The 109,975-nt window shown below is 69.4% G+C and carries 109 protein-coding genes, 1 tRNA gene and 2 pseudogenes (2 of these 112 cut by a window edge); 38 read left to right on the forward strand and 74 right to left on the reverse strand.

Annotation, left to right across the window (positions count from 1 at the left end; translation table 11 throughout):
* The 9 genes from ACFXJ5_RS09425 to ACFXJ5_RS09465 form a co-directional block, all read right to left on the reverse strand.
* Window positions 1-703, reverse strand: partial view of a glycosyltransferase gene (locus ACFXJ5_RS09425; protein ID WP_384629156.1) — the 5' portion only. 287 nt of this gene lie to the left of the window's left edge; 703 of the gene's 990 nt are visible here — the first part of the coding sequence; it begins with the start codon at window positions 701-703; its stop codon lies off the left edge, out of view.
* Window positions 700-1,326, reverse strand: coding sequence for an HD domain-containing protein (locus tag ACFXJ5_RS09430; protein ID WP_384629159.1), 627 nt, complete (start codon window positions 1,324-1,326; stop codon window positions 700-702). The genes ACFXJ5_RS09425 and ACFXJ5_RS09430 overlap by 4 nt, the downstream gene beginning before the upstream one ends.
* Before the next feature lie 5 nt (window positions 1,327-1,331).
* The gene (locus ACFXJ5_RS09435; protein ID WP_384629162.1) at window positions 1,332-3,035 is read right to left on the reverse strand and encodes a carbamoyltransferase; all 1,704 of its coding nucleotides are present in this window, start codon (window positions 3,033-3,035) and stop codon (window positions 1,332-1,334) included.
* Between the two features lie 16 nt (window positions 3,036-3,051).
* Complete coding sequence (locus tag ACFXJ5_RS09440) at window positions 3,052-3,867, reverse strand: radical SAM protein (RefSeq protein ID WP_384629165.1); 816 nt, start codon at window positions 3,865-3,867, stop codon at window positions 3,052-3,054.
* Between the two features lie 34 nt (window positions 3,868-3,901).
* Window positions 3,902-5,002 (reverse strand): hypothetical protein, encoded by a 1,101-nt coding sequence (locus ACFXJ5_RS09445; RefSeq protein WP_384629569.1) that lies wholly within the window; start codon window positions 5,000-5,002, stop codon window positions 3,902-3,904.
* Window positions 5,003-5,022: 20 nt separating this feature from the next.
* Complete coding sequence (locus ACFXJ5_RS09450; protein WP_384629167.1) at window positions 5,023-6,141, reverse strand: radical SAM protein; 1,119 nt, start codon at window positions 6,139-6,141, stop codon at window positions 5,023-5,025.
* Window positions 6,142-6,145: 4 nt separating this feature from the next.
* Window positions 6,146-7,144 (reverse strand): D-2-hydroxyacid dehydrogenase, encoded by a 999-nt coding sequence (locus ACFXJ5_RS09455; RefSeq protein WP_384629169.1) that lies wholly within the window; start codon window positions 7,142-7,144, stop codon window positions 6,146-6,148.
* Window positions 7,141-8,208 (reverse strand): glycosyltransferase family 4 protein, encoded by a 1,068-nt coding sequence (locus ACFXJ5_RS09460; RefSeq protein WP_384629172.1) that lies wholly within the window; start codon window positions 8,206-8,208, stop codon window positions 7,141-7,143. Before ACFXJ5_RS09460 ends, ACFXJ5_RS09455 begins: the two co-directional genes overlap by 4 nt.
* Before the next feature lie 242 nt (window positions 8,209-8,450).
* Window positions 8,451-8,960, reverse strand: a complete 510-nt coding sequence (locus tag ACFXJ5_RS09465) for an ATP-binding protein (protein WP_384629175.1) — start codon at window positions 8,958-8,960, stop codon at window positions 8,451-8,453.
* A 202-nt stretch (window positions 8,961-9,162) separates the two neighbouring features.
* Between ACFXJ5_RS09465 and ACFXJ5_RS09470 the strand changes: the two genes are divergently transcribed.
* The 4 genes from ACFXJ5_RS09470 to ACFXJ5_RS09485 all read left to right on the forward strand — a co-directional run bounded on the left by ACFXJ5_RS09470 (window position 9,163) and on the right by ACFXJ5_RS09485 (window position 13,348).
* Window positions 9,163-10,605, forward strand: coding sequence for a carph-isopro domain-containing protein (locus ACFXJ5_RS09470; RefSeq protein ID WP_384629178.1), 1,443 nt, complete (start codon window positions 9,163-9,165; stop codon window positions 10,603-10,605).
* 11 nt (window positions 10,606-10,616) lie between these two features.
* Window positions 10,617-11,570 carry an FAD-dependent oxidoreductase gene (locus ACFXJ5_RS09475; RefSeq protein ID WP_384629180.1) on the forward strand — a complete coding sequence of 318 codons (954 nt, stop codon included), beginning with the start codon at window positions 10,617-10,619 and terminating at the stop codon, window positions 11,568-11,570.
* Window positions 11,571-11,710: 140 nt separating this feature from the next.
* Window positions 11,711-12,223 carry a hypothetical protein gene (locus ACFXJ5_RS09480; protein ID WP_384629182.1) on the forward strand — a complete coding sequence of 171 codons (513 nt, stop codon included), beginning with the start codon at window positions 11,711-11,713 and terminating at the stop codon, window positions 12,221-12,223.
* A gap of 408 nt (window positions 12,224-12,631) precedes the next feature.
* Window positions 12,632-13,348, forward strand: a complete 717-nt coding sequence (locus ACFXJ5_RS09485; RefSeq protein ID WP_384629183.1) for a 2'-5' RNA ligase family protein — start codon at window positions 12,632-12,634, stop codon at window positions 13,346-13,348.
* Between the two features lie 113 nt (window positions 13,349-13,461).
* Here ACFXJ5_RS09485 and aspS read toward each other — a convergent pair whose 3' ends face one another.
* Window positions 13,462-14,691 (reverse strand): aspartate--tRNA(Asn) ligase, encoded by a 1,230-nt coding sequence (gene aspS, locus ACFXJ5_RS09490; RefSeq protein ID WP_384629186.1) that lies wholly within the window; start codon window positions 14,689-14,691, stop codon window positions 13,462-13,464.
* A gap of 387 nt (window positions 14,692-15,078) precedes the next feature.
* On the opposite strand from aspS, the pseudogene ACFXJ5_RS09495 reads away from it, so the two are divergent.
* From ACFXJ5_RS09495 to ACFXJ5_RS09505, 3 genes and pseudogenes are all read left to right on the forward strand, one after another.
* Window positions 15,079-15,213, forward strand: a pseudogene (locus tag ACFXJ5_RS09495) (IS5/IS1182 family transposase); the annotation flags it as partial.
* Between the two features lie 84 nt (window positions 15,214-15,297).
* Window positions 15,298-15,567 (forward strand): hypothetical protein, encoded by a 270-nt coding sequence (locus ACFXJ5_RS09500; protein WP_384629189.1) that lies wholly within the window; start codon window positions 15,298-15,300, stop codon window positions 15,565-15,567.
* Window positions 15,488-15,865 (forward strand): annotated as a pseudogene (locus ACFXJ5_RS09505) (GNAT family N-acetyltransferase); the annotation flags it as partial. The gene ACFXJ5_RS09500 and the pseudogene ACFXJ5_RS09505, both read left to right, overlap by 80 nt.
* Before the next feature lie 135 nt (window positions 15,866-16,000).
* Here ACFXJ5_RS09505 and ACFXJ5_RS09510 read toward each other — a convergent pair.
* Window positions 16,001-16,414: a GFA family protein gene (locus tag ACFXJ5_RS09510; protein WP_384629191.1), complete on the reverse strand. Its 414-nt coding sequence runs from the start codon at window positions 16,412-16,414 to the stop codon at window positions 16,001-16,003.
* Window positions 16,415-16,708: 294 nt separating this feature from the next.
* Here ACFXJ5_RS09510 and ACFXJ5_RS09515 point away from each other — a divergent pair, with 294 nt between their 5' ends.
* Window positions 16,709-17,659 carry a phosphotransferase gene (locus tag ACFXJ5_RS09515; protein ID WP_384629193.1) on the forward strand — a complete coding sequence of 317 codons (951 nt, stop codon included), beginning with the start codon at window positions 16,709-16,711 and terminating at the stop codon, window positions 17,657-17,659.
* Between the two features lie 34 nt (window positions 17,660-17,693).
* On the opposite strand, the gene ACFXJ5_RS09520 is transcribed toward ACFXJ5_RS09515, so the two are convergent.
* From ACFXJ5_RS09520 to ACFXJ5_RS09560, 9 genes are all read right to left on the reverse strand, one after another.
* Window positions 17,694-17,948, reverse strand: coding sequence for a PTS glucose/sucrose transporter subunit IIB (locus ACFXJ5_RS09520; RefSeq protein WP_384629195.1), 255 nt, complete (start codon window positions 17,946-17,948; stop codon window positions 17,694-17,696).
* Window positions 17,949-17,974: 26 nt separating this feature from the next.
* Window positions 17,975-18,373 carry a hypothetical protein gene (locus tag ACFXJ5_RS09525; RefSeq protein ID WP_384629198.1) on the reverse strand — a complete coding sequence of 133 codons (399 nt, stop codon included), beginning with the start codon at window positions 18,371-18,373 and terminating at the stop codon, window positions 17,975-17,977.
* A complete protein-coding gene (locus ACFXJ5_RS09530; RefSeq protein ID WP_384629199.1) occupies window positions 18,370-19,002 on the reverse strand; it encodes an AAA family ATPase in 633 nt (210 codons plus the stop codon). Before ACFXJ5_RS09530 ends, ACFXJ5_RS09525 begins: the two co-directional genes overlap by 4 nt.
* Window positions 18,999-21,128 carry a phosphotransferase gene (locus ACFXJ5_RS09535; RefSeq protein WP_384629202.1) on the reverse strand — a complete coding sequence of 710 codons (2,130 nt, stop codon included), beginning with the start codon at window positions 21,126-21,128 and terminating at the stop codon, window positions 18,999-19,001. Before ACFXJ5_RS09535 ends, ACFXJ5_RS09530 begins: the two co-directional genes overlap by 4 nt.
* A complete protein-coding gene (locus ACFXJ5_RS09540) occupies window positions 21,121-22,746 on the reverse strand; it encodes a carbamoyltransferase (protein WP_384629205.1) in 1,626 nt (541 codons plus the stop codon). The genes ACFXJ5_RS09535 and ACFXJ5_RS09540 overlap by 8 nt, the downstream gene beginning before the upstream one ends.
* Window positions 22,739-23,665: a glycosyltransferase family 2 protein gene (locus ACFXJ5_RS09545; protein ID WP_384629209.1), complete on the reverse strand. Its 927-nt coding sequence runs from the start codon at window positions 23,663-23,665 to the stop codon at window positions 22,739-22,741. Before ACFXJ5_RS09545 ends, ACFXJ5_RS09540 begins: the two co-directional genes overlap by 8 nt.
* Window positions 23,666-23,713: 48 nt before the next feature.
* A complete protein-coding gene (locus tag ACFXJ5_RS09550; protein ID WP_384629212.1) occupies window positions 23,714-24,160 on the reverse strand; it encodes an ATP-binding protein in 447 nt (148 codons plus the stop codon).
* Window positions 24,161-24,449: 289 nt separating this feature from the next.
* Window positions 24,450-25,013 (reverse strand): flavoprotein, encoded by a 564-nt coding sequence (locus tag ACFXJ5_RS09555; RefSeq protein WP_384629215.1) that lies wholly within the window; start codon window positions 25,011-25,013, stop codon window positions 24,450-24,452.
* Window positions 25,010-26,248, reverse strand: coding sequence for a helix-turn-helix domain-containing protein (locus ACFXJ5_RS09560; RefSeq protein ID WP_384629217.1), 1,239 nt, complete (start codon window positions 26,246-26,248; stop codon window positions 25,010-25,012). The genes ACFXJ5_RS09555 and ACFXJ5_RS09560 overlap by 4 nt, the downstream gene beginning before the upstream one ends.
* 373 nt (window positions 26,249-26,621) lie before the next feature.
* On the opposite strand from ACFXJ5_RS09560, the gene ACFXJ5_RS09565 reads away from it, so the two are divergent.
* On the forward strand, window positions 26,622-27,284 hold the full coding sequence (locus tag ACFXJ5_RS09565) for a hypothetical protein (RefSeq protein ID WP_384629220.1): 663 nt from the start codon (window positions 26,622-26,624) through the stop codon (window positions 27,282-27,284).
* 184 nt (window positions 27,285-27,468) lie between these two features.
* Here the strand turns inward: ACFXJ5_RS09565 and ACFXJ5_RS09570 are convergent, their stop codons facing one another.
* The gene (locus ACFXJ5_RS09570) at window positions 27,469-27,765 is read right to left on the reverse strand and encodes a hypothetical protein (RefSeq protein WP_384629222.1); all 297 of its coding nucleotides are present in this window, start codon (window positions 27,763-27,765) and stop codon (window positions 27,469-27,471) included.
* Window positions 27,766-27,855: 90 nt separating this feature from the next.
* On the opposite strand from ACFXJ5_RS09570, the gene ACFXJ5_RS09575 reads away from it, so the two are divergent.
* The 4 genes from ACFXJ5_RS09575 (at window position 27,856) to ACFXJ5_RS09590 (ending at window position 33,930) form a co-directional block, all read left to right on the forward strand.
* Entirely contained in the window at window positions 27,856-28,506 is a 651-nt protein-coding gene (locus ACFXJ5_RS09575) for a helix-turn-helix domain-containing protein (RefSeq protein ID WP_384629225.1), read from the forward strand.
* Window positions 28,503-30,107, forward strand: coding sequence for a tyrosine-type recombinase/integrase (locus ACFXJ5_RS09580; RefSeq protein WP_384629228.1), 1,605 nt, complete (start codon window positions 28,503-28,505; stop codon window positions 30,105-30,107). Before ACFXJ5_RS09575 ends, ACFXJ5_RS09580 begins: the two co-directional genes overlap by 4 nt.
* Before the next feature lie 212 nt (window positions 30,108-30,319).
* Window positions 30,320-31,780: a restriction endonuclease gene (locus ACFXJ5_RS09585; RefSeq protein ID WP_384629231.1), complete on the forward strand. Its 1,461-nt coding sequence runs from the start codon at window positions 30,320-30,322 to the stop codon at window positions 31,778-31,780.
* Window positions 31,781-31,995: 215 nt separating this feature from the next.
* Window positions 31,996-33,930: a TOPRIM nucleotidyl transferase/hydrolase domain-containing protein gene (locus ACFXJ5_RS09590; protein WP_384629234.1), complete on the forward strand. Its 1,935-nt coding sequence runs from the start codon at window positions 31,996-31,998 to the stop codon at window positions 33,928-33,930.
* A gap of 138 nt (window positions 33,931-34,068) precedes the next feature.
* Here the strand turns inward: ACFXJ5_RS09590 and ACFXJ5_RS09595 are convergent, their stop codons facing one another.
* Together ACFXJ5_RS09595 and ACFXJ5_RS09600 are read right to left on the reverse strand one after the other, a co-directional pair.
* Window positions 34,069-34,707, reverse strand: coding sequence for a hypothetical protein (locus ACFXJ5_RS09595; protein WP_384629237.1), 639 nt, complete (start codon window positions 34,705-34,707; stop codon window positions 34,069-34,071).
* A gap of 326 nt (window positions 34,708-35,033) precedes the next feature.
* Window positions 35,034-35,107 (reverse strand) — tRNA-Thr (locus ACFXJ5_RS09600).
* A 237-nt stretch (window positions 35,108-35,344) separates the two neighbouring features.
* On the opposite strand from ACFXJ5_RS09600, the gene ACFXJ5_RS09605 reads away from it, so the two are divergent.
* On the forward strand, window positions 35,345-36,640 hold the full coding sequence (locus ACFXJ5_RS09605) for an APC family permease (RefSeq protein ID WP_384629241.1): 1,296 nt from the start codon (window positions 35,345-35,347) through the stop codon (window positions 36,638-36,640).
* Here ACFXJ5_RS09605 and ACFXJ5_RS09610 read toward each other — a convergent pair.
* From ACFXJ5_RS09610 to ACFXJ5_RS09620, 3 genes are all read right to left on the reverse strand, one after another.
* Complete coding sequence (locus ACFXJ5_RS09610) at window positions 36,595-38,157, reverse strand: alpha/beta hydrolase (protein ID WP_384629244.1); 1,563 nt, start codon at window positions 38,155-38,157, stop codon at window positions 36,595-36,597. The two genes, ACFXJ5_RS09605 and ACFXJ5_RS09610, sit on opposite strands and share 46 nt — an antisense overlap.
* Window positions 38,157-39,215, reverse strand: a complete 1,059-nt coding sequence (locus ACFXJ5_RS09615; RefSeq protein ID WP_384629247.1) for a hypothetical protein — start codon at window positions 39,213-39,215, stop codon at window positions 38,157-38,159. The genes ACFXJ5_RS09610 and ACFXJ5_RS09615 overlap by 1 nt, the downstream gene beginning before the upstream one ends.
* Before the next feature lie 154 nt (window positions 39,216-39,369).
* Window positions 39,370-40,581, reverse strand: a complete 1,212-nt coding sequence (locus tag ACFXJ5_RS09620; protein ID WP_384629250.1) for a DNA polymerase III subunit delta' — start codon at window positions 40,579-40,581, stop codon at window positions 39,370-39,372.
* Between the two features lie 116 nt (window positions 40,582-40,697).
* Between ACFXJ5_RS09620 and ACFXJ5_RS09625 the strand changes: the two genes are divergently transcribed.
* The 3 genes from ACFXJ5_RS09625 (at window position 40,698) to ACFXJ5_RS09635 (ending at window position 44,133) form a co-directional block, all read left to right on the forward strand.
* Entirely contained in the window at window positions 40,698-41,525 is an 828-nt protein-coding gene (locus ACFXJ5_RS09625; RefSeq protein WP_384629253.1) for a class I SAM-dependent methyltransferase, read from the forward strand.
* Window positions 41,526-41,599: 74 nt separating this feature from the next.
* Complete coding sequence (locus tag ACFXJ5_RS09630; RefSeq protein WP_384629256.1) at window positions 41,600-42,667, forward strand: NlpC/P60 family protein; 1,068 nt, start codon at window positions 41,600-41,602, stop codon at window positions 42,665-42,667.
* A 191-nt stretch (window positions 42,668-42,858) separates the two neighbouring features.
* Window positions 42,859-44,133 (forward strand): PP2C family protein-serine/threonine phosphatase, encoded by a 1,275-nt coding sequence (locus ACFXJ5_RS09635; protein ID WP_384629259.1) that lies wholly within the window; start codon window positions 42,859-42,861, stop codon window positions 44,131-44,133.
* Here ACFXJ5_RS09635 and ACFXJ5_RS09640 read toward each other — a convergent pair.
* From ACFXJ5_RS09640 to ACFXJ5_RS09650, 3 genes are all read right to left on the reverse strand, one after another.
* Window positions 44,130-44,456, reverse strand: coding sequence for a DUF2516 family protein (locus ACFXJ5_RS09640; RefSeq protein ID WP_384629262.1), 327 nt, complete (start codon window positions 44,454-44,456; stop codon window positions 44,130-44,132). The two genes, ACFXJ5_RS09635 and ACFXJ5_RS09640, sit on opposite strands and share 4 nt — an antisense overlap.
* A gap of 117 nt (window positions 44,457-44,573) precedes the next feature.
* Window positions 44,574-45,134, reverse strand: coding sequence for a hypothetical protein (locus ACFXJ5_RS09645; RefSeq protein ID WP_384629264.1), 561 nt, complete (start codon window positions 45,132-45,134; stop codon window positions 44,574-44,576).
* 55 nt (window positions 45,135-45,189) lie between these two features.
* The gene (locus ACFXJ5_RS09650) at window positions 45,190-45,669 is read right to left on the reverse strand and encodes a helix-turn-helix domain-containing protein (RefSeq protein WP_384629267.1); all 480 of its coding nucleotides are present in this window, start codon (window positions 45,667-45,669) and stop codon (window positions 45,190-45,192) included.
* Between the two features lie 288 nt (window positions 45,670-45,957).
* Between ACFXJ5_RS09650 and ACFXJ5_RS09655 the strand changes: the two genes are divergently transcribed.
* A complete protein-coding gene (locus ACFXJ5_RS09655; RefSeq protein WP_384629270.1) occupies window positions 45,958-46,626 on the forward strand; it encodes a methyltransferase domain-containing protein in 669 nt (222 codons plus the stop codon).
* A gap of 109 nt (window positions 46,627-46,735) precedes the next feature.
* Entirely contained in the window at window positions 46,736-47,674 is a 939-nt protein-coding gene (locus ACFXJ5_RS09660; protein WP_384629272.1) for a GNAT family N-acetyltransferase, read from the forward strand.
* 316 nt (window positions 47,675-47,990) lie between these two features.
* On the opposite strand, the gene ACFXJ5_RS09665 is transcribed toward ACFXJ5_RS09660, so the two are convergent.
* From ACFXJ5_RS09665 to ACFXJ5_RS09675, 3 genes are all read right to left on the reverse strand, one after another.
* Window positions 47,991-48,464: a carboxymuconolactone decarboxylase family protein gene (locus ACFXJ5_RS09665; RefSeq protein WP_384629275.1), complete on the reverse strand. Its 474-nt coding sequence runs from the start codon at window positions 48,462-48,464 to the stop codon at window positions 47,991-47,993.
* 308 nt (window positions 48,465-48,772) lie between these two features.
* Window positions 48,773-50,209, reverse strand: a complete 1,437-nt coding sequence (rox, locus tag ACFXJ5_RS09670; protein ID WP_384629278.1) for a rifampin monooxygenase — start codon at window positions 50,207-50,209, stop codon at window positions 48,773-48,775.
* A 363-nt stretch (window positions 50,210-50,572) separates the two neighbouring features.
* A complete protein-coding gene (locus tag ACFXJ5_RS09675) occupies window positions 50,573-51,412 on the reverse strand; it encodes a helix-turn-helix domain-containing protein (protein WP_384629280.1) in 840 nt (279 codons plus the stop codon).
* A 102-nt stretch (window positions 51,413-51,514) separates the two neighbouring features.
* On the opposite strand from ACFXJ5_RS09675, the gene ACFXJ5_RS09680 reads away from it, so the two are divergent.
* Both ACFXJ5_RS09680 and ACFXJ5_RS09685 read left to right on the forward strand, forming a co-directional pair.
* Window positions 51,515-52,222 carry an SDR family NAD(P)-dependent oxidoreductase gene (locus ACFXJ5_RS09680; RefSeq protein ID WP_384629283.1) on the forward strand — a complete coding sequence of 236 codons (708 nt, stop codon included), beginning with the start codon at window positions 51,515-51,517 and terminating at the stop codon, window positions 52,220-52,222.
* A gap of 287 nt (window positions 52,223-52,509) precedes the next feature.
* Window positions 52,510-53,061, forward strand: a complete 552-nt coding sequence (locus tag ACFXJ5_RS09685; RefSeq protein WP_384629286.1) for a DinB family protein — start codon at window positions 52,510-52,512, stop codon at window positions 53,059-53,061.
* 125 nt (window positions 53,062-53,186) lie between these two features.
* Here ACFXJ5_RS09685 and ACFXJ5_RS09690 read toward each other — a convergent pair whose 3' ends face one another.
* Both ACFXJ5_RS09690 and ACFXJ5_RS09695 read right to left on the reverse strand, forming a co-directional pair.
* Window positions 53,187-54,218, reverse strand: coding sequence for an aspartate-semialdehyde dehydrogenase (locus ACFXJ5_RS09690; RefSeq protein ID WP_384629289.1), 1,032 nt, complete (start codon window positions 54,216-54,218; stop codon window positions 53,187-53,189).
* Window positions 54,215-55,105 (reverse strand): dihydrodipicolinate synthase family protein, encoded by an 891-nt coding sequence (locus ACFXJ5_RS09695; RefSeq protein WP_384629291.1) that lies wholly within the window; start codon window positions 55,103-55,105, stop codon window positions 54,215-54,217. The genes ACFXJ5_RS09690 and ACFXJ5_RS09695 overlap by 4 nt, the downstream gene beginning before the upstream one ends.
* Before the next feature lie 84 nt (window positions 55,106-55,189).
* On the opposite strand from ACFXJ5_RS09695, the gene ACFXJ5_RS09700 reads away from it, so the two are divergent.
* On the forward strand, window positions 55,190-55,618 hold the full coding sequence (locus ACFXJ5_RS09700; RefSeq protein WP_384629294.1) for a GNAT family N-acetyltransferase: 429 nt from the start codon (window positions 55,190-55,192) through the stop codon (window positions 55,616-55,618).
* Between the two features lie 3 nt (window positions 55,619-55,621).
* Here ACFXJ5_RS09700 and ACFXJ5_RS09705 read toward each other — a convergent pair whose 3' ends face one another.
* From ACFXJ5_RS09705 to ACFXJ5_RS09715, 3 genes are all read right to left on the reverse strand, one after another.
* Window positions 55,622-56,701, reverse strand: coding sequence for a phosphotransferase family protein (locus ACFXJ5_RS09705; protein ID WP_384629296.1), 1,080 nt, complete (start codon window positions 56,699-56,701; stop codon window positions 55,622-55,624).
* A 113-nt stretch (window positions 56,702-56,814) separates the two neighbouring features.
* Window positions 56,815-57,480: an HAD family hydrolase gene (locus tag ACFXJ5_RS09710; RefSeq protein WP_384629299.1), complete on the reverse strand. Its 666-nt coding sequence runs from the start codon at window positions 57,478-57,480 to the stop codon at window positions 56,815-56,817.
* A gap of 32 nt (window positions 57,481-57,512) precedes the next feature.
* On the reverse strand, window positions 57,513-58,412 hold the full coding sequence (locus ACFXJ5_RS09715) for a GntR family transcriptional regulator (RefSeq protein ID WP_384629302.1): 900 nt from the start codon (window positions 58,410-58,412) through the stop codon (window positions 57,513-57,515).
* Between the two features lie 194 nt (window positions 58,413-58,606).
* Here ACFXJ5_RS09715 and ACFXJ5_RS09720 point away from each other — a divergent pair, with 194 nt between their 5' ends.
* Entirely contained in the window at window positions 58,607-58,786 is a 180-nt protein-coding gene (locus ACFXJ5_RS09720) for a hypothetical protein (protein WP_384629304.1), read from the forward strand.
* Here the strand turns inward: ACFXJ5_RS09720 and ACFXJ5_RS09725 are convergent.
* Complete coding sequence (locus ACFXJ5_RS09725; RefSeq protein ID WP_384629307.1) at window positions 58,772-59,956, reverse strand: phosphotransferase; 1,185 nt, start codon at window positions 59,954-59,956, stop codon at window positions 58,772-58,774. The two genes, ACFXJ5_RS09720 and ACFXJ5_RS09725, sit on opposite strands and share 15 nt — an antisense overlap.
* Before the next feature lie 172 nt (window positions 59,957-60,128).
* Window positions 60,129-61,028, reverse strand: a complete 900-nt coding sequence (locus tag ACFXJ5_RS09730) for a GntR family transcriptional regulator (protein WP_384629309.1) — start codon at window positions 61,026-61,028, stop codon at window positions 60,129-60,131.
* 271 nt (window positions 61,029-61,299) lie between these two features.
* On the opposite strand from ACFXJ5_RS09730, the gene ACFXJ5_RS09735 reads away from it, so the two are divergent.
* Window positions 61,300-61,467 (forward strand): hypothetical protein, encoded by a 168-nt coding sequence (locus tag ACFXJ5_RS09735; protein WP_384629311.1) that lies wholly within the window; start codon window positions 61,300-61,302, stop codon window positions 61,465-61,467.
* Window positions 61,468-61,565: 98 nt separating this feature from the next.
* On the forward strand, window positions 61,566-61,745 hold the full coding sequence (locus tag ACFXJ5_RS09740; protein ID WP_384629314.1) for a hypothetical protein: 180 nt from the start codon (window positions 61,566-61,568) through the stop codon (window positions 61,743-61,745).
* A gap of 22 nt (window positions 61,746-61,767) precedes the next feature.
* Here ACFXJ5_RS09740 and ACFXJ5_RS09745 read toward each other — a convergent pair whose 3' ends face one another.
* A complete protein-coding gene (locus ACFXJ5_RS09745; protein ID WP_384629317.1) occupies window positions 61,768-63,009 on the reverse strand; it encodes a GNAT family N-acetyltransferase in 1,242 nt (413 codons plus the stop codon).
* Window positions 63,010-63,058: 49 nt separating this feature from the next.
* Entirely contained in the window at window positions 63,059-63,688 is a 630-nt protein-coding gene (locus tag ACFXJ5_RS09750) for an RsiG family protein (protein WP_384629319.1), read from the reverse strand.
* Between the two features lie 162 nt (window positions 63,689-63,850).
* Here ACFXJ5_RS09750 and dtd point away from each other — a divergent pair, with 162 nt between their 5' ends.
* Window positions 63,851-64,276: a D-aminoacyl-tRNA deacylase gene (gene dtd, locus ACFXJ5_RS09755; RefSeq protein WP_384629322.1), complete on the forward strand. Its 426-nt coding sequence runs from the start codon at window positions 63,851-63,853 to the stop codon at window positions 64,274-64,276.
* A gap of 22 nt (window positions 64,277-64,298) precedes the next feature.
* Here dtd and ygfZ read toward each other — a convergent pair whose 3' ends face one another.
* The 11 genes from ygfZ to ACFXJ5_RS09810 all read right to left on the reverse strand — a co-directional run bounded on the left by ygfZ (window position 64,299) and on the right by ACFXJ5_RS09810 (window position 80,217).
* Window positions 64,299-65,279 (reverse strand): CAF17-like 4Fe-4S cluster assembly/insertion protein YgfZ, encoded by a 981-nt coding sequence (gene ygfZ, locus ACFXJ5_RS09760; protein WP_384629324.1) that lies wholly within the window; start codon window positions 65,277-65,279, stop codon window positions 64,299-64,301.
* A 9-nt stretch (window positions 65,280-65,288) separates the two neighbouring features.
* Window positions 65,289-65,732, reverse strand: a complete 444-nt coding sequence (locus ACFXJ5_RS09765; protein WP_384629327.1) for a Fur family transcriptional regulator — start codon at window positions 65,730-65,732, stop codon at window positions 65,289-65,291.
* A 23-nt stretch (window positions 65,733-65,755) separates the two neighbouring features.
* Complete coding sequence (locus ACFXJ5_RS09770; RefSeq protein WP_384629572.1) at window positions 65,756-66,352, reverse strand: sarcosine oxidase subunit gamma; 597 nt, start codon at window positions 66,350-66,352, stop codon at window positions 65,756-65,758.
* Window positions 66,353-66,383: 31 nt separating this feature from the next.
* Window positions 66,384-69,491 carry a sarcosine oxidase subunit delta gene (locus ACFXJ5_RS09775; RefSeq protein ID WP_384629330.1) on the reverse strand — a complete coding sequence of 1,036 codons (3,108 nt, stop codon included), beginning with the start codon at window positions 69,489-69,491 and terminating at the stop codon, window positions 66,384-66,386.
* Window positions 69,492-69,506: 15 nt separating this feature from the next.
* On the reverse strand, window positions 69,507-70,739 hold the full coding sequence (locus ACFXJ5_RS09780; protein ID WP_384629333.1) for a sarcosine oxidase subunit beta family protein: 1,233 nt from the start codon (window positions 70,737-70,739) through the stop codon (window positions 69,507-69,509).
* The gene (gene glyA / locus ACFXJ5_RS09785; protein ID WP_384629336.1) at window positions 70,736-72,013 is read right to left on the reverse strand and encodes a serine hydroxymethyltransferase; all 1,278 of its coding nucleotides are present in this window, start codon (window positions 72,011-72,013) and stop codon (window positions 70,736-70,738) included. Before glyA ends, ACFXJ5_RS09780 begins: the two co-directional genes overlap by 4 nt.
* Before the next feature lie 19 nt (window positions 72,014-72,032).
* Window positions 72,033-74,489: an FAD-dependent oxidoreductase gene (locus ACFXJ5_RS09790; RefSeq protein WP_384629339.1), complete on the reverse strand. Its 2,457-nt coding sequence runs from the start codon at window positions 74,487-74,489 to the stop codon at window positions 72,033-72,035.
* A gap of 193 nt (window positions 74,490-74,682) precedes the next feature.
* Window positions 74,683-75,654, reverse strand: a complete 972-nt coding sequence (locus ACFXJ5_RS09795) for an ABC transporter substrate-binding protein (RefSeq protein WP_384629341.1) — start codon at window positions 75,652-75,654, stop codon at window positions 74,683-74,685.
* Between the two features lie 14 nt (window positions 75,655-75,668).
* Window positions 75,669-77,642, reverse strand: a complete 1,974-nt coding sequence (locus tag ACFXJ5_RS09800) for an ABC transporter permease (protein WP_384629344.1) — start codon at window positions 77,640-77,642, stop codon at window positions 75,669-75,671.
* Window positions 77,642-78,721 (reverse strand): glycine betaine/L-proline ABC transporter ATP-binding protein, encoded by a 1,080-nt coding sequence (locus ACFXJ5_RS09805; protein WP_384629347.1) that lies wholly within the window; start codon window positions 78,719-78,721, stop codon window positions 77,642-77,644. The genes ACFXJ5_RS09800 and ACFXJ5_RS09805 overlap by 1 nt, the downstream gene beginning before the upstream one ends.
* Before the next feature lie 20 nt (window positions 78,722-78,741).
* On the reverse strand, window positions 78,742-80,217 hold the full coding sequence (locus ACFXJ5_RS09810; protein WP_384629350.1) for an aldehyde dehydrogenase family protein: 1,476 nt from the start codon (window positions 80,215-80,217) through the stop codon (window positions 78,742-78,744).
* A gap of 196 nt (window positions 80,218-80,413) precedes the next feature.
* On the opposite strand from ACFXJ5_RS09810, the gene purU reads away from it, so the two are divergent.
* Window positions 80,414-81,286 carry a formyltetrahydrofolate deformylase gene (gene purU, locus ACFXJ5_RS09815; RefSeq protein WP_384629353.1) on the forward strand — a complete coding sequence of 291 codons (873 nt, stop codon included), beginning with the start codon at window positions 80,414-80,416 and terminating at the stop codon, window positions 81,284-81,286.
* A 60-nt stretch (window positions 81,287-81,346) separates the two neighbouring features.
* Here the strand turns inward: purU and ACFXJ5_RS09820 are convergent, their stop codons facing one another.
* Both ACFXJ5_RS09820 and betA read right to left on the reverse strand, forming a co-directional pair.
* Window positions 81,347-82,168, reverse strand: coding sequence for a 5,10-methylenetetrahydrofolate reductase (locus ACFXJ5_RS09820; RefSeq protein ID WP_384629356.1), 822 nt, complete (start codon window positions 82,166-82,168; stop codon window positions 81,347-81,349).
* On the reverse strand, window positions 82,165-83,832 hold the full coding sequence (gene betA, locus ACFXJ5_RS09825) for a choline dehydrogenase (RefSeq protein WP_384629359.1): 1,668 nt from the start codon (window positions 83,830-83,832) through the stop codon (window positions 82,165-82,167). The genes ACFXJ5_RS09820 and betA overlap by 4 nt, the downstream gene beginning before the upstream one ends.
* Before the next feature lie 154 nt (window positions 83,833-83,986).
* Between betA and ACFXJ5_RS09830 the strand changes: the two genes are divergently transcribed.
* Window positions 83,987-84,784, forward strand: coding sequence for an IclR family transcriptional regulator (locus ACFXJ5_RS09830; protein WP_384629362.1), 798 nt, complete (start codon window positions 83,987-83,989; stop codon window positions 84,782-84,784).
* A 127-nt stretch (window positions 84,785-84,911) separates the two neighbouring features.
* Here ACFXJ5_RS09830 and ACFXJ5_RS09835 read toward each other — a convergent pair whose 3' ends face one another.
* From ACFXJ5_RS09835 to ACFXJ5_RS09880, 10 genes are all read right to left on the reverse strand, one after another.
* A complete protein-coding gene (locus ACFXJ5_RS09835; RefSeq protein ID WP_384629365.1) occupies window positions 84,912-86,033 on the reverse strand; it encodes an aromatic ring-hydroxylating dioxygenase subunit alpha in 1,122 nt (373 codons plus the stop codon).
* Between the two features lie 91 nt (window positions 86,034-86,124).
* Window positions 86,125-87,348 (reverse strand): NAD(P)/FAD-dependent oxidoreductase, encoded by a 1,224-nt coding sequence (locus ACFXJ5_RS09840; protein WP_384629368.1) that lies wholly within the window; start codon window positions 87,346-87,348, stop codon window positions 86,125-86,127.
* On the reverse strand, window positions 87,345-87,707 hold the full coding sequence (locus ACFXJ5_RS09845) for a bifunctional 3-phenylpropionate/cinnamic acid dioxygenase ferredoxin subunit (protein WP_384629370.1): 363 nt from the start codon (window positions 87,705-87,707) through the stop codon (window positions 87,345-87,347). Before ACFXJ5_RS09845 ends, ACFXJ5_RS09840 begins: the two co-directional genes overlap by 4 nt.
* Window positions 87,708-87,845: 138 nt before the next feature.
* Entirely contained in the window at window positions 87,846-88,475 is a 630-nt protein-coding gene (locus ACFXJ5_RS09850) for an MBL fold metallo-hydrolase (protein WP_384629373.1), read from the reverse strand.
* Between the two features lie 91 nt (window positions 88,476-88,566).
* Window positions 88,567-89,652, reverse strand: a complete 1,086-nt coding sequence (locus ACFXJ5_RS09855) for an S-(hydroxymethyl)mycothiol dehydrogenase (protein ID WP_384629376.1) — start codon at window positions 89,650-89,652, stop codon at window positions 88,567-88,569.
* Window positions 89,653-89,748: 96 nt separating this feature from the next.
* A complete protein-coding gene (locus tag ACFXJ5_RS09860) occupies window positions 89,749-90,312 on the reverse strand; it encodes an FABP family protein (RefSeq protein WP_384629379.1) in 564 nt (187 codons plus the stop codon).
* 226 nt (window positions 90,313-90,538) lie between these two features.
* Window positions 90,539-91,516, reverse strand: coding sequence for a hypothetical protein (locus ACFXJ5_RS09865; protein WP_384629381.1), 978 nt, complete (start codon window positions 91,514-91,516; stop codon window positions 90,539-90,541).
* Window positions 91,513-92,343: a hypothetical protein gene (locus tag ACFXJ5_RS09870; RefSeq protein ID WP_384629383.1), complete on the reverse strand. Its 831-nt coding sequence runs from the start codon at window positions 92,341-92,343 to the stop codon at window positions 91,513-91,515. Before ACFXJ5_RS09870 ends, ACFXJ5_RS09865 begins: the two co-directional genes overlap by 4 nt.
* Window positions 92,340-92,735, reverse strand: a complete 396-nt coding sequence (locus ACFXJ5_RS09875) for a hypothetical protein (RefSeq protein WP_384629386.1) — start codon at window positions 92,733-92,735, stop codon at window positions 92,340-92,342. Before ACFXJ5_RS09875 ends, ACFXJ5_RS09870 begins: the two co-directional genes overlap by 4 nt.
* Window positions 92,736-93,217: 482 nt before the next feature.
* Window positions 93,218-93,952, reverse strand: a complete 735-nt coding sequence (locus ACFXJ5_RS09880; RefSeq protein WP_384629388.1) for a hypothetical protein — start codon at window positions 93,950-93,952, stop codon at window positions 93,218-93,220.
* Window positions 93,953-94,119: 167 nt separating this feature from the next.
* Between ACFXJ5_RS09880 and ACFXJ5_RS09885 the strand changes: the two genes are divergently transcribed.
* Window positions 94,120-94,485, forward strand: coding sequence for a DsrE family protein (locus tag ACFXJ5_RS09885; RefSeq protein ID WP_384629391.1), 366 nt, complete (start codon window positions 94,120-94,122; stop codon window positions 94,483-94,485).
* Between the two features lie 19 nt (window positions 94,486-94,504).
* On the opposite strand, the gene ACFXJ5_RS09890 is transcribed toward ACFXJ5_RS09885, so the two are convergent.
* The 7 genes from ACFXJ5_RS09890 to ACFXJ5_RS09920 all read right to left on the reverse strand — a co-directional run bounded on the left by ACFXJ5_RS09890 (window position 94,505) and on the right by ACFXJ5_RS09920 (window position 99,171).
* Entirely contained in the window at window positions 94,505-94,762 is a 258-nt protein-coding gene (locus ACFXJ5_RS09890) for a DUF3099 domain-containing protein (protein ID WP_384629394.1), read from the reverse strand.
* Between the two features lie 76 nt (window positions 94,763-94,838).
* Window positions 94,839-95,129, reverse strand: a complete 291-nt coding sequence (locus tag ACFXJ5_RS09895; protein WP_384629396.1) for a DUF1416 domain-containing protein — start codon at window positions 95,127-95,129, stop codon at window positions 94,839-94,841.
* A gap of 22 nt (window positions 95,130-95,151) precedes the next feature.
* Window positions 95,152-95,997, reverse strand: a complete 846-nt coding sequence (locus tag ACFXJ5_RS09900; RefSeq protein WP_384629398.1) for a sulfurtransferase — start codon at window positions 95,995-95,997, stop codon at window positions 95,152-95,154.
* A 375-nt stretch (window positions 95,998-96,372) separates the two neighbouring features.
* Window positions 96,373-97,086 (reverse strand): DUF2993 domain-containing protein, encoded by a 714-nt coding sequence (locus ACFXJ5_RS09905; RefSeq protein ID WP_384629401.1) that lies wholly within the window; start codon window positions 97,084-97,086, stop codon window positions 96,373-96,375.
* A 19-nt stretch (window positions 97,087-97,105) separates the two neighbouring features.
* Window positions 97,106-97,993, reverse strand: a complete 888-nt coding sequence (locus ACFXJ5_RS09910) for a hypothetical protein (protein WP_384629404.1) — start codon at window positions 97,991-97,993, stop codon at window positions 97,106-97,108.
* Between the two features lie 5 nt (window positions 97,994-97,998).
* A complete protein-coding gene (locus ACFXJ5_RS09915; RefSeq protein WP_384629407.1) occupies window positions 97,999-98,265 on the reverse strand; it encodes a MoaD/ThiS family protein in 267 nt (88 codons plus the stop codon).
* A gap of 96 nt (window positions 98,266-98,361) precedes the next feature.
* Window positions 98,362-99,171 carry an alpha/beta hydrolase gene (locus ACFXJ5_RS09920; protein ID WP_384629409.1) on the reverse strand — a complete coding sequence of 270 codons (810 nt, stop codon included), beginning with the start codon at window positions 99,169-99,171 and terminating at the stop codon, window positions 98,362-98,364.
* Between the two features lie 191 nt (window positions 99,172-99,362).
* On the opposite strand from ACFXJ5_RS09920, the gene ACFXJ5_RS09925 reads away from it, so the two are divergent.
* From ACFXJ5_RS09925 to ACFXJ5_RS09965, 9 genes are all read left to right on the forward strand, one after another.
* On the forward strand, window positions 99,363-100,172 hold the full coding sequence (locus tag ACFXJ5_RS09925) for a response regulator transcription factor (protein WP_384629412.1): 810 nt from the start codon (window positions 99,363-99,365) through the stop codon (window positions 100,170-100,172).
* An 89-nt stretch (window positions 100,173-100,261) separates the two neighbouring features.
* The gene (locus tag ACFXJ5_RS09930) at window positions 100,262-101,284 is read left to right on the forward strand and encodes a LacI family DNA-binding transcriptional regulator (protein WP_127357194.1); all 1,023 of its coding nucleotides are present in this window, start codon (window positions 100,262-100,264) and stop codon (window positions 101,282-101,284) included.
* Between the two features lie 122 nt (window positions 101,285-101,406).
* Window positions 101,407-102,540 (forward strand): trypsin-like peptidase domain-containing protein, encoded by a 1,134-nt coding sequence (locus ACFXJ5_RS09935; RefSeq protein WP_384629416.1) that lies wholly within the window; start codon window positions 101,407-101,409, stop codon window positions 102,538-102,540.
* 42 nt (window positions 102,541-102,582) lie between these two features.
* Window positions 102,583-102,789, forward strand: coding sequence for a hypothetical protein (locus tag ACFXJ5_RS09940; protein ID WP_384629418.1), 207 nt, complete (start codon window positions 102,583-102,585; stop codon window positions 102,787-102,789).
* A 66-nt stretch (window positions 102,790-102,855) separates the two neighbouring features.
* Window positions 102,856-103,590: a response regulator transcription factor gene (locus ACFXJ5_RS09945; protein WP_384629421.1), complete on the forward strand. Its 735-nt coding sequence runs from the start codon at window positions 102,856-102,858 to the stop codon at window positions 103,588-103,590.
* Window positions 103,591-103,595: 5 nt separating this feature from the next.
* Window positions 103,596-105,167, forward strand: a complete 1,572-nt coding sequence (locus tag ACFXJ5_RS09950; protein WP_384629423.1) for a sensor histidine kinase — start codon at window positions 103,596-103,598, stop codon at window positions 105,165-105,167.
* Between the two features lie 135 nt (window positions 105,168-105,302).
* Window positions 105,303-105,560: a cupin domain-containing protein gene (locus ACFXJ5_RS09955; protein ID WP_384629426.1), complete on the forward strand. Its 258-nt coding sequence runs from the start codon at window positions 105,303-105,305 to the stop codon at window positions 105,558-105,560.
* A gap of 17 nt (window positions 105,561-105,577) precedes the next feature.
* The gene (locus ACFXJ5_RS09960; protein WP_384629429.1) at window positions 105,578-105,874 is read left to right on the forward strand and encodes a YciI family protein; all 297 of its coding nucleotides are present in this window, start codon (window positions 105,578-105,580) and stop codon (window positions 105,872-105,874) included.
* A gap of 69 nt (window positions 105,875-105,943) precedes the next feature.
* Window positions 105,944-106,636, forward strand: coding sequence for a PH domain-containing protein (locus tag ACFXJ5_RS09965; RefSeq protein WP_384629432.1), 693 nt, complete (start codon window positions 105,944-105,946; stop codon window positions 106,634-106,636).
* Window positions 106,637-106,868: 232 nt separating this feature from the next.
* On the opposite strand, the gene ACFXJ5_RS09970 is transcribed toward ACFXJ5_RS09965, so the two are convergent.
* The 3 genes in view from ACFXJ5_RS09970 to ACFXJ5_RS09980 are tightly spaced (at most 53 nt apart) and all read right to left on the reverse strand, a layout consistent with a single transcriptional unit that may run on beyond the window.
* A complete protein-coding gene (locus ACFXJ5_RS09970; RefSeq protein WP_384629434.1) occupies window positions 106,869-109,028 on the reverse strand; it encodes an ArnT family glycosyltransferase in 2,160 nt (719 codons plus the stop codon).
* Window positions 109,025-109,429: a GtrA family protein gene (locus tag ACFXJ5_RS09975; protein WP_384629436.1), complete on the reverse strand. Its 405-nt coding sequence runs from the start codon at window positions 109,427-109,429 to the stop codon at window positions 109,025-109,027. Before ACFXJ5_RS09975 ends, ACFXJ5_RS09970 begins: the two co-directional genes overlap by 4 nt.
* A gap of 53 nt (window positions 109,430-109,482) precedes the next feature.
* Window positions 109,483-109,975, reverse strand: the 3' portion of a protein-coding gene (locus tag ACFXJ5_RS09980) for a dolichyl-phosphate beta-glucosyltransferase (RefSeq protein WP_384629439.1). Its footprint extends 359 nt past the window's final position; the window shows 493 of its 852 coding nt (coding positions 360-852); the start codon falls outside the window, past its right edge — the gene reads right to left on this strand; its stop codon occupies window positions 109,483-109,485.

The following is a 109,975-nucleotide window of genomic DNA, read 5'->3' on the forward strand; positions in this document are numbered from 1 at the left end:
CGCATGCCCTTAGGAGCCGAAGGTAACGGTCTCGGGGCAGGTCGTGGTGGGTGCCGGTGAAACCGATGGTGTTACTGCCCGTGGCGATGACGCGGAGGTGTTGGTCGCCGCGTAGGGCGGAGGTGACGGCCTCGGTGCCTTTCCAGTGCACGGCTTTGCCAGCATAGACAGCGATGGTGCCCGGTGTGAGGCCGAACTCGTGGCGGCAGACGTGGCGGTCAAGGCTGCGGGCGTGATCGACTTCGCTGAGATCGAAGGCGTTGTAGATGACCTGGACGCCGGGAACGCCTCGGGCGCGCAGGAACTGGGCCCAGTAGGGGGCAACGCAGACGACGGCGGCGCACTGTGGCAGGACGGCGAATAGGCGCTGCCAGAGCTGGGCTTCGATGGGGGCGGAGTCGTGCTGGAGGGGTTCGTAGTGGTGGAAGACGAAGATCGTGCGGGCTCGCATGCGTGGGGTGAAGAGCAGGAGGCTCAGGTCGTCCCAGACGAAGGTGCCGGGTGTGTGCTGTAAGGCTCGGATGGTGGGGGCCAGGCAGGCGAGGTGGCGGAGCTTGCGCCAGCGGCGGGTGCGGTAGGCGCGTTTGTAGTCGGTCACGGTGTGCCATTGGTAGCGGTCGGCAGTGACGTCGTGGAGCATGCGCAGGTAGGCACGGCCGCCGGTGTGGCCTATCGGCTCCAATGAGTGCACGACCGGCTTCATACGCGGACCTCCTGGGTGTCCTGTTGGTAGCGCTCATACTCGGCCCGTAACAGGGTGCAGGCCGCGTCAAGGTGAGCGTTCATGCGGCGCGCCTCGTCGGCAAGGGGAAGGTAGAAGGCGACGAGGCCGGCGACGAACCGTTCGCGGCGGCCGGCGTTCGGGGAGTTGCGCAGGTCGCGGAGGTTGTGGACGCGGTCGGCGAGCCGCACGAGTAGGCCGTCAGGTGCCAGGCGGGCTGTTTTGCCGTACCAGGCTGCTTCGTCGCCGGGCTGCTTGGGCCTCTGCTCCAAGCGGTGGTCGGGCGTCATCGCCTGCAGTTGCCCGAGGTAGTCCTCGCCCAGATGCGTTGCCACGGTGGCGGCTGAGGTCGGTGAGAGTTCCAGGGCGTCGTGGAGGAGGCCGAGCAGGAGCGTGTTGGGGGCGCTGACGGCGAGTTCGTTGCGGAGGATGGAGACGACCGCCAGGGGGTGGTGGAGGTACGGAGTGCCCTGGTCGCGGGTGTGGCCGGTGTAGACGGTGATGGCCAGGGCCGCCGCGTCCCGGGCGCGGACATGGTCGGCCTGGTCCCAGCTTGTGGCGTCCAGGGCGTTGAGAATGGCGTCGGCCACGGGGGACGGAGGCATGGGCGTCACCTTTCGGAGGCGGTGGGAAGCGGGACGTCCTCCGCGAGGAGGAGGCTGTCGCCGATGGCGAGGGCATCCAGACCAAGGTCGGGGATGGCGTGAATGGCCTGCTCGGCGGTGCGCAGGATGGGGGTGCCCTTTCGGTTGAAGGAGGTGTTCAGCAGGAGGGGCAGGCCGGTGCGGCGGTGGAAGTACTCCAAGAGGGGTCGCAGGCCAGTGTGGTCGGGAGTAACGACTTGGAGGCGACTGGTGCCGTCGTGGTGGACTACGGCGGCCATGCGGTCGGCGCGGCAGCGGCGGGCTTGGGCGACGCGGTTCATGTAGGGGTCGCCTGTGGTCATGAACCAATCGGTAGCGTGCTCGGCGAGTACGGCGGGGGCGAAGGGCCGGTAGGCGGCGCGCTGTTTGATGGCGTTGAGGCGGTCGCGGGTGTCGGTGCGGCCGGGGTGGGCGAGGATCGAGCGGTGGCCCAGGGCGCGGGGGCCGAATTCCATGGGGCCTTGGACCCAGCCGACTATGTGCTGGTCGGCGAGGAGTGCTGCCACGGTCGGGACGAGCTGGGCGCCGAGGCCGGCGACAGCTCGATATCCAGCGGGCACGCCGGTACGGGGTAGCGGTCCCGGGTCAGGGCCCCAGGCTGCGTCAGTGAAGGCCGCGAGGCGGGGTTGGTCGAGTTGGTAGTGCCAGGCGTACAGCGCAGCGCCGAGGGCGGTGCCGGCGTCGTGCGCCGCGGGGGCGACGAAGAGGGTGTCGAATCCGGCGTCTGCGGCGAGGCTGCCGTTGAGGTGGGAGTTCAGGGCGCAGCCGCCGGAGAAGACCAGCGTGTCCGCTCCGGTGAGGTGGCGTAGATGGCGCGCGACGTGGGTGACGGCTTCCGCGAAGACCTGTTGCACGGCGGCGGCCAGGTCGGCTCGTTCGGCCAGGGAGGCTTCGGCGACGGTGTCGGTGGTCCAGGCGCGCTTCCCGACGACCAGTGGGGTGTCGGTGTCGGCGGAGCCGAGCGGGTGGGGGATGCGGACCTCGCCGCCCGCGTCGAGGTGGATGAGGGCGCGGACTTCGTCGCGGTGGCGGGTTGGGTCTCCGTATGCGGCCAGGGCCATCATGCTGCCCTCGGGTTCGTCGCCGGGCGGGACGAGCCGTAGGGCGAAGTTGCGGTAGAAGTGGCCGAGTGAGGGGTGGACGCGGCGGGGGCCAGGGATGACGGTCGGCATGGCCTGGTGGATCCGGTCGATGCGGTCGGGGTGGAGGTCGTAGCCGGTGATGCGTTCGCGGCCGGGGCCGAAGTCGGCACCGAGGGAGGATCCACCGGCGTCGATGACGAGTCCAACTGCGTGGTCGTGACCGGAGAGCAGGTAGCCGGCCATGACGTGGGCGGTGTGGTGCGAGATCAGACGTAGTCGTTCGCCAAGTGGGGAGGGGAGGAGCGCGGCGAGTTCCTCGCGTTCTTCGGCGAGCCACCACCCGGCTGCCGGGGTGGGGCGCATGGACGGGGTCCATACGGCGTCGATGTCTTCGGGGCCGATGCCTGCGGCTTCCATGCACCAGGCGAGGGAGTGGGTCGGGGCGGTGAGGGTGGCTTTGCGGTTGTGGTGTTGGCGGTGGTGCTTGATGCCGCTCCAGCGTTCCTCTTCGGCGGCGTAGAGGCGGCCATCCACGATCAGGGCGGCGGATGTGTCGTGGTGGAAGTTCAGGCCGAGGACGGCGGGCATGGTCCGGTACCTCCGGTCAGGCTGCGGGAACGGGCTCAGACTCGGGCAGGAGGGCGGGGATAAGGGGTGAGCCGGAGTCGGTGTACTCGTGGCATTTGCCGCAGAAGCGGTAGTGGTGGCGGCGCGGGGCGAAGACCTTGGCCGGGAAGTCGTCGTCCCAGATGCTGAATTCGCTGTCGTCCTTGGCCATCGCGTTGAAGCAGCGGTAACAGGAGCCGTCGAGTTCGATCATCAAGTGCTGGTCGAGGTAGCGGGCACACAGGCCGCGCAAGTCGTTGGCTGGCTGTCCGACGTCGATGTGGTGGACGTGGTTGGTGACGTGGATCGCGCCGTAGGCGGCGCACAGGTCGGCGAGCTGAGCGAGGCGGTGGGCGCTGATGCCTTCCAGCACGCTGTTGACCACGACGGTCTTGCCGGCCGCACACAGGATCGGGACGGCGGCGTGGACCTGCTCGTAGTTGCCGTGCTCGTCGTCGCAGCCGATGAGGATCTGGTCGTAGCACTCCAGCGTGGCGTCCATCAGACGCTGATTACGAGCCAGGGTGACGGCGTTGGTGCCGAGCACCATGACCTTGTCCGGCAGGCGGGAGCGGGCGAGCTGGCTGAGGGTGGGGAAGTCGCGGTGGACGGTGGGTTCGCCGCCGTTGATGTGGAGCTGCTGGAAGGGGATGGTCTCCAGGCGGTCCAGAACCGTCGAGAACATTGTGAGCGGCATGTTCTCACCCTGGGCGCCGTCGGCGAAGATGCAGAAGTCGCAGGAGCGATTGCATTTCGTCGTGATTTTGATCTTGGCGGTCTTCAGGACCCGGGGGCGTGCGGCTCCAACGGGCATGGCATTGACTCCTTGAGTGACCTGGGGTGGTGCGTCATGTGGCGTGGAGGGAGAGGAAGTCCTCCACCAGGGCGTGGTGCTGCTCCCAGGCAGCCAGGGCGCCGCGCAGGACGGCCGGCGTGGTTGGGCCGGTGGGGAGCAGGTCGGCCATGTGGGATGCCAGCTGTTGTTCGGGGGTTGTCCCGTCGGCGGCCAGGGAACGAAGAATTTCAACGGCGGCGCGCAGTTCCTTGGCTTCGCGGGCAATGAGGTAGCCGGTGGCGACGCCTGGCGGCGGATCGAGGTAGTACAGCCAGCGGGCGACGCGGACTCGGAGCATGCCAGCAGTCATCGTCCAGGCCATGGCCTGCGAGCCCTCGGCCTCCTCGAAACCCCTGCTGTCGGCCGGGGTGGGGACATGCTTCATCGCCGCGTCCAGTGCGACGTGGGCGGATCGCAGAAGGTTCCGTATCGAGGGCGGTTGCCTCGCCCCGTCCGCTGCCGCTACCGCGTGGTGGAGGAACATCTCGGCGTACTGCTCCAGTCCGGCCGGGTGCCACTGAGTGAGGGCGGCCGACTTACCGGGGCAGCGGGTGCGGGTGGCCAGTGCCGCGGCGGCGAACCAGCAGGGGGCGAGGTAGTGCCATGCCACGCAGTGCCGGCGGTAGCCGAGGATGTCCTGGGTGACGTTGTCGGTGCTGTCGGCGGCCAGCTGGTAACGGCCGCCGAGCCGGGAGTCGAGAATGCCCCGGTAGAAGCGCTCGTCCAAGCGGCTCCAGGGGACCATCTGGGCGTGCGACTTCCAGCGTTGAAGAATGGGCAGGTGACCGTGGACCAGGCTCCATGTCGCCAGCTCGGGCGGGGAGACACGGCGGCGGTTGACCTCGGAGACAGTGAAGGCGAAGCCGGGCGGGTGCTCCAGCAGCCGCCGGTTGGCGACGTCGTGCATGACGGCGGAGGCGTGAGCGGCGGCAAGGAGCCGGTTCCACTCGTACCAGTCGGCGGGGGATTCGTCGAGAAGGATCCGTACGTCAAGATCGGAGTGCGAAGCCAGTAGGTCGGTGCGCTGCCACTTGTGGGTGAGCATCGCCACCTGGACGCCGTGCTCAGTCAGCTTGTGGGCGTACAGCGCGCCGAGGTCGTCGTACAACGACATCACCTCTACGGGCGCGGCCGTCACTGGCTCTCCCCGGCGAGCGGGACCCGGGCGGCGCAGGATGAGACGGCGGTGCCGGTACTGACGACGGGCAGCACGCGGAGGACTGGGGTGCCTTCGGGCCGCTCCATGCGGTCCCAGCGCAGGTCGTAGTCGACGTAATGGAAGCCCTGCCACGCGTCGTTGCTGTTGCGCTCCAGCATGGCGCGGAACAGGTGGGCGAAGGCGTCGTCAAGGCTGCGGTCGGCCAGGTGGGGCTTCAGAGGGATGTCACGGTTGTGGAGGATGCACGGGCGAGCCACACCTGTGGGGGTGATCTTGATGCGGTTGGCGTCCGAGCAGGTAGCGCAGCTGGAGTTGGAGATGAAGCCGATCGATCCAGACCAGCCGACGGGCTGGAGGTAGCGGCCGGGGCTGCGGACGCCCAGATCCCCCCGGGCGACTTCCCCGGCGTCGGCGAACCAGTTCTCAAGACGAGTGCGGACTTCCGCCTCGGGGAGGAACTCGCTGTCGAACAGAGCTTGGGCAGGGCCGATGTTCTGCAGCTCGATGAGTCGGACGGCGATCGGCAGGTGCTTGGCGAGTTCAGCGACCTGCAACGCGTCGTCCAGATAGCTGCGCTGCAGAACGCAGTTGATCTTCACCTTCAGCCCGCGAGCGAGCGCCTCGTCGATGGTCGCGCGGGTGACATGGGGGTCACCGCCGCCCATGATCGTGGCGGAGCGGGTCGGGTCGAGGCTGTGCAGGCTGACGTTGAGGTACGTCAGCCCAGCACGCTGGAACTGCTCGACGCTGAGCCCCTTGCGGAGATTTCCATGGCTGGTCATCCCGATCGAGGCTCCCGAGCCGAGACCGTCGGCGAGGGCGGCGACGACGTCGAGAATGTCGGCGCGCAGGGTCGGTTCGCCGCCGGAGCAGTGGGCCTTGTTCACCTGCCAGGCTCCGGCCTCCTGCGCGATGGAGGCGTAGTCGGCGGCGGTGAGCGGCCGGTCCTTGTGGCCGTAGTCGGGCATGCAACGGGGCTTGCAGAACACGCAGTCGAGGTTGCAGATCGAGTTGAGGGTGAACGCGAGGTACGGATGGTTGCGGCCGGTGGCGGCGAAGGCCGCGAGCAGGTCGCGGTGGCCGGCGGTGAGCATCGATTCAGCCTCCTGCGGTCGAGGGGCGGGCGGTGGATGCCGTGGCGAGCCCATTGAGCGGCCATCCGGCGAGGTGGCGGTGCAGGTTGTCGGCGAAGAACGCCACAGCCTCGTCCATGTAGGTGCGGCAGAAGGCGGCGCTCTTCGGGGTGATGACGACGCGCGGGTGCCGGCGCAGCGGGTGGCCCGTCGGCAGGGGCCTGGGGTCGGTCACGTCCAGGGCTGCGCCGCGCAGGTGGCCTGTGTCCAGGGCGTCCAGAAGCGCGGTCTGGTCGACGGTGGAGGCCCGTCCGAGGTTGATGAAGAGGGCCCCGGCCTTGAAGGCGGCGAAGACGTCGCGGTCGAAGAGGCGGTCCGTGTCGGAGGTGGCGGGCAGCAGGTCGACGACAACGGCTGCCTTGGCAACCGCCTCACGGATGTCCTCCGTACGCATCCACGTGAGGCCGTAGCGGTTGGTGGGCGGCGGGTTTCGGCGTACGCCGATGACCTGCATTCCGAAGGCGCGGGCGGCGCGGGCGAGATGGCCGCCGATGCTGCCGCAGCCGACGATGGTCATGGTGGCGCCGGCCAGGTCGAAGAATTCCTCGGCAAGGTGGTCCTTCCACCAGCGGTGGGTCTGCTGGAGGCGGCTGCTGGTGAACAGGCCCCGCGAGAAGCCCAGGATCAGCCCCATGGCGTGCTCGGCCATAGGGCGGCCGTGGAATCCGTAGGAGCGGGTCACGATGACGCCGGCCCTTTCGGCTGCGGCGATCGGCAGGTGGTCCGTTCCGGCCGCGGGAGAGGCGATCCACTCCAGCTGCGGGGCTGCGCAGAGCCAGTCGGGGGCGAAGCGCCAACCGAAGTAGACCTGGGCTTCTGGCAGCTCGTGGCGGACGGTGGCGGCGGTGGCATTGCGGAAGTCCACGGTGGGGAAAGCCGTTCGCAGGGTGCGCTCGTGTTCCCCGGACAGGTGCCAGAAAGGGTGTGGGGACTCCAGGTGTACCAACACCACGGGGCGGCTCATCGCGGCTCACCCCCTTCGCGTGCAGTGGAGGCCATAGCCCAGGGAGCGCACTCGGTCAGTGCGGTGCGGATGGTGGCCAGGTAGTCGTGCCGGGCAGCCAGGAGGGCGCTGCCGGCATTTTCGAGCTGTTCGCGCTCGCGAGGCAACGCTGTCAGGGCGCGGTGGATCGCCGCCGCCAGGCCTTCTGGGTCACCAGGCGCGGCGGTGAAGCCGGTCACCCCGTCCAGTACGGTCTGGGCCAGTCCTCCGGCGCGGGAGGCGACCACGGGGCCGGCCTTCGCGGCGAAGGCCTCCAGCGGGATCCGCCCGAACGGCTCCTCACGGGAAGGCACGATCACCGCCCGCAGAGCGGGGCTGAGCAGCCAGCTACGTACGGCCGGGGTGAAGCGGGTGACGAGCGTGGCGTCCACTGGGGACTCGCGGATGATCTCAGCGAGGAGCGACTGGTAGGCGTTGCCCTGCGGGGCGGTGCTCGTGGCGGCCAGTACCAAGTGCGGGACGCGGATGCCCTGGCCGCGCAGGAGGGCAAGGGCGAAGAGGAGGTCCTCGAATCCCTTCTCCGGGACCGCTCGGCCCATCGCCAGAAGGAAGCCCGCCTGGGCCCGCACAGGAAGCGGGAGAACGGACGACGTCTGGACGGCCTCCTCATCCAGCAGCAGGCCATTGGTCAAGTCCAAGAGCGCGCGTCGAGGAACTCCGTATTCCTGGCCGAGGTGCCATCGCATGTGCTGGGAGATCGCCGCGATCCGGCTACCCCGAGCAGCCGCCGAGGCCAACCCGGCCCGCTCCCAGCGGATACGGCTGTGGTCCTCGCGATGAGCGAGCATCGCGGTGGAACGCGGGACCAGAAGCAGGTCCACGTCGTCGGGGAGGTACGGAGCCAGGCCCAGGAACGGCACGTCGAGGCCGATCAGCAGGCAGGGTCCCGACGGATGGGCGATCAGCGTGGCTTGCTCCGCCACAAGCTGGCATAGCGATTCGCAGCCGCGTACGGACTCGGTGAGTCCGCGGCTGTCGGGAATGGGAACGATCTCGGCTCCGCAGGCGTCCAGCATCGCCCGCATCTGAGTGGTCCAATGCCGATCCTGATCAGCAGGCGGATGCACAGGCACCACGACGAGCCGTCCGGGCGGTAACAGCCGGCTCAGCGCCGTCAGGAACGCCCGGTTGCTGAAGCCGGTGCCCGAACTTGCCCCGTAGAAGCCGTCGTGCAGGGCAACGACGACGCGCGGGAGCGCAGACCTCTCCGACTGAGGAGGCTCATTGATCGGGCGTGCACCAGCGGCTGCGTGCAAGCTTCCCATGATCACGTTGCGCCTCCTCCAGCGATTGCGGGTGTGCGGGTGGCCGAACGCAGGAGGCACCAGGCCCGTGAGATGTCGGTGCCGACGTCAAGGGACCACTTGGCGGCCAGGATCTGGACGATGCCCAGCCCACGTCCTTCCTCCGCGTCATCGGCTGGCAGGTCGGCCTCGGTGCGGTGGTCTTCGACTTGTGCGCTGCCGCCGTCCGTGAGCAGGATCTCCACGTCGAGCAGGTCACCCGGCCCGGCTGCCCAGTCAATGGTGAGCACCAGCGGTGGGCTGCCGGACCGGAAGGCGTTGGCCGCCAGCTCGGAGCAGACCAGCCGGGCACCGTCCACGAGATCCTCGGCGCCGAGCCCCGTCAGCGCGGCGGCCACCGCGCTGCGGGCAGCGTTGGCCGCGAGCGCGCTGAAAGGCAGGTCCATGACCAGGCAGCCGGTGGACTGGCTGCTCGTCGAGTGGTCGAGCACGGCGCACGACCGGTCATAGGAGACGTTCACGTGGCTGTCCAAGACCCCGGTCCCTCCTGCGTCGGCGGCGAAGGGGATGCCTTCTGCCTTCACTCAAGGACAGCCGACATCGACGCGTCGGCATCAGCTGATCAAGCGGTCAACTCGGTCAACTTCCGTGAAGGAGTGCGCGCATGGCCTGATCGGGGCATCACCATGGTCGGGTTCCGGAACATCGGTCCACAAGACCGTGAGGCGGTGAGCGATGAGCGCGAGGACAGGGCAGCCGAACACCGTGCTGGCCGGGTGCCTGGAGGAGCTCAGCTGGAGCCCGAAGGTCCTGGCCCGCAAGCTCAATCGGGTGTTCGGCACCGGCACGGCGGCCGAGTCCGCGCCTTACCACTGGCGCGATGCTGGAGCACTACCTCGTTCGCCCCTGCCCGCGATGGCCGCCTACGTGCTATCCCAGGAACTGGGCAGGGTCATATCGGTGGCGGAGCTGTGGCAGGGCCGCGCGGCGGACTCCCCGATGCTGATCCCGGCCGATACCGATCTCACGCGCCCTTGGACGGTGCAGGGGCTGGGCCACATCGTGGAGGACTGGGTGCTGGGAGGACTCGTCGACCGCCGCCGGTTCCTGGCCATCTCCGGCGCAGGCCTCACCGCCGTAGTCTCCCAGTACCTCGACGGCACAGCCGGACGCGGCACCTACGCGCCCCGCATGAGCGCACCCCTGGGTGCCGATCCTCTAGTCGACCAGGTCGAGCACAACCTCCCACTGCTCCAGCTCCTCGATGACGAACACGGCGGTGCCCGGCATCTCCCGTACGTGGGAGCTCAGTTCCGATCCGTGGGTCTCCTCATCCACGAGGGCGGGCACTCCGACGCCGTCACAACCCGCCTCATCCGTGCCCTCGCCGAGATCGGCCAGCTCGCCGGATGGATGGCCTTCGACGCCGCCGACCATGGCCTGGCCCAGAGGTACTTCGTCACTGCCTTGCGCGCCGCCCACCAGGTCAACGACCTGCCGCTGTGCGCCCACATTCTCGCTGACCTCTCCTTCCAGGCCGCCAGCCGTGGACACCCAGCCGATGCCGTCGCCCTCGGCGAGGCAGCCCGCCGTGCAAGCGACGCCGCGCCCCTCGCCGTGCGGGCCTCAGTGCTTTCCCGACTCGCGTACGCCTACGCCACCGCCGGCCGCACCATCGACTTCGCCCGCACCCGGGATACCGCACGCGAACTGATCGAACGACGCGGCAACGGCGAAGAGCCACGCTGGATGTACTTCCTCACCGACAACCACCTCGACTGCCAAGCCGGATACGCCCTCATCCAGCTCGGCCGCGCCCAGCAGCGAGACGGGAACACCACGGCGACCCAGGGCTTCCTCAGCCAGGGCTCGGCCCTGCTCACGACCGGCGCGTACACCGTCCCCCGAGGCGACCCCAGCCAACGCCGAGCCCTCTTCGAAGGCGCTTGGCTCGCCCTCGGCCACAGTGCCCGCGGGGAACTGGAACTGGCCTGCGAGGTTGGCCAGATCGCCGCCAACCGCCTGGACGCCGTGCGCTCACCACGCAGCACCGCCCTGTTGCAGCAGCTCGCTGTCGATCTGCGACGCCGACAGCGCAATGCCCACGTCAGCAGCTTCCTGCCCGCCCTCGAACACGCTCTCGCTCAACACTCCTCCAGGCCTCAGCCTCCCCGCTAGGGTCGGGGACCATGGCCACAAGCGATCGCGTCGTCGTCATCGGAGCCGGGGTCTCCGGGCTCACCACCGCCATTGTCCTGGCCGAAGCCGGGGCGAAGGTACACGTGATCGCCGGGGAACTGCCCGGCGTCACCTCCCTGGCCGCCGGCGCTATGTGGGGGCCCTACCTGGTCGAGCCCAAGGACAAGGTCGACCAGTGGAGCCAGCACTCCCTGAATACCTTCCGCGAACTGGCCGCTGATCCTGCCACAGGGGTACGGCTGACCCGCGGCACCGAGGCTTCCCGCCACGCCGACTCACCACCGGACTGGGCCACCGCACTGCCCGGATTCCGCCCCTGTGAGGCCGCCGAACTCCCGGACGGCTTCACCTCCGGCTACCGCTTCACGGTCCCCCTCATCGACATGCCGGTCTACCTCGGCTACCTCCAACGGCGACTGCTGAACACGGGAGCGGTGATCGAGAAGCGCACGTTGCGCTCCCTCTACGAAGCCGGGCCGGCCTCAGCGATCGTCAACTGCACAGGCCTAGGAGCCGGCGCTCTGGTCCCCGACCCGGATCTGCGGCCGATACGCGGCCAGCACGTCGTCGTCACGAACCCTGGCCTTACCGAGTTCTTCTCCGAGGACACCGGCCTCTCCCCCGACCTGCTGTGTATCTACCCCTACGGCGACACCGCTGTCCTAGGCGGAACCGCCATCGATGGGGACGGTAACTTGGACGCCGACGATGCAGTGGCGAAGAGCATCCTGGCCCGCTGCACGCTGGTCGAACCACGGCTAACCAATGCCGAGATCATCGCGCACCGCGTCGGAGCCAGACCTACTCGTCACCGAGTCCGCGTGGAGGGCGAACGGCTACCGGACGGGACCCTGGTACTTCACAACTACGGCCATGGAGGTGCCGGTGTCACCCTGTCCTGGGGGTGCGCCGCACAGGTGCAGGGGTTGCGCGAGAGTAACTGAGGTCTCGCGCAGCGTTGTCCTCGCCGAGCCCCAGTAGTAGCTCCGTGGCCTGACGCGGAGCTCGAACGTCCGGCTCACTGCCGAACCGGCCTGCCCCAAATCCCTTTGCCGAGACGACACGCGAGGAGCAGGCTGCTCGTATGGCCCGACGATGCGTGTTCTGCGGCGGCACCGGTCTCACCAGGGAGCACGTGATACCCCGGTGGCTGAGTGACGTGCTGCCCGAGCAGGCGCGATTCCGCGGCCAAGACCAGGCCATCGTGCTTCTTCAGCCCGAGCGAACGGTCGACGGCCCGCATCACCGGGAGATGAGGGAGACCTTCAACTCTGCGACCGTCAAGGTGGTTTGCGACCGGTGTAACAACGGCTTCATGAACGACATCGAGGCCGAGGCTCGCCCCGTCTTATCGGCGATGATCCGCGGCAGACTATCGATGTCGCTCGCCGCTGACGCGGCAACGTCTATAGCGACGTGGGCGGTCAAGACCAGCCTGATGGCGCAACGGACCAGTTCGGAGCCGGCCCCGCTCAAGCCGGTCTATGAGGGTTTCTACGCCAACCAGCGGCCGACTCCAGAGTGCATGGTGTGGGCCGCCGCGGTCGACGACGAAGACTGGCGTTGCGTGCCGAGTGCCGAGGCATGCTGTACGTGATAGACGGCGAGTCTGCGGACCCCGATGACCCGCCGAACATTCTCTCCGTGACCATCGGTCTCGGATCGCTGCTGCTGCACACGATCGTTGACCCGGTCCTTGGGCCGTCGAGGTGGAACCTCACGTCTGCCTTTCGGGGTGCTCTGGTTCCGCTGTGGCCTGACCCGCGCCCGACGACGTGGCCTCCTCGCGTCCTCCACCCTGTCGAGGCATGGGGTGTCTGCGAGTACATGCCGCTGGTGTTCGGTTGAACAAACTCATAGTGGCGGCGGCCCCGGAAGGGGGCAGCTCTTCTGAGGGTGAGGGTGAATCCGACTAGCCCGTTTGCGCATCGCAGCAGACCAGCGACCTGCACCACACCCTCAGAAGATCTACACCAATCCTCGAATGCCTTGGAGGAGCCCGGCAATGCCGGTCCACGAGTCGGCCAGTTCCGCAGCCTTCCCCGCTGAACCCCCGCCGTCGCTCACCGAGCCTCTGGCCATCGCAGAACACGACTGGAATGCGTTCTCTGCCGTTCCGGAGATGCGCAGCCATTGGGATCGGCCCGGCTGGGACGCGGACGCCCGGCGCTTCTACTGGTTCCTCACCGTGGATGCCCCAGCCGTGGCGGAGTTGGCCGAGCGATGCCAACGTCCCCTTGGAGGGCTGGCGTTCGACCTCGTCCCTCCTGAAAGCCTGCACATCACCATCGCCCGGCTCGGCGACGTCAACCGCGTCTCATCCAGCACGTTGGAGTCAGCCGTTGAGGCTGCCAGGGTCCGCTGCAGCAGGATGTCGCCATTCGTAGTCCGGGCGATACCTATAGCCGGCTCCAGGGGTGCGGTCCGGATGAGCCTCGCTCCGTGGAAACCCCTCTGGGACCTTCACAGCGCCGTCTCCGAGGCCAACAACGACGCGGGGCTGGGCAGGCATCGAACCACGCGAGATTTCCGTCCGCACCTCGGCGTCGCCTACTGCAACCAGACGACAGACGCGGCCCTCGTGCGCAAGGAAGTCCTCGAACTGCGCACCTTGCCCTCTCAGGAGTTCCTGGTTGAGAACGTGCGGCTCGTTGAACTACGCAGAGAGGACCGCGCCTACCGCTGGAACGTCTTACACACCGTTGGCCTGGGCTGCGGCTGACGAGTCCCCGGGCCGGAGCCGGATGTCAGGAGCTGACACGCACTGCCAGGGTGGTCAGCGGAGCACGCAGGGCTCCCCTGACCACCCTGGCATCGCACTCACCCGGCTCAGGGTCAGGGCGTCAGACGGTGCAGGTCGCGGGGGAACAAGGTCGTCCGGCGGACGTTGTCAGCCCCGGTGAGCCGGGCCGTCCAGCGTTCCAGGCCAAGGGCGAAGCCGCCGTGCGGGGGCATGCCGTGGGCGAAGGCCGAGAGATAGCTGGCGTACGGCTCCGCCGGCTCCCCGCGAGCGGCGAGGGCGGCGAGGTAGTCCTCGTGGCGGTGCAGCCGCTGTCCGCCGGTGACGAGTTCCAGGCCCCGGAAGAGCAGGTCGAAGCTGTTGGAGTACTCCGGCCGGTCCGGCTGGGCGTGGGTGTAGAAGGGGCGCTTGGTCATCGGGTAGCCGGTGACGAACAGGAACTCACTGCCGTGCTCGCGCAGCGCCCATTCGCTGAGCCACCGCTCATGCGCCGGGGCGAGGTCCGGCTCGTCGGCTTCGAGCATGCGCATCGCGTCGGCGAAGTGGACGTGCGGGATCTCCTTCGGCACCTCGGGCACCTTCGCCCCGAGCAGTTCCACAGCCTCGTGAGCGCGGGCGGTCACCGACTCGATCATGCCAGCGACCGCCTCGCGGACCACAGCCATCACGTCACGGTGGTCGGTGATGAAGCCCAGTTCGGCGTCCAGGCTCGTGTACTGCGCCAGGTGGCGGGCCGTGTCGTGCGGCTCGGCCCGGAAGACCGGGGCGGTCTCGTACACCCGCTCGAATACGCCGACCATGGCCTGCTTGAAGAACTGCGGAGACTGGGCGAGGAAGGCCTCACGGCCGAACCAGTCGAGCGCGAAGACGTTCGCACCGGACTCGGTCGCCGAGGAGACGATCTTCGGGGTGTGGATCTCGGTGAACCCCAGGCCGTCCAGCGCGCTGCGGAAGCCGGCGACCGAGGCCGACGAGATCTGGTGCGGGGCCCGCAGCAAGGGGTGACGCAAGGTGACCGGTGCATGGTCCAGGATCGTCGGAAGGCCGGCCGGGACCGTAGGCCGGTAGAGGTCGAAGGGCGGTGCCTGGGCCAGGCTGGACAGGACCTCGATCTCCGGAGAGGTCAACTCGACGCCTCCGGGCGCCTGGGGGTTGGCAGTGACGCTGCCGCGTACGCGCAGCACCGTCTCTTCGGGGAAGTCGCCGCCCTCGCCGGTGAGCACGACCTGGGCCAGGCCGGAGCGGTCACGCAGTACGAGGAAGGTGACGGTCTTCAGGGCGCGGCGGCGATGGAGCCAGCCGCTGATCTCGACAGTTTCGCCCACGAGCTCAGGTAGCTGAGCAGACAGTACGCGGGTCGTAGGGTGGATCATCGCAGTCCTCCAGGACTTCGTCTGATCCCTTGGGAGTGCGGGCGAGAAGGGCAACTCGCGGTGCCACCGCACTTTCGCCGCCGCCGAAGCGACGGCCTCATTCAGGCCCGATGACGGGGGCCGGCCGGTGGGGCATTTCCTCCCCACGCTCAGGAGTGTCTTCCCCTCGGGGCGCGAGACCGCCTTCACAGCTACCGGCGGTTCTCTCGGCCCGCATGAACCCTCGGGTACTCGGCTCCCTCAACGCGTTGCACCCGAGAGTAGAGGGGCTGCCACTGCGCCCGCAACGAAGAAAATCCCACCTCCCGCCGTGTGGCGAGGACCGATGCGATTCTCCACTCCCGGAGCATCGTCTCACGCATCGCCCGCAAGGGCATCGAGTCCTCCCAGCGCCTGGGCCGCCTCCGGTGGACCGTGGAGAGATCTGTGGCGTGGCCGGCAGCGTGCCAACGCCTACACCGCCGCCCTGATCTGCTATCGCCGCCTTGCCAGACAGGAAGGTTGACCGTCACCCATATCTGATTGCGGTGATCCCCTCTCGGGAGCGACGATGCCGCCATGGAGCAGCCGAAGGAGAACATTGGCTGTCAGGACTTCGCCCTGCGGCGCTGGCAGGCGGAGAGCGACTTCGACGCCCTGTTCCGGATGATCGAAGAATCGCTCGACCACCTGAGGCCGTGGATGCCGTGGGTGGCCCGCCACAGCCAGCAACACCCGCGACTTCCTCGCCCGCTGCGATCCGAACTGGCAGAGCGGCGACGCGTACACCTACGCGATCACCATGAACGGCGCACTCGTCGGCAGCTGTTCCCTCTACCGTGCCAGTGAGCCACAGGGACACTTCATTGGGTACTGGCTCCAACCCTCCGCCATCGGGCGGGGAATCGCGACCCGGGCCACAGCGGCCATGGTCACCGAGGCGTTCGCGCTTCCGGACGTGGCGTACCTAGAAATCGTGCACGACCTGGCCAACGCGGCCAGCGGCGCCATCCCCAGGCGCCTGGGTTTCGCCGAAATCCGGCGCGAACAGGTAACCCCGCCCGCAGCTCCCTCGGACTGCCGGACCGACGTGGTCTGGCGGCTGAACCGCCCGAGATCGCTGCTCAACAACACTTCCCACGCCTGAACTCCTGGAGGATCAAGCATCACTCCAGGCGCTTCAGCACCAGCCGAGACGACCTCTAAAATTGGGCCACGAATGCCAACGGCGCTCGGGCGGTGGGTGGCGCTGCGCCACCCACCGCCCGGTCCTCTGAGCGGTTCAGGCGACTGTGCTGTGCTGAGTGTTGGAGATCTGGGGCAGCCAGGAGACCGCGTCGTCGCGGAAGCTCTGGTTGACCGGGACGAGGTCCGCTGAGTCGTCCAAAGCGAAGAAGGTGAGCGCGATACTCTCGGCGCCGTCGTCCTGGGCGCACACCTGGCTTCCGCAGTCCGGGCAGAACCCGCGCTTAGAGACCGGCCACGTGTAGTGCCAGGACGGTTCGCCGCCTGGGCCAGTCCAGGTGAACCCGCCCAGGTTGAAGGATACCCAGGCCATCATTGGACCGCCCGACAGCGTCTTGCAGTGCGTGCAGCTGCACACGTGGGGATAGTCCGGGTCGCCGGTGACGGTGAATCGGATCTGCCCGCACAGACAGCCGCCGGTGCGGACTGTGGTGTCGGGGGTCGTGCTCATTCGATCATCTCCCATGAGCGATCCGCCAGTTGAGTCCACCAGTGTGTCATTCCCTCCATGATCTGGAGGAAGCTGCTCGAGGGCGTGAGGGAAGTTGATGCCGTAAGTTTCAACTGCCTTCCAGCGGTGCCTGCGGAGCTGCTGGACGTGGTCGCGCAGCAGGATCACCGCGGACGTGGCGGAGGTATTAGTTGAAGCGCACGCCGGGGTTCTCATCGATCCGGAGCGTTCACGCTCACGCGGCGCCCTGGCCCGGACGGGCGTTCGCTCGCCGAGCTGCCAACGCTGCTGTTCTTGGAGGAGTACCGGATGCGTGCCAGTTCAGCGACTCGGCTGACATGGGGGGATCTCCCGCCCGCAGTACGCGGTGAGATCACGGACCGCAGCGGCGCCGCGGTGTTGCAGGCCGTGTCGCAGGAGGGCGGGTTCACCTCTGGTCTGGCTGCCCGGCTTCTTCTGGTGGATGGTCGGCGAGTGTTCGTCAAGGGGGTACCGACGGAGCATCCGCTGGCGGGAATGTACGAGCATGAGGCGGCCGTTGCGGCGGCCGTTCCGTCCGCCTTCTCCTCGCCAGCCCTGCTCTGGTCGGACGGAGTCGAGGACTGGATTCTGCTGCTGTTCGATGACGTCGACGGGTGTCATCCCAGCCTGGCCCCGGACTCTGCCGATCTCCCGGCTGTCCTGGCCACCGTGACGTCCATGGAGGAGGTGCTCTCGCCGTGTCCGTATGTCGGTGCGCGGCCAGTGGCTGAGGCGATGGCCCGGGTCTCCAACTGCTGGCGGGCGCTGGACGCCGACCCACCCGGCGATCTCGCGCCGTGGTGCGCGCGACATCTCGCCCACCTGATCGAGTGGGAGACGCGATGGATGCCTGCGGCGGAGGGCGACACCCTTGTGCATGCCGATCTACGGCCGGACAATATGCTGCGCGAGCACACTGGCGGGGCGGTGTTCGTTGTCGACTGGGCGTTCGGGTATCGCGGGGCCGCGTGGTTCGACGTTGCCTGGCTTGTCCCGTATCTGATCATGGAAGGCCACACGCCGGCATCGGCGGAAGCGGCCCTGGCCGGGATTCCTGCTTGGGCGTCGGCGGATCCCGATGCGGTCACAGCGCTGGCCGTGTCGGTGGCCGGGCACTGGGAGTTGGCGCGCCGCCGCCGGTCGCGGCCCGCCCTGCGGGCCTATCAGGACCGGGAGGCTGCGGCGGCGCTGGCGTGGACGGCGCATCGGACCGGCTGGCGGTGACGGTCCCGCTGTGCTGCCCCGGCAGAGGCTGCTGTTACTGGGCGGTCAGGAGTTGGGCGAGTGCTGCGGCCAGCGGAGCGACGGCGGCCGGCCCGACCACGAGCTGGAGGGTGTCCCGTTCCAGGATTCCCAGGACGGCAGGGTGGTCTCGTAGGGCTGTGTCGTCGACGCGGGCGCGGTCGGTGAGGGTGAGCCGTAGTCGGGTGACGCAGTGGGTCAGTGAGGCGATGTTGTCCGTGCCGCCTAGCAGGTCGCGCAAGACGGCGGCGGTGCGCATGTACTTGTCCACGGACTTCTCCTGAGCGGATGGAGAGGTCATCGGGCACCCCACAGGTAGCGCTCGATGTCGATGTCTGCGTACCGGATCTCGGGCCGGTCGTCCCAGTACGCCTTGCCGACCTCGTGGGCGATCAGCGACCGCAGGCGCAGGTGGGAGTCGAGCCATGTTCCAGGCAGCCGCCAGCGCGACCATTCGCCCGAGTCGGCCCGCTCCAGCTCACGGTGGAACCGGTCCAGGGAGTTACGCCACGCGTGCAGGACCTCGGCGGGCACGGCCTGGACGTCGTGTTCGTCGGCTTCGGCGAGGAAGGCCTGTATCCCTTCGGCTGTGGCGCGCAGTCCGTTCGCCGCATCGGAGGTGGCCGCGTTGTCGGGGGGCGCTGCCAGGGCGGTCAGGAGGCGGCGGGTGGTCGCCGCTGTGGGCCCGTGCTTCATATCGCCTCCGATCGTCTGGTCAGCGCTTCCTCCGAGGGGACTTGGCGGGCGAGGTGGTGCGGCAGTGCGTCGAGCAGGGCCGGCCAGCCGGAGGTGTCGGTGACGTCGAGCGACGTGAACGTGTTGGTGGGGAGCCAGACCTGCAGGTTGTCGAGGAAGTCGCGGTAGGCGGTGAGGAAGCCGTGGTCGAACCACTGGCGGTAGCGCTCGTCATGTGCGTATGCGGCCCGCCGGGTGATCGAGGTGTCGGGATCGGTCAGCAGGACCAGGGTGGTGACGTCGGGGCGCGGGTGTATGAGGTCGAGGTCGCGGCACAGGGATAGTGCGTGCTCGAAGTCGCTATGCGGGGCCCGGCCAGTGGCGGCCAGCGCGTACCGGTAGGCGAGGACCCCGATGTGCCCGCGGTCGGAGGTGACGATCACCTCCGGGCGGGTCCGCGCCAGGTGTCGAGCGGCGTCGATGCGGCCACGCGCCTTGCCCAGGAGGAGCCGGGCGGTCTCGGCGTCCGAGGAGCTGTCCTTTGGGGGCTGGGCCTCCGGGAAGACCACCAGGTGGTGCGGTAACGCGGTTCGGAGCCGTTTGAGCAGGGTGGTCTTGCCGGTGCCTGGCATGCCGTCGAGGACGATCACAGGCGGGGCGTCCCTTCGGATTCCAAGGCGTCCAGGACGCCGGGGGCCAGGGCGGTGACCTGGTCAGCGAGTGCGGTGTCGATCTCAACGGCCCATTGCAGGACCCAGCGGAAGTAGCGGGCGGTGTGCCACAGCAGGTGCCGAGCGTCCACGCCTGAGGTGCGGCCGAGGCGGGCGCCCTCCTCTTCGTATCCAGACAGGGCGAGGGCGGCCTCGCGGCCGTCGATTAGGCAGTTCTGGACGTACAGGTTGGTGAGGTCGTCGTAGATGCACCCCACGCCGCAGCCTTCGAAGTCGATCACAGCGGGTGGCAGGCCGGGGGTGAGCAGGAGGTTGCGGGCGGAGTAGTCGCCGTGCACGAACCCGGCTACGCACGAGGCGTGTTGGACGGGCGCAGTCCTGGCGAGGACGGCGGACAGGCGGGCGCGTACGGGGTGGGCGTCCTCGTCCAGGGGCCGGATGTTGCGGCTGAATGCCGGCAGTTCGGTGAGGGCGTCGGCGGGCAGGGAGTGGAGGCGGGCGGCGACTTCGCCGAGCGTCCGCGTCTCGTCCTGGTTGTGAATGTCGTCGGGAGCGTTGCCGTCCAGGCGGGTTGCGGCCACCCATGACAGGGCGCCTTCGACATCGTCCTGGCCGAGGACTTCGGGGATCCGTAGGCCGGGAACTTGCCCGGCGAGGCGGAGACCGAGGATCTCGCGGCGGGCCCGCTCGGCGGGGCGGTGTGTGTAGACCTTCAGGACAGCGCTCTTGGAGAGGAAGACCATGGACCGACCGCCGTATCCGACAATCGCCGCGTGGTCGAAGACCGTGTCGAGTGCGGATTCGGCGGCTTGGCGGGCGCAGTCGATCTCGCTCGCCAGCCGTGCCAGCACCGGGTGCTCGCGGCTGGTCTCCGGTGCAGGTGTTTCGCCCATGGTTGGTTCCTCCCGTGTTCGCCATTCGTGCAGCCAGTATGGTGTCCGGCCTGCCAGTTCCCGGATGTCGCCCGATCCGGCCGCCGGTGCTGTTGTTCGTCCTGCGAAGCCGGATACGGATCGGTAGGCGTGCAGTGCCAGCCGGGCTGTCGTTGCCCAGGAGAACTCGGTCTCAACCAGTCGGCGTCCGGCGGTGCCGAGCTGCCGCCGCAGGGTTGCGTCGTCCTGCAGGCGGGCCACCAGGCCGGGCATGTCGTCCATGGACGGGGCGGTGGAGACCAGTCCAAAGCTGCCCGGGTCCGGCAGCCCGACGAAGGCCTCGGCGGTGCCGACGACCGGCAGGCCGGCGGCCATGTACTGGAGCACTTTCAGCTTCATCCCGCCGCCAGAGTCCAGCGGGGCCAGGCCCACCTCTGCGGTCGATAGTGCGGACGGCAGATCGGGTACCGGGCCATGCAGCCGCACGGTGCTGCCAGTGGCGAGGGCGCGAAGGGCTCGCGGGTAGCGGCCGTACACGTCGACGGATCCGCCCCGCAGCGCGAGCGCGGGGGCGAGCCGGGTACGGAGGAAGGCGGCGGCACGGGCGTTGGGCTCGTAGTAGAGGTTGCCAACGAACGCCGCCGAGCCTGCAGTCTCCTGCTCGCCGAGTGGGGCTGGGCCGGGCTCCACGCCACACGGTACGACGTGCACGGCTGCCGCGCGCAGAGCGGTCGCGAGGTCCGCGTCACGACGGGTGAAGGCAACCACGGCATCGGCAGCAGCCACGCTGGCGGCCTGGAGTACGGCGGCCTGGCGGCACTCCCACTCGGCGCTGCCTATAGTCCGGGCGACGGCGGCCTCGTCGTCGTGCATCTCGTACACCAGGGCCGCTCCGGCGGCGTCGGCGAGGGCGCGTCCGTAGCGGACGGTCAGTTGGGTGTTGGACATGATCAGCACGTCCGGGGCGAGGTCCTTCACCTGCGCGGTGAGCGGGCCGGTGTCCTCGTACACGGCTTCGTACGGCAGGTACTGCACCGGGAATGGCCAGCGGTGGGTGGGTCTGGAGCGGGGGTTGAGGTCGCACAGCAGCAGGGTGACCTCCGCCCCAGCTTTCGCCAGGTGCCTGTTCAGGTGCAGGGTGCGGGCGGCGGCTCCGGTCAGAGGGAGGGAGCGTTGGAAGCCGGCGGTGTCGAAGAGCACCGCGACGCGCAGCCTCTGGTGGGGTTCAGGCATCGGTCTTCACCGCTACGAAGCCGTTGCTGAAGACGAGTGCGTCCAGGTCGGTGTGGCAGAACGTGGCCACCGCGTGGGCCGGGGTCTCCACGATCGGCTCGGTGTCGTTGAAGGAAGTGTTCAGTACGACGGGTACGCCGGTGAGTTCCTCGAACCTGGTGATCAGCCGGTGGAAGGCCGGATGTACGGCCTGGTCGACGGTCTGGACGCGGGCGCTGCCGTCGACGTGGGTGACCGCGCCGAGCTGGTCCCGGTGCTGTGCGTTTACCTGTGGGGCGAAGAGCATATAGGGGCTGGCCCGGTCGAGCTCGAACCACATGTCAGCGTACTCAGCCAGCACCGCAGGGGCGAACGGGCGGAAGAACTCGCGGTGCTTGACCCTGGTGTTGAGCACATCCCGCGTCGCCTCCTTGCGGGGGTCGGCGAGGATGCTGCGGGATCCGAGCGCGCGGGCGCCGAGTTCGCTGCCGCCGTCGAACCAGCCGATCAGCTTGCCCTGCGCGATCAGTTCGGCCGCCGTGGCGGCCGGATCGGACTCGCGCCGGTAGGCGAACGGGCGGTGCGGGTGCCGTTCGGTCAGGCCGGAGAAGGGGTGTCTGCGCAGCGCGAGGTGGATTTGGTCGTCGGTGTAGGTGCGGCCGAAGGAGTCCCGTCCGGTGAGCGGCAGGCTCGGCACGCTGCCGGTGAGTCGGTGGATGCCGTGGAGGGCGTTGCCGAGGGCCTGGCCACGGTCCGAGGCTGGCGGGGGCACGAACAGGTTGGCGCCGGTGCGGCGGCGGATCGCTTCGTTGGCGACGCAGTTCATCGCGACCCCGCCGGCGAAGCACACGGTGGTCTGCCGGTGTTCGGCCATCAGGTGGGTGACGATCCCGACAAGGGCGTCCTCGGTCTGGGCTTGTGCCCAGGCGGCCAGGTCCCGTGCCCGGGGCTCGGTCCAGGCGTACGGCCTGCCGAGATCGAGCCCAGCAGCAGTGGCGAACTCCACCAGCCCACGGTCGTGGGTCCGTTCCAGACGACCCTCGACCTGGGCGTCGGCGACGTCGAAGAGCGGGAGGTCGATGACCTTGGGGTCGCCGTAGGAGGCGAGGGCCATGGTCTTGCCGGACTCCTGCCCGTCGAAGCCGAGCCAGTTCGACACCGCCTCGTACGTCGCGCCGATTCCACCCGCCCGAGGCCGGCCCGCACGGTTCCCGCCAACCCGGGCCAGCCCCGTACGGTCGGCGAGGAAGTAGCTCTCGGTCTGGTAGTCGTTGCCCGATCCGTCGGCCACCACGACCAGCGCCTCGTCGACATCGGACAGGCAGAACGCACCGTAGGCGTGCGACAGGTGGTGGTCGACGGACACGATCCGGCGGGGATCCACGCCGTACCGCTCAAGACCACCCGTGAAGCCGTCCTCCAGTCGGGGACCGACACACGAGAACACCACGATGCCGACGTCCGCGAGGGTGAGGTCGGCGGCATCCAGGCAGTAGGCCAGGGCAGCGTGCCAGCCGCCGCTGTACCGGGTGCGGTTCAACCGTTCCTCGGCGATCGCGACGACCCGGTCCCCTGCGACGATCGCGCACCCGCCGTCGTGCCCGAGGTTCAGCCCCACCGCTATTGGCGTGTCACCCATGAAAGACCTCCTCCTTTGTCGCGGACTCCTCCGCGCTCGCGGTGTGTGTACTCAGCCCGGCCATGGCCAGCCGGAATCGTTCAGCCCGCAGCCCCACGACCCGTGCGACATCGGCCACCGCGCTGCGTCGGCCTGTACGGCTACGCAGCCGTGCCGGGGCGAGTGCGTCGCGCAGCCGGTAGCTGTCGTAGATGTCCGCGCCGGGGTGGATCGCCAGCAGCCGGGCCACCGACACGCCGTGCCACAGGGCACGTCCCCACACGGCGGCGGCCGTCAGGTCGGCCGGATGGATCGCGCGGTGGACCACGGCATCCGGCGCGACGACCACCAGATGCCCGCTGTGCTGGGCGCGGACGGTGAATTCCAGTTCCTCACAGCTCAGATGGCGCCGACCGGTGACGCCGAGCCGGGTGTCGAACTGCGGCAGCGGGCTCCGGCGGATCGCCAGGTTGCAGCCGACGGCCCAGTACGGGGCGGTGAGTTCCGTGGTGACCTGTGGCCACATTGGCGGCACGAACAACTGGAGTACGTCGGCCGGCACATCGGCGGCGGCCCCGCCGGTGAAGTACGGGACGACTTTGCCGCCCCCGCAGTACGCGCCCGTCGTCTCCAGCGCGGCGGCCATCCGCCGGGCCCAGTCCGGTTCGGGACGGGCATCCGGATCGGTGATCAGCACGATCTCGCCGTGCGCCTGCCGGATCCCGGCATTGCGAGCCCCCGACAGCCCCGGCCGCGTCTCGTGGACGACCCGGCAGGGCATCGGCCCAAACCGGTACGGTCCCGGCGGCAACACCGGCACCCGATGGTTGTCCACCACGACCAACTCAAGGTCGCCAGCCGGGTAGTCCTGTGCCCGTATCGCCGTGGCCAGGCCACCTAAGGCACCCGTATTGCCCCGCACCGCAACCACGATGCTCATCTGCATGCTCTACCTCCGCTGTCGATGTGGCGCCGGGGTCGGTGCTGGTCATCCGTCCTCGCGAGGGGCGGAGCGTGGGGCCGGAAGTGCAGAACGCACCCACCAGGACGCCCCCCGGCGATGGCCCCTACGGTCCGGCAGCGTGAGCGACGCCCACACGGTCTTCCGCCCGCAGGTACCAGGCCGACATCCCCACCGGTCGGCCAGCGCCTGGACGAGGATCAGGCCCCGCCCTGCTTCGTCGTCCTCGGTGGTCTGCCGTAGGGCCGGGCGTCCGCCGTTGTTGTCCTCGACCTCCAGCACCGCGGCGCTGTCGGAAAGCGCCAACATCACGCTCACGCCGTCCGGGGCTCCATGGCGGATGGCGTTGGCGACCAGTTCGGTCACGATCAGCCCCATGTCGTCCGCGACTTCCGGGACACCCCACAGCCGGAGGGCGACGACGACCGCGTGCCGTACGCGGGCCGCGAGGTGGAGCTGCGGGGCGATGTTCACGCACGTTTCCCGCCGGAGCCCTGTCCTGGCGGGCGCCGAGTCCTCGGTGGGGAGGATCGCCGTCACCGCTGTCCCTCCCGGTATCTCCGGACTCCGGCAGAGCGGACAGCGGCGTCGACGGGCCCTAACGGCCCGTACTGCTGGGTGCGGCGGTCCATCTGTGTGGTTCCCGCGCTTCGCTGATCGAGCGTTTCCGGCATGGCAGCAAGCTTCGATGCGCCATGAACAGAGGACCCGGACAGTTTGTCCGAGTCCTCTGTTCATGCAGATCAAGCGGGTTGACGGAACGTCATTGCGTGGCTCGGTCAATCGCGTCCAGCACCGCTGCCCACGGCAGGTCCCGCCCCGGGGGCGCCGCGCGTGGCTCGTGCAGTGGCCAGATGTCTGGGCCGTAGACGAGGTGAACGTCGGCCTCTCGCAGCGCGGCGATGTGGCGCCGCCATGCGGGGTGGCGGGCGTGGGCGGCATTCACCCGTGGAAAGACGACAACTGGTAGCTCCAGGGTGCCGATGGCTTCCCCCACCTGCGTCAGCGCCTGGTTGTCGGCAATGCCGGTCGCGAGTTTGGCCACGGTATTCGCGCTGGCAGGGGCGACCACGTAACAGTCCACGCTCGGATGCGGCCTCGCCTCGCCCGGCAGCCGTGGTTCGTCTCGCACCGGCAGGCCGGTCAGCTGCTCCAGTCGGTCGGCCTCGCCGCTCATCCGCAGCCAGCGACCAGCCGTCGGCGTGAGCGTCACGGCGACCTGCCACCCGCGCGCCAGAGCCGGTCCCACCAGCCCGGTGCGCAGGGCTTCGACTCCGCCGGCGCTTGTGCCCACGACTCCGAGGACTCCGCGTTTCTTGGTGGTCACTGCACCGCCCTGCATCGTTGAGCCATCATGAACAATTCCGACGAACGAGCGCCGCCGGTAATCGGGGACTGCCTGATCAGGTCCCGCAGCGTGTCCCGGACACGGGGATTGTTGCGTACGAGCTGAGGCGACGCGCGCTCGGCCGTGAGCAGCTCAGCGAACGCGTTATCCCCCTGGCCCGCCAGCGCCAGGGCGCGGGCGTAGTCGATGCGGTGGGAAACGCCTCGCTCCGGAGGCATGCGGTCCACGTCCACCTCACCGTATTCCACGACGTACGAGATGTTGTCGAGGTCCAGTTCCGCCGACAGCCGGTGCAGCACGACATTCGTCGGCCCGAAGCTCGTCTGCCAGTAGTTCTCATCGGAGCCGAGCCGGCTGGCAAGCACCTCAGCTTGGTTCAAGAGACTTGTTGCCGTAGCCCGGTCCTGGTGCCGGGCTGCGGCGATGGCCGCCCGTAGGTAGATCATGCCCAGCAGACTCAGGGCGGCTGGATCGCTCTCATCGATTCGGGTCGACAGCCACACCGATGCTGTGTGGCCCAGTTCCATCGCGTCGTCATACCGGCCATTGGCCAGCAGGGCATGTGTGCCGGACCGCGCGGCGGACGCCAGCACCAGCGGGTCGTCCGATTCGTCGGCGGCCCGCATGGCCCGTTCAGCGGCGAGCCACGAGATATCCGATTCCCCGATCTTGGCGAGCGTCGTCGCGGCGAGGTGATGTACCCGGGCAGAGACGGCCCAGCAGTCCCGGCGTTCCGCGGCGGAGGAGCGAGCAGCGCGGTCCTCAAGCTCCTGGGCTGTCTGAAGGAGGCCGGGGAGCCCGGCGATCACTCGGCCGAGCCGACCCGCCTGGTAGTCGTCCCACGTTTGCTCCACGAGCTCGGCGGTCGGCCCGGGGCTCGGGAGCTGCGCTTCAGCTTCCGGTCCGAACAGCAGCCGGGAGAGACGACGCGGACTCATCAACGCGTCCCGCACGGCCGGGACATCGTCCTGTTGCCTGTCGTCCTCCATGAGCACGGGCTGGCCGACCAATTCCCCGAGCGGAACGCGGAGCACGCGGGCTAGTTCGGCGAGCATGTCGATACGTGGCGGCTTCCGCCGACCGGACTCCGCTTTCGCAAGCCAGTCAGTGCTACGACCGACAAGCCCGGCCAGTACCTGCTGCGTGTAGCCACGGCGCTTCCGGTGGAACGCGATCCGCTCCCCGATGCTCAGGTGATCTCCGAGACCACGCATTCGTGCTGCCTCCTGCGGTGTAGGGGCGTCCCCCACGATAGCGACGCGGCAACGAGACGGACTGGGCCGGGGACCCGGACGATCCCTGCGTTGCTCTGCCCAGCGTGAGGGAAGCAAGGCACCGAGACGCGGACGATCTGTCCGGGCCTGAGTAATCAGCGGAAGCTACTCGTGATCGGTCGGGCACGGTGATCAGCATGGTGATCGATGACAACATGCAAGCGGCGCTGGCCTCACTGCTGTCGGCGTGCACCCGCGGTTTTCCGCTGGGGCGGGCTCCTCCGTCTCGCGGGGTGGTTCACGGCGATCTGGGCGGACAGCAGCGATCTCTAAATCGCTGGCGATCTTCATGGCTGCCTGACAGCCTTCGCGGATGCTGTTGATGCTGACTGGGTCGCACTGCTCAGGCAAGTCCACCCTCGCGTTCGCCGTCGCCGAGCGATTCGACTGCCTCGCTGTCCACGACACCGACGAGAGCGGGGTTCCGCCCATTCCGTCCCCGCATTGGCGGAACCACAACACAGAGGTGTGGATCCGCCGCGCCCTGGACTACCAAGCCGATGGCATCGATCTGCTGTTGACCGGCCAGGCTCCACTCGGTGAGGTCTTGGCCGCTCCGTCGGCGCCCCTGCTTGATGGGATCGCACTGTGTCTGGTCGACGTGGCCGACGCCGAGCGGCGCCGTCGGCTCGGCCACCGCGACCCGAGCCGCTGGTCGTCGTCCGAGACGGAAACCCTCAACAACTGGGCAGCCTGGCACAGAGGGCACGCGCACGATCCCCGCTTTCGCCCCGATGTCATTACCGCGAACAGCGCACCTGACATGGCTTGGCACCGCTGGTTGTCCTGGCCCTCCGAGGACCCCCGGTGGCAGGCCCAGGTCCTCGACACCACCGACCGCCCTCTCCAGGAGAGCGTCGAGGACCTGGAGCAGTGGATCCTCGTGCAGCGCGCAGCCCTCCGAGATGACAGCCTTCCTCTGCGCCGTGGTTGGGCACGGGAAAGCCAGCCTCCGTACGGTGATCCACTTCCCTGAACTCTCTCCTCCCGCCGGAACCCGGCGTGCTCGGCATGCGCCACGTAGACGTCGCCCACGGTGCAACCGGCGGTCACCGCCTCAAGGTGCGCGCTAGTTGTCCGCCATGACCGCAGTGAGTTGAAGGGATCGGAGCGGCAGCTCGGGGCAGGGCTCTCTTACGCCCTCCGCGCCAGCAGCGCCATCAGGCGCACAGCTTGTGGGCGTTCGCCCTGGGCGGCTCGCGATCCTCGGGGACCTCTGGCGCGGTCATCCCAAGCACGCGGAGCAGATCCGCCGTAGGGACTCGGTAGGCGTTACCGAACCGCAGAACCTTGACCGGGTACTGCCCGCGCTTGGCGAGGGCATAGCCCGTGCTGCGACCGAGGGCCAAAGCGCGATTGGCAGTGTCGAGGTCGATCACAGCAGGAAGGGCCAGCAATTCATCACGCGTCAGTGCCTGCGTCACCGCTCCCGTACGACTGCTCTTAGGTGTAGCCATGATGCACTCCGATCGCGTGGGCAGGTCCTGGCGAGGTAAGGCCTATCACAAATGTTGCAGCAACATTTTTTCAGGCTGTACTGTGCACTCATGAACACTGACGATTGGCCGAAGCAGCTCACGGCGCGAGTGGCCGAGCAGCTAAGACGGTTCCGCAGGGAGGCCGGCCTCACCGTTGCCCAGGTGGCCCAGCGCTGCGCCGAGCTCGGGCTGGCGGTTCCTGGTACGACGATCACCAATTTGGAGAACGGGCGGCGGCACTCGGTAGACCTCGCCGAGTTCCTGGTGCTCGCCGAGGTGCTTGGCGTCCCGCCGATCAACCTCCTGTTCCCGCTCGATATGACGCCGACCGTGGACGTCCTGCCGGGGCGGACGGTCTCCACGTGGGATGGAGTGGCCTGGTTCGCTGGCGAGACGCCCGCAGAGACGGCTGCCACCACGGGCAGCCCCCGCGAGCTGCTGGACACCTTCCGGGCCCACAGCGACGCGGTGGCAGCCGCTGCGGTCTCGACGTCCATGGCCAAAGACAGACGACGGAAGGCGAGCACCACGCTCGACCCGGGCCGCCGCGCGGATCTCTTGGAGACCGCCGCCGGCTATGAACAGCTCGCTTTCGACGACTGCCGGGAGCTGCGTTCATACCGAGAAGGCATGCGCGATCGGGGGTTGGTGCCCCCGGCCCTCCCCGCTGGCCTTGCTTTCGTTGACCAGCCAGAGACCATTTCCAAGGACGATGAGTGAACGGAACCACCACACGCCGGTGCTCCTGCCGCAACCCCGAGACCGGCAATCCGTACGGCACGGCATGCCCGAAACGCGCCAACAAGCGGCACGGCTCCTGGAGTGTCATGCAGGAGCTGGTACCTGGCGAGCACGGAAGGCGTCGGCGCTTCCGCCGGTCAGGGTTCGAGACCTCGACGGCTGCCACGGAGGAGCTGAACAAGGTCAGCGCACTCATGTCGATACCGGAGGAGGACGACCAGGCCGGGCAGATGGCCATCGGCGACCTGCTCGAAGTCTGCGCCAAGACCAAGGAGCCCCTGCCGGACTACGACGAGACCCGTCGCCGCTTCGCTGTCGGCCAGAGCCTCAACTCCAAGATGACCGTCGGCGAATGGCTCGACATCTGGCTCGCGGGACGCAAGCGCCTTCGCGTGACTGGCCTCAAACGATACGAACTTGACGTACGCCTCCACCTCAAGCCCCACCTGGGCGAGATACGTCTCGACAAGCTCCGCGTGCACCATCTGGACAAGATGTTCGACACGATCAACGAGACGAATATCGAGACCGTGGAGCAGAACACCCAGCGGCGGTCCGCCATCGAGCTGCTCAAGACCATCCCGTGGAAAGGCTCCGAGAACCGTGCCCGCCGCAAGTGGCTCCAGGCGTCGATCGCTGAGATGCCGCCATTCCGCCGAGTCACCGGTGCCAGCACCCAGATGCACATCAAGGCCACCTTGCGTGCAGCCCTGAATGTCGCCATCGCGCAGCAGGAGATGGCCAACTTCAACCCCGCAGAGCACGTCGAACTGGAACCTGGAGCCAAACCCAAGGCACTGGTATGGACCAACGAGCGGGTAGACCACTGGCTGGCCACCGGAGAGAAACCCTCACCGGTGATGGTCTGGACACCCGAGCAGACTGGCCGCTTCCTGGACTTCATCTCCGGCAGCCGCCTGTACCTGCTGTGGCATCTGATCGCGTTCCGAGGCCTGCGACGCGGTGAAGCATGCGGACTCCGCTGGATGGACCTGGATCTCGGGAGCGCGTCGCTGTCGGTGGCCACCCAGCTCATCCAGGACGGCTGGGAGATCATCGAGGGTACGCCGAAGACCAATTCGGGTATCCGCCTCGTCGCCCTGGACGGCGAGTCCGTCCAGTACACGCGAGAGCACAAACGCCAGCAGGACAAGGAACGGCGCGAGGCCGGGGACGGCTGGAAGCTCACGGGGCGGATCTTCACCCAGGAGGACGGATCCTGGCTCCACCCCGGTAAGGTCTCCGACCTATTCGAGCGCCTGGTGACCGCCGCCGGCCTGCCGCCCGTCCGCCTGCACGACCTCCGCCACGGTGCCGCCACGCTGATGCTCGCGGCCGGGATCGACATCAAGGTCGTCTCCGACACCCTCGGCCACAGCGACACCCGTATCACCCGCGACATTTACCAGGCCGTCCTCGACGACCTCGCCCGCGCCGCCGCCGAGGCCGTCATCAAGCTGGTACCCCGCGGTCGAGGCAAGTCCAGCAAGGAGGCTCGGGCCAAGCTCCCCGCCATGCGCAAGCCCAGCACGCCAGAACGCACGTCGGGGGAAGGAACCGACCAAGAGCACACCGCATAACGCACACCGTGCGGGGAGCCCTCAGCACGCCAATGATCGAGGCTCCCCGCACAGGGTCTGTCCTGGAGGATGCTCCAAATGACAGCCGCTGCAAGGAGGTAGGGCGCAGTCGAACGCAGATTGTCAGCGGTCGCCCGTAAGATCGACACCGGCCTCGACCCCATCAGGGCACTGCCGAGGGCGGGGGCGTCTAGGCGAGAGGCGGGGGCTGGGTGCTGGACAAGATCAAAGAGCTCGTGGATGAAGAGGCCGGATTCCAACTCCAGGAGATGAACGGGCGGCTCCGCGTACGTCTGCCGTGCTCGCCCCTGTCGCTCATCTTTGAAAAGTCTCCCAGCGACGATGTCTTCATGGCCCTGCAATGCCGCGCTCTGCCGATCTTCGACGGCGATCGTACCGATCTACATGACGTGTGCTCATGGTTGGCAGCTAGTTTCCTGCGCTGGCTGGGTATTGCTTCTACCTTGTTGATCGACATTGAGCACCCGGCCACCATGATCTCCGCTGAGCTCTACGGCCGCTACCTGATTCCGGAGCAGTCAACGGGCTACCTTCTGACGTCGGACGACGTGGGTCTAGGCGTCGCCGGGGACATGATCGGCCACCTCGCCCTATTTGAGCAGATAGCCCATTCGAAGACGACATTCTGGCATCCCGAGTCGGTGCCAGAATCGATGTATGACTACGACGCGGAAAGCTCGGAGGTAGACGAGTGGGCAGGTAGTCTGGCCAGCCTCCTGGGCGACCAATCGTCGCCGGAGGATATCTACACGCAACGGCTCAGTGCTGGCTGGTTCTACTACCGCACCGCTGACGGATCCATCGCCGTTGTTGAGTCCGAAGAACTCGTCGACCTCCTGGAGTTTCTCAAAACCAAGCCCATTGAGGAGATCGCCGGGATCAACGGATTCCTCTACACCGGGAAGGACTTGAACAACTTCGTCCCCCGAGACGCGCTGCAGATCGCGGACCGGATCTTCGAGCAGGGCGGCGCCCTTGCCAATAGCAGCAGCCCTGCAGCCGAAGCCACCGTCATTCCCCTCGAAAACGGCGTCATCTTCGCCAAGGACTACCGGGCCATCCTACTGCGCCACGATACCGGCGTGGCGGGCTTCACCCGCGAACGCTCCCTAGTCCTGGAACGCAACCGGCTCGAACAAGAACGGCTTTTTCCCCCCAGTGAGTTCACATGGGCGGAAGAGGTCGACGGCAGCAGGTTCGAACGACTGATCCAAGATCTGTTTGAGTGGGAACCGGGCGTCCGAGAAGTACGAGCCGTCGGACCCTCGCAGCAAGGCGATGGTGGCCGCGACCTGGTCGTCTCATGGGTCACACCACCTGTGCCTGGTGAGGCGATCACCAAGGGCGACTCTCCCGCCAGGGAGCGACGGATCATCATTCAGAGCAAGGCGCGCAAGCGTAGCGTCGGCCGATCCGACCTGGGTGGCGGAATCCTGGACACCATATTCATGTACCACGCCGAGGGTTATTTCCTTGCTACATCCAGCCAGCCCGCAGTGGCTGTGATCGACCTCCTCGATGAAGTACAGCGGAGGGGCCCCTACTTCACCGGGTGGTGGGGCAGGGTTGAGATCGAGCAACGACTTCGACGCAATCCGCAAGTACTCAAGAGGTACTCGGACATCGTGCGCCCCGCTGGCTACTCAGGTTGAACTCGTAGAGTCTGCTGTCCCGTCTCAGATTGGTTCCTAACGCACGGATCCTGGTCGTTGTCTCATAGAATCGGGTCCGGTGATGCCGTTTCGAACTGCTGCCACGGTCTGCAGGGGTGCGGACTGCCCCGGACCAAGGTCCGCGCGCTGGCGGCGGGACGCCGCAGATTCTGGAAGGATCGTCGCCAGCAGCAACTGGACGGGCGGGGCGCAGGGTGAGGATCAGCAGGATCACGGCACAAGGCTTCTTGTCCTTCGCCGAGCTGAGCATGGACATGGGGCAGGGCCTGACCGTGGTCACTGGCCCCAACGCTGCGGGCAAGTCGAACCTGTGCCAGGTACTCAGTGTTGTATCCGCGTTCCTGGGCCGCCACCTCGATCCGGAGCAGCGCGATCTGCTCTTTCTGTACGAGCAGGCCGGCCACCACGGGGCCCCCGCCTTCACGTTGACGGTCTCCTTCGAACTGGACCAGCAATGGGAACAGGACCTGGTCACCGACTTCGTGAAGGCCTCGTACATCAGCGTCGCCGCCCTGAAACACGACGGGATGGGCCCCAGCACCGAAGCATTGGAGCATGCCGCCGAGACCAGCATCACCACCGACAAAGTGACCGCGCTATTCCACGGCACACTCCGGTTGGACTTCGACTCCCGCCGGCACACTGGCTGGTCCTGCGCCTGGGAGTTCAACTACGGCGAGGACACCTTCCACGTCCAGCTGGAGGGCCCCTGGGCAGAGCAGCTCCGCCCCGGAGTCGCCCAGGGCTGGAAGACCGTAGCCATGGAGCAGGTGACCGAAGATCCCGCGCCTGAACTTGTCGAATTCCCAGCCTTCCTGGACGGGCTTGAGCAGCCGGTCGCGTTCAGCGTGCCCACGCTCAACGACGCGTCCTGCCCACGGCCCGTCTCCATGACCGCGCTCGCCCAGGCGGTCCAGCTGACCGAGCGGCATTCCGTACCCTTCCTCGCCGTGCTCGGGAAGATCTGGGCCGCGGGCGTATCGGTGACCGTCAATCGGCGGCTGCCGGCGCGCCGGCACTTCTCCCTCGATGAACTGAGGGGCGCCCTCGATCTGAGCGACGGCAGCCGCGTCTCGGCCGAGTTGTACAGGCTGAAGAACGGTGCGCGTGATCAGCGCGAGGGCTTCCGCAGAGCCCAGAAGATGTTTCACACCATCACCGGGGCGCGCCTCGAAGTCCAGGCATCTCCCGAGACCGACGGAATGGCCATCGATGTCGTGATCGACACCGGCCACGGTGAACGTCGTGCTGAGTTCAGCGGTGCAGGACTGCAGGAGGCCGTCCTGCTGGCGGTCCTGACCGCTGGTGGGCCCGGCCGCATCATCGTCCTGGACGAACCGGCGGTCCAGATGCATCCGACCATGCAGCGACGTATCGCCACAGCCGCCCTGCGTGACGTACAAGCTCTCCTGATCACCCACAGCGCGGACCTGGTCTCGGTGGCCACGCCGGCCGACCTCAAGCGCATCGTTCGCCTAGCCCCGGGGACAGACGGAGCGACTACTGTCCGGCGCACCTCGGCATCGACCGCTTCACACCTGGCCGGCTGGATCCAGAACCTAGCAGCCGCTGACACCAGGGCCCTGCTCTTCGCTCGCGCCGTGATCCTCTGCGAGGGCGCGTCGGAGACCGGCGCCCTGGGCCAATGGTGGAACACAGCCACCCAGCTAGGGCCGGAGGCGGCCAATGTCCCGCTGCTGGACGTCGGAGGCCAGAACAACTTCGGCGGCTACATCAACTACCTCACCGCCTTCGGCATCCCCTGGGCGGTCATCGCCGACGGGCCAGCCCTGCGCGACAACAGCGCACTCGCCAAACAACTTGCCAAGCAGCGACTTCGACCCCCAAACCCGCCCGACGACGCGAACGACTTCACCGCCTGGACCAACTACTGGAAGTCCGCAGGCGTGTTCACCCTCGCCGACCAGTTCGGCGACGATGGCAGCAAGGCCGGCGAACTGGAGGCGTACCTGCGACGCCTGGACCCCCAGATCTTCGACCAGGCCCAAAGGGACACCACCAGCAAGCCGCGGGTGGGCGCTCTCTTCGCTACCCGCTACCCCCACGGAACACCGCCGGAGGTTGCCGCCCTGTACAAGAACGTGGCCACGCACCTGAGTCTCGACTGACGCTTATACCGCCATACCTGTCTCCCCTGCCTGACCGCTGCTGCGACAACGGTAGGACCCACGTCACCGACAGCGGGCAGATACTGCCAAGCCCAAGCCTGACCCCTCGTTGAGGTTTCGACCGTGGGCGTGAACGCGCTACCGGTCCGCTTGGGTATGCAGTTCACGGGCAAGGGCTGCGTCTCCGCGCATGACGCCCGCCACCTTGTCGTCCACCTCATCCTGCTCGTGCTGCTCCCCGCAGGGGCAAATGCTCCAGCCCTCGGACTCGACCCTCTCCGCCACGGACTCGACCAGTTGCGCCAGCTCGTCCAGCAGTCCGACAGGGATCCCGGTCTCCTCGCCAGCGCGGTCGGCCGCGAGGGCCGCTCCGAGTTCCGTCGCCAGATCCATCGCCTGCGCCGCGGTGCGGCCGTCGCCGTTCAGGCTCGCGTACTTGCCGGCCTGCGCCGCAGCCATGACCAAGCGCCCCAGGACACGGACCGCCGCCGAAACGGTGCGGGCATCGACCCGGACCGGACGCACGGCGTGAACCGCCTCCGCGCCTTCGAGGGTCTGGTCCGAGGCTTTGGCGATCGCGTCCGCCACCGTCTCCGACGTGACCAGGTGGACCGCCTCCTCGGCGTCCATCCCTGTCTGCTGGGCGAGCACGTCGACCATGTACGCGACGACGTCCCGCACTGCCACGGGCTCCACTTCCAGGCCGCGCGTCAGCAGCACGGCGGTCGTCTCCGTTACCAACGCCTTGAACTTCACGGTGCTCTTCACATCCGACACATGGCCCAGCGTAAGAGGTAACCGGCCGCTCCCCCAAAGCGCGGGCTCTTGTCGAGTGCCCACAACGGCGGCACCAGCGAACAGCTGCCCCGAATCACGGCCGCGACAGCGCGCATGGCCCTTCCGCAGGCCTCCCCGGCGACGGCTGCTCGACCACCCTTTGGCCACCCCGTGCTGCCAGCGCTGCACCGCCTCGACCCAAATGGCCACCCCTTGGCCACCCCTTGCCTCCGGCGGCCCTCGGCCGGTCTCCGCCGCCCGCCCACAAAGCGTAAAGAAAAGGAAAAAGACCCAGGTCAACGGGGGTTTGACCTGGGCCTTTGGGGAGCCGCCTTCGGGATTCGAACCCGAGACCTACGCATTACGAGTGCGTTGCTCTGGCCAACTGAGCTAAGGCGGCAAACTGCGCGTAGCCAGAGTGGCGTCAGCAGCGCGGCCAAGTCTACACAGTCCCGGAGGGTGCCTCTGACCAGGGGGAGGGGGTTGTGGGGCGGCGGAGAGGCGGGCGGTGAGGGCGTCGAGGAGGAGGGTGAGGGCGAGTTCGAAGCCGCGGTCGTCGAGGGAGGAGGGGGTGGGACCGAGGAGGGCGGAGTGTTCGAGGGCGTCGGCGAGGGCGGGGTCGTCGGGGCGGCGGGGGGTGAAGCCGGCGGTGTACGTGTACGCGGAGCTGGCGTCGCAGTGGCCGCTGGCCGGAGGCCCGTATCAGTGGGGGCGGAGGCTGATCGGGCCGGCGTACGGGTGGATGAGCGGCTGGGTGTGGCAGTTCGCGGTGATGTTCGGCAACACGACGGTCGCGTATCTGGCGGCACCGTGGGTCTTCGCGTTCTTCGGGGCGACGCCGACGCCCGGGGCGATGGTCGCCATGGCGTTCGGGATCGTACTGGTGTGCGCGCTGGTGAACGCGTACGGGATCACGATCCTGCGGGCGTTCGTGTCGCTGGGGATCGCGGCGGAGGCGGTGGCGTCGGTGCTGGTGGGGCTGTCGTTGCTGCTGTTCTTCCGGGAGCATCCGTTCTCGCTGTTCACGCACACGCTGGGGGCGGAGCAGCTGTCGGGCGGCTCGACGGTGCAGGCGTTCCTGGCGGTGGTGGCCGTGGCGGGGTGGGCGTTCATCGGGTTCGACGCGTGCGTGTCGACTGCGGAGGAGACGAAGGACGCGGGGCGGCAGGTGCCGAGGGCGATGTGGTGGGCGTTGCTGAGCGTGGGGGTCGTGGTGATCCTCAACGCGATGGCGGTGGCGCTGGCGCATCCGCACCCGGCGGACGTGGTGGCGGGCAAGGACGTCGATCCGGTGACGACGGCGGTGACGACGGCCTTCGGGTCGTGGTCGGACAAGCCGTTCGTGGGCGTGGTGCTGGTCGGGTTCCTGGCCTGCGCGATGGCCTCGCAGGGCGGCGCGGCGCGGGGCCTGTACTCGCTGGCCCGGGACGGCGCGTTCCCGTTCTCGCGGCAGGTCAGGAAGGTCAACGGGCGGCAGGCGCCGATCGGCGGGCTGGTCGCGTCGACGCTGGTGAGCGCGAGCGCGCTGCTGCTGGGGATGAACGCGACCGCGATCGGCGCGCTCATCGCCTTCGGTACGGCGGCGACCTTCCTGCCGTTCTTCCTCACGCCGCTGGCCGCGCTGATCGCACGGCTGCGGGGCACCTGGCAGGGACGTAACGGCGACAAGGGCACCGTCCTCAATGTGCTGGCGGTGCTGTGGGCGGGCTTCGAGCTGGTCAACGTCTGCTGGCCGCGCGTCCTGCTCGCGCCGCCCGGCGCGCCCTGGTACCAGGTGTGGGCCGCGCTCCTCGGCACCGGGGTGGTGCTGGGGAGCGGGGCCGTCTACCTGGTCGTCCGGCGGCCGCAGCAAGAGGTCGCGGTTGCGGCGTCAGAGGACGAAGCCGGTCAGCACTTCTTGCCGTCGGCAGGCACGGCACCCTCCAGCAAGTAGCGGTTGACGGCGGTGTCGATGCAGTCGCTGCCCCGCCCGTACGCGGTGTGGCCGTCGCCGTCGTACGTCAGGAGCGTGCCGGAGTCGAGCTGCTCGGCCAGCGACTGGGCCCAGGCGTACGGCGTGGCCGGGTCGCGGGTCGTGCCGACGACGAGGATGGGGGCGGCGCCGCTGGCGGTGATGCGGTGGGCGGTGCCGCTGGGAGCGACGGGCCAGTAGCCGCAGATGAGGCTGGACCAGGCGAGGTTGGCGCCGAAGTGCGGGGAGCTCCGGGTGAAGGAGGGGAGGGCGCGGTCGACGTCGCCGGGGCCGGAGAGGGCGGGGGGAAGGTCGAGGCAGTTCACGGCGGCGTTGGCGTACATGAGGTTCGAGTAGCGGCCGTTGGACGAGCGCTCGTAGTAGGAGTCGGAGAGGCTGAGGAGGCCGCTGCCGTCACCCTTCTTCTCGGCCTTGGTGAGGGCGTTGCGCAGCGTGGGCCACATTTCCTGGTCGTACATGGCCGAGATGACGCCGGTCGTGCCGAGGGCCTCGGTGAGCTTGCGGCTGGTGCCGGTGGGGAGGGGTTTGGCGTCAAGGTCCTTGAAGAAGGCGTCGAGGCGCTTGCCGGCGTCGTCGGCGCTGGTGGTGCCGAGCGGGCAGGTGGCGCGGCGGACGCAGTCCTTGGCGAAGGCGCTGAAGGCGGTCTCGAAGCCGCCGGCCTGGGCGCGGCTGCTCTCCAGGGCGGATACGGAGGGGTCGACGGCACCGTCGAGGACCAGGCGGCCGACGCGGGACGGGAAGAGGCCCGCGTACGTGGCACCGAGGAGGGTGCCGTAGGACTTGCCGACGTACGTGAGCTTCTTGTCGCCCAGCAGCGCCCGGAAGATGTCCATGTCACGGGCGGACTCGACGGTGCTGACGTGCTTGAGGAGCCGGCCGGAGCGCTGCTGGCAACCGGCGGCGAACTTCTTGTCGGCCTGGACGAGGGCGTTCTGCTCGGCGGTGGTGTCCGGGGTGACGTCGGTGGCGGTGAAGGCGTCCATTTCCTTGTCGGACAGGCACTTCACGGGCTCGCTGCGGGCGACGCCGCGCGGGTCGACGGCGGCCATGTCGTAACGGGAGGTGACGGGCGCCGGATAGCCGAGGGCCGCGTACTGCAGGTAGTCGATGGCGGAGCCGCCGGGGCCGCCGGGGTTGACCAGGAGGGAGCCGAGGCGGGAGCCGGGGCCGGTGGCCTTCTTGCGGGCGACGGCGAGCTTGAGGTCGGTGGCGGCGGAGGGCGCGGCGTAGTCCAGCGGGACCTTCATGGTCGAGCACTGGAAGTCGGCCGTGCCGCAGTCGCGCCACTTCAGCTTCTGCCCGTAGTACGGCTTGAGCGCGACGGAGTCCGACGCGTCGGACGAGGGCAGCGCGCTCAGCGATGAGGGCGAGGAGGCGGCGGCGCTGTGGCCCTCGCTCCCGGTGGTGCAGGCGGTGAGCAGCAGCCCGGCGACCGCGATGACGGTGCCGGAGGTGCGGAGCAGGCGCGGGGTGTCCATCAAGGTGCCTCGGTTCCTCCCGTCGGGTGTTTGGGAGCGTATCCGCCCTGGTGGGGCGGAACCGTCCTCCGCCACCCTCGTATGGGTGATTCGGGTCCGTCGAGCTTCTCGGTGAAATAGCCCGCGACGAGGCCGAGCAGGCGGCGACGCGGGGTGATGCCGTCAAGGATGCGTACCTCGGTGAGGTCCCCCATCTCGTCGCGCAGGCGCAGCGCGGCGTCGGCGTGGGCCTCTTCGCCGGAGGGCGTGGCGAGGAGGAAGTCGGTGGTGCTGCGGCGGGGCAGCGCCATGTCGTCGTACGTTCCCGAGACCCCGGCGGCCGCCTGGTAGCGGTCGGGGTGGGTGAGGGCTTCGCGTACGGCGCAGGGCGCCTGGTCGCCGAGGCCGAGCAGGGCGCGGGCGCTGCGGACCGGGGCAAGGCGGTAGCGGTCGGTGACGGCGTCCGGGACCCTGGCGCCGCAGCGGGCGGGCAGGACGACGACGAAGGGGTCGGCCAGGCCGCGGCGGACGTGGGCGTCGAAGGCGCCGAGCAGACCGGGGGCGTCGTCCTGCGCCATGTAGGCCACGACGTACGGGAAGTCGAGGCCGGCGGCGCTCGGGTAGTCGTACTGCGGCGGCAGCCAGACCCGGGTGCCGTCGGCGAACCGCTGCAGGGCGCCGCCCGCGGGGTGCGCGACGGTGCGGGGCGGGCCGGGGTCGGGGTCGGGGGCGGCGTTCCGCCGGGGGCGCACAGGAGGTGCGGGGTCTCGCGCAGGAGCGGGCCCGGCCACAATGTGCGCCGGGCGTGCGCCCCCCGACGCGCCGCCCGAGCCGCCGCCCAGGCTGACGCCCGAGCCGACGCCCGAGCCCACGCCCGGCCCCCAGCAGATCGCCCCTGCCGCCACACCAGCCGCCACCGCCGCCCCGGTCGCACGCAGCACCGTCCCGGCGTACGCCACCGGAAGCTCGTACGGCCGGCCGGCCCGTTCCGCCCACCAGTGCCGCAACGCCGAGCGGGCGAGGACGGCAGTGGCGACGGAGCCGAGCACAGCGGTGAGCAGCGGGAGGAGCTCGACCACGTTGACGTACCACCTCGGGGACGGGGGCGCTGGTCAGCAGCCTGCGTCACACCCCGCCGCCCGCCCGGCGCCGACGCGGCGGGTGGGGCCCGTCGGCGGCGCGATGATCACCCGAACGAGGGACCCAACGCGGCACCCGGAGCCGTGAGCGGCCTCACCCCGCCCGCAGCGCCAGCGCCATCGCCTCGACCGCCAGCAGCGGCGCCACATTGCGCTCCAGGGCCTCCCGGCAGGCCAGGATCGCCTCGATACGCCGCAGGGTGTGCTCCGGGCGGGAGCCGGAGGCGATGCGGTCGATGGCCTCGCGCGACTCGACGTTGGCGATCGCGACGCCGGTGCCGAGCTGGAGGGCGAGCACGTCGCGGTAGAAGCCGGCGAGGTCGATGAGGGCCAGGTCGAGCGTGTCGCGCTGCGTACGGGTGGACCGGCGCTTCTGGCGGTCCGCGAGGTCCTTCATCACCCCGGCCGTGCCGCGCGGCATCCGGCTCCCGGCGCCGGCCGAGGCGCCCATCGCGGCGCGCAGCTCCTCCGTCTCCTTGCCGTCGACGGCCTCCGCCACCTGCTTGGCGTCCTCCGACGCGGCGTCCACCAGCTCCTGGGCCGCCTTGAGGCAGCCGCCGACGTCGGCCACCCTCAGCGGCATCCGCAGCACCGCCGCCCGCCGCTCCCGCGCCCGCGCGTCGGTCGCCAGCCGCCGGGCCCGCCCGATGTGGCCCTGCGTGGCGCGGGCGGCGGCCTCCGCGACGGCGGGCTCGATCCCGTCCCGCCGGACGAGCACCTCGGCGACCGCCTCCACCGGCGGCGTACGCAGGCTGAGGTGCCGGCACCGCGAGCGGATCGTCGGCAGCGCGTCCTCGACGGAGGGCGCGCAGAGCAGCCACACGGTGCGGGGCGCGGGCTCCTCGACGGCCTTGAGCAGCACGTTTCCGGCGCCCTCGGTGAGGCGGTCGGCGTCCTCCAGGAGGATGACCTGCCAGCGGCCGCCGGCCGGGGAGAGGGAGGCGCGGCGCACCAGGTCGCGGGTGTCCTTCACGCCGATGGAGAGCCCCTCGGTCCGGACCACCTCGACGTCGGCATGCGTCCCGATCAGCGTCGTATGGCAGCCGTCACAGAATCCGCACCCCGGCGCACCGCCCAGCGCCCGGTCCGGGCTCACGCACTGCAGGGCCGCCGCGAAGGCCCGGGCCGCGGTCGAGCGCCCGGAGCCGGGCGGGCCGGTGAACAGCCAGGCGTGCGTCATCTTCGACGCGGCGGGGTGTTCCTGTCCCGCTGCCACGGCCGTGACGAAGGCGTCCGCGTCCCGCGCGGCGGCGGACAGCTGCGCCGTCACCCGGTCCTGTCCGACCAGGTCGTCCCATACCGCCATCGCCGACCGTCCTCCGGTGTCCCCGCTACGTCCACCCCATTGTCGGGTACGGCACCGACAGCCGGCCCCGTCAGCCGGGTGCCCGCGCCCCGAGGTGGCTCGCATACGCTCCCTCCATGCGCCCCGCCCGCCCTGTCGGCGCCGTCACCCGCGGCACCACGAACCCGAACCGGCTGCGCCGGATGGACCGGTGGATCGCGGCGACCTACGGCACCGCGCTGCGCCGGGCAACGGATCCGGTGGCGGTGGACCTGGGCTACGGGGCGGCGCCATGGACGGCGGTGGAACTGCTGACGCGGCTGCGCGCGGGGGTGCGCCCGGACGTCCGGGTGGTCGGCATCGAGATCGACCCGGCGCGGGTGGCGGCCGCCCAGCCGTACGTACGGGACGGGCTGACCTTCGCGCACGGCGGTTTCGAGGTCCCGCTGCCCGGCGGGGAGCGCCCGGCACTCATCCGCGCGGCCAATGTGCTGCGCCAGTACGACGAGGACGAGGTCGCCGCGGTATGGGCGCGGCTGAGGGCGCGCCTCGCACCCGGCGGGGTGCTCGTCGAGGGCACCTGCGACGAGATCGGCCGCCGCCATGTCTGGGTGGCCCTCGGGCCGGAAGGGCCCCGGACGGTGACCTTCGCGACCCGCCTGGGCTCGCTCGCCCGCCCCTCCGACCTGGCGGAACGCCTTCCGAAGGCGTTGATCCACCGCAATGTGCCGGGCGAGCCGGTGCACGCCTTCCTCAGCGACTTCGACCGTGCGTGGGCGGCGGCGGCGCCGTACGCCTCGCTGGGGGCGCGGCAGCGCTGGATCCGGGCCGTACGGACGCTGGCCGAGGCGGACCACTGGCCTGTGGTGGACGGGCCGTCGCGCTGGCGGCAGGGCGAAGTGACGGTGCGCTGGGAGGCCTTGGCGCCCCACGCGCCCCACGCGCCCCGAACACCGCGCAGCTGATTCCAAATTGCGGCCCGGCGTGGCACCATCCGCAGCGGATGTGACGATCCGTCAGAAACAGAACGGGTGCCCGCATGCGACGACGACGTACGACCACGACCTGGCTCGCGGCAGCCTGCGCCGCCACCCTGCTCGCCGGGACGACGACCACCAGCGCCCACGCCGACCACGCCCGCCCTCGCACCCTCGCCGAGGTCCGTACGCAGGTCAACGAGCTGTACCGAAAGGCGGAGGTCGCCACGGACGCGTACAACGCGGCCCACGAGAAGGTGATCCAGCAGCAGAAGGACATCGTCACCCTCGCCAAGGCCATCGACAAGGCGCAGACCAAGCTCACGACGCTCACCGCCCAGGCCGGCGCGCTCGCCGCCGCCCAGTACCGCAGCGGCGGCACCGGCGCCCTCGACCCGGAACTGCAACTGCTCCTCGGCGGCGACACGGACGCCGGCACCGCCCTGGACGGCGCCGCGCTCACCGAGAAGGCGGCCCATGCCGCGAACACCACGATCAGCGAGCTGACGACGACCACGTCCGAGCTGGACACCTACGCGAGCGCCGCCACCGCCGAGCTGGCGAACCTCACCAAGGCCCAGCAGGACACGGCCGACGCGAAACAGCAGATCACCACCCGGCTCGCCCAGGCGAAAGCCCTGCTGTCGACCCTCCAGGCCCAGCAGAAGGCCCGCCTCGAACGCCTGGAGGACGAGGCGGCCTACCAGTCGCAGATCACCTGGCTCAAAACCGACGCCGCCTCCCAGCTGACCCGGAAGGCCGGCACCGCCACCGCCCAGGGCAAACAGGCCGTCGCCTATGCCACCGCCCAGCTCGGCAAACCGTACGAATGGGGCGCCGAGGGCCCCCGCGGCTTCGACTGCTCGGGCCTGACGGAGCAGGCCTGGAAGGCGGCCGGCACCACCATCCCGCGCACGGCGGAGCAGCAGTGGCGGCAGCTCCCGCACGTCCCGGTGGCCCGGATGCGCCCGGGTGACCTCGTCGTCTACTACGACGACGCCAGCCACGTCGCCATCTACATCGGCGACGGCGCGATCATCCAGGCCCCGCGCCCGGGGCGGACCATCACCGTGGCAGGGGTCGGATCGATGCCGATCCTGGGCGTCGTACGTCCCGGTTCGACCCTGTGACCTGCGCCATGCGAAGACAGTCGTCAAACGTGACGTTGGTCATGTCCAGTTCGTCCCATGAGAGGCGAAATCCCCTGCTGAGAGGCGCATATGACACAGGCGGTTTACCGTCAGCTCTCCCACCGCACCACCCGCTGCCGCTATGGTCGCCAGTCAGCGCAGCACCCTCGGGGGGAGGGAAGGAACATCCGATGTCCGCAACAGAGGTCCCCCGCGCCTCCGTGCCAGGCCCGCGCCAGGAGTCCCTGGCCGACGGCCGGACCTCGGCTGCCCTCACGCTGCTGGCGATCGGCGACGACCCGGCCGGCGCCTTCACCGTCCCCGACATGCTCGACGTCTCCGGCACCCGCGTCCGTATCCGCCGGGCCCGCAACCTCACCGAGGCCGAGCGGCTGCTGAAGGACGACGTCAACTGCATCCTCCTGGACCTCGACCTCGCCGGTGAGACCGGCCTGGACCTCGACAGCCTGCGCCACGTCCTGCGCCTCGCGCCCCGCACCGCCGTCCTGGTCCTGACCAGCAGCGGCGAGACCGACGCCGAGCGCGCCGCCGAGGCGGTCCGGATCGGCGCGCAGGACTACCTCACCCGCGACGAGCTCGACCCCTCCCACCTCACCCGCGCCATCCGCTACGCGGTCGAGCGCAAGCGCGCCGACCTCACCCAGCGCCAGCTCGCCGAGACCCGCCTCCTCGCCCAGGAGAACTCCCGCCTGGAGCGCGGCCTGCTGCCCGTGCCACTACTCGCCGGCACCGAGGACTGGCTGACCTTCGCCTCGCACTACCGCCCGGGCCGCAGCCGCGCCCTGCTCGGCGGCGACTTCTACGACACCGTACGGACCCCCGACGGCACCGTTCACGCCATGATCGGCGACGTCTGCGGCCACGGCCCCGACGAGGCCGCGCTCGGCGTCGAGCTGCGCATCGCCTGGCGCGCGCTCACCCTCGCCGGGCTGAGCGGCACCGTACTGCTGTCCACGCTCCAGCAGGTCCTGGAGCACGAGCGCGCCGACGACGAGATCTTCGCGACCCTCTGCGCCCTCGACATCGCACCCGACGGCCGCACCGCCGACCTCTACCTCGCCGGCCACCCCTCCCCGCTCCTCTCCCGCCCCGGCGAGGTACCGAGCCTGCTGCCGTACGAGCACGGGGGCCCCGCCCTCGGACTGCTGGCGGACGCCGACTGGGACGGGGAGCGGATCGAGCTGGGCGAGGCGTGGAGCCTGATGCTCTACACGGACGGCCTCATCGAGGGCCACACCGGCGAGGGCACTCAGCGCCTCGGCCAGGACGGCATGGTCCGGCTCATGGCCGTCCACCTGGCGGCAGGGCTGCGCGGTGAGCAGCTGCTCGACGCGGCGGTCACCGAGGTGCGCGATCTCAACGGCGGAGAGCTGACGGACGACGTGGCGCTCGTCCTGCTCGACCGGGGCCAGGCCGCCCCGGCGCTCGGGCTCGGGCTCGGCTAGCGGTTGAAAGGCCCGTACGGGCCGTCGCTGCTGCTGCCACCACGACGCCGGCGGGGGCCGGTGATCTCCCTGACCGCGGGGCGTACGTCGACCATGTACACGATCGTGGCGATCAGGCCGAAGATCTGCAGGAAGAGAATCCCGTACACACTGACCGCCACGGCCAGGCCGAGGATGATCAGCCAGAAGCTCTTCTTCTGCTTGTCCGCCGCGCGGTAGGCGTCCTGGCGACGGATCGCCGCGTCGATGAACGCGAACGCCGTGAACAGCACCAGGGCGATCGAGGCCCAGCCCAACAGATTGTTGAACCCTTGCACCAGCATGCCGTCCACCTCCGTCGTCGGCTCCACCGTACCCGTTGAACGGGCCGGGCACGCATGGCGTGCCCGGCCCTCTGTCACGGTCTCGCAACCGTCACCGCCGACCCATTACTGGGCGGGTTACTGGCCGGGCTTGGGCGCGGTCTTCTTCGGCGTGGCCTTCTTCGCGGTGGGCTGCGGCTTCTTCGCAGGCTCAGCGGGAGCCGCCGGGGCGGGCGCCTTCACCGGCTCGGGCTCGATCGCGATGGCGACCTCCTCCACCTGGTCGGCGGCCTCGCCGCGCCAGGTCGCCACGGCACCCTTGCCGCGCTCGGCCAGCCCGTCGTACGTCTCCCGGGCCTTGACCGCGTACTCCGCCGCCCGGCCGACCTGCTGCAGCGCGAAGTCCTGCGCGGCCTCGCGCAGCTTCTTCACGTCGCCGTCGATCGTCCCCAGCAGCTCGCTGACCTTGGCCTGCGCCTTGGTCTGCGCCTCCTTGGCCTGCGCGGTGACCTTCTCCTGCACAGCCTTGGGGTCGGTGCCGCGCACCTTGTCGATCCGCTGCGGCGCCTCCGCCTTCAGCTTCTCGAACAGCGGCGGGACCTCCTTCAGCTTCTCCGCGGCGAGGTCGGCGGTGCCGGCCAGCGCGTAGAGCGGCGTCGGGTCCTTGAACGTTTTCACGATGTCTTCGGTGATCGCCATGAGGGTTTCTCCCGTGGTGAGGGTTTTCGGCGTTGTCCGGTCTGCTATCGATCTGCTATCCAGCAGCCGCGGCGTCATCGCCACTGCCACCGGTCGTCCTCGGCTTCAGCACGGCCACAGCCTTCTTCGCCGCCTTCTTCGCCACCCGCTTGCGCGGCGGCACCGGCGCCTTCGGCTGATCCTCGTCCACGGAGCCGTTCTCCTTGCGGAACGACTCGTAGATCTGCAGCAGCACCTGCTTCTGCTTCTCGTTGATCGCCGTATCCGCCAGAATCGCGGCCCGCAGCTCCAGCCCCTCCTGGTCCCGCTCGTCCAGGATCCCCGCCTGCACGTACAGGGTCTCGGCCGAGATGCGCAGCGCCTTCGCGAGCTGCTGCAGGATGTCCGCGCTGGGCTTGCGCAGCCCCCGCTCGATCTGACTGAGGTAGGGGTTCGACACCCCTGCGGCGTCAGCGAGTTGACGCAGCGACAACTGCGCGTTACGGCGCTGCTCGCGCAGGTACTCGCCGAGGTTGCCGACGTTCAGTGAAGCCATGCTTCGATAGTGCCTCGTAGTGCTAACTATTGCAAGCGCATCGCTTGCAAATGGCTTACGCGGCGGTGCCGGATCGCCTGAGCCTCGCAGAGCTGGTTGTCCGTTCCCGTTGTATCTGCGGTTTCCCGCCGGGTCTGCGATGCGAAGTGAACGAGTCCCGGGCGACCTGCGCAGCAAGCTGCCCCCGCCACTGCCCGCGACGTTCGGCCGCGACACAGCGGTGCCCTGGCTGCCCAATGCGTTGTTCAACCTCCTGCCCCAGCGAACTCGTCGCCCTATTGTTGGCTGATGCGTGCACACCAAATTGACCGACCGGCCGATCTCGACGTGGTCCGTGAGTCCTATGACCGGGTGGCCGACAACTACGCCGAGATGGTGGCGACGACGGGAATGGGCGACATCCGTCGCCATCCCTGGCTCAAGGCATCGATCGACGCTTTCGCCGACACCGTGAGCGAACTCGGGCCTGTCCTCGACGTCGGCTGCGGGCCCGGGACGGTGACCGCCTACCTCGCCGAACGCGGACTCGACGTGTCCGGAGTCGATCTCTCACCCGGCATGATCGAAAACGCCCGCCGTCTGTATCCGCACTGCCGCTTCAGCGTCGCCTCCGCCACCGACCTCAGCCTCGAAGAGGCGTCCCTCGGCGGCGTACTCGGGTGGTGGTCACTGTTCAACCTCCCGCGCGGCGTCCTTCCTCAGGTCCTCGCCCTGTTCGCGCGGGCTCTGAAGCCGGGCGGACACTTCATCACCGGAACGCACGTCGGCGACGAGGACGCGGTGCGCACGGAGGCCTACGGAGGTGTGTCCGTCCGCTGGACGACGCACAAATGGCGGCCGGAACAGTTCGTCGGCTTGATCGAGCAGGCCGGACTGCGCCCCGTCGCCGAACTTCGGCTCCCGGCAGATGAGTTCAGCGGGCCGGGTCTGGTCGTCATGGCCGAGCGCCCCGCCTGAGGATTAGGCGCCGGAGGCGGCACGGGGGCTCGTGCCGGGACTCATGACCTGGCGCCTACCGCTGGCAGAAAACCGTTGGGCGTTTCTACAGCGTGGGGAAGCATGAAGCATGCAACCCGATGAGTGGCACCTCACCGAAGACGTCGACGACTTTCTCGCCCGAGCCGGAGACTTCCTGCGTTCGCGCCCGGCCCTGCACAACACGCCGCTGACGGCGATCGAGAAACTGCGAACAAGCCGGGCGGACGCACACGGCGCCGAAGCCACCGTCTTCGGCCGACTGGAGTCAGCAGGCGAGGTCCGCGCCATCTTTTACCGCACTCCGCGCGGCCGCCTGACCCTCACCCCGCTCTCCCCCGAGCAGGCCGACACCCTCGCCACTCACCTGGCTGACCTCGACCACTCCCCCTCCGACGTCATCGCGGACTACGACACCGCCACCGCTTTCGCCGAAACATGGCAGCGGCACACAGACGCAGCGCCGGTACCCTTCTGGCGGACTCTTCTCTACCGTCTCGGCAGGCTCACCCCACCGCAGCCGCGCCCAGAAGGCCGGAGCCGCGTCGCGGGCGAGGAGGACCATGAGCAAGTCGTGTGCTGGTGCCGTGAGTTCTGCGTCGACGTCGGAGAGCACGTCTCCATAGACGCCATTGACGCCGGCTCCTGGGCCGACACACGTTTCGCGGACAAGCACTTCACCTTCTGGGAGACCCTGGAGGGCATTCCCGTCTCCATGGCGGGCTCGACGTCGATGGTCGGCGGCATGGTCCGAGTGGACCCCGTCTACACCCCGGCCCACCTCCGCGGTCGCGGCCACGCGGGCGCCGTGACGCTCGAGGTGAGCAGAGCCGCGCTGGCCGCAGGCGCGACGGACGTCGTCCTGTTCGCGGACCCGGCCAACCCCACCAGCAACGCCCTCTACCAGCGCATCGGATACGTCCCGGTTACCGCCTTCGCCGGGTACACATTCTCCTATGACGAACCAGAAGCCGGTGAAGAACTGACGAACTTGCGGGGCAGGAGACCAGCAGCAAGATCACACGATTAGTTGGCGTGCCCACGATGCCCTCCGGGTGATCGCGCCGGACTGACGCGGACGCGGCCTGGGTGGAGTTCGAGGCAGGGCTGCCGGTGCGGGGGTTTCCGTCGTATCGCGGGCAGCGGCATTTCCCGGGGTTGTACTGGTCGGCGACGACCGACGGGCACGTGGCGTCGAGTCCTGGCTGGAGCGGGATCACGCGATGCTGCTCGACTTCACACCGGAGGGGACGGGGCTTCTGTCGCAGCCGTTGTGGCTGTTCTGGAAGGACGAGCGGGGCAAGCGGTGGGAGACGGCACCGGCGGTCCCGGCCAGGTGCTTCTCGTTATCCGTGCCGGCCGGGCTGGTAGTCGCCGGCGGGCTGCTGGGTGACGACGTTCCCGCGGTTGAAGGCGTTGATGACGGCGATGACGCACACCAAGGCGGCGAGCTGGTCCTCGTCGTAGTGCTTGGCGGCATTCGCCCAGACCGCGTCGGTGACACCACCGGCCGCGTCGGCGATGCGGGTGCCCTGCTCCGTCAGCTCCAGGGCAGCGCGCTCGGCATCGGTGAACACCGTGGCCTCCCGCCAGGCCGCGACCAGGTTGAGGCGGGTGGAGGTCTCCCCGGCGTGCGCGGCCTCCTTGGTGTGCATGTCGATGCATCCGGCGCAGCCGTTGATCTGACTGGCGCGGAGCATCACCAGCTCGCGCGTCGCGGCCGGCAGCGTCGAGTCCGCGAGCACCGTGTGCGCCGCGATGATGTGCTTCAAGGCCTTGGCTGCGACCGGGCTGGCCATGAGGTTCAATCGAGCGTCCATGGTGCACTCCTGTGTCGTTGCTGGTGGCTACACCTCTTTGACGGAACAGCTCGGCAAGATGTGACATCAACGAATGTGAATCGGCCCCGTGACGTCCGCCAGTTCGATCGGCAGCGGATGCTCCCGCAGCCGCTGACACCACGTCGGACTCGCACAGCTACGGCAGAACGCGGCCGATGTGCTTCAGGAATGCCGGGTGGGCCCGACCACGAGCGCACGAATGGTGTTCCATCCGCCCCCGCTGGGTTGGGCCGTCGCCACGATGTCGCGCTTCCCGTCACAACGGACCACCCCCTTCCGGGCCGCGCTCAACTGACGGCAGGGCCGAACCACTTGGGCAGCCGGCTGAGCAGATCCTGCTGATCTTCACCGACCCACGCCACGTGGCCGTCCGGCCGCAGCAGCACCGCGGGCACGTCCAGTTCCTCGCTGACGTCGACGACGTGGTCGACCCGATCCGCCCAGCCCGCCACCGAGAGCCGGCCGGTCTGGTCGAGCAGCAGTCCGCGGCCGCCGTGCATCAGCTCGTAGAGGCGCCCGCGCTTCAGCTTCATGTCCCGCATCCGCCGGCCGAGCAGTTCATGCCCCTCACCGAAGTCGTAGCGGATTCCGACCGCGGTGATCATCTCGGTCACGTACCGGTTCACCTCCTCGAAGTCCATCAGCTTCGAGAACAGCTCCCGCAGCGCGGTCGCACCCGGATCGGTACCCAGCAGCGTGATCTGCGCGCGGGTGTTGTCCAGCACGCGGGCGCCCACCGGGTGCCGTTCGGCGTGGTAGCTGTCCATCAGCCCTTCCGGTGCCCAGCCGTTGACCGCGGCGGCCAGCTTCCAGCCGAGGTTGAACGCGTCCTGCACGCCGAGGTTGAGCCCCTGCCCGCCGGTCGGCGGGTGGATGTGCGCCGCGTCGCCGGCCAGCAGCACCCGGCCGACCCGGTAGCGCTCGGCCTGCCGGGTGGCGTCGCCGAAGCGGGACAGCCAGCGCGGTGAGTGCACGCCGAAGTCGGTGCCCGCGACCGCCCGCAGCTGCTGCTTGAACTCCTCGAGGGTCGGCGCGGTCGCGCGCTCGGCCACGCTGTCGGCGGGCACTATGACGCGGTACGTCCCGTCCCCGTTGGGGATGGTGCCGAACCGCAGTTGGGTCTTGCGGACCTCCTCGACGACGGCGGCAACCGCGGCCGGATCCTCGGTCATCTCCATATCGCCCAGCAGCGTCTCGACCTTGGCGGGCTCGCCGGGGAAACCGACGCCGAGCCCCTTGCGCACCACACTGCGGCCGCCGTCGCACCCGACGAGGTAGCGCGAGCGCAGATGCGTGCCGTCCGCCAGCTCGACGCTCACCCCGGCCCCGGCCCCGTCATCGGACTGACTCAACCCGACCACTTCGCAGCCGCGCCGGATCTCGGCACCGAGTTCGAGGGCACGCTCGTTGAGCAGCCGCTCGGTGACCGGCTGCAGGGTGGAGAGGCCGTACGGGTGCGCCGTGTCCAACCGGTCCGGCCACGGCTTGAGGATGCCGCCGAAGAAACCGCCGACCTGGAACTTCTCACTGACCGCGAGGAACCGGTCCAGCAGGCCACGCTGGTCCATCATCTCGACGCTGCGCGCGTGCAGGCCGCGCCCGCGGGTCTCCTTGGTCGGCTCGGTCAACTTCTCCAGCACGAGCACGTGCACGCCGTGCAACCGCAACTCGCCGGCCAGCATCAAGCCGGTCGGTCCGCCGCCGACCACGATCACGTCAATCATCAAAACGCCCATTCAACGACATTGGATTTCGGCCGGCCGCTCCGCGCAGTCCGGCGACGGCACGCACACCCGCACCTCCGCGCCAAGTCCCCGCAACCGCACCGCGAGTCCCACCGGCGGTTCGGCGTTCCCGCGCAACCGATACGTCGACAAAAGCGCAGGTACTTCGCGAATCCCTGATTTCCGCAGGTTCTGGCCTTGGCCGACCATCTTGCGGCATGACCCGGGCCTTGCCGCAAGCCCCCCGGCGCGCTATAAGTTGAGAGTGGCAAGGAGTGGGTAGCCTCCTTTCCGTGCTCCCGGGGATCTGCTGATTGCTGTCGCCCGGCTTGTCGCCGGAGAGGCATACGGGAGGCGCTGCGGCTATCCCACGAGTGTCTGGGTGCCGAGGACGGCGAGCAGCGCGAGCCGTTCGGCGTCCTCTGTGCCGGGCTCGGCTGTGTAGATCATGATGCGCAGGTCGCTGGCCGCCACACTGAGCACATCGCAGTCCAGCGTCACAGGGCCCACCTGCGGGTGCTCGATGGTCTTGCGGGTGCCCTCCTGCCGGCCGACGGCGCCCGCATCCCACAGCTCGGCGAACCGGCCGCTGTTCGTGCGCAACTCCGCGACCAGGCGCCGCAGATGCTGGTCGGCCGGATACCGGCCGACGGTCGCGCGCAGGTCGGCGACCAGTCCGGCCTCGAACGCGCGCTGCTCCTCCGGGGTGTGCAGGGCCCGGCCGGCCGGACCGAGGAAGTTGCGCCACACTCCGTTGCGTTCATTGCCATGCCATCCGGACGGATCGCCCATCAGCGCCGCGTACAGCGGGTTGGCCAAGAGCAGCGTCCAGGCCGCGTCGAAGACCCCGACAGCGGTTCCGGCCAGCCTGTCCAGCAGCCGGTGAACGCTCGGGGTGATGTACGCGGGCACCGTTTCGGGTCCCGGCGGCACGAGCCCGGCCATCCGGAACAGGTGCGCGCGCTCGTCCACCGACAGGCGCAGCGCCCGGGCCAGGGCCTCGACGACCTGGGCCGACGGGTTGGTCGCCCGGCCCTGTTCGAGGCGGGTGACATAGTCGACGGAGATCCCGGCCAGCAGGGCCAGCTCCTCGCGGCGCAGTCCGGCCGCCCGCCGGTGTCCGCCGGCGGCCAGCCCAGCCGTCTCAGGCGGGACCCGGTCCCTCCAGCGCCGCACCGCCTGCCCGAATTCCGTCGCCGTCATGCCACCAGTGAACACCGTCGACCGGGGGACTTGCCTGGTACCCGCAGTCCCAGGATGGCGAGAGGGCTGGCTGACCACACCGCCGCGCGGGAACCTGGGGGCATGACGACAACACTGATCACCGGAGCGAACAAGGGCCTGGGTTTCGAGACCGCCCGCCGACTCATCGCGGCAGGTCACACCGTCTACATAGGCAGCCGGGACGCCGAACGCGGGCGCCGGGCCGCCGAGCAGTCGGGGGCACGGCTGGTCGTCCTCGACGTCACCGACGACGCCTCCGTCGCGGCCGCGGCGAAGACCGTCGAAGCCGACGGCGGGCTGGACGTGCTCGTCAACAACGCCGGCATCGAAATGCGGCTCGACGACAACAGCGTGATTGGCGCCGCGGACCTGACCGCCGACATGATGCGGTCGGTGTTCGAGACCAACGTCTTCGGCGTCGTACGCGTCACCCACGCGTTCCTTCCGCTGCTGCAGCGCTCCGCCGCCCCCGTCGTGGTCAACGTCAGCAGCGGCCTGGCCTCGCTCACCCGGGTCACGGCCCCCGGCACACCGACGCACGCATACCCGGGCGTTGCCTACCCGACGTCGAAAACCGCGGTCAACATGATCACCGTGCAGTACGCGAAGGCGTTCCCCGGCATGCGGATCAACGCCGTGGAGCCCGGCTACACCGCGACCGACCTCAACGGGAACTCAGGCACACAGACCGTCGAAGAGGGCGCCGAGATCATCGTCCGCATGGCCCAGGTAAGCCCCGACGGCCCCACCGGAGGCTACTTCGCCGCCGAGGGGCCCCTCCCCTGGTGACTGCGCGCTCGGCGCAGGTGAGCCGGTCCCGGCCGTTCTACGCCGACCATGCGGCCGCGTACGACCTGCTGATCACCGATCCCGTGGGCCGGAGTCGGGCGGACGACGTCCGATCGGCTGTTCGTCGTCGCTGTTCGTGGAGTACGGGGCGGCGCTGCGCCCCCCGAAGGCGCCGGGTTGGCCGAACACGCCGCCACCGTCCGGAACATTGCGGACTGAAACTGACCGCAAGGCCTCGTACCTTCGAGACAAGGAAAGACGCACGACGAAAGCAAGAGGTGTACGCCATGCCGACCTTGGTACCCGCGGAGACAGACGAGCGTGACGGCCTGCTCAAGTTCCTGGACGCCCAGCGCGGCGGCCTGCGGCGGGCCGTTCTCGGCCTCACCGAGGAGCAGGCGACGACCCGGGCCAGCGCGAGCTCCCTCACCCTCGCCGGCCTGATCAAGCACGTCGCCCGCACCGAGGAGGTCTGGGTTCAGGGCACCCTGATGGGCCGCCCCGAATTCACCGGGAACGAGGCGGACTACGTCAGCGGCTTCCAGCTCCTCCCCGACCAGGGCGAGACCCTCGCCTCCGTCCTCGCCCGCTACGACGCCGTCGCCCGCGCCACCGAGGAGGCCGTCAACAGCCTCCCCGACCTCGAAGTCACCGTCGCACTCCCCGAGGCCCCCTGGTACCCGCCCGGCATGAAGGTGTCGGCCCGCTGGATCCTCCTCCACCTCATCGAGGAGGTCGCCCGCCACGCCGGCCATGCGGACATCGTCCGCGAGTCCCTCGACGGCAGGACGGCATTCGAGCTCGTCGCCGAGTCCCTCGCGCAGGAGGGACAGCACTGACCCTGCCGGCTCACGGCACGGCTACCGGGCCCCGAACGAGACGGACGTGGATGGACCCGAAGGCGGTGGAGGGGTGAGGACGCGGCTGCCGCCCCACACGGGGGCGGCAGCCGCGTACCGACTGCTCAGCGGGCGGAGAGCTCCGCGGCGACCAGCTCCGCGATCTGGACGGCGTTGAGGGCCGCGCCCTTGCGGAGGTTGTCGTTGGAGAGGAAGAGCGCGAGGCCGTGCTCGACGGTCTCGTCGACCCGGATGCGGCCGACGTACGCGGGGTCCCTGCCGGCGGCCTGCAGCGGCGTCGGGATCTCGGAGAGCTCGACGCCGGGGGCCTTCGCCAGCACCTCGTAGGCGCGCTCGACGCTGATCGGACGCTCGAAGCGGGCGTTGACCTGGAGCGAGTGGCCGGAGAAGACGGGGACGCGGACGCAGGTCCCGGAGACCTTGAGTGCGGGGATCTCGAGGATCTTCCGCGACTCGTTGCGGAGCTTCTGCTCCTCGTCGGTCTCGAAGCTGCCGTCGTCGACGATCTTGCCGGCCAGCGGCAGCACGTTGAAGGCGATCGGGCGGGCGTAGACCCCGGGCTCGGGGAACTCGACCGACTCGCCGTCGAAGGTCAGCTGGTCGGCGGTCTCCACGACCTTGAGGGCCTGCTGGTGCAGCTCGGCGACACCGGCGAGGCCGGAGCCGGAGACGGCCTGGTAGGTGGTGGCGACCAGCGCGGCCAGCCCGGCCTCCTCGTGCAGCGCCTTGAGGACCGGCATGGCGGCCATCGTGGTGCAGTTGGGGTTGGCGATGATGCCCTTGGGGCGGTCCGCGATCGCGTGCGGGTTCACCTCGGAGACGACCAGGGGGACGTCGGGGTCGAGCCGCCAGGCGGAGGAGTTGTCGATCACGACCGCACCGGCCGCCGCCACCTTGGGCGCCAGCGCCTTGGAGGTCGCGCCGCCCGCCGAGAAGATGACGATGTCCAGACCGCTGTAGTCGGCGGTCTCAGCGTCCTCGACGACCACCTCGCCGTCCTTCCACGGCAGCGTCCGCCCGGCCGAGCGGGCCGACGCGAACAGCCGCAGCTGCTCCACCGGGAAGTCGCGCTCGGCCAGCACCTTCCGCACGACCCCGCCGACCTGGCCGGTTGCTCCGACGATTCCGATCCTCATCGCGTCTGTCCCGTCTCTCCGATCAGTGCGTACGTACCGTCCCGAGTATCCCCTGCTGCGGCAAGTGCACGGAGGGCCGTCTCACGCGCTGGGCCCCCGGCGGCCAGCAGCGGCAGCCGGACGGCCGGTGTCGGGATGCGGCCCTGGGCGTGCAGCACGGCCTTGATCACGGTCGGGTTCGGCTCCGCGAACAGCGTGGCCGCCATCGCCGACAGCTCATACCCGAGCCCCGGCTCGTACGCCTTCGCCAGCCGCGCCCACCGCCGGGTCCCGAGGTGCGCCGCCGCCAGAATCCCGCCCGGCGCGCCCATCGCGAACAGCGCCGGCGCGAAGACGTCGTCCCCGGCGTAGAGCGGGACCTCCCTGACCAGCGCCACGGTGTCGGCGTCGATGCCGCCGACCGCGTGCTTGAAGCCGATGATCCCGGGGATCGCGGCGAGCGCCCGAACCGTCGCCCGGCTCAAGGTCTGCCCCGTCCGGTACGGGATATTGTAGACAATCAACGGAACCGCCGAAGCCGCGGCCACCCGCTCGAAGTGCGCCACCACCCCCGCCTCCGACGGCCGCGTGAAATACGGCACCGTCACAAGAGCCGCGTCCGCCTCCAGCCCCGCGACCTCCGCTTCCGTCCCCCGGGTGTCATTGGACCCGGCCCCGACCGTGAAATGCGCCCCGCGCTCGCGGCACACCCGGCCCACAACCTCCCTGACCGCAGCCCTCTCGCCCTCATCGAGCGCCGCCGCCTCCGCCGTCGTCCCCAGCGCCACCAACCCGGCGGCCCCTTCGTCCAGCAGCCCCTGCGCCAGCCGCTCCAGCGCGGCGCCGTCGACCCGCCCGTCCTCACCGAACGGCGTGATCAGCGGTACGTGAACTCCCTGCATACCCATACGAGCGAGCCTGCGGCCCAGCACCCTCAAGGTCCAGTTAATTGTTGTGCACAGAACCAGTAAGCAACACTACGATCCGCGCTTATGACGCCAACGCCAACGCCGTACGAGATCTCCACCGACCCCGCCCGCCTCGACCGCGACCTCATCCACCACTGGCTCTCCACCGACGCCTACTGGGCCCTCGGCCGCCCCCGCACCAAGATGGACGTCGCCATCGCCGGCTCCCTCAACTTCGGCGCCTACGACTCCGCATCCGGCACCCAGCTCGCCTACGCCCGCGTCATCACCGACCACGCCACCTTCGCCTGGCTCTGCGACGTCTACGTGGCCCCCACCGCCCGCGGCCGCGGCCTCGGCACCGCCCTGACCACCGCCGTCCGCGACCACCTCAAGCCCCTCGGCCTCCGTCGCATCCTCCTGGCCACCCACGACGCCCACAGCGTCTACGCCAAGGTCGGCTTCGAACCCCTGGCGGCCCCGGACCAGTGGATGGCGCTGACCGTGAACTGACCGCTACGCGGTGACGGACTCGACGCGCCCACGACCGCGATGCCAGTCGGACAGAACCAGCTCGACCTCGGAGGGGGTCGGTGTCTTCTCGATCCCCAGTGGCTGCTTCGCCGCCTCAAGCGCGCGCTGCACGGCGGCGGTCGCATGCTGAAGCCGACTCTGGTCGGGCGACGCGCCCAAGGAGACCGCGCCCCGGATGACATCCGTGTAGACGGACTGCATCCGCTTGTAGTCGAGGTAACGCGGCAGATCCGCATCGGCCCCCCGGGACACTTCCTCCCCGACTGCTCGCTGCCATCGCTCGAACATCTCGTCCGCCTGTTCCTGGGGGTACCGCATCAAATGCAGGTGTGTGACCAGGTCATAGAGCGGATCGCCGACCTGGGCCAGTTCCCAGTCGATGGTCCACAGTCGGCGGTCGGGATCGACGATGAAGTTCTCCCGGTGCAGATCCGCGTGGAGAAGACGGTAAGGACGCCGGGTCAGGCCGCCTTGCTTCTCCACGCGGTCGACGAACCTGTCCAGGGCGTGCTCCGGGACACCGAGTGCTTCGAAGAGCCGGCCGTATTCCGTGCGATTCCGCTCGTAGACGTGCTCGCGGGTGTGGTCGACCATCCGCCTGAGGAACGCCGTCGAGTCCTGCTTGTCCACGGCGCCAGGGCGAGTGCAGATCCCCTGCCGCTCCAGAATCCGCGTGTCGAACCGGGCGAGGTTGCGAAAGAGCTGCGCGATCTGCTGGAGGTAGTGCGGGTCGATGGCCGTGTCCACGGCACTGGTCTCCCCGAGCGTCCGGCCTTCGATGAAGATCGACACGCAGACCTGACCATCGACGCGCAGCACCCTCGGGATCCTGCGCACGTACGGCCGCAACTGCCTGATGAGTTCTTCCTCGGAGCCACAGCAACGGTAGTCGTACCAGAAAACGTCCGGTCTGGGCTCAGACACCTTCAGCCGTGAGCCAGTGGGGTGAATCCGCACGGCATAGGTTTCGCGGTGATGGCCCTTGAGGGGACCCTCCACCTCGCCATCCCGCCTCAGCGCGGCCGCGACGTCCTCAGCGGCGGCGGCGGTCAACGCACCCATCGACTGCGAGCCCTGTCTTCCTTAGTGTCTGTACGCCCCGACCGCTACCCGTAGGCGACGTGGGGGGCACGCTACACATTCAGGCCCGCGGCCGGGTCGAGACTCACCGGAATTCACCCATCCGAAATAGCTCTGCACACATCCTCCAGCGAAGAGACCACGTGAGAGGCTCCCGCGTCGTACAAATTCGCCATCTTCTCCGCGTCTCGCCCATACCCCAAAAAGGTGACGCCGACCTTGTGCGCGGCGATGAAGTCGTCGGCGCTGTCGCCGATCATCAGGCACTCGGCGGGCGTTGTCTCGGTCGACCTCAGCGCCCTGATCAGACACGACGGATCCGGCTTCATCAAACCCGGGTCACCGGTGCGGCCGTGAATGTGCGACCCGAAGCACTCCCTGAGTCCCCGGCCGTCAAGATAACGCTCAGCAACCAACGGCGAGTTGTTGGTGGTGACCGCCACGCTGCTGCCCTTGGCGGAGAGCAACCGGACCAGCTTGTCCGCGTATGCCGTGGGTATCGCCGATTTGACGGCCTTCAACTCGTGCTTGGTCAACAGCTCTTCGAGCTCACGGTCCCTGCCGAGACCCATCGAGTCACGCAAGACCCGCAACGGGTCATCAACATCAGGGGCGTCGGGGGCCTTCAGGCCCCAGTCGATGAGCTGTCTCTTGAGTACGCCGGCGACATCCGCCGCCGGATAGCCGGCGAAGAGTCTGGCCACAGGTCCGTCGAAGTCGAACAGCACGCACTTCGCAGAGGCCACGAGTTCACGCAGCACGGGTATCTCGGTAGGGGCGGGAGAGGGCAAGGTCACTCGAAGAGTGTCAACGGCTCGGCGATCGTTGACCAGAGGGAGTCGAACCACCTCTGGGAACGGCGCACAAACTCCACATCATGAGGATCCGGGTCATTCCCTCCAGCGGAGTAGTGGAAGAGTTCGGCATCCAGCCCCAGGAAGTCGTAGATCATCATGTCCTCTCCCTTGATGGAGACCGTGCGGTCGACGACTTCGTAGTAGGCGAAGAGTGCCTCGCGGCCATTGAGTAGATACAGCTTGTGCGTAGGCGTGAAGGGAACCGTCTTGATCTGCAGAGACACCTCGGAGACGAGGCGACGGTCGGCCACGTCCTGAAGGGAGTTCTGGAAGACCTCGGCCTGGTTCCGCGTGAGTCTTCTCAGCCGTTTCAACGGCTGCTCGTCACTCCCGTCGTCGACCCTCCGCGGTACGGCGAGGGGACCTTCAAGCGTCGGCAGCAACAGCCTCACTGTGATGGTGCCAGGCGGCTTGATGTCCTCTGACCGGATCCGCTGCAGCGGTACCTGAACAGCCTTGTTGAGAGTCTCGGTGGTGAGTGAGAACACATCGAGAGTCACGTGTTCGACCTCAAAAGCGGCAGCTACGTGAGCGGCGAGCTCAGGCTCTGCCTGCCCGTGCCGTGATCGCTTTACTCCCACCCGCTGGGCCACCGGCCGGTCCAGGACGTACGCGCCCCGGCCCCGCTGGGAGTCGATGTAGCCGTCCCTCCGGAGCTCCTGCAATGCACGCTGGATGGTCGCCCGAGAGACTCCGAATCGCCGTTCGAGCTTGTCCTGCGTGGGCATCTGCCGCCCGACCCGGGGACGGCCGTCTTCGATCTCCGCTCGCAGCTCAGCTGCGATGCGGCGGTAGGGCGCGGTTACGTCGCCATCCGGTCCGGGCTTCGGGGTCACAAGCACAAGCTACCCAGAATTCGCCAACTTGTATCAGGCGTCCCACACTTGACTAGTCACGTTTGCTGATATTCAGAGGTCGGAAGATAGATACCAGCAGCTAGTTCCGCCAACTCCGGCAAGCTGACTGAGAGTTGCCGGAGGCAACCTCAGTCCTTCGGTCAATCGCCTTGCTCCTTGAAGGAGGGACAGCTATGCCTGCACTCAGCCTGTTCGACTGGACCATCGCCTTCGCAATCGACCAAATCGTGTCGCTGAGGTGGGGAGTGGCGGGTGCCATCTCCCTGGGCCTCATCACCGCAGGCCACAAGTCCCGCAATGTCACGTTCCAGTGCGCTGGGATCGCGGTCCTGGCAGTGCTACTCGCCCAGTAGGGAGCCGGCCCCGCGTCGGCTTCGGCGGATGGTCGCCCTTACGTGCTCGCGCGTCTGAGTGTGACGCCAGTCAAGCAAGGCGGTCTTGACCCCGGCCCTGTCGACCAGAGGCCCGAGACGAAGCGGTCGCTGGGCTTTCACCAATGCGTTGTGAAGAGTGTCAACTGCCCCTTCGAGGCCGTTCAGCGCCACATCCCCGACCAGACCGATCGCTGCACGCATGACGTCGGGGTAGACGGACTGCGCATGCTCGAACGCCAGGTAATGGGGCAGGTCGGCCTCGAGTCCGACGGTCGACTCGACAGGGACGGCGCTGCGCCAAGCCTCGATTACCTGCTCCCGCTGGTCTTCGGGGTACTGCATACGGACCAAATGGGTGGCCAAGTCGTGCAGTGGGTCGCCAAAGGACGCCAATTCCCAGTCCAGAAAATACAGGGGGCAGTCCGGGTCGTCCGTGACGATGAGGTTGTCACGGTGCAAATCGGTGTGCAGGAGGCCGAAAGGGCGGCGCTGCATGGATGGGATGGTCCTGACGAAATCCCGCATGGCGGACGGACCGACACCCAGCGCTTCGAAGAGATCCCCGAACCGGTTCCAGTTCGGCCGGCGGATCCGCGTCTCCGTCATGCGGACGAGCCTGCGCAGATAGCCACTGCTGTCGCCGTCCCGCGGCCAGCCCCAGGGCAGCGGGGGCACGTCCTTGCGCTCCAGGCGAGTCATGACGCCGAACAGCTCCGCCAAGGCGTCGACGTAGTAGGCGTCCACGGCCTTGCCCGTCGGGCAGCGCTGCGACAGAGCAGTGCCCTCCACCCAGAGATGGACGGAGGGCGTACGACGGGGGTGCAGGGGCGACGGGAGGTTGCGGACTTTACCCTGGAGCGTCAGCAGGATCCGCGACTCGCTCTTCCACGTGCGAGGGACGACCGTCAGCGCGTCCGGGCGTGGCACGCGGACTTTCACAAGACTCTGGGCCTGCTGTCCGAGCTGCTGCGCGAGCTGGGGAAGCAGTGGCATGAGGAAGTTGCGGTTGTGATGGCCACCGGTGACCTCGCCGCACTTCATCGCATGGTTGACGAACCGGTCGTAGGCGTCCCCCCTGACGTGGCCGACTTCGGCGCAACAGCTTGAAGGCTGTGTCGACCGGTGGTCGAGAGGGACGGCAGTACCCACGGGGCTGCTCCTGGCTTGTCACGGTGTCACTGGGCGCAAGCCCAGCAGACAGGCAGCCCCTCAACCCGCACGGGTTCGGTCCCCGTTCTGGATTGAGGCGTGAGCCTAGTGGGTAAACTAGCGCCTGCAACCGAGTCTCGCTATGCGGGCAGCGAGTGTTAACGCAGATGATTCACTCGAAGAGCGGCTGCTCTTCGTCCTGCGCAATGGTTTCCCACAGGGATTGAAACCACCTCTCGGACTCCTCGAGGAATTCACCCTCAAGGTTGAACAACTTCGCGTCGACTCCATGCACGTCGTAGATCTGGATCGTGTCGCCGCCCCCGACGCCCAGCTCCCGCTCCATGAAGCGGTAGTAGCCGAAGACGCCCCGGCTGCCGTTGAGCACGTAGAGCTTGTGGACGGGGGTGATCCGGACCGACCGGACCATGAGCTCGACGCTGGCGACGTAGTTACGCTCACGTAGATCCTTGAGTGAGTTGACTAGGCCGTACGTGTGCATGTTGGTCAACCGGCGCAGGCGGTCGAGGGGGCGCTCGTCCTCGGGCTCGTCGACGCGCTGGGGGACGGCGAGGGATGTGGCCGGGCTGGGGAGGACCAAGCGAACGCGGATGCTCCGGGGGGCCGGCTGGCCGGACATGATGCGCTGCATTTGCATGAGCAACGCACCGTTGAGCGATTCGGCTGTCAGGCAGAAGGCGTCGATGGTGACCACTTCGGACTCGAACGCCTCCTCGATCGCTGCGACGAAGTCGACGGTCTCGCCGGAACCGGGAATGGCGGAATGTTGTCGGTGTGAGACGCCGTTGGCCGAAGGATTCGCTGCCGCGCCGGGGTTTTCGGCGACGAAAACGCCGCGACCCTGCTCGGAGTTGACGTAGCCGGCCTTCTGGAGGTCCTTGAGGGCGCGCTGGATGGTGGCGCGGGACACGTCAAAGCGTTCGACCAGCTCGAAGTGGGTGGGGAGTTGAGATCCGGCGGCGAGGTCGCCGCGGTCGATCTCGGCACGCAGGGATTCAGCGACACGCTTGTACGTGTGCTTGGTCCCGCTCGCTGGAGGATCGCCGGTCATGCTGCACAGCGTACAACTTCTGGTCATGCGAAGCGTGTTGGTTGCTACAAGTTTATGGATCGCTAGTCAACGGGGACAACAACTACAGAGCTAATTAGTCAACTAGCTCAAGTCCATACGGAGTTGAGCATGTTGATGCAACGGGGTGCGCGGTCCGCAGCCGGCCCGATGAAGTGCCGGTAGGGGCAGCGCTTACGGCTAGGCGCGCCGATCTTCACATCTGTCCGCATCGTTCAACGATGCCGAACGCGCCACAAGGAAGGGGCCCGAGATGCCCGCTCTCGCTCTGTGTGCCTTGGCCTTCGAACAGCTTGTGCAGTACCGCTACGGCGCCGCTGGTGCGGTCGCCTTCGGGATGTTCACGGTGGGCCATAAGGCCCGGAACACCACGTTCACCTGTGTGGGGCTTGTGGTGATCGCTCTGCTCATCGCCCACTAGATCAACTGGATCACTGGCTTCACGCTCCTCCCAGCCGGCCCGACGACGTTCCGGCGACGGGATCCCTCGCCGTCAGCCGCCTGGAAAGGGGTGGGCTCATGCTGTGGAACGAAGCCGTGCTGGCGCTGCTGGGCCAGTTACTGGAACGGGCGTACGGGCCGCTGATGGCGGTCGGGTTGTTCGTGGTGGCGGTGGGGTGGAAGTCCCGGTCGCCGAAGGTGTTCTGTGTCGGGGGTCTGGTCGTGCTGATCGCGATCCGGTCGGTGTGGTGGGGGTGAGCCTCACTCCCACCCCCCCCGCTCAGAAGATGTCCGGGCACCACGGGCGCCGCGGGGTGCGGAAGAGGGTGTCCGCGAGGGCGGCCGAGCCGGGGCGGTGTTCGGTGAGGTGGCCGAGGGCGGAGAGGCGGACGGCGGAGGCGTCGCCGAGGTAGAGGGCGCCCAGGGAGGAGACGGGGAGGGTGAGGTCGGGGGAGGCGGTGGTGGGGGCGCAGGTGGCGGTGGTGTTGGGGGCGACATCGAGGCGGAAGCGGCCGGAGGCGAAGCCGGCGGGGTCGACGATGTCGAGGGTCAGGGTGCCGGGGGTGGAGTAGGTGCGGGTGGCGAGGGCGCGGGGGGCGTCGAGGACGCGGAGCCACATGAAGTCGGAGGAGTGGTCGACGCGGGCGGAGCGGGGGTCGCCGAGAAGGTCGGGGAGGAGGTCGTCGGGGGGCCGGTTGCCGGTGCGGAGCTTGGTGAGCCAGTCGACGGAGAGGAGGTAACGCCAGAGGGCGCGTTCGGCATCGGGGGTGGTGGCGATGAGGTGGCTGACGGTCAGGGGGCAGTCGGGGTACATGCCGTGCCACTTCTCGTCGACCTTGTACGTGGCGATGCCGTCGACGCGGTCGGAGGCGGCGTCCCGGTAGACGACGAAGAACGGTTCCCTCCAGTCGGCGGAGGGGACGCGGATGGCGCCGGTCGAGAGCTCCCACCAGCGGGCGGGACGGTTGATGGCGCCGGGGGTGAGGCGGCGGAAGCGCTCGTGGAGTTCGGGGCCGAGCTTGAGGACCTCGGCGGGGTCGGCGAAGTCGATGCGGCCGCCCTCGGGGAGGGCGAACGGGCCGAGCTGGGTGCGGGGGACGTCGACTTCCCACTCGGTGATGGTGGTGGCGGGGCCGAAGCCGAAGCGGCCGTAGATGGGGTGCTCGGCGGCGATGAGGATGGCGAGGGCGTCGCCGCGCTCGCGGGAGGCGGTGAGCTCGTTGGCCATCATGCGGCTGGCGAGGCCGCGGCGGCGGTGGCTGGCGTTCACGGAGACGTTGGTGATCGCGCTCGCGTCGAGCAGCGCACCGCCGGGGACGGTGAGTTCGCGGGGCATGCTGCGGAAGGTGGCCACGCAGCGGCCGGCGTCGTACGCGCCCTGGGTCCGGTCCAAGTCCATGCCGTCCCGGCGGACCTCGACCTCCTCGTCCGACACGGTGGGCGGGTGCAGGAAGCCCCGGTTGTGGGCACGCAGCCATTGCGGCAGGTCGGAGGCGGTGAGGGTGCGGACGTCAAGGCTCATGTCCAGCACGCTATTCGGGCGGATGCGCCCTCGCACGTGGTTTTAGGGGTCAGTCCCCGGTGAGCAGGTCGTCGACCCGCGCTTCGCCCTCCCGGTAGCGCCGGGCGATCTCCCTGCTGCATCCGTCAACCGTACGCTGCAGCGTCTGGCGGCGCCGCGAGACCTGCTGTTCGTGGCGGACCAAGCGGCCCATGGCGTCGTGGAGTTCGTCGTCGGTGCGCGCGGTGAGGTCGGACAGCTCGACTTCGGAGAGCATCTGCTCGGCGAGGCGGCGGTTGCGCTCGCTGACCGGGGTGCCGAGGGTGACGTGACGGGCGGAGGAGCGGTGGCGGGACGGGGTGTCGGTGAGGATTTCCGGGAGACGGTCGAGGACGTCGGGGCTGGCGAGGCCGTCGGGTGAGTCGGGGGCCGTACGGCGGCCGGTCTCGGCCCGCAGGATGTCGATGCGGCCCTGGAGCAGCCGGCGCAGGTAGGAGAGGTCGGCCTCTTCCTGCTGGGCGTCGCGGCGCAGGGTGCGCAGCCCGTCCAGGGTGAGGGCGGACAGCTCCGGCCCGGGCCCGGGGTCCGGGAGCGGGTTGTAGGGGCTGCGGGGGCCCGGTGCCTTGAGCATGCGCTGGCCGCCTGTCTGATTCGTACTGTCCGTACTACCGGTACTACCCGTACTACCGCTGGTGGTCATGCCTGTCGTCCCCTCGTCCGGCAGGATTCGATCGTGCCACTGTGCGAGGGTGCCGCGCAGCGACTCTGCACCCGAACGGCCCCTGCGTACTGGTGCACGCACCACCAGCCGGGCGTACGGCCCCGGCGCCGCGCGCCCCCTCCGGGCGGGGAGAATGGGGCCATGCGTGCGGTGGCCCAGCGGGTGAGTGAAGCGAGTGTGGTGGTCGACGGCGAGACGGTCGGGGAGATCGTCGGGCCGGGTCTGTGCGTGCTGGTGGGGGTGACGCACGGGGACACCGCGGAGAAGGCGGCGCTGCTGGCACGCAAGCTGTGGAGCCTGCGGATTCTGCCCGGCGAGAAGTCCTGCTCGGACGTGGGCGGGCCGCTGCTCGTGATCAGCCAGTTCACGCTTTACGGTGACGCCCGTAAGGGGCGCCGGCCCACCTGGAACGCGGCCGCGCCGGGGGATGTCGCGGAGCCGCTGGTCGATGAGGTGGTCGCGCAGCTGCGGGCGCTGGGAGCGCACGTGGAGACGGGCCGGTTCGGGGCGGACATGAAGGTCTCGCTCACGAACGACGGCCCGTTCACGTTGCTGGTCGACATCTGAAAGCGCAGCGGCCGCGAGCCGCCTACGGCTCGACGATCACTTCCTGTGCCGCCGGCGTGCCCTCGGCGGAGAGCATCGCGTCGGCCGGGGTGTTCCGCTTCACCACGGCCAGGGCGATCGGCCCGAGCTCCCAGTGGCGCGCGGAGGAGGTGATCGCGCCGATGGGGCGGCCGTCGGGGCCGTCGTCGGCGAGGCGGAGGGCGGTGCCGGGGCCGGGGAGCTTGACCTCGCTGCCGTCGAGGTGGAGGAAGACGAGGCGGCGCGGGGGGCGGCCGAGGTTGTGGACGCGGGCGACGGTCTCCTGACCGCGGTAGCAGCCCTTTTCGAGGTGGACGGCGGTGGCGAGCCAGCCGAGCTCGTGCGGGATGGTGCGGTGGTCGGTCTCGAGGCCGAGGCGGGGGCGGTGGGCCTCGATGCGCAGGGCTTCCAGCGCCAGGATGCCGATCGGGTTGCCGACGGTCTTCGCGTACGTCTCGAGCTCGTCGCGCGGGACGAAGACCTCGCGGCCGTACGCGGTCTCGCGTACGGTCCAGCCCGCCGGCACGGGCGCGATGCTGCCTGCCGGGAGGTGGACGACGGCGTAGCGGTCCGTCGCGTCGGCGATCTCCACCTGGTAGAAGAACTTCATGCTCTCCAGGTAGGCGATGAGGGCGTCCTGGGTGCCGGGCTCGACGTGGATCCAGGTCGTCACGCCGTCGTCGACGAGATACAGCGCGTGCTCGATATGGCCGTGGGCGGAGAGGACCAGGGCCTCGGTGGCCTGCCCGGGCGGCAGCTCGCTGACGTGTTGGGTGAGCAGGAGGTGGAGCCAGGAGAGGCGGTCCTGACCGGAGACGGTGACGACGCCGCGGTGGGAGAGGTCGACGAAGCCGGTGCCGTCCGCGAGAGCGCGCTGCTCACGGAAGAGATCTCCGTAGTGAGCGGCAACGCTTTCGTCAGGGCCTTCTGCGGGGACGGCGCCGGGAAGCGACAGCAAAGGGCTGATCGGTGAATGTCGCTGCATGAGTCAAGACTACGGCTCGGTAGTTGAATCCTTGGCCTTTGCCGAACAGTCGGCGCATCGCCCGAAGATCGCGAAGTGCTTCATATCGGTCTCGAAGCCGTACGCGACCTTGAGCCGGTCGGTCAGCGCGCTCGCCACGGACACGTCGGCCTCGATGACCGTGCCGCAGTCCCGGCACACCAGATGCATGTGGTGGTGCCGGTCCGCGAGGTGGTAGGTGGGCGCGCCGTGCCCGAGGTGGGCATGGCTGACCAGGCCGAGTTCCTCGAGCAGCTCCAGGGTCCGATAGACGGTGGAGATGTTGACACCGGAGGCGGTCCTGCGGACCTCGGTGAGGATCTCGTCCGGGGAGGCGTGTTCCAGCGCGTCGACGGCCTCCAGGACAAGCTGGCGCTGCGGGGTCAGCCGGTACCCGCGCTGCCTGAGGTCGCTCTTCCAGTCCGTGGTCACCACCGCTCCAGTGTATTCAGTTGTCCTCAGACGTACTCCGATGCGGCGTCGAGCAGCCAGTCCGCGAGATAACCCGCGAAGGAGGAGCGGACCAGGACGCAGAAGCCCCTCTCCCGGCCGATGAGTACGACCTGCGCGCGGGCCAGCGTCGTCTGGGCGCAGCGGCCGGGGCCGAAGGCACGGGGGTGCAGGTCGAGGGAGCAGCCGTGGGCGAGCAGGTCGCGGGCGCGGGGGCCGGCGACCAGGACCGTGGTGCGCTGGGCGGAGACGTCGGTGACCGCTGCCGGCTCCTCGCCGACGGCCGTACGGATCCGGGCCTCGAGGTCCGCCTGCGTGCCGGGCGGCCCGACGACGAGCCATTCGTCGGGGCCGAGCGACAGGGCGGTCAGCTCCCCGGCCTGAACGGCGGCGTCGGGTTCCAGAGGGAGCTCGAGGCCGAGGGCGAGCCCGACGGCTTCGGCGGCCGGTCCCTTGGGGTCGAGCCGGACGTCGACCTGGGCGAGGAAGGGGACCTCGGCCAGCCGCAGGGCGCCGCCGGAGGTGCGGGTGGCGGCGGCGAAGCGGGCGTGAGCGCCGGACAGGGGGCTCTGGGGGCGGCGGGTCGTGGTTGTGGTGTCAAACATCGTGGTCATCATGGTCTCGGCCATCGTGGTCTCAGCCATCGCGGCGGGCTCCCTCGGGGTCGTAGAGGACGGGGCCGGCGACGGTCACCGGGACCAGCCGGTCGCCGACGGGCGCGTACAGCCGCTCGCCGATGCGGTCCCGGCCGCCCTTGACGAGGGCGAGGGCGAAGGTCCGGCCGAGGGCGGCACTGCGGTAGCTGGAGGTGACGTGGCCGAGCATCGGGACGGGCGGTTCCGGAAGCACGGAGGTGGCGACCAGGTGGGTGCCCTCGGGGAGGAAGTCGGCCGGGTCCTCGGGGAGCAGGCCGACCAGGTGCTTGCGGTCGGGAGCAGAGGTGTTGGCGCGGGCGTAGGAGCGCTTGCCGACGAAGTCCTTCTTCTTCTTCGACACGACCCAGCTCATGCCCAGGTCCTGCGGAGTGACCGTGCCGTCGGTGTCCTGGCCGATGATCGGGTAGCCCTTCTCGGCGCGCAGGACGTGCATGGTCTCGGTGCCGTACGGGGTGGCTCCGGCCGCGTGAACGGCCTCCCAGACGGTGAGGGCGTCCCAGGGCGAGATGTTGATCTCGTACGCCAGCTCGCCCGAGAAGCTGATCCGGCAGACGCGGGCCGCGATGCCCGCGACGGTCGTGTCACGCCAGGCCATGAAGGGGAAGTCGGCGTTGTCCACGGCCAGGTCCGGCGCCAGGTCGCGGAGCACCTCGCGGGAGCGGGGGCCGACGAGGGCGACGGTGGCCCACTGCTCGGTGACGGAGGTGAACCGGACCCTCAGGTCGGGCCACTCGGTCTGCAGCCACTCCTCCATCCAGTCCAGGACGGTGGCCGCGTTGCCGGTGGTCGTGGTGACGATGAAGCGGTCGTCGGCGAGGCGGATGACGGTGCCGTCGTCGAAGATCATGCCGTCGAGGCGGGCCATGACGCCGTAGCGGATCATGCCGACCTTCAGGGTGCTCATCATGTTGGTGTAGAGGCGGTCGAGGAAGACGCCCGCGTCCGGACCCTGGACGTCGATCTTGCCGAGGGTCGAGGCGTCCATGAAGGCCACGTCCTCACGGGCGGCGGTGCATTCGCGCAGGACGGCGGTCTCCATGTCCTCGCCGGGCCGCGGGTAGTACCAGGGGCGCTTCCACTGGCCGACGTTCTCGAAGAGCGCGCCGTGGCCGACATGCCAGGGGTGGATGGCGGTGGTGCGGATCGGGTCGTGGAGAGCCCCCCGGTCCCGGCCGGCGAGGGTCGCGAAGCTGACGGGGGTGTACGGGGGCCGGAAGGTGGTCGTGCCGAGCGCCGAGACGTCGACGCCCAGGAGGTGGGCGACGGTGCCGGAGGCCAGTACGCCGGAGGTCTTGCCCTGGTCGTTGGCGGTACCGGCGGTGGTGTAGCGCTTGGTGTGCTCGACGGAACGCATCCCGGCGCCGGTGGCCCGGGTGAGGTCGGCGACGGTCACGTCACGCTGGAGGTCGACGAAGCTCGTGGCTCCGCCGGTGCCGGGGACGACGAAGACCGTCTCCGGCGCGGTCTCCGATTCGGCCTCGGCGGGCGGCAGTTGGGGCTGCTCCGGTACGTAGCCTTCGGCCTCCAGCGCGCGGGCGGCAGCTGCCGCGCCCTCGGCTGCGTTCGCCACGACCTCGACTGCCTGGCGGCAGGTGCCGGGGTCCGGGACGAAGGTGCCGAGGGCGTCGTCGTAGCGGAGCTTGCCGCCCGCCTGGCTGAAGAGGTGGCCGACGGGGTTCCAGCCGCCCGAGACCAGGAGGAGGTCGGCCTCGATCCGGCGGTCGCCGACGAGCACGGCGGTGAGGCGGTCTTCTCCGTCTGTGCCGGTGACGTACTGGCCCTGGCGGGTGTCGACGATCGCCGCGATCTCCACGCCTGCGGCGGCGAGGTCGCGGGCGGCGGCGTAAGCGCTGTCGTTGGTCGTGAAGACCACGGCCGTGCGGCCCGGGACGACGCCGTACTTGTTGACGTACGTACGGGCCGAGCCGGCCAGCATGACGCCGGGGCGGTCGTTGTCCGGGAAGGCGAGGGAGCGCTCGTGGGCGCCGGTGGCCAGGATGACGCGGCGGGCGCGGATGCGGTGGACGCGTTCGCGGGAGACGTGCGCCGGGGCGTGGGCGCCGAGGTGGTTGGTGCGGCGCTCGACGGCCAGGAGGTGGTTGTCGTCGTAGTAGCCGAAGACGGTGGTGCGGCGGAGGACGCGCACGTCGGGGGCCGCTTCGAGGAGGGCTTCGACTTCGCCGGCCCAGGTGAGGTGCTGGGCCGTGCCCAGCAGGCTGCCGCCCAGCTCGGGCTGGTCGTCGGCGAGGATGACGCGGGCGCCGCTTCTCGCTGCCGCGGCGGCCGCGGCGAGTCCGGCCGGGCCGGCGCCGACGATCAGCAGGTCGCAGTGGGTGTGCACGGCGTCGTAGCGCGCCGGGTCCGGGGTGGTGGCGAGGCGGCCCTGGCCGGGGAGGCCGGTCGCGACGAGGCCGTCGTACAGCTCGACGGTCGTGGCGGGGAGCATCGGCTCGGGGAAGGGCTCTTCGATCTGGATGACGGCGTTGGGCTCTTCGACGCCGGCGGAGAAGATGCCGCGGGGGCGGCCGAGTTTGATGCTGGTGCCGGTGCGGATCACTCCGTTGGCGAGGAGGGCGGAGGCGAGGGTGTCGCCGGGGTGGCCTTCGTATGGGGTGCCGTCGAAGGTGAACGTGAGGCGTTCGTGCCGGGACACCCGGCCGCCGGTGGTGAGGCGGAACGGCTGGGTGCGGCCTTCCGTGGCGGGGGCAGACGTTGGCTCCCCCACCCCGCCCCTTCCCGAAACCAGGGGCTCCGCCCCTGGACCCGCCCCCTCGCTTCGCTGGGGGGACCCCCAGTCCTCAAACGCCGGACGGGCTGAATTGCCCGGAGCGGGCTGCACTCGCCGAGGTTCCACGAACTCGTTCGTCGACGTGTCGCGTACCGCGTTGAACCAGCGGCGGCAGCCGGCCGCGTGGCTCCAGCGCTCGGCGAAGGGGCCCTTGGGGTTGTCGCGGAAGAAGAGGTAGTGGGCCCATTCGTCGTCGGTGAGCGCCGAGGGGTCCTCGGGGTAGGCGATGTGGGCCTGGCCGCCGTAGTGGAACTCGGACTCGTCGCGGGGTCCGCACCAAGGGCATGGGATGAGCAGCATGGTTGGTTCGGCTCCTCAGTGGGCTACGGCGGCGGCACCGTGCTCGTCGACGAGCGCGCCGGTGGTGAAACGGTCGAGCGAGAAGGGGGCGTTGAGGGGGTGGGGGGTGTCGTGGGCGATGGTGTGGGCGTAGACCCAGCCGACGCCGGGGGTGGCCTTGAAGCCGCCGGTGCCCCAGCCGCAGTTGAGGTAGAGGTTGTCGACGGGGGTGAGGCCGACGATCGGCGAGGCATCGGGGCTGACGTCGACGATGCCTCCCCAGGTGCGGAGCACGTGCGCGCGGGCGAAGACGGGGAAGAGCTCCAGGGCGGCGGACATCTGCTCTTCGATGATGTGGAAGGCGCCGCGCTGGGTGTAGGAGTTGTACGAGTCGATGCCCGCGCCCATGACCAGCTCGCCCTTGTGGGCCTGGCTGACGTAGACGTGCACGGCGTTGGACATGACGACCGTGGGATGCACCGGCTCCAGCAGCTCGCTCACCAGCGCCTGGAGCGGGTGGCTCTGCAGCGGAAGATCGAAGCCCGCCATCTTGGCCAGCACCGACGAGTGGCCGGCCGAGCAGAGTGCGACCTTGCCGGCCGCGATGGGCCCGAGGGTGGTCTGTACGCCGACGACCTGGCCGCCGACGATGTCGATGCCCGTCACTTCGCAGTTCTGGATGATGTCGATGCCGGCGGCGTCCGCCGAGCGGGCCAGGCCCCAGGCCACGTGGTCGTGCTTGGCGATGCCGGCGCGCGGCTGGTACGTACCGCCCAGCACCGGGTAGCGGACGTCGGGCGAGATGTTGACGATCGGGCAGACCTCCCGGACGCCCTCCGCGTCGAGCCATTCGGCGTCCACGCCGTTGAGGCGGTTGGCCTCGACGCGGCGGACGCTGTCGCGTACGTCCTGGAGGCTGTGGGCGAGGTTCAGGACGCCGCGCTGGGAGAAGAGGATGGGGTAGTCCAGCTCCTCCTCCAGTCCCTCCCAGAGTTTGAGGGCGTGCTCGTAGATGCCGGCGCTCTCGTCCCACAGGTAGTTGGAGCGGATGATCGTGGTGTTGCGGGCCATGTTGCCGCCCGCGAGCCAGCCCTTCTCCAGGACCGCGACGTTCGTGATCCCATGATTTCGGGCCAGGTAGTGGGCGGTGGCGAGGCCGTGCCCGCCGCCGCCGACGATGATCACGTCGTACGACTTCTTCGGCTCGGGCGTGCGCCACAGCCAGTCGGGGTGCTCGGGGAGATCGGCACCGGGGGTGCGGGGGCTCATCGGGCGTCTCCTGACAGGTGCGGGTAGAGCGGGTGGGCGGCGGCGAGGGCTTCGGTGCGGGCCCGCAGGGCTGCGAGGTCGGGGTCGGGCTGGAGGGCGAGGGCGATGATGTCGGCGACCTCCGCGAAGTCGTCCTCCGTGAAGCCGCGGGTGGCCAGGGCCGGGGTGCCGATGCGCAGGCCGGAGGTGACCATGGGCGGGCGGGGGTCGAAGGGGACGGCGTTGCGGTTGACGGTGATGCCGATGTCGTGGAGCCGGTCCTCGGCCTGTTTGCCGTCGAGGTTGGAGTCGCGGAGGTCGACCAGGACGAGGTGGACGTCGGTGCCGCCGGTGAGGACCTTGACCCCGGCCGCCGCCGCGTCGGGCCGGGTGAGCCGGTCGGCGAGGATGCGGGAGCCGGCGAGCGTACGGGCCTGGCGCTCGGCGAACTCGGGGGACGCGGCGAGCTTGAAGGAGACCGCCTTCGCGGCGATGACGTGCTCCAGGGGGCCGCCCTGCATGCCGGGGAAGACCGCCGAGTTGATCTTCTTGGCGAGGTCGGCCTCGTTGGTGAGGATCACGCCGCCGCGCGGCCCGCCGAGGGTCTTGTGGGTGGTCGTGGTCGTGACGTGGGCGTACGGCACGGGGTTGGGGTGCAGCCCGGCGGCGACCAGGCCCGCGAAGTGTGCCATGTCGACCATGAGGAGGGCGCCCACCTCGTCGGCGATGCGGCGGAAGGCGGCGAAGTCCAGCTGCCGGGGGTAGGCCGACCAGCCCGCGACGATCATCTTGGGGCGGTGCTCCTTGGCGAGCCGCTCCACCTCGTCCATGTCGACCAGGTTGTCGGTCTCCGAGACGTGGTACGGCACGACGTTGAGCATCTTGCCGGAGTAGTTGATCCGCATGCCGTGCGTGAGGTGGCCGCCGTGCGCGAGATCGAGGCCGAGGATGGTGTCGCCGGGCTGGAGCAGCGCGAAGTAGACGGCGGTGTTGGCCTGGGCGCCCGAGTGGGGCTGGACGTTGGCGAATCCGGCGCCGAAGAGGGACTTGATGCGGTCGATGGCCAGCCGCTCGGTGACGTCGACGTACTCGCAGCCACCGTAGTAGCGGCGGCCGGGGTAGCCCTCGGCGTACTTGTTGGTGAGCACCGAGCCCTGGGCCTCCATGACGGCGGCCGGGGCGAAGTTCTCGGACGCGATCATCTCCAGCGTGGACTGCTGGCGGTGCAGTTCCGCGCGGAGCGCGGCGTGGACCTCGGGGTCCAGCTCGGCGAGGGGTGCGTTGAGGGTGTTCATACGGCCAGGGCCTCCCTGATCAGCCACGCAGGCGGGACATCGTCGGGTCGAACAGGGGCTCTTCCGCGACCTGGGCGGCGATGCGCCGGTCGAAGTAGCCGATCTCCACGGCACGGCCCGGCGTGGCCAGTTCCGCCGGGAGCCACGCATAGGCGATGCCCTTGCCGATGGTGTAGCCGTAGGCGGCGCTGGTGACGTAGCCGACCGCCTGGCCGCCGGCGTCGTAGACCGGTTCCTTGCCCATGACGACCGCGCTCGGGTCGTCGATGGTGAGGCAGGTCAGGCGGCGCTTCACGTCGGCCTTGCGGCGGATCAGCGCGGCCTTGCCGATGAAGTCGACGTCCTTGTCGAGCTTGACGGCGAAGCCGACCCCGGCTTCGTACGGGTCGTGCTCATAGGTCATGTCGGTGCCGAAGGAGCGGTAGCCCTTCTCCAGGCGGAGGCTGTTGAAGGCGCCGCGGCCGGCGGCGATGCCGCCGAGGGGCTGGGCGGCGGCCCACAGGGTGTCCCAGAGCTTCTGGCCGAGGTCGGCGGTGGTGTAGAGCTCCCAGCCGAGCTCGCCGACGTACGACAGGCGCATCGCGGTGACCGGGACGGAGCCGATGTGGGCGCGCTTGGCGCGGAAGTACTTGAGCCCGTCGTTGGAGAAGTCGGAGTCGGTGAGGGGCTGGAGGACCTGGCGGGCCAGCGGGCCCCAGAGGCCGATGCAGCAGGTGCCGGGGGTGATGTCGCGGACGGCGACCGAGCCGTCGTCGGGGAGGTGGCGGGTGAACCAGTCGAGGTCGAGGTTGCCGTTGGCGCCGACCTGGAAGAGGTCGCGGGCGAGGCGGGCGATGGTGACGTCGCTGCGGATGCCGCCGTCCTCGTCGAGGAGGAGGGTGTACGTGACCGAGCCGACGGACTTGTCGACCTTCCCGGTGGACAGCCGCTCCAGGAACCGCCCGGCGCCCCGGCCGGTCACTTCGAGGCGCTTGAGCGCGGTCATGTCGTACATGGCGACGGTCTCGCGGGTGGCCTGGGCTTCGGCGCCGACGATCGGGGACCAGTAGCGGGCGGCCCAGTCGTTGGGGGTCGGGATCGAACGGCCGTCGACCAGGCCCGCGTTGGACTCGTACCACTGGGGGCGCTCCCAGCCCGTCGCATCGAGGAAGAAGGCGTCCAGCTCCTGCTGGCGGGCGTAAAAGGGGCTGGTGCGGATCGGGCGGGGGTCCCCGGAGGGCTGGAGGGGGTGGAGGATGTCGTAGACCTCGACGAAGTTCTGGCAGTCGCGGGCGAGGACGTACTCCGGGGAGAGCTGGTGCGGCTCGAAGCGGTTGACGTCGCACTCGTGCAGGTCGAAGGACGAACAGTGGCCGTCGACCAGCCACTCGGAGACGGCCCGGGCCACGCCGGCGGAGTGGGTGACCCAGACGGCCTCGGCGACCCAGAAGCCCAGCACGTCCGGCGACTCGCCCAGCAGCGGGAGGCCGTCGGTGGTGAAGGAGAAGAGGCCGTTGATGCCCTCCTCGATCTTGGCCTCGCGGGTGGCGGGGAGCAGCGCCTGTGTCTCGGTCCAGGCGTCCGCGAAGTCGTCCTCGGTGAACTTCAGGACGGACGGCATGCCCTCGGCCGAGTCGGCGGCGTCCACGGAGAGGATGTCGTCGGCGGAGACCGGCATGGGGCGGTGGCCGTAGTAGCCGATGCCGATGCGGTCGAAGCGGTCGCGGTAGTAGAGGTCGGCGTCCTGGTGGCGCAGGATCGGCCGGACCGCTTCCTCCGTCTGGCCCGCGAGGGCGGGCACCGGGCCGGTCCAGGCGAGCTGGTGGCCGAGCGGGGTGAGCGGCAGGTTCATGCCGACCATGCGGGCGATCTTCGGGCCCCAGATGCCGGCGCAGCACACGACGATGTCGGCGGGAATGTCGCCGCCGACATCGGTACGGACGGCGGTGACCCGGCCATCCTCCTGCAGCACGTCGAGGACTTCGTGGCGGGGCAGGAACCGTACGCCTCGTTCGGTGGCCTGCCGGATCTGCGCCTCGACCGCGAGGACGGCCTTGGCGAGGCCGTCCGTGGGCACCAGGAGGCCGCCGAGGACGCGTGAGCGGTCGACGAGGGGGTGGAGCTCGACGCACTCGTCGGGGCTCAGCAGCCGGGACTCGACGCCCCAGGCGGTGATCCAGCCGTGGCGGCGGTGCAGTTCGGCGAGGCGCGCCTCGGTGGTGGCCACTTCGAGGCCGCCGACCTGGAGGAAGCAGGGCTGGCCGTCGACGTCGAGGGAGCAGAACTTCTCGACGGTGTAGCGGGCCAGCTCGGTCATCGTCTTGGACGAGTTGGTCTGGAAGACCAGGCCGGGCGCGTGCGAGGACGATCCCCCGGTGGCCGGGAGCGGGCCCTGGTCGACGACCGTGATCTCGGTCCAGCCCGCGGCGGACAGTTCGTCCGCCAGCGCCGCCCCAACGACGCCCGCTCCGATGATGACCACTCGGGGTCCCGCCATCGCCGCACCTCCGCCTAAAAAGCAGTCTCAGTTGCTGTCAGCGCAACAAGCTTCAGGTTGCGCAACTCAATGTGCCTGTCCCTCCGGGGGGTGTCAAGAGGGCAGAACGCATGTGCCCGGCGGGCTGTCACGGCAGCCCGCCGGGCACATGGTTCGTTAGGCAAATCCCTAACCTGAGCGTTAGGCAACTGCCTTACTTCAGCCAGGCAGCGACCTTGTCGGGGTTCGCGTCGACCCACTTCTTCGCGGCCGCGTCGTCCGACATCTTGTCGACGGCGATGTACTTGGCCACGAGGTTCTGGTCGTCGTTGGTCCAGGAGAAGTTCTTGACCAGGCTGTAGGCCGGGCTGCCCGACTTGGCGAACGTCGAGCTGACGATCTTGTCCAGGTTGTACACCGGGTAGTCGCAGGCGATCTTCGACGCCACGGCGTCGCAGCCCGTCTTGTACGCGGGCAGATTGACCTTGACCAGCGGCACCTCGGACAGGAACCACTGCGGCTCGTAGAAGTAGCCGATGACCCACTGCTTGTTCTTCTCGGCCTGCCGGAAGGCCTGGATGAGCGCGGTCTCGCTGCCCGCGTACACCACCTTGTAGTCCAGCTTCAGGTTCGTCACCAGCGCCGCGTCGTTGGTGACGTACGACGGGTCGCCGTCCAGCAGCTGGCCCTTGCCGCCCGACTCGGAGGTCTTGAACTTGGCGGCGTACTTGTTGAGGTTCTTCCAGCTGGTGATGTCCGGGTAGGCCTTCGCCAGCCACGGCGGTACGTACCAGCCGATGACGCCCTTGTTGCCGGTCTGGCCGGCCGAGACGGCGGTCTTCTGCTGGGTGATGTACTTCTTCTTGAGGTCGTCGTGGCCCCAGTTCTCCAGGACGGCGTCGACCTCGCCCGTCCCGAAGCCCTGCCAGGCGATCTCCTCCTTGAGGTCCTTCTTCTTGACCGTACAGCCGAGCTTCTTCTCTGCGACGTACGCGACGACCGCCGCGTCCGCCTCGTAGCCGACCCACGGGTTGACCGCCAGATTGAAGGTGCCGCACTTGCCGGAGCTGGCGCCGGCGCCGGAGGAGGTGTCGCCGACCTTCGCGCCGCCGCAGGCGGTGAGGGTGAGGCCGAGGGCCGCTATACCGGCCGCGGGGGCCAGCCAGTGTCTTGCTTGCGTTGCCATGGTCCGTGCTCTCCTTATGCCCTGCTGCGTCGCGCCGCTGCCTGAGTAATCCGGTCGAACATGACTCCGAGCAGTACGATGGCGAGTCCCGCCGCCAGCCCCTTGCCGTACAGCTCTCCCTGCGAAAAACCGGCCACGACGTCGTAGCCGAGGGCGCCCGCACCGACCAGGCCGCCCACAACAACCATCGACAGCACGTAGATCAGGCCCTGGTTGGTCGCGAGAGTCAGGGCGCTGCGTGACATCGGCAGTTGGACTTTGGTGATGATCTGCCAGGTGTTGGACCCGGCTGCCGTGGCCGCCTCGACGGTGGTCTCCGGCACGGCCCGCACCCCGTCGGCGATGATCTTCATCGTGACGGGTGCGGCGTAGACGATGGCGGCGACGATCGCGGTGAAGCGCGTCGCGCCGAACAGTGCCAGGAACGGCACGAGATAGACGAACGGCGGCATGACCTGCGCCGCGTCCAGGCCGGGCCGGATGACCCGGTCGGCCATGGCACTGCGGCCCATCCAGACGCCGAACACGATGCCGAGCGCCATCACCAGCAGCGTCGCCACGGCGGTCGAGGCCAGCGTGGTCATGGCGTCCGACCACAGGCCGGTGCCGACCAGCAGTCCGACGCACACCACCGTCGTGACGCCGGCCCGCAAGCCGCCGAGCACCACACCGAGGGCGATCAGAACCAAGCCGACCAGCCACCACGGGGAGTCGGTCAGCAGCGTCTGGAAGGGGTTCAGCAGGCCGTTGGTGATGCCGTCACGCACGGCGTTGGTGACGCCCGACAGGTTGTCCTGGGCCCATGTCGTGACACTGTCCGCCGCCTTCGCGATGGAGCTGCCTGCGCTTCCCTCGCCGGGGAACTCGGCCGCCCATACGTAGGTGTGCGAGACGTAGACGACGACCGCCGCCAGCACGCCGCCCGCCACGAGCAGCTGCTTGCGCCACGGGGCGAAGCGACTCGGCGAGCGCCGGGCCGCCTCGGCTCGCACGCTCGCCGCGGTCGTGACGCGGTCCAGGACGATGGCCATGATGACGATGGCGAGGCCGGCGTTGAAGGCCGTGCCGACGTCCAGCGACTGCAGGGCGTTCATGACGGTCTTGCCCAGCCCGGGGGCGTCGATCAGAGCGGCGATGGTGACCATGGCCAGGGCGGCCATGATGGTCTGGTTGATGCCCATCACCACCGTCCGCTTGGACATCGGCAGCAGGACTTTCAGCAGCGTCTGCCGCCGGGTCGAGCCCAGTGAGTCTGCCGCCTCGACGGTCGTCTCGGGGACCGAGCGGATGCCGTGCGCGGTGATCCGGATCGCGGGCGGAGCCGCGTAGATCGCCGTGGCGATGACCGCGGAGGCCGGGCCGATGAGGAAGAAGAGGGTGAGCGGGGCCAGGTAGACGATGGTGGGCATCGTCTGCATGAAGTCCAGGAACGGCGTCAGTACGCGGTTCACCCGGTCGGACAGACCCGCCCACACGCCGAGCGGGATGCCGATGAGGAGCGCGACGAAGACCGCCGACAGGGTCAGCGCCAGGGTGTCCATGCTCTCCTGCCACAGGCCCTGCAGCCCGAAGAAGGTGAAGCCGGCCATCGCCAGGAGCGCGACCCGCCAGTTGCCGAAGGCCCAGGAGACGTAACCGGCGATGGCGACGACACCGAGCCAGCCGATGGTGGGGACCGGGCGGCCGGCGGACGGCTGGGAGATCAGCGACTGGACGAAGGTCACCAGGTTGTCGATGACCAGCCGGATCTCGTTGAAGAAGTAGAGGAAGAGCGGGTTGGAGTTGCGGTCGGCGCCGATGGAGTCGTTGACGTCGTTGAACCAGCGGTGCAGATCGGTCAGGTCGGCCGCCGCCAGCGTCAGCGTCTGATGGCCGCGCAGCACGGCGAAGACCACCAGCCAGCCGACCAGGATCCCGGCGATCACGACCCGGCGGCTGACCGCGCGTACGGACCCGAGCTTCGCGGGTGCCTCCGCGATGGTTGCCATCACGCACCGCCCGCGATGACCGACAGAATCTCCTCGTCGCCGACGATGCCCAGCAGCTTGCCGTTCTCGACGACCTTCACCGGCTTCTCGGCCGCCAGCACGGCCCGGGTGGCCTCCCGCACGACCACGTCCGGCCCGAGCTCCGGCCCGTCGAGGGCGTCGTCGGGACCGGCCGGGCGCATGATCCACTTCAGGGTCAGCACATCGGCGCGCGGCACCTCGCTGACGAAGTCGCGCACGTAGTCGTCGGCCGGGGCGCCGACCAGCTCGTCGCCGGTCCCGCACTGCACCATCTTGCCGTCGCGCATGATCAGGATGCGGTCGCCGAGCTTGAGCGCCTCGGACAGGTCGTGGGTGATGAAGACCATCGTCTTGCCGACCTCGTGGTGCAGGCGGATGACCTCGTTCTGCATGTCCCGGCGGATCAGCGGGTCGAGCGCGGAGAACGGCTCGTCGAAGAACAACACGTCCGGGTCGCCCGCGAGCGCCCGGGCCAGGCCGACGCGCTGCTGCATACCGCCGGAGAGCTGGTCGGGGTAGGAGTTCTCGTAGCCGGACAGGCCGACCAGCTCGACGACCTCGAGGGCCCGCTTGGTGCGCTCGGCCTTGCCCATGCCGCGTATCTCGAGACCGTACGAGACGTTGTCGACGACGCGGCGGTGCGGCAGCAGCCCGAAGTGCTGGAAGACCATGGAGAACTTGCGGCGGCGCAGCTCGCGCAGCCGCTTGGGGTCGGCGTCGCGGATGTCCTCACCCTCGAAGACGACCTGGCCGGCGGTCGGTTCGATCAGCCGGGTCAGACATCGCACGAGGGTGGACTTGCCCGAGCCGGACAGACCCATGACGACGAAGACCTCACCGGGCGACACATCGAAGCTCACGTCCCGCACGGCCGCCGTGCAGCCCGCGCGGTCCATGAGTTCGCGGCGCGACAGGCCGCTCAACTCCTCGGAGTCCGGCACCTTTTCGGCCTTGGGGCCGAACACCTTCCACAGCCCGCGCACGGAGACGACCGGGGTCCGGTCCTGATCCTGGGACGCGTCGCGCCGCTGCGACACCTCAGTATCGGTTGGGGTCACTGTCGACCTCTCTTCGGGCTTCAGCCGCGGAACCAGCGCTGCGGCTGCGGTTGGATGTTCTGCCAGATGTGCTTGGGCTCGCGGTACTCGTCCAGGCCGGCAGGTCCCAGCTCCCGGCCCACGCCCGAGTGCCCGAAGCCACCCCATTCAGCTTGCGGCACATAGGGGTGGTAGTCGTTGATCCATACGGTGCCGTGGCGCAGCCGCCGGGCGACCCGCTGGGCCCGGCCCGCGTCCTGCGTCCAGACGGCGCCGGCGAGTCCGTACTCCGTGTCGTTGGCGATGCGTACGGCATCGTCCTCGTCGCCGTCCCGGAAGCGCTCGACGGTCAGCACCGGGCCGAAGGACTCCTCGTGCACGACGCGCATGTCCTGGGTGCACTCGTCCAGGACGGTCGGCGGGTAGTAGAAGCCGTCCTTCAGCGCGGGGTCGGTGGGGCGGGCGCCGCCGCAGCGCAGTACGGCGCCTTCGGCGATGCCTGCGGCGACGTAGGCCTCGACCTTGTCGCGGTGGGCTGCGGAGATCAGCGCGCCGGTCTCGGCCTCGGCGTCGAAGGGCCCGCCGAGGCGGATCGTTCCTGCCCGGCGTACGACCTCGTCGACGAAGGCGTCGTGGAGCGAGTCCTCGACGATCAGGCGGGCCCCGGCCGAGCAGACCTGGCCCGAGTGCAGGAAGACGGCCGTGAGCGCGAAGTCCACGGCCGTCTCGAAGTCGGCGTCGGCGAAGATGACGTTGGGGTTCTTGCCGCCCAGCTCCAGCGCGACCTTCTTCACGCTCGCGGCGGCGGTCGCCATGATCCGTTTACCGGTCTCCAGCCCGCCGGTGAAGGACACCATGTCGACGGCCGGATGCTCGGAGAACGGCGCCCCGACCTCCGGGCCGGTGCCCAGGACCAGGTTGGCGGCTCCGGCGGGCAGACCCGCCTCTTCCAGGGCCCGCATGAGCAGGATCGAGGTGGAGGGGGTCAGCTCACTGGGCTTCAGGACGATCGTGTTGCCCGCGGCGAGGGCGGGCGCGACCTTCCAGGAGGTCTGGAGGAGGGGGTAGTTCCAGGGGGTGATCAGGCCACAGACGCCGATCGGTTCGTAGACGACCCTGCTGATGGCGTCGTCCCGGCCGGTGTCGATGACCCGGCCGGCGCTGGTGCCGGCTATGCCGCCGTAGTAGCGGAAACAGGAGACGACATCGGCGATGTCGTACTCGCTCTCCACCAACCGCTTGCCGGTGTCGAGCGATTCGGCCCGCGCGAACTCCTTGGCGTCCCGCTCCAGGAGGTCCGCCACCCTCAGCAACAGCGCCCCGCGCTCCCGCTCCGGCGTGCGCGGCCACGGGCCCTCGTCAAAGGCACGGCGGGCTGCGATGATCGCGATCTCGCTGTCCGCCCGGGTGCCCTCGGACACGGTCGCGGACAGGGTTCCATCAGCGGGGCAGCGAATCTCCCGGCGGCCGCCCGCAATCGGGTCGTGCCACTCACCGTCCAGGTACAGGTCTGCCACGCGAGGAGCCCTTCAGCCGAATTCGTTGCGCATTGCGCATCGAATTGCTTGTGGTGGAACACCCTGTCCGAATGAGGGGCATACGTCAAGGGGTTGACGCCAGCGGGTTTCACCCCTTGACCGCGGGTGGCACGGGACCGGACCATGTTGCGTATCACTCACCCTGTTGCTCATTACGCACCAGCGGAGGTCGCACATGTCCCCTCGACCGCAACCCGGCCACGAGTACGTCCTCACCCTCTCGTGCCCGGACCGGGCCGGCATCGTCCACGCGGTGAGCGGCTTCCTCGTACGGAACTCCGGCAACATCCTTCAGAGCCAGCAGTTCGACGACCGGCTCAAGGGCCGGTTCTTCATGAGGGTCCACTTCGACGTTTCCGATCCAAACACCGATCCGGAAACACTGCGTTACCGATTCGGCCCCGTCGCCGAGGCCTACGGCATCCGCTGGACCCTCCGGGACGCGGCCACGCCGACCCGCACCCTCATCATGGTCTCGAAGTTCGGCCACTGCCTGAACGACCTACTCTTCCGGCAGCGCACCGGCGCGCTCAACATCGACATCCCGGCGATCGTCTCCAACCACCGCGACTTCGAGAGCCTCGCCGACACCTACGGCGTGCCCTTCTTCCACGTCCCGGTCACCAAGGAGACCAAGCCCGAGGCCGAGGCCCGGCTCCTGGAACTCGTACGCGAACTCGACGTCGAGCTCGTCGTCCTCGCCCGGTACATGCAGGTCCTCTCCGACGACCTCTGCAAGCAACTCGAGGGCCGCGCCATCAACATCCACCACTCCTTCCTCCCCAGCTTCAAGGGCGCCCGCCCCTATAACCAGGCCTACGACCGCGGCGTCAAGCTCGTCGGCGCCACGGCCCACTACGTCACCCCCGAGCTCGACGAAGGCCAGATCATCGAACAGGACGTCGTCCGCGTCGACCACTCCCTCGACCCCGACGAGCTCGTCACCGTCGGCCGCGACGTCGAGGCCCAGGTCCTCGCCCACGCCGTCAAGTGGCACAGCGAAAGCCGCGTCATGGCCGACGGAAACCGCACCGTCGTCTTCCGCTGACGGGAGCCGTACGCGGCCGTGGCCGCGGGCCGTACACAATCGCCGGACGCGCCGGGGGCATCAACCCCCGGCGCGCGCCAGCATGTCGCGGCGCCAGCGCTCGGTCTCGGCGATCTGGTTGAAGGTGAAGACGTGGAGGCCCGCCACCGCCGCGGAAGGTGCCGCAAGCGCCGGGGCGGTGCGGGTGAGGAGGCGGTCGGGGGAGTAGCCGCCGGGGGCGGCGAGGCGGACGAACCAGGAGGGGTGCTTGGCGAGGAAGCGGGTGGATTCGCCGACGCCGATCCTGGTGGCCATGGCGAGGAGTTTCGTACGTTCGACGGGCCCGGCGACGCCGAGGTGCACCGGCAGGGTGACGTCGCGGCGGCGGACCCGGGTGAGCCAGTCGCCCAGGACGCGGGGGTCGAAGCAGAGGTTGCTGACGATGTAGGTGGCGTGGGCGCGCTTGTCCCACATGGCCTGGATGGTGATGTCGTCGGCTATGAGGGGATGGCTCTCGGGGTAGCCGGTGATACCGACGTGTGTGAAGGGGCTGCCCAGCTCGCCGAGCCGCCGCAGCACCGGCAGGGCGCCCTCGTACGGGCCCGCCGGAGGGTCCGCGTCGCCAGCCGGGACGAAGACGTCGTCCACGCCCACCGCGCGGAGCCGCTCGACGACCTCCGCGACGTGCGCGCCGTCCCGCAGCAGCCGGGCGGGGATGTGCGGGACGACGCGGTAGCCGTGGGAGGCCAGCCGGACGGTGAGGTCCAGCGTGGGGTCGAGGCCCTTGACCGGCGACGCGGTGACCGTGATCACCACGTCGCGCGGGACATGGGCGAGGACCTTGTCCTCCGTCGACGTGGTCGGGAGGACTTCGTAGCGGACCCGGCTCAGCAACTGCTTCAACGCGGGTCGCGGTGCCGGTAGAACTCCGCCTTGGAGGCCGGGAGCGGGTCCTTGCCGAGGATGAGGTCGGCGGCCTTCTCGGCGATCATCATGACCGGGGCGTAGATGTTGCCGTTGGTGACGTAGGGCATGACCGAGGCGTCCACGACCCGCAGGCCCTCGACGCCGTGGACCTTCATGCTGTCGGGGTCGACGACGGCCATCTCGTCGGTGCCCATCTTGCAGGTGCAGGACGGGTGCAGGGCCGTCTCGCCCTCCTTGGCGACCCATTCCAGGATCTGCTCGTCGGTCTCGACCTCAGGCCCCGGAGAGACCTCACCGGCGTTGTACGGCTCCATGGCGGGCTGGTTGAGCAGCCTGCGGGCGACCCGGATGGCCTCGACCCACTCGCGCTTGTCCTGCTCGGTGGAGAGGTAGTTGAAGCGCAGCGCCGGGTGCTCGCGCGGGTCCTTGCTCTTGATCTTCACCGAGCCGATGGCGTCGGAGTACATCGGCCCCACATGCACCTGGTAGCCGTGCCCGCCGGCCGGCGCGGAACCGTCGTACCGGACCGCGATCGGCAGGAAGTGGAACATCAGGTTCGGGTAGTCGACGTCCTCGTTGCTGCGGGCGAAGCCGCCGGCCTCGAAGTGGTTGGTCGAGGCCGGGCCCTTGCGGAAGAGCCACTGCAGGCCGATGAAGGGCGCCCGCCACTTCGCCATGTACGGCTGCATGGAGACGGGCTGCTTGCAGGCGTACTGGACGTAGACCTCGAGGTGGTCCTGCATGTTCTCGCCGACACCGGGGAGGTCGTGGACGACCGGGATGCCCAGCGCCTGGAGCTCCTCCGCGTTGCCGACGCCGGAGAGCTGGAGGAGCTGCGGGGAGTTGATGGCGCCGCCGCAGAGGATGACCTCGCCGGCCCGCACCTCGTGCTGCTGCTTCTTCTTGCCGAGGCCGTGCTCGTACGCGACGCCGACGGCCCGCTTGCCCTCGAAGAGCACCTTGGTGACCAGGGCGCGGGTCTTGACCGTCAGGTTGGGCCGGTTCATGACCGGATGCAGGTAGGCCTTGGAGGCTGAGTAGCGACGGCCCCGGTGGACGTTGCGGTCGAAGCGGGCGAAGCCCTCCTGGCGGTAGCCGTTGACGTCGTCCGTGAGGGGGTAGCCGGCCTCTTGGACCGATTGCAGGAACGCGGGGAAGAGCGGCGAGGTGGCCGGGCCGCGCTCCAGCACCAGGGGGCCTTCGTGGCCACGGAACTCGTCGTCCTTGTCGGCGGCGAGACAGTTCTCCATGCGCTGGAAGTAGGGCAGACAGTGGGAGTAGTCCCACTTCTCCATGCCGGGGTCGCCGGCCCAGCGCTCGTAGTCCAGCGGATTGCCGCGCTGGAAGATCATGCCGTTGATGCTGCTGGAACCGCCGAGGATCTTGCCCCGGGCGTGGTAGACGCGTCGGCCGCCCATGTGTGGCTCGGGCTCGGACTCGTACTTCCAGTCGTAGAAGCGGCTGCCGATCGGGAAGGTGAGGGCGGCGGGCATCTGGATGAAGACATCCCACCGGTGATCCGGGCGGCCGGCCTCCAGGACCAGCACCTTGTTGGCCGGATCGGCGGAGAGCCGGTTGGCCAGCGCACTGCCTGCTGAGCCGCCGCCGACGATGACGTAGTCGTACTGCAAGGGAGCCATGGACCTCTCGCTTCCCGATCGCGCCGTCGATATGCGGGGCATGCTAGTACGAGTATCGCTATACGCACCAGGTTGCGCGCCACGCAACTTGGGCGCCGGAGGTTTCCGATTCGTTTCCTACCGGGCTGTTGTTTACCGCGCGTATAGTTTCGCTGTGAGCAACTTCAGCGCAGATAACGAAACGGCGGGATCGCAGACCGGCGGAGTCCAGTCCGTCGACCGCGCGATCAGCGTCCTGGAGATCCTGGCCCAGCGCGGCGAGGCCGGTGTGAGTGAAGTGGCCGGAGAGATCGACGTGCACAAGTCGACCGCCTTCCGGCTGCTGGGCGCCCTGGAGGCACGCGGCCTGGTGGAGCAGGCCGGCGAGCGCGGGAAATACCGGCTCGGCTTCGGGATCGTACGACTGGCCGGCGCAGTCACCGGCCGTATCGACATTACGCAGCAGGGCCGCCCGGTGTGCGAACGCCTCGCCGAGGAGATCGAGGAGACCGTCAACATCGCGGTCATGGAGAAACAGTTCGCGATCAACCTCTTCCAGGTACGCGGCCCCGGCGCCGTCACCGCGCACAACTGGGTCGGCCAGCTCACCCCGCTGCACGCCACCTCCAGCGGCAAGATCCTGCTCGCCCACCTCCCGGCCCGGGAGCGCGCCGAGCTGCTGTCCGACGCGGGCCTGGAGAAGATCACGCCGCACACCCTGACCTCGAAGACCAAGCTGGAGAAGAACCTCGCCGAGGCCAGGGACCGCGGCTACGCCTGGACCCTGGAGGAGCTGGAGATCGGCCTGCACGCCATGGCCGCGCCCGTACGCTCCCGCGACGGCGACGTCATCGCCGCGGTCAGCGCCTCCGGCCCCTCCTACCGCTTCACCGAGGAGCGGATGCACGAGCTGGCGCCGGTACTGATCAAGGGTGCCGGCGAGATCAGCCACCGGATGGGGTACCTCGGCTGAGGCCGGTGGGCAAAGCTCAGGCTCGTGGTGGTCCCCCAGCCTTCGGCCGGGAGGTGCCCCCAGGTCGCGCACGGCTCGAAGCCGGCGAAGCGCCCGCGAGAGGCGCAGAGGGAGGGGCCCCGCGCCCCTAACCGCCCAGCATCTGCTTGATCCAGTCGTGGAAGGCGCCGATGTGGTGCTCGCTGGGGACCAGGACGCCGCCCTTGGCGTAGAGGCGGGAGCTCATGGCGGGCTGGCAGCGCTCGCAGGCGTCGAAGTCCTGCCGGTTGACGCGGTCGAAGAGCTCGACGGAGCGGCTGACGTCCTTGCCGCTGTCCACGACGTCCTTCAGGTAGAGCCAGTCGCACTCGACGATCGTGCGGTCGGCGGCGACCGGGTACATGCGGTGGAAGATCACGTGGTCCGGCACGAGGTTGATGAAGACCTGCGGCTGGACGGTGATCGCGTAGTAGCGGCGGTCCTGGTCCTCCGAGACGCCGGGTATGCGGTCCAGGCCCTCCGAGCCGTCGACCGTGAAGCCCTGGACGTCCGAACCGAACTCCGCGCCGTGGCCGACGTAGTACTGCGCGGCGTAGCCGTCGGCGAACTCCGGCAGCACCTCGGTGAGTTCGGGGTGGATCGTGGCGCAGTGGTAGCACTCCATGAAGTTCTCGATGATGAGCTTCCAGTTCGCCTTGACGTCGTAGACGATCCGCTTGCCGACCGCCAGGCTGTCGATGTCGTAGCGCTCGATCGACTCCACGTCGCCCAGCCGCGTCACGACCGCGCCGATGACCTGCTCCTCGAAGGAGGGCGGCTCCTCGGCCAGGCAGACCCAGACGTAGCCCAGCCATTCCCGTACGTGGACGGGGGCGAGGCCGTACTCGGTGCGGCCGACGTCGGGCATCTTGGTCAGGTTCGGGGCGGCGATCAGCTTGCCCGTGAGGTCGTACGTCCAGGCGTGGTACGGACACTGGAAGGCCCGCTTGACCTCGCCGGTCTCCTCGGTGCAGAGCTTGGCGCCACGGTGCCGGCAGACGTTGAAGAAGGCCCGGATCGCGTTGTCCCGCGAGCGCGTGACGAGGATGCTCTCCCGGCCCACCTCGACGGTCCGGAAGGCACCGGGCTTGTCCAGCTCCGACGCCCGCGCGACGCAGAACCACATCGTCTCGAAGATGCGCTCCTGCTCCTGGGCGAAGATCCCCGGGTCGGTGTAGTAGGAGCCGGAGAGGGTGGCGATCAGGCTGTCCGGCAGGCTGGGCGATGTCACGTGGGCACTCCTCCAGGCGTTGTGCGATAAGCAACGCGATGTGCAGTACGCAACTGCTTTCAGGCAGAATGTGGGGCGGGAAACGCCGGTGTCAAGACCTCACGACGGCCGAAGCGACCGAAGCCGCCGAGTCGGTCGAAGCGACCGAATCGATCGAAGCCGCCTGAGCCAACTGCTTGCGCCAGCGCATGAACAGCCGGGGCTGGTTCATGCCGAGCACCGCGACCGGTTCCCCGGCCCGGCGGTAGACCGCCAGGAAGCTGCGGTCGTCCGCCGCCCCCTCCTCCACCGTGACGCTGTCGGCGACGGCGGCGTGGCCCGCGAACTGGATACGTACGCCGTACTGGTCCGACCAGAAGTACGGCGGCCTCACGGGTCCCGGCTCGGCCGTACCCCCGGAGAGCAGGGCGGCCACGGCGGCGGCCGGCCGTTCCAGTGCACCGGTCCAGTGCTCGACGCGGCGGTGGGCGCCGGCGAGCGGGTCGTACCAGTTGGCGCAGTCGCCGACCGCGACGACGGCGGCCAGGCTGGTGCGGCCGTCGGCGCCGCACGTGACGCCGTTCTCCAGCGCGATGCCGGAGCCCTCCAGCCACTCCACATTCGGCCGGGCGCCCACGCCGACGACGACCGTGTCGGCGGGCAGGCTGCGGCCGTCCGCCAGCAGGACCGCGTCCACGCGATCTCCCCCGCTCAGCCCCTTCACCCCGACGCCGCACAACAGCCGTACGCCGTGGTCCGCGTGCAGCGAGGACACGACGCCGCCCATCGCCTCGCCGAGCGGCCCGGCCAGCGGGGTCGGCGCCACCTCGACGACGGTGACGTCCAGCCCGAGGGCGTACGCGGTCGAGGCGACCTCGGCACCGATGAAGCCGCCGCCGATGACAACCAGGCGGCCCCCACGAGCGAGGTCGGCGCGCAGTGCGAGGGCGTCGTCCAGGGTGCGCAGCGTATGGACGCCGGCAAGGCCTTCGCTGCCCGGCAGGGTGCGGGCGGCGGCGCCGGTGGCGATGACGAAGCCGTCGGCGCGAACCGCCGTGCCGTCGGCCAGGCGTACCAGGCGCTCGTTGCGGTCCAGGCCCGTGGCCCGTACGCCGAGCAGCCACTCGGCGGCCAGGTCCTCGCCGTCCGCCTCCAGGGTGAGGTCGGCCTCGGCCATCGTCCCGGCCAGGAACTCCTTGGAGAGCGGCGGCCGGTCGTACGGCCGGTGGAGCTCGTCGCCGACGATGACAAGCCGCCCGTCAAACCCCTGCTTGCGCAGGGAGCGGGCGGCCGACAGACCGGCGAGCGAGGCCCCCACCACGGCCACCGTTCTCACGCGGGACCCCCGGCGAGCCGGGCGCCGACGCAGGGCGGCAGGTTGGGCGCGGCCTGCGAGGGCTCGACGTAGATCATGCCGTCCTCGACCACGACCTGGTGCGTACGGACGGGCAGCTTGGCGGGCGGCGAGTCGACCGCACCGGTGCGCAGGTCGAACTTCGACGCGTGCAGCGGGCATTCGACCTCGCACCCTTCCAGCCAGCCGTCCGCGAGCGAGGCGTCCTGGTGAGTGCATGTGTCGTCGATGGCGAAGACCTCTCCGTCATCGGTGTGGAACACCGAGACAGGCGGGTCGATTTCGAGCCGGTAGGCCTCGCCTCGCGGCAGATCCGCGAGCCGGCACACGGGAATCTTCATGACACCTCGGTGCGTATGACGAAACTGATTGCGGTAAGCGCAACAACAGTTTGGAGGCGCCCCCACCCCCTGTCAAGAGAAACGAAAACCGCCCCACAGCGTGGGGCGGTTGACGTACGAAAGGCCAGTTCAGCGGGGTCAGTGACCGCGCTTGATCCACTCGTCGAGCTGCGGCGCCTCGGCCCCGACAGTCGTGCCGTCACCGTGTCCGGTACGTACGACCGTGTCGGACGGCAGCGTCAGCAGCCGCTCCCGGATCGAGTCGATGATCGTCGGAAAGTGCGAGAAGGAACGGCCCGTCGCCCCCGGCCCGCCCGCGAACAGCGTGTCGCCGGTGAAGACGGTCCCCAGCGCGGGCGCGTACAGGCACACCGCCCCCGGCGCATGGCCCGGGGTGTGGAGAACGGTCAACTCGGTGCCGGCCACCGAGAGCACCTGCCCGTCGGCGAGTTCACCGTCCGGGGAGCGGTCGGGGTGGGTCTGCTTCCACAGGAACAGGTCGTCCGGATGGAGCAGAACCGGCGCACCGGTGCGCGCGGCCAGCGCGGGGGCGGCGTCGATGTGGTCGTTGTGGGCGTGCGTGCACACGATCGCGACCAGCCGCCGATCCCCCACCGCCGCCGCGATGGCGTCGGCGTCATGGGCGGCGTCGATGACGATCGCCTCACTGTCGTCGCCGACGATCCAGACGTTGTTGTCGACGTCCCAGGTACCGCCGTCAAGGGAGAAGGTGCCGCTGGTGACCAGATGGTCGATGCGGGCAGTCATGCGAGGTTCACCGCCGAGTTCGGTTCTGTACGTCGCCGGAATTCAGCCCGTCCGGCGTTCGGGGGTCCAGGGGGCTTGCCCCCTGGAGGCCCTACAGGACCACCACCGACCGCAGAACGTCACCGTGGTGCATCCGCTCGAACGCCTTCTCGACGTCGTCCAGGGCGATCGTCTCCGTCACGAAGGCCCCCAGGTCGAGGCGCCCCTGCAGATACAGATCGATCAGCATCGGGAAGTCACGGCTGGGCAGGCAGTCGCCGTACCAGGAGGACTTCAGCGAGCCGCCGCGCCCGAAGACGTCGATCAGCGGCAGCTCCAGCTTCATGTCCGGCGTGGGCACCCCCACCAGCACGACGGTGCCGGCGAGATCGCGGGCGTAGAAGGCCTGCTTGTACGTCTCCGGGCGGCCGACCGCCTCGATGACGACGTCGGCGCCGTTGCCGCCGGTCAGCGCCTGGATGGCCTCGACCGGGTCGTTCTCGCGGGAGTTGACGGTGTGGGTCGCGCCCATCTTCTTGGCCGTCTCGAGCTTGCGGTCGTCGATGTCGACCGCGATGATCTTCGCCGCGCCGGCCAGCCGGGCGCCCGCGATGGCCGCGTCGCCGACTCCGCCGCAGCCGATGACGGCGACCGAGTCGCCGCGGCCGACGTTGCCGGTGTTGATCGCGGCGCCGATGCCCGCCATGACGCCGCAGCCGAGCAGCCCGGCGACGGCCGGGGAGGCGGCGGGGTCGACCTTGGTGCACTGGCCTGCGTGGACGAGGGTCTTCTCGGCGAACGCGCCGATGCCCAGGGCCGGGGACAGCTCGGTGCCGTCGAGCAGGGTCATCTTCTGCTTGGCGTTGTGGGTGTTGAAGCAGTACCAGGGGCGGCCGCGCAGGCAGGCCCGGCACTGGCCGCAGACCGCGCGCCAGTTGAGGATCACGAAGTCGCCGGGGGCCACGTCGGTCACGCCCTCGCCGACCGACTCGACCACGCCGGCCGCCTCATGGCCGAGGAGGAAGGGGAAGTCGTCGTTGATGCCGCCCTCGCGGTAGTGGAGGTCGGTGTGACAGACCCCGCAGGCCTGGATCTTCACCAGCGCCTCGCCCGGCCCGGGGTCGGGCACGATGATCGTTTCCAGACTTACGGGGGCGCCCTTCTCCCGGGCGACGACGGCACGGACCTGGTGAGCCATGGGTGCTCCTCGGCTGGTTGCTTATCGCGGCACGCAGCGCGCGTGCCGCAACGAAAGCATCCGGGAAGCGGACACAGTGGTCAAGGACCGCGACACTCAGCGGAAGAAGGCGATTCCGTCGTCCGGGAGATCCTTGAGGTCCTTCGCCCACTCCCGCGGGTCGACGACCTTCTTCAGGTGCGCCGACATGTAGGGGCGCAGCGGCACGGTCGGCGTCGTCTTCTCCGCGACCCACATCAGGTCGCTGTTGACGTACCCGTACAGCCGCTTGCCGCCGCTGTAGTGCGGGGCGGACGGGATCCGCGCCACGGCGTCGGTGACCAGGTCGATCTGCGGCTTGCCCTCGGCCAGCTCGCCGTACCAGATCTCGACGACGCCCTCGTCGCGGGTGGTGGTGACCTCGACCTTGCGGTCCTTGTCGATCCGCCAGAAGCCGGCCTCGTTCTCCAGCGGCCGGACCTTCTTGCCCTCGCCGTCCAGCACCCAGGTCTTGGACACGTACTCCAGGAAGGGCCGGCCGTCGTGGGTGAAGGTCACCTCCTGGCCGAAGTTGCACTTCTCGTCGCCGGGGAAGTCGAAGACTCCCGCGCCTTCCCAGTTGCCCAGGAGAAAGGCGATCGGCACGAGCTCCGGGTGCAGGTCGGAGGGGATCTCGATCATGTTCAGCGCTGTCCCTGGTAGAGCTTCTTCACCGCGAGAACGGAGAACGCGGCGACGCCGACGCAGACCAGGACGAGCAGGGCGTCGAAGAAGTACGTGATGCTCACGGGTGGAGCTCCTCGGGCAGGCGGGGCGGTAACGGACCGCGTACGAGTCTAGTCGCCCCACCCGGGGACGGCGCAGTGAGGTGCGCCGCCCCCGCGTGGCCCGGTCGGGTCCGCCCGGGTCAGCCCAGCAGCTGCGCCTGGAGAAGCACCGCCTGGCGGAAGGGCACCTCGGGCTGGCTGCCCTTCTTGGACAGATAGACCAGGGCGACGGTGTCGCCCGAGGTGAGGAAGGCGTAGCGCACGTGGTTCGTGCCGCGCGGCCTGTCCTCGTTGTAGACGTTGGTGATGATCGTGTCCGGGACTCCGACGGTCGAGAATTGAGCGTCATACGAGGCGACCGTCGCCTCGGTGAAGACGCCGTTATCGGAGATGTCGCTCTGCGAGCGCATCGCGTACGCGCCACTGGTGTACTGGAGCAGATAGATCTCCGCGCGCGTGCCGTCCGGCATCGTCCACGCTCGCGCCGCGATGTGGCGCAGCGTGTCCTGGTCCATCCGCAGCGCCAGGTCCTTCCGCCCGTCCTTCTGGAACAGCTTCAGGAACCCGCTGGTGGGAAGCCAGCCGTCGCGACCCGGAAAGGTCTTGTCCAGCTTCGCCCCGGCCGGGGCCGGGAGCAGCAACGACCGTACGTCCACGTAGTGCCGGAGGGCGGGGTTGTTGTCCGCGTCGAGCGCCCGGGGTTTCCCGGCCGGCAGCTTCGGCAGCTTCAGCGCGTGGTACGTCCAGCGCCCGTCGTCCGGCGTCTGCAAACCCGGGATGTCCGTACGCCTCGGCTGCGTCACGCCATACGCCGCCGCCCCGCCCAGCGCGGCGAACACCACCACGGCCGCCGTCCACCGCAGCACCGCGCGCAGCACCCTGCGGTCCTTCGGCGCCGCCGGCTCCGGGGGCGCCGCCCAGGGGTTCGGGGCATCCTCCGGCCCAGGCGTGGGCTCCGGCACGGGCGTTGCCGTGGGCTCCGGCGCGGGCGCTTCATCCGCGACGGGCGCGGGCTCCGGCACCGGCGTGGCCGTGGGCTCCAGCTCGAGCGCTGCCTCCGCGACGGGCGCGGGCTCCGACTTCGGCTCGGCCGTGTGCGAAACGTTCTCGGTCGTCATGCGGACTCTCCCGGGTCCTGGACGCGGTCGAGCTGCTTCTTGAGCAGGTCCGCGGCGCTCGTCTTGTCCAAAGGCGATGTGCCGGTGGCGGTCATGGTGATGAGGAGGTCGCCCTCGGTGGCCTGGCAGGTCATCCAGTCGAGCTTGTCGCCGGGCGTCTTGGGCGGCAGGATGCAGCGGGCCTTGTCGTGGCCGGAGATCTTCGGGCCGTTGCGGTAGATGCCCAGCGCCTTGGTGAAGGCGGAGTAGAAGTCGGTCATGCTGCGGGCGGCCTGCTTGTTCTTCATCTGGACGATCTGCGTCTCGATGACCAGGTCGCCGCTGTTGCCGGCGTACGTACGCATGCCGATGCCCTCGATGTGCAACTGGTCGACGGCCTTGCGGGCGGCCTTGCGCTGCTTGGCGGACAGGTCGCGGTACGAGTCCTTCATCAGGGTGACCGCGCGCGTGCCGCTGAGCTCGGTGTCGTTGCCGTACTCGGCGATGTCCGGGCCCGCCGTGTAGCCGTCGGGCATGGGCAACAGCAGCTTGCCGAGGGTGCCGTAGTGGCTTCCGCCGGACTGGGCTCCGTACTCACCGGTCTTCTTGGGGGTGGGCGCCTTCCAGGGCTGGGAGGCGGCCTGCTTCTTGTCGTCCTGCTGGTGCTTGAGCACGGCATAGCCGATGCCACCGCCCGCCGCGACGCCGACGAGCACGACGGCGAGGGCGAGAGCGAGGCCCTTGCGGCTCTTCTTCGGCGGCTCGGGAAGGAAAGCCGGCGCAGGCTCGGGAACGAACACGGGCTCAGGCGCGGGCTCAGGGGGGAGATTGGTCGTCTCGTCGGTCACAGTCGCTCCAACTGCCGCTTGGCGAGGGACTGGATGGTCTTCATGCTGATCGGCCGGGCCGTGTAGTACCAGATGTCGATCACGATGTTGCCGTGCCTGACCAGCGCGCGAGCCGTGTACTCGGGCAGGTATCCGGCCTTGGTGTCGGGCTTGGAGTAGACCCACGCGTAGCCGTCGACCGAGCCCGGGATCTCCTTGCCGTGGTTGCCCGCGTACTTCTTCTCGGACATGTAGTCCTGCTGTTCGCTGAGCATGTCGACGGCGAAGGTCTGCTTGTCGTCACGGAACTGGATGAGCTGGATCTCGGTCGACGTCCAGCTGCGGTAGCTGCCGCTGGTCCAGGTTGTGGCCGCCACTCGGCGGAAGCCGTTGCCGGCGAGCTCGTTGAACATGTAGTCGGCTCGTTGTACGTATCGGCGTAGTCGTACAGCGACAGCCAGCCGTTGTCGCCGGACGGGATCGTCCAGTCCTTCGCGCCCTTGGGCTTCTTGAGCAGGTACTTCCGCAGGTCGCCGTCGTACGTGACGAGGGTGTCCTCGGCAGCGGTGAGCGGCTTGGCGGCCGGGGCCGCGCCCGTGGGCTGCTTCAGCTTGGCCTGGGCGAGCGGCGGGAGCGGGGTGTCGGGGCGCTGGTACTGGATCTGGTAGCCGGCGCCGGCGCCGGCCAGGACGCCGAGGATCGCCGCGACGGCGATGATCAGCGTCGTACGGCCCCGGCGGCGTGGGGGCCGGGGCGGAGTCGGAGCCGCATCCGGAACCACGGGTGGCTCCACAGGGGGCTCGGGGATGGGGACGGGAGCGTCCAGGGACAACGGGTTCTCCACAGGTGGATCGGAACGGGGGTCGTTCGGGGGCTGCTGCGTGGCTCGGGCGGCTCAGCGGCCGGTCTTCAGACGGCGGTACTGGCGGTCGAGAAGCGCTCGCAGCTGCGCGCGGTCCGGGGTCTTGGCCCCGGTCACGGTGATGGTGAGGTGGACGTCGCCCTGGTGGGAGACGACGACCACCGAGCCGGTGCTCCCCGCGGAGGAGGAGCTGAGCCGGTACGCCTTCGCGGGGTGGCTGCCGACGAGGGTGATGCGGGTGCCGCTGAAGTAGAAGCGGCTGTAGAAGGCGGCGGCGTCGGCCGGGCCGGAGAAGCGGGCGAGGTCGACCGTGACCTCGGTGTCGCCGTCGGCGGTGAGGTAGGTGCGGGTCGCGCCGGCCTTGAAGCCGTAGGTCGTCAGGGCGGTCTTGACGGAGGCGGAGCCGCCGGCGACCTCGGAGCGGGACAGCTCGCTGCCGTCCTCGTCGCCGTAGATCTCGGCGTCCTTCGGGGGCGTCAGCAGGAAGTACCGGAGGTCACCGGTGTGGATGCCGCCGCTCCGCACCGCGCCGGTGACCGTGCTGGACGGGGACGGGGACGGCGTGGGCGCGGCGGAGGTCGGCACCGGGGACGGGCTCGCGCTGGGCGCGGCGGCGGCCGCCGTCCCGTCGGACGACGACGACCCCAGGACGACCACGGTTCCGGCGGTGGCGCCGACCAGCAGCACCAGGCCGACCGCAGCGGCGGCGATCAGCGGGGTGCGCCGGGGACCGCGCGGCGGTGGCGGTGGCGGCGCGTACGTTGGCATGGGCGGAACAACCAACGAATCGGACTGCGCTTCCACAAGGCCCCCCCGGGCGATCACACAACGCCCTCGCGCCCCACGCGCAACAAGCGGAACCGCATTATGTCGACTGAACGCAGCCTCTTGACAGTCTTTTTTCTGTGAGACAGCCCACGCATAGGGTGGGGACCATGGCGAAGAAGCTCGTGATCAAAGTAACCGCAGGCACGGACGCCCCTGAACGCTGCTCGCAGGCGTTCACCGTGGCGGCCGTGGCGGTGGCCAGCGGGGTGGAGGTCTCGCTCTGGCTGACCGGCGAATCCGCGTGGTTCGCGCTGCCCGGAAAGGCCGCCGAGTTCGAGCTGCCGCACGCCGCGCCGCTGCCGGAGCTGATCGACGGGATCATGGCGGGCGGCGGGCGGATCACACTGTGCACGCAGTGCGCGGCCCGCCGCGACATCACCGAGAAGGACGTCCTGGAGGGCGTACGAATCGCGGGCGCCCAGGTCTTCGTCAGCGAGATCATGCCGGACGGCGTACAGGCACTCGTCTACTGAGGCACCGGCCGGCCTCGGCCTACTTGTGTTCCTTGTCGTCCAGTTCCCGCCACCACCGGTCGGACTCGGAGTCCCCGGACTCGTCCCACCAGCGCTCCCCCGGGTCCCTGCGGTTCGCCACGATCGCCGCGAAGGGCGGGATCACCATCGCCACGACGCACATCACCACGGCCGCCGTGACCGACCACAGGCGTACCAGGCCCCACGCCAGGACGAAGAGCCCGACGCAGCTGCCCATCATGACGAAGTAGAGCCGATGCCGCCGTTGCGCGCTCATGCCTCAACGGTACGCCGAAGGCCGCGCCCCGGCAGGAGCGCGGCCTTCGTACGTACTCGTACGCGTACAGCTGCCGTCAGACGGCGATGGCGATCTCCGCCGCCGCGCCCTGCTGGGCCACGACCGTACGGTCCACCGTCGCACCCGGGACGAGCGCGCGCAGCGTCCAGGTGCCCGGGGCGGCGAAGAAGCGGAACTGTCCGGTCGCCGAGGTCGGGACCTCGGCGGTGAACTCGCCGCCGCCGTCGAGCAGACGGACGTAGCCCGTGATGGGCTCGCCGTCGCGGGTCACCGAACCCTGGATGATCGTCTCGCTCGCCACGTCAACTCCTGCCAGGTCCGGGCCGCCGGCCTTCGCTCCACACATATGGTCCTCTTCCCTTTTCCTGTTACTTCGCCGCGCCGAGCTCGATCGGCACGCCGACGAGCGAGCCGTACTCGGTCCAGGAGCCGTCGTAGTTCCTGACGTTCGGCTGGCCGAGGATCTCGTGCAGCACGAACCAGCTGTGAGCGGAGCGCTCACCGATGCGGCAGTAGGCGATGGTGTCCTTGGACAGGTCCACGCCCTCGCCCTCGTAGAGCTCCTTGAGCTCTTCGTCGGACTTGAAGGTGCCGTCGTCGTTGGCCGACTTCGACCACGGGATGTTGCGCGCGGTCGGGATGTGACCCGGACGCTGCGACTGCTCCTGCGGGAGGTGGGCCGGGGCCAGCAGCTTGCCGGAGAACTCGTCGGGCGAGCGGACGTCGACCAGGTTCAGCGAGCCGATGGCCGCCACGGCGTCGTCACGGAAGGCACGGATCGAGGTGTCCTGGGCCTTGGCCTTGTACTCGGTGGCCGCGCGGCTCGGAACCTCGGCGCCGTCCACCAGGTCGCGGGAGTCCAGCTCCCACTTCTTGCGGCCGCCGTCGAGGAGCTTGACGTCCTGGTGGCCGTAGAGCTTGAAGTACCAGTAGGCGTAGGACGCGAACCAGTTGTTGTTGCCGCCGTAGAGGACGACGGTGTCGTCGTTGGCGATGCCCTTCTCCGACAGCAGCTTCTCGAAGCCGGCCTGGTCGACGAAGTCACGGCGCACCGGGTCCTGGAGGTCCTTCTTCCAGTCGATGCGGATGGCGCTCTTGATGTGGTTCTTGTCGTACGCCGACGTGTCCTCGTCGACCTCGACAATGACCACCTTCGGGTCGTCGATCCGGGCCTGGACCCAATCGGCGTCCACCAGGACGTCACTGCGGCTCATGCTGTTCTCCTCCGGGGCAGTTCGGATATCTCGCCGGCGTACGGACGGGTACGCGCGGCGGCGGCGCTTATCGCTTACGCGACGGGGGAAGGGCGGCCAGGGAAATGCGCAGGCCTAGCGCATGCGACAGAGCATGGCGGCGACGCGGCACAGGTCAACTGCCCGCCGCTTCGTAAGGTCCGCCTGTCGCTTCATGCCCTCGATCGTAGGCACCGAGCGGGGTAGTGTCACCGCCTGTCCGCCATTCGGGACGCCGGTGTCCGCATTGTGATACGGATGGCGGGCGCCCACCCGTTCGAAGGCCCGGGTCGGTGATCGCCGGGCGCCGGGCGGCTGCGGGCCGGACTCCCCTGTCTCACCCTGCGGACGTAACGCTCAGTCCGCGAGCACGACCTTCGTCCCCGTCGCGGCGATCGTGATCCCGTCCGGGCTCGTGTCCACCGACTTCAGCTCGATGCCGTCCGGCAGTCCGACCAGCTTCCGCGCGAAGTCGATCCGGCCCCTGATCAGCGTCTCCACGGACGACGGCAGACCGCTGACGTTCGGGATCGAGTCCGCGTGCAACTGGATCGTGTTGCCGCCGGTCACGCTGACCTGGCTCACCACCGACCGCTTCACCGTACCCACGATCGGCAGCGACAGACTCACCGTCAGCTTCACCTTCCCCTTGCCGTTCGCGGCCGCGCCGCCATACGCCACGGATACCCCGTCCGGTGCCGCCTTCGTCAGATCCGCGTACGTCACCAGCGCCGACCCGTCCGCCGTGTCCGCCACCGCCGACGCGAAGCCGTTGCCCAGCCGGACCCCCCGCAGATCCGCCGTGAACCGGTCGATCCGCAGCGCGGTGCCGCCGGTGCCCGCCGTGATGCCCTTGGCCGTGACCGTCACGTCGTCCAGTTTCTTCGACGCCACCTGGGTCAGAAACGGGAAGCCGTGGATCGACACATCGGGCTTCTCGGACAGGCCCTGGGTCTGCTGGGCCTTGCTCGCCGCCTCCGACTCCGCGAAGTGCACCGCGACGCGGTCGGCTGCGACGAACAGGCCGCCGAGTATCACGACGATGATCAGCAGGATCCGCAATGCACGCATTGCTCGACCCTAGCGGGGCTCACCCCACCAGCGCCCGGCCCAGTACGTAAATAGCCGGAGCCGCGGCCGTCAACGGCAGCGCGACGCCCGCGGTGAAGTGGACGAAGCGGGACGGGAAGTCGTAGCTGGCCACGCGCAGCCCGATCAGGGCGGCGGCGCCCGCGGCGAGGCCGATGAGGCCGCCGTCGCCGCTGCCGAGTCCGCCGGCCTGTGCCCACGCGACCCCGGCGCCCGAGGCGGCGAGCAGGGCGACGACCACCGTCGCCACGCCCTTCCCGTGCAGGCTGCGGACCACCGTCGCGACGGCGACCGCGATCGCGCCGACGATGATCACGTCACTGCCGTGCGGGTTGTAGGCGGCGGCGAGATATCCCCCGGCGAGCACCGTCAGCAGCGTCGAGGCGGCGGTCGCCGTCAGCGACGACAGCCGCTCCTCGGCGGTGCCGCGGTGCCGCAGCTGGAGTACGAGTACGAGCAGCAGCCACCCGCCCAGCGTGCCGACCAGCACGGCCGGACCGTTCTCGCCGCCCGTCGCCAGCAGCACGACATCCGCCGTCACGCCCGCCAGGAACGCCAGCACGATGCCCTGACGGGCCGGCCACATACCGTTCAGCCGGAACCATCCCGCCGCCGTCACCGCCTGCAGCAGCACCAGCGGCACCGCCAGCCCCGGCCGTCCCAGCGCCGCGCCGCCGGCCAGCAGCAGCGCCAGCACCGTCGTCAGCGCCGCGGGCTGCGGCCCCGGCGGAATGATCGGGGACCCGGTGCGCTGCGCCGCCGGCACCGTGCCCTTCCGGCGGGCCGCCCGGCCCCCCGCCTCCTGCGGCGCAAGGTCGTCCACGGGCGGCATGACGGCGGTCTGCTCGGCCTCCTGCGGCATCGCGCCGCCATACGGGTCGTAAGTCACGCCGCTCATCCTCCCGCGAACGGCGGCAGTACTTCGACCGTCCCGCCCTGCTTCAGCTCGATCCCCGCATGGTCCCGGGTCCCCACGGGGTCTCCGTCCACCAGAAACGAGCAGCTCGTCAGCACCCGCGCGAACTCCGGCCGCCCCGCGTGCCGCTCCCGCGCGACCGCCAGCGCCTCGGCGAGCGTCCCCGCCTCGTACGGCTCCTCCGCCGTGCCCGCCGCGGCCTTCGCCGCCGCCCAATACCGGATCGTCCCGGCCCGTCCGGCCATTGCGGCCCCTTCGTCGTCCTGACTACCGCCATCCATCATGGCGCACCGCGACGAACCCGGTCCGAGCAGTGCGAGGGCGGCGTCGAGGAACCGGAATCAACCGGCCTGGGCGGCCACCCACTCACCGACGCGGCGGAGGAGGGCCGGGGGAGCGGCGTTCTCGGCGTGGCCGAAACCCGGCTCGAGCCAGAGCTCGGCAGAGTCGCCTGCAGCGGCGGCGAGGGAGAGGGGATGGTCGACGGGGAAATAGGCGTCGCGGTCGCCGTGGACGATGAGGAGCGGGGTGGGGGCGATGAGGGGCACCGCCTCGACGGGCGGGACCGGCACGGGGTTCCAGTCCTCGCCGTGGATCCGGGTCCGCAGGCCGAGGCGGGAGACGAGGCGGCCGGCGGGGCGCGTGATCGCCCAGTGGACGCGCCGCATGGGCGCCGTACCCCGGTAGTACCAGCGGGCGGGCGAGCTCACGGACACCACCGCGTCGACCGAACCGCCCACCGCCTGCCGCAGAACAACAGAACCGCCCATGGAGAAGCCGACGGTCGCCACCCGCCCGAAGCCGAGCGTGCGGGCCCAGGCGACCGCCGCGTCGAGGTCGAGGACCTCGCGGTCGCCGACCGTGGACCGGCCGCCGGAACGCCCGTGCCCCCGGAAGGAGAAAATGACGACGCCGCCGAACTCCGAGAAGACCCGCGCCGCCCGCTGCACGGCGGGCCGCTCCAGCGCGCCGGTGAAACCGTGGGCGACCACGAACGCAATGTTCCGTTCACCTGCGCGGGGCCCCGCGGGAGGGACGTAAGCCGCATCGATCCGAACGCCGTCGGCCGTCAACAACACCGCACGTTGACCACCGGAAGTGATCGATGAAAAACAAGATCGCGCAAATCGGGGCTCTTCAAGCGACTCCATGTGGGCTATTCTCTTAGGTCAAGAGGATCCGGGCAGCGTCGCCCCCGGGTCCTTTCGTGCTTTCTGGGCCGCCAGAGCGCATGCAGTTACGTCCTCGCATGGGACCGAGGAGGGTTCGCAATGGGCAAGCGAAGCGTGCATGACCGGATGATGAACAACGTCAACAACGTGAACTACGACGGGAGCAGCCGGTGAGCTCTCTTCTCCTGCTGACGAACGCACTCCAGCCGTCCACCGAGGTACTACCCGCGCTCGGACTGCTGCTGCACAGCGTCCGGGTGGCGCCGGCCGAAGGGCCGGCCCTGGTGGACACCCCTGGCGCCGACGTCATTCTGATCGACGGCCGACGTGACCTCCCGCAGGTCCGCAGCCTCTGCCAGCTGCTGCGTTCCACCGGGCCTGGCTGCCCGCTGGTTCTGGTCGTCACCGAGGGCGGCCTGGCCGCCGTCACCGCCGACTGGGGCATCGACGACGTGCTGCTGGACACCGCGGGGCCTGCCGAGGTCGAGGCGCGGCTGCGGCTGGCCATGGGCCGCCAGCAGATCACCGTCGACGACAGCCCGATGGAGATCCGCAACGGCGACCTCTCGGTCGACGAGGCGACCTACAGCGCGAAGCTGAAGGGCCGGGTCCTGGACCTGACGTTCAAGGAGTTCGAGCTGCTCAAGTACCTCGCGCAGCACCCTGGCCGGGTCTTCACCCGGGCCCAGCTGCTGCAGGAGGTCTGGGGCTACGACTACTTCGGCGGCACCCGCACCGTGGACGTGCACGTACGGCGTCTGCGGGCGAAGCTCGGTCCCGAGCACGAGTCCCTGATCGGCACCGTACGCAACGTCGGCTACCGCTTCGTCACCCCCGAGAAGGTCGAGCGGGCGGCCGAGGAAGCCCTGAAGCAGCAGCAGCGCGCAGAGGCGGACGCGGCGGCGAGCGCCGCCGCATCGGCGGCCCCCTCGGCCGCCCCGGACGCCGCGGCGAGCACAGCTGCCGTACAGAAAGGGTGATCCACGCTGGGGTCCCCGCTGGTCACACCCTGGTCACGCTCCTTGCCCCACCGTGTCAAACGGCCGGTAGACCCGCGTAGACTCGACCCGTGGCAAAGGTGACGCGTGACGATGTGGCAAGGCTTGCGGGGACCTCGACCGCAGTCGTCAGCTACGTCATCAACAACGGACCCCGGCCGGTCGCACCGGCCACCCGCGAGCGCGTGCTCGCGGCCATCAAGCAGCTCGGCTATCGCCCGGACCGTGTGGCCCAGGCGATGGCCAGCCGCCGTACGGACCTGATAGGCCTGGTGGTTCCCGACGCCCGGCAGCCCTTCTTCGGCGAGATGTCACACGCCGTGGAGCAGGCGGCCGCCGAGCGCGGGAAGATGGTCCTGGTCGGCAACTCGGACTACCTGCACGAGCGCGAGGTCCACTACCTGCGGGCCTTCCTCGGCATGCGGGTCTCCGGGCTGATCCTCGTCAGCCAGGGCCTCAGCGACACCGCCGCCGCCGAGATCGAGGCCTGGGACGCGCGGATCGTGCTGCTCCACGAGCGCACCGAGGCCCTCAACGAGTTCGCCGTCGTCACGGACGACGTCGGCGGTGCCCAGCTCGCCACCCGCCACCTCCTGGAGCACGGGTACGAGTACGTCGCCTGCGTCGGCGGCACCGAGTTCACCCCCACCGTCGGCGACCCCGTCACCGACCACGTGGAAGGGTGGCGCCGGGCCATGCAGGAGGCCGGCCTGGAAACCGAGGGCCGGCTCTTCAAGGCCCCGTACAACCGGTACGACGCCTACAAGGTCGGCCTCGAACTGCTGGCCGGGCCCGACCGCCCGCCGGCCCTGTTCTGCGCGACCGACGACCAGGCGATCGGCATACTGCGGGCGGCGCGCGAGCTGCGGATCGACGTGCCGGGCGAGCTGGCGGTCGCGGGCTTCGACGACGTGAAGGAAGCCGGCCTCACCGATCCCCCGCTCACCACGGTCGCCTCCGACCGCCAGGCGATGGCCCGCGCGGCGGTGGACCTCGTTCTCGACGACGGTCTGCGGGTGTCGGGTTCGCGGCGCGACCGACTGCGTCAGTTCCCGTCGCGACTGGTAGTCCGCAGGTCCTGCGGCTGCGCGTAAGGACCGCATGTGATCCGGGGCTGACCTGGGCTTTCGTTCCTTATATCGGTCATACGGACTTCTGCCGGGCTTCTCAGCGGGCACTCAGGAACCTCTCATAGTCGAGGTTCACAGTCATAGCCATGAACGAGGACACCCCCCGCAGCAGCAGCGCTTCCGACCCGCAGCAGCCGTATGGCAGCGGTGGGTACGACAGTTCCGGTACGTCCGGCCCCGGCGCTCCGTACGAGTACGCGAACGCCTCCGGCGCCGGCGCCCCCTCCCCCTCCGCCTTCCCGCCCCCGCCGTCGTACGACCCGGCGCAGCCCGTCACCGCCGCCCCCGGCATGACGGTGTGGCCCGGCAGCCCGGTCCCGCCGGGTGACCCCGCGGCCCCCGCCCACAAGGCGCGCAAGTCCCGCCGTCCGTTCGCGCTGATCGCGGCGGTGGCCCTGGTCTCCGCCCTCATCGGCGGCGGGTCTTCGGCACTGATCGCCCGGGCGACCACGACGTCCGCGACCGGCACCACCACCACGAAGGTCATCAACGCCAGCTCCTCCAGCTCCGGCGTCGCGGCCGTCGCCAAGGCGGACAGCCCGAGCATCGTGGAGATCACCGCCACCTCCGGCTCGAGCGAGGCCACCGGTTCCGGTGTGATCATCACCAGCGACGGCGAGATCATCACCAACAACCACGTCATCTCCGGTGCCACCACCATCAAGATCAGCTTCAGTAACGGCAAGACCGCCACCGCGAAGGTCGTCGGCACCGACAAGAACAAGGACCTGGCCCTCGTCAAGGCCGAGAACGTCAGCGGCCTCACCGCCGCGACCCTCGGCGACTCCTCCAACGTCGCGGTCGGCGACCAGGTCGTCGCCATCGGCTCCCCCGAAGGCCTCACCGGCACCGTCACCAGCGGCATCATCTCCGCCCTCAACCGCGACGTCACCGTCTCCACGGACGAATCGCAGAGCGGCAGCGGCCAGGGCAGCGGCCGGTGGCCGTTCTCCTCCGGCGGTCAGAACTACAACGGCAGCACCGGGTCCAACACCACCACGTACAAGGCGCTCCAGACCGACGCCGCGGTCAACCCCGGCAACTCCGGTGGCGCGCTGATCAACATGAACGGCGAGATCATCGGCATCAACTCCGCGATGTACTCGGCGTCCGACTCCTCCAGCTCCAGCAGCGCCGGCAGCATCGGCCTCGGCTTCGCCATCCCGATCAACACGGTCAAGTCCGACCTCGCCAGCCTCCGCAGCGGCGGAACCAGCTGACCCCCCTCTTCCTCCTTACCGTCCCTCCCGGGAGGCACCACCATGAACGCCGCCGTCATCACCATCCACCGTTACGAGCACGCCGCCACCATCGTCACCGGCCCCGCCGACCTGGCCCTTCCGTTCGCCATGCCGATCGCCGCCGCCGCGACCCGCGCCCCCGAGCTCGCCACCGCCCCCGCCGCCTCCGCCCGGCCCACCCGCAACCGCCGCCGCGCCACCGCCGCCCGTCGCCCCGCGGCGGCGTGAGACGCTGATAGCAGAAAACCCGTACAACCCGTCCCATCCCTCTTTCCTGCGCGAGGTACACCGATAATGAGCCCCGGCGAGAACGGCGAGGCCCCCGCCCGCATCCTGATCGTGGACGACGAGCCTGCGGTCCGCGAGGCACTCAAGCGCAGCCTCGCCTTCGAGGGCTACGACACCTCCCTCGCCGAGGACGGCCTCGCCGCGATCGACCAGGTCGGCTCCTACCAGCCCGACGCCATCGTGCTGGACGTACTGATGCCCCGCATGGACGGCCTCACCACGGCCCGCCGCCTGCGCGCCGGCGGCGTCACCGTCCCCATCCTGATGCTCACCGCCCGCGACACCGTCGGCGACCGCGTCACCGGCCTCGACGCCGGCGCCGACGACTACCTCGTCAAGCCCTTCGAGCTCGACGAACTGCTGGCCCGCCTGCGTGCCCTGCTGCGGCGCAGCTCCTACGCCGCCGTGGCCGGCGCCACCGACGACGACAGCGTCCTGTCCTTCGCCGACCTCCGCATGGACACCACCACCCGCGAGGTCACCCGCGGCGGCCTGCCCGTCGAGCTCACCCGCACCGAATACACCCTCCTCGAGATGTTCCTGGCCCACCCCCGCCAGGTCCTCACCCGCGAGCAGATCCTCAAGGCCGTCTGGGGCTTCGATTTCGAGCCCAGCTCCAACTCCCTCGACGTCTACGTCATGTACCTCCGCCGCAAGACCGAGGTGGGCAGCCTCCCCCGCCTCGTCCACACCGTCCGCGGTGTCGGCTACGTCCTCCGCTCCACCGAAAGCAAGGTCTGAGCTCCATGGCAGCACCCCTCCGCCGCCGCAACCGCATCCTGCGGTTCCGGTCCCTCCCGCTCCGCTCGCGGCTGGCGATCCTCACCGCTGCGGCGGTCGCGGTCGCGGTGGCGGCGGTGGCGGTGTCGGCGTGGTTCATCGTGCGGGGTCAGTTGATGAGCCAGCTGGACCAGTCACTGAAGCAGGCGGATACCAGTGTGGTTGCCCAGACCACCCTTGAGAGGTTCGGGTGCCTGAGCAAGGCCCCCGATATCACCAACCGGCGGCAGCCCGGGGCGATCAACCTGAACAACTCCACCGTGCGGGTTGTCCTGTCCAACGGCCAGACCTGCGCGATCGTGGGTGATGAGACGCTCCCCGTCTCGGACGTCGAGAAGCAAGCCGCCGCAGCTGCGGCCACCTTCGTCGCCCCTGACCCCAGCAAGCTCAAGACCACCGGCGGAGCCGGCCACAGGCCGGGTGACGACATCTCCCCCCGCACCGTGACCGCCTCGGACGGGACAGCACTGCGCGTCTACACCCGGGCCATCGGACAGGTCACCATGACGAGCAACGGCCAGACGTATGGTGCTGTCGCCACCATCGCCCGACCGCTCAGCGACGTCACCGACCCCCTCAACACCCTCGCCCTCATCCTGCTCGCCGTCTCCGGCATCGGCGTCGTCGGCGCGACCGCCGCCGGGCTGTGGATCGCCCGCGCGGGTCTTCGGCCCGTGGACCGCCTCACCGACACCGTCGAGCACATCGCCCGTACCGAGGACCTCAGCGTTCGCATCCCGGTCGACGGCGAGGACGAGATCGCGCGCCTGTCGACGTCCTTCAACTCCATGACGTCCCGCCTCGCCGCGTCCCGCGAGCTGCAGCAGCAGCTCATCGCTGACGCCGGGCACGAGCTCCGTACGCCGCTCACCTCCCTCCGTACGAACATCGAGCTGCTGGAGCGCAGCGAAGCGACGGGCCGGGCGCTCCCGCCCGAGGACCGGCGGGCGCTGCTGACGTCAGTCAAGGCGCAGATGACGGAGCTGGCCTCGCTGATCGGGGACCTGCAGGAGCTGTCGCGTCCGGACACGACCCCCGGCGGTGGCCCGCTGCAGACGGTGGCCTTCCACGAGGTCGTGGAGAACGCCCTGCACCGCGCCCGCCTCCGCGCGCAGGACATCAAGATCGTCTCGCAGCTCGCCCCGTGGTTCGTACGGGCCGAGCCGACCGCCCTGGAGCGGGCGATCGTGAATCTGCTCGACAACGCGGTGAAGTTCAGCCCGCCCCTCACCTCCGTCGAGGTGATGCTGCACGGCGGCGAGCTCACCGTCCGCGACCACGGCCCCGGCATCGCGCCCGAGGACCTGCCGCACGTCTTCGAACGCTTCTGGCGGGCCACGGCCTCCCGCTCGCTGCCCGGCAGCGGCCTCGGGCTGTCCATCGTGGCCCGTACGGTCCAGCAGGCGGGCGGCACGGTCGGCCTGCACCCGGCGCACGGTGGCGGGACGATCGCCGTGATGCGGCTGCCCGGCACGCCGATGCCGCCGTCGATGGTGTCGGGGGCCGCGGGGGAGATCGGCGAGGTCATAGAGCGCTGAGGGGCCGCAATTCGGCGGCCTCGGCGGGGACTTCGTGCGGGGCTTCATTTCCGCGCCGTGACGAGTCGGTGACCATCTGCCGCCACTGCGTTTCCACCGGCGAGCCGTGCCGTCGGGTCGGATAGCGTCCCGATCATGGCTCTGGTCAACCTGATGGACACCGCCGTGGTCCCCGCCTCCGTCAAGGTCATGCGCATGCACGAGCTGCCCGTGCACGAGCGCACCCACCGCACCTCCGAGGCCCTCCTCGTCCTCGACGGCCACTTGGAACTCGACGTCAGCGGCCGGCCCGTCTCCGTCGCCAAGGGCGAGCTCTACGTCCTCCCCGCCGGCACCCCGCACACCGCCCGGCGCGGCAGCCACGGCACCCTCGTGATCGTCGAGCTGGCCTGACTGGCTAGCCTTGCCGGATGTTCGTTCTTGAGCTGACCTACACCGTGCCCGAAGAGCAGGTCGACGCCCTCCTCGACGCCCATATCGCCTGGCTGGACACGCACTACGCCGCCGGGGTCTTCCTCGCCTCCGGCCGCAAGGTCCCCCGTGACGGCGGCATCATCCTCGCCGTCGCCGACAGCCGCGCCCAGGTCGAGGCCCTGGCGGCCACCGACCCCTTCCTGGTCGCGAAGGTCGCCGAGTACCGCATCACCGAATTCCTCGTCACGAAGACCGCCCCTGCGCTGGATGCCCACCGCCAGTCCCTGGCATAGCAGCTGCCCAGGTTGACGTGGTAGACCGATCCCGCCCTGAACGGGGGCAAGAGCGATGGGGTGGGGACAATGAGCGAGACCGGGTTCCAGCGTGAGTACCGCCAGCGGAGCCGGCAGCGTGCCCAGATCACGCTCGTGGTGCTGTGGGTGGCTCTGGCCTTCATGCGGCTGACCAGTCCCGCCCTGCAGCTCGACCTGACCGACTGGGTGCTGATCGTGGCCCTGACCGCGATGATCATCTACACCTTTCTGCACGCGAAGCGCGGCAGAACCCTTATCGGCCCCGACGGGATCACCGTCATCGGCGTCCTCCGCCAACACCGGCTCCCCTGGGCCGACATCCACGACATCCGTGTCGAACCCCTCGCCGACTGGCGCTCACGGGCCGGCGCCCAATGGGTCGTCCGGGCCTACACCCACACCGGCCGCCGCTACGCCCTCCCCCACGTCGACAGCGAACAGCTCGACACCCCCGCCGACGCCGAACCCGTCCACACCGCCTGGCTCCAACACCGCGGCCCCGACTGGGCCCCCCACCCCGACACCGAAGGTCTGATCCGCCGCCAAGCCGCCCGCCGCAAAGCCTGGCACCGCGCGGCCATCGCCGCCTTCATCGCCTTCGTGGGCACGCTCGTCCTGTCCATAGCCCTGCTCTTCGACGACGTGGACCTTCCGGAGGCCTACGTGCTGATCGTGCCGGTGGTGGTCCTCCTCGTCGCCGGAGCGGCACTCGACCTGCGGGCCCGATCAGCGAAGGCGTAGGGCGGGCGCAAGGATTTCGCCCCGGGGCCGGGCCCACCCTGCGGGTGCAGAAACGTTCGCGGCGGTGCTGGACAGGACGGCTGACCGCGCCCGGTTCTCGACGCCGGCGTGCGGGACGTGGGTGCGCCATGACCGTGATCACTGACTGAGCCCGCGCATGGAGAAGGGCGGGCCGCGCGGGGGGAGAGAACCCGGCGGCCCGCCCTGTTCGGGGGGATTGACGTCAAAGGGGTCAGCTGACGTCGGAGGGGTCGAGGCGGTAGAGGCCGCTGCTGGTGCTCGTGGAGCCGGTGCTCGACGAGGAGGTCGAGGAGCTGGTGTAGGCGGAGGTCTTGACCTCGGTGCCGTTCTTCTTGACCCAGGCGGCGATCTCGGTGTTGGTGGACTGGCCACCGCTGCTGCTGATCATGATGTAGTGCAGCTTGCCTGCCTTGACCAGGGCCTTGAGCTTGGCGAGCGTCATGGAGTTGTCGCTGCCGGTCCAGCCGCCCATGGACATCGCGGGCTGGCCGGAGGCCAGGATGATCGAGGAGGCGGTCTGGTCGTTGGAGACCGCGACCAGCCATGTGGCGCCGTCCTGGTGCTTCTCCAGGTACGTGATCATGTCGGTGCTGACGCTGCCGCCCATGCCGCCACCACCGCCGCCCATGGAGCCTCGGCTCTGGGTGCCGGACGCGGAGGAGGAAGAGGAGGTGCCGGACGAGGAGTTGGTACCGCCCGGCATGCCGCCGCCCGACGGCGGGTTGCCGCTCGGCTTCGTACCGGAGGGCATCGAGCCGGACTTGGCGCCGGTCGGGGCGGAGCCGCCGCGCATGCCGCCGCCTCCGCCGCCACCCATGCCGCCGCCCGTGGAGGGGCCGGCCGTCGGGTTGGTGCCGTTGGTGGAGGATGTGGCCGCCGCGAAGGAGTAGGCGGTGGGGCCGGCGAGGAGGGCGACGACGGCCGTGACGGTGGCGATGCCGACCAGGCGGCCGCGGTTCAGGAAGCGGCCGGCCAGCAGGCCGATGACGGCCAGGGCCGCACCCGCACCGGCGACGACCTCGGCGACGGTGTACGCCGTGCCGGAGCCGCTGACCCGCTGGAGCAGGACGACGGCCCAGATGCCCGAGGCGGCGATGGCGACCGGAAGGACCCAGGCCCACTTGGCGGCGTCGCCCTCACGGAAGGCCTTGTGGAGCATCACGCCGCCGGCGCCGCAGAGGGCGGCGATGGCCGGGGCCATGGCGGTGACGTAGTAGGGGTGGAAGGTGCCCTCGGCGAGGGCGAAGGTCAGGTAGTGGATGCCGGCCCAGCCGCCCCAGAGCAGCAGGGAGGCGCGCTTGGCGTCGGTGCGCGGGGCGCGGCCGATGAGGACCAGGCCACCGATCACGGCCACGATGGCGAAGGGGATGAGCCAGGAGATCTGGCCGCCCATGATGGAGTTGAAGAGGCGGCCGATGCCGGCCGTGCCGCCGAAGCTGGCGCCGTTGCCCTGGCTGCCGACCGTGCTGCTGGCGCCGAAGATGCGGCCGAAGCCGTTGTAGCCGATGACCAGGTCCCACACGGTGCCGTCCGTCGAGCCGCCGATGTAGGGGCGGGACGAGGCCGGGATGAGGTCGACGATGACCATCCACCAGGCGGAGCTGACGAGGAGCGCGACCGTGCCGACGGCCAGGTTGCGGATGCGCTTGAGCAGACCGCCCTTGGCGGCCCAGAGGTAGACCAGGAAGAAGGCGGGCAGGACCACGAAGGCCTGCATCATCTTGGTGTTGAAGGCGAAGCCGATCCAGATGCCGGACCAGACCAGCGGCATCATCCGGCCCGTACGCACGGCCTTCATCAGCGAGGCCGCGCCGAGCAGCATCAGCAGGACGAGGATCGGGTCCGGGTTGGTGTCACGGGTGATGGCGACGGTGATCGGGGTGAGGGTCATCACCAGGCCGGCGATGGTCGCGGCGACATGTCCGAAGTCGCGGCGCACCATGCGGTAGGTGAGGGCCACCGAGCCGAGGCCGGCGCCGATCATCGGGAGCATCAACTGCCAGGTGCCGTAGCCGAAGACGCGGGCGGAGATGCCCATCATCCACAGCGAGAACGGCGGCTTGTCGACGGTGCTCCAGTTGCCCGCGTCCAGGGAGCCGAAGAAGAAGGCCTTCCAGGACTTGGTGCCGGAGTAGACGGCGGCGTTGTAGAAGCTGTTGCCCGAGATCGTGGTGAGGTTCCAGGCGTACAGCGCCGTGGCCAGCAGCAGGATCGCCCACAGCGCGGGGCGGGCCCAGCGGGGGTCGTCGGGGTGGCCGGTGAAGAGACGCTTGGTCCGGACGGCGAGTCCGCCGTCGGAGGGCGAGGCGGCCCGGTGGGAGCGCCGGCCGGAATCGTGTTCAGCGGGCGGCGGGGCGAGTTGGGTCGTCATGACGCGTACTCCGGGGACGATGAGGGGCGGCGGCGCGGGCTGAAGACCCAGAGCCGCATGAGGACGAAGCGGATGATGGTGGCGGCGGCGTTGGCACCGACCAGCACGGCGAGTTCGACGCCGTGGGAAGCGTTGGGGGCCAGGAAGTGCAGTCCGGCGACGGAGCCGGTCGTCAGTCCCAGGCCGATGGCGAAGCCCAGCCCGGCTTCGAGCTGGTGACGCAGGGCGTCCGCCGAGCCCTTCACCCCGAAGGTGAAGCGGCGGTTGGCGGCGGTGTTGGCGACCGCCGTGATCAGCAGGGCCAGGGCGTTGGCCCAGATGGCCGGCATGATCTGCCGGGCCAGGAGGTACAGGGCCATGTACGCGAGGGTGCAGGCGCCGCCGATGATCCCGAAGGCCACCAACTGCCGCAGGCCTCCGGCCCGTTGCGGTGCGGCGGCGCCCCGGCCCGCGCTCAGCGGGCTCCGGCGCCGGTGAGCACCTTCTCCTGTGGGGAGGGGGCGGCGGGGCTCTGCCCGACGACGTACGACCGGTTCTCGCGGCGCGGCACGTCGATCCTCGCCTTGCCCTGGAGGGTCCGCCTGGCGATCCGCCACATGCCCTTGAGGTCGTCCATCGCGGTCCGGACGACGTCGACCCGGCTGTCGGGGTCGTCGGTCCAGTCCACCGGGACCTCGTGGATACGGAGCTTGTTGCGCTCGGCCAGCACCAGCAGTTCGGTGTCGAAGAACCAGGCGTTGTCCTCGATGTGCGGGGCCATCGCCTGGAAGACCGGGGTGCGTACGGCCTTGAAGCCGCACTGGGCGTCGGAGAAGCGGGCCGCCAGGCCCAGCTTCAGCAGGATGTTGTAGCAGCGGGAGATGAACTCCCGCTTCAGTCCGCGGACGACCGCCGCGTGGCGGTGCAGGCGGCTGCCGATGGCCACGTCACTGTGGCCGGACAGCAGC

Origin of the sequence: Streptomyces sp. NPDC059373, assembly GCF_042751495.1 — a bacterium.
In the GTDB taxonomy this organism is placed as follows: domain Bacteria; phylum Actinomycetota; class Actinomycetes; order Streptomycetales; family Streptomycetaceae; genus Actinacidiphila.

What these genes read in the sequence shown, in the direction of transcription:
- ACFXJ5_RS09955 (WP_384629426.1), top strand. Translation starts at nt 105,303, where the DNA reads ATGGCTCTGGTCAACCTGATGGACACCGCCGTGGTCCCCGCCTCCGTC.
- ACFXJ5_RS09445 (WP_384629569.1), bottom strand. Translation starts at nt 5,002, where the DNA reads ATGTCGTTGTACGACGACCTCGGCGCGCTGTACGCCCACAAGCTGACT.
- ACFXJ5_RS09790 (WP_384629339.1), bottom strand. Translation starts at nt 74,489, where the DNA reads ATGGCGGGACCCCGAGTGGTCATCATCGGAGCGGGCGTCGTTGGGGCG.
- ACFXJ5_RS09945 (WP_384629421.1), top strand. Translation starts at nt 102,856, where the DNA reads ATGAGCCCCGGCGAGAACGGCGAGGCCCCCGCCCGCATCCTGATCGTG.
- ACFXJ5_RS09950 (WP_384629423.1), top strand. Translation starts at nt 103,596, where the DNA reads ATGGCAGCACCCCTCCGCCGCCGCAACCGCATCCTGCGGTTCCGGTCC.
- betA (WP_384629359.1), bottom strand. Translation starts at nt 83,832, where the DNA reads ATGGCTCCCTTGCAGTACGACTACGTCATCGTCGGCGGCGGCTCAGCA.
- ACFXJ5_RS09560 (WP_384629217.1), bottom strand. Translation starts at nt 26,248, where the DNA reads ATGCGTGGTCTCGGAGATCACCTGAGCATCGGGGAGCGGATCGCGTTC.
- ACFXJ5_RS09735 (WP_384629311.1), top strand. Translation starts at nt 61,300, where the DNA reads ATGCCCGCTCTCGCTCTGTGTGCCTTGGCCTTCGAACAGCTTGTGCAG.
- ACFXJ5_RS09650 (WP_384629267.1), bottom strand. Translation starts at nt 45,669, where the DNA reads ATGGCTTCACTGAACGTCGGCAACCTCGGCGAGTACCTGCGCGAGCAG.
- ACFXJ5_RS09640 (WP_384629262.1), bottom strand. Translation starts at nt 44,456, where the DNA reads ATGCTGGTGCAAGGGTTCAACAATCTGTTGGGCTGGGCCTCGATCGCC.
- ACFXJ5_RS09875 (WP_384629386.1), bottom strand. Translation starts at nt 92,735, where the DNA reads ATGTTCAACGAGCTCGCCGGCAACGGCTTCCGCCGAGTGGCGGCCACA.
- ACFXJ5_RS09470 (WP_384629178.1), top strand. Translation starts at nt 9,163, where the DNA reads ATGAGCGCGAGGACAGGGCAGCCGAACACCGTGCTGGCCGGGTGCCTG.
- ACFXJ5_RS09570 (WP_384629222.1), bottom strand. Translation starts at nt 27,765, where the DNA reads ATGGCTACACCTAAGAGCAGTCGTACGGGAGCGGTGACGCAGGCACTG.
- ACFXJ5_RS09485 (WP_384629183.1), top strand. Translation starts at nt 12,632, where the DNA reads ATGCCGGTCCACGAGTCGGCCAGTTCCGCAGCCTTCCCCGCTGAACCC.
- glyA (WP_384629336.1), bottom strand. Translation starts at nt 72,013, where the DNA reads ATGAACACCCTCAACGCACCCCTCGCCGAGCTGGACCCCGAGGTCCAC.
- ACFXJ5_RS09655 (WP_384629270.1), top strand. Translation starts at nt 45,958, where the DNA reads ATGCGTGCACACCAAATTGACCGACCGGCCGATCTCGACGTGGTCCGT.
- ACFXJ5_RS09935 (WP_384629416.1), top strand. Translation starts at nt 101,407, where the DNA reads ATGAACGAGGACACCCCCCGCAGCAGCAGCGCTTCCGACCCGCAGCAG.
- ACFXJ5_RS09575 (WP_384629225.1), top strand. Translation starts at nt 27,856, where the DNA reads ATGAACACTGACGATTGGCCGAAGCAGCTCACGGCGCGAGTGGCCGAG.
- ACFXJ5_RS09695 (WP_384629291.1), bottom strand. Translation starts at nt 55,105, where the DNA reads ATGGGTATGCAGGGAGTTCACGTACCGCTGATCACGCCGTTCGGTGAG.
- ACFXJ5_RS09895 (WP_384629396.1), bottom strand. Translation starts at nt 95,129, where the DNA reads ATGTGTGGAGCGAAGGCCGGCGGCCCGGACCTGGCAGGAGTTGACGTG.
- purU (WP_384629353.1), top strand. Translation starts at nt 80,414, where the DNA reads ATGTCCCCTCGACCGCAACCCGGCCACGAGTACGTCCTCACCCTCTCG.
- ACFXJ5_RS09500 (WP_384629189.1), top strand. Translation starts at nt 15,298, where the DNA reads ATGGAGCAGCCGAAGGAGAACATTGGCTGTCAGGACTTCGCCCTGCGG.
- ACFXJ5_RS09845 (WP_384629370.1), bottom strand. Translation starts at nt 87,707, where the DNA reads ATGAAGATTCCCGTGTGCCGGCTCGCGGATCTGCCGCGAGGCGAGGCC.
- dtd (WP_384629322.1), top strand. Translation starts at nt 63,851, where the DNA reads ATGCGTGCGGTGGCCCAGCGGGTGAGTGAAGCGAGTGTGGTGGTCGAC.
- ACFXJ5_RS09850 (WP_384629373.1), bottom strand. Translation starts at nt 88,475, where the DNA reads ATGACTGCCCGCATCGACCATCTGGTCACCAGCGGCACCTTCTCCCTT.
- ACFXJ5_RS09920 (WP_384629409.1), bottom strand. Translation starts at nt 99,171, where the DNA reads ATGGAGTCGCTTGAAGAGCCCCGATTTGCGCGATCTTGTTTTTCATCG.
- ygfZ (WP_384629324.1), bottom strand. Translation starts at nt 65,279, where the DNA reads ATGCAGCGACATTCACCGATCAGCCCTTTGCTGTCGCTTCCCGGCGCC.
- ACFXJ5_RS09750 (WP_384629319.1), bottom strand. Translation starts at nt 63,688, where the DNA reads ATGACCACCAGCGGTAGTACGGGTAGTACCGGTAGTACGGACAGTACG.
- ACFXJ5_RS09545 (WP_384629209.1), bottom strand. Translation starts at nt 23,665, where the DNA reads ATGAGCATCGTGGTTGCGGTGCGGGGCAATACGGGTGCCTTAGGTGGC.
- ACFXJ5_RS09460 (WP_384629172.1), bottom strand. Translation starts at nt 8,208, where the DNA reads ATGCGGGCGATGCTGGACGCCTGCGGAGCCGAGATCGTTCCCATTCCC.
- ACFXJ5_RS09690 (WP_384629289.1), bottom strand. Translation starts at nt 54,218, where the DNA reads ATGAGGATCGGAATCGTCGGAGCAACCGGCCAGGTCGGCGGGGTCGTG.
- ACFXJ5_RS09630 (WP_384629256.1), top strand. Translation starts at nt 41,600, where the DNA reads ATGCGACGACGACGTACGACCACGACCTGGCTCGCGGCAGCCTGCGCC.
- ACFXJ5_RS09940 (WP_384629418.1), top strand. Translation starts at nt 102,583, where the DNA reads ATGAACGCCGCCGTCATCACCATCCACCGTTACGAGCACGCCGCCACC.
- ACFXJ5_RS09665 (WP_384629275.1), bottom strand. Translation starts at nt 48,464, where the DNA reads ATGGACGCTCGATTGAACCTCATGGCCAGCCCGGTCGCAGCCAAGGCC.
- ACFXJ5_RS09480 (WP_384629182.1), top strand. Translation starts at nt 11,711, where the DNA reads ATGGCCCGACGATGCGTGTTCTGCGGCGGCACCGGTCTCACCAGGGAG.
- ACFXJ5_RS09770 (WP_384629572.1), bottom strand. Translation starts at nt 66,352, where the DNA reads ATGTTTGACACCACAACCACGACCCGCCGCCCCCAGAGCCCCCTGTCC.
- ACFXJ5_RS09915 (WP_384629407.1), bottom strand. Translation starts at nt 98,265, where the DNA reads ATGGCCGGACGGGCCGGGACGATCCGGTATTGGGCGGCGGCGAAGGCC.
- ACFXJ5_RS09440 (WP_384629165.1), bottom strand. Translation starts at nt 3,867, where the DNA reads ATGCCCGTTGGAGCCGCACGCCCCCGGGTCCTGAAGACCGCCAAGATC.
- ACFXJ5_RS09730 (WP_384629309.1), bottom strand. Translation starts at nt 61,028, where the DNA reads ATGACCGGCGATCCTCCAGCGAGCGGGACCAAGCACACGTACAAGCGT.
- ACFXJ5_RS09775 (WP_384629330.1), bottom strand. Translation starts at nt 69,491, where the DNA reads ATGCTGCTCATCCCATGCCCTTGGTGCGGACCCCGCGACGAGTCCGAG.
- ACFXJ5_RS09890 (WP_384629394.1), bottom strand. Translation starts at nt 94,762, where the DNA reads ATGAGCGCGCAACGGCGGCATCGGCTCTACTTCGTCATGATGGGCAGC.
- ACFXJ5_RS09610 (WP_384629244.1), bottom strand. Translation starts at nt 38,157, where the DNA reads ATGGACACCCCGCGCCTGCTCCGCACCTCCGGCACCGTCATCGCGGTC.
- ACFXJ5_RS09475 (WP_384629180.1), top strand. Translation starts at nt 10,617, where the DNA reads ATGGCCACAAGCGATCGCGTCGTCGTCATCGGAGCCGGGGTCTCCGGG.
- ACFXJ5_RS09800 (WP_384629344.1), bottom strand. Translation starts at nt 77,642, where the DNA reads ATGGCAACCATCGCGGAGGCACCCGCGAAGCTCGGGTCCGTACGCGCG.
- ACFXJ5_RS09675 (WP_384629280.1), bottom strand. Translation starts at nt 51,412, where the DNA reads ATGACGGCGACGGAATTCGGGCAGGCGGTGCGGCGCTGGAGGGACCGG.
- ACFXJ5_RS09965 (WP_384629432.1), top strand. Translation starts at nt 105,944, where the DNA reads ATGAGCGAGACCGGGTTCCAGCGTGAGTACCGCCAGCGGAGCCGGCAG.
- ACFXJ5_RS09685 (WP_384629286.1), top strand. Translation starts at nt 52,510, where the DNA reads ATGCCGACCTTGGTACCCGCGGAGACAGACGAGCGTGACGGCCTGCTC.
- rox (WP_384629278.1), bottom strand. Translation starts at nt 50,209, where the DNA reads ATGATTGACGTGATCGTGGTCGGCGGCGGACCGACCGGCTTGATGCTG.
- ACFXJ5_RS09855 (WP_384629376.1), bottom strand. Translation starts at nt 89,652, where the DNA reads ATGGCTCACCAGGTCCGTGCCGTCGTCGCCCGGGAGAAGGGCGCCCCC.
- ACFXJ5_RS09680 (WP_384629283.1), top strand. Translation starts at nt 51,515, where the DNA reads ATGACGACAACACTGATCACCGGAGCGAACAAGGGCCTGGGTTTCGAG.
- ACFXJ5_RS09720 (WP_384629304.1), top strand. Translation starts at nt 58,607, where the DNA reads ATGCCTGCACTCAGCCTGTTCGACTGGACCATCGCCTTCGCAATCGAC.
- ACFXJ5_RS09450 (WP_384629167.1), bottom strand. Translation starts at nt 6,141, where the DNA reads ATGCTCACCGCCGGCCACCGCGACCTGCTCGCGGCCTTCGCCGCCACC.
- ACFXJ5_RS09865 (WP_384629381.1), bottom strand. Translation starts at nt 91,516, where the DNA reads ATGACGACCGAGAACGTTTCGCACACGGCCGAGCCGAAGTCGGAGCCC.
- ACFXJ5_RS09960 (WP_384629429.1), top strand. Translation starts at nt 105,578, where the DNA reads ATGTTCGTTCTTGAGCTGACCTACACCGTGCCCGAAGAGCAGGTCGAC.
- ACFXJ5_RS09780 (WP_384629333.1), bottom strand. Translation starts at nt 70,739, where the DNA reads ATGAGCCCCCGCACCCCCGGTGCCGATCTCCCCGAGCACCCCGACTGG.
- ACFXJ5_RS09705 (WP_384629296.1), bottom strand. Translation starts at nt 56,701, where the DNA reads ATGGGTGCGTTGACCGCCGCCGCCGCTGAGGACGTCGCGGCCGCGCTG.
- ACFXJ5_RS09860 (WP_384629379.1), bottom strand. Translation starts at nt 90,312, where the DNA reads ATGATCGAGATCCCCTCCGACCTGCACCCGGAGCTCGTGCCGATCGCC.
- ACFXJ5_RS09535 (WP_384629202.1), bottom strand. Translation starts at nt 21,128, where the DNA reads ATGCCTGAACCCCACCAGAGGCTGCGCGTCGCGGTGCTCTTCGACACC.
- ACFXJ5_RS09795 (WP_384629341.1), bottom strand. Translation starts at nt 75,654, where the DNA reads ATGGCAACGCAAGCAAGACACTGGCTGGCCCCCGCGGCCGGTATAGCG.
- ACFXJ5_RS09905 (WP_384629401.1), bottom strand. Translation starts at nt 97,086, where the DNA reads ATGCGTGCATTGCGGATCCTGCTGATCATCGTCGTGATACTCGGCGGC.
- ACFXJ5_RS09430 (WP_384629159.1), bottom strand. Translation starts at nt 1,326, where the DNA reads ATGCCTCCGTCCCCCGTGGCCGACGCCATTCTCAACGCCCTGGACGCC.
- ACFXJ5_RS09455 (WP_384629169.1), bottom strand. Translation starts at nt 7,144, where the DNA reads ATGAGCCGCCCCGTGGTGTTGGTACACCTGGAGTCCCCACACCCTTTC.
- ACFXJ5_RS09620 (WP_384629250.1), bottom strand. Translation starts at nt 40,581, where the DNA reads ATGGCGGTATGGGACGACCTGGTCGGACAGGACCGGGTGACGGCGCAG.
- ACFXJ5_RS09700 (WP_384629294.1), top strand. Translation starts at nt 55,190, where the DNA reads ATGACGCCAACGCCAACGCCGTACGAGATCTCCACCGACCCCGCCCGC.
- ACFXJ5_RS09525 (WP_384629198.1), bottom strand. Translation starts at nt 18,373, where the DNA reads ATGAAGCACGGGCCCACAGCGGCGACCACCCGCCGCCTCCTGACCGCC.
- ACFXJ5_RS09635 (WP_384629259.1), top strand. Translation starts at nt 42,859, where the DNA reads ATGTCCGCAACAGAGGTCCCCCGCGCCTCCGTGCCAGGCCCGCGCCAG.
- ACFXJ5_RS09660 (WP_384629272.1), top strand. Translation starts at nt 46,736, where the DNA reads ATGCAACCCGATGAGTGGCACCTCACCGAAGACGTCGACGACTTTCTC.
- ACFXJ5_RS09565 (WP_384629220.1), top strand. Translation starts at nt 26,622, where the DNA reads ATGCTGTTGATGCTGACTGGGTCGCACTGCTCAGGCAAGTCCACCCTC.
- ACFXJ5_RS09625 (WP_384629253.1), top strand. Translation starts at nt 40,698, where the DNA reads ATGCGCCCCGCCCGCCCTGTCGGCGCCGTCACCCGCGGCACCACGAAC.
- ACFXJ5_RS09885 (WP_384629391.1), top strand. Translation starts at nt 94,120, where the DNA reads ATGGCGAAGAAGCTCGTGATCAAAGTAACCGCAGGCACGGACGCCCCT.
- ACFXJ5_RS09435 (WP_384629162.1), bottom strand. Translation starts at nt 3,035, where the DNA reads ATGCCCGCCGTCCTCGGCCTGAACTTCCACCACGACACATCCGCCGCC.
- ACFXJ5_RS09740 (WP_384629314.1), top strand. Translation starts at nt 61,566, where the DNA reads ATGCTGTGGAACGAAGCCGTGCTGGCGCTGCTGGGCCAGTTACTGGAA.
- ACFXJ5_RS09970 (WP_384629434.1), bottom strand. Translation starts at nt 109,028, where the DNA reads ATGACGACCCAACTCGCCCCGCCGCCCGCTGAACACGATTCCGGCCGG.
- ACFXJ5_RS09900 (WP_384629398.1), bottom strand. Translation starts at nt 95,997, where the DNA reads ATGAGCCGCAGTGACGTCCTGGTGGACGCCGATTGGGTCCAGGCCCGG.
- ACFXJ5_RS09645 (WP_384629264.1), bottom strand. Translation starts at nt 45,134, where the DNA reads ATGGCGATCACCGAAGACATCGTGAAAACGTTCAAGGACCCGACGCCG.
- ACFXJ5_RS09510 (WP_384629191.1), bottom strand. Translation starts at nt 16,414, where the DNA reads ATGAGCACGACCCCCGACACCACAGTCCGCACCGGCGGCTGTCTGTGC.
- ACFXJ5_RS09540 (WP_384629205.1), bottom strand. Translation starts at nt 22,746, where the DNA reads ATGGGTGACACGCCAATAGCGGTGGGGCTGAACCTCGGGCACGACGGC.
- ACFXJ5_RS09745 (WP_384629317.1), bottom strand. Translation starts at nt 63,009, where the DNA reads ATGAGCCTTGACGTCCGCACCCTCACCGCCTCCGACCTGCCGCAATGG.
- ACFXJ5_RS09880 (WP_384629388.1), bottom strand. Translation starts at nt 93,952, where the DNA reads ATGCCAACGTACGCGCCGCCACCGCCACCGCCGCGCGGTCCCCGGCGC.